The sequence below is a fragment of the Candidatus Cybelea sp. genome, from assembly GCA_036489315.1.
In the GTDB taxonomy this organism is placed as follows: domain Bacteria; phylum Vulcanimicrobiota; class Vulcanimicrobiia; order Vulcanimicrobiales; family Vulcanimicrobiaceae; genus Cybelea.
This window is the reverse complement of sequence record DASXFZ010000044.1, coordinates 55,694-150,303: the sequence shown is the minus strand read 5'-3', so window position 1 is coordinate 150,303 and position 94,610 is coordinate 55,694. Positions and strand designations below refer to the sequence as shown.

Here is a 94,610-nt window from a genome sequence, read left to right as displayed (position 1 = left end):
CAGAACGGAACGAGCTATCCGCTCGTGCGCATCACCAACGGAAAGACCGGCCACGTCTTCTACGCGCGGACGCACGACGAGAGCAACTCGGGGATCGCGCCCGGTCAGCAGGTGACCGTGAAATTCGACACGCCGAAAAAGATCGACAGCGGCGCGAGCACCATCGTCGTCGTCGCCAACGGCATCCCGTCGACCTCCGTCAACGTAAGCGTTAAGTAAACGACGTCAAGCAAAACTGCCGGCCCGGCCCGCAAACGGTTTAGCAAAAACCGCGCGCGGCCGGGCCGATCTCTTTAGCCCTTAACGCAGGCCGCCCACGTCAGCTCATTTTGCGCGTTGCTGAACGTCCACCATCCGGTGTAGCCGTGACGTCCCGGACTGGCCGGGATGCCGGGATGCTGTTGAATCGGCGGTCCGGGCCACGCGTTGTCTCCCATCGCGCCGGCGATGACCGTATAACCGTCGCCGCAGCCGGCAAAGACATTTTTGGGTTTCTGGCTCTTGTTCCACGCGTGTTTGATGACGATGCCCGAGCCCAGCCGCGCGCACGACGCAAACGCGGTGCCGCCTCCGCCCACCCAATAGGTGTTGGTGGCGGGATTAAACCATGACGTCGTAACCGTGCCGGTTCCGTAGCCGGTAACCAACATGTAGTTCGGGCGGCACTGTGCCGCCGCGAGCCCCGAGGACGCTGCGGCCGAGAGCCAACGAAACGTCTTTCGGGCAAGCGACGTCCGCAGACACGATGCGAAGGCTTCGGCCGAAACGCTCGACTGCGGTTTGACGACCCACGCGGTGTGGGTCGAGTCCGGGACGCCGGTCCCAACGGAACTGCCGTCGCTGCTGCTGGAGCCGCCGGCGACGACGCGGTAGCCCTGCGGACATTGTGCCACCGCTTTCTGCCCGTTGGAGCCCCAAGCGGCGACCCGCTTGAAATCGGCGGAGGAAATGCTCTGCGGCACGAGGGCGTTCGACTCCGTCGGAATCGCCGGATTCTTCGAACCGGAGCAGGCGGCAAGAGAAACGAGCGCAACGGCCATAATACGCGCATGCGTGCTCACGTTTTGTGACCTTTCGTAGTAGTAAGTTGTCCCGCCGGTTTGTCGGAATCTAACCTACCATGGCGGCGTTTGAAGGTCAAATCTTTCGGCTATCATAGGCCCAATGAAGCCGCGCCTGCATCTCCGGTGACTTTCCAGCCGGGCACGACCGTCGCCGTTACGGGAGCCTCGGGCTTCGTCGGCCGCGAAATCATCGCCGCACTGCGTGCGCGCGGCGCACGTCCGATCGCACTTAGCCGCAGCGCGAAGCACCCTTCCGAGGACGACCTCGAGACACGGTTTTTCGATCCGAACGGCACGCCGAATCCGCAGGCCTTCGCGGGCGCCGACGCGGTGATTCACTTGGCGGGAGAATCGGTCTCCGGCCGCTGGACACCGGAGAAAAAGCGGCGCATCGCCGATTCGCGGATCGCCGGAACGCAGACGCTCGCGACGAGCTTACGCGAACTGCAGCGGCGGCCCACGGTGCTCGTCTGTGCTTCGGCGGTCGGCTACTACGGCGACCGGGGCGACGAACTACTGACCGAGAGCGCCGCGCCGGGGAACGATTTTCTCGCGGGCGTCTGCGTCGCGTGGGAGGCGGCGGCCTCGCAGTGCGAAACGCTCGGCATCCGCACCGTACGAATGCGCACCGGCCTTGCGCTCGGGCGCACCGGCGGCGCGCTCGCGCAGTTGAAGCGGCCGTTTGAGCTCTTTGCCGGCGGTCAGCTCGGCACGGGACGCCAGTTCGTGCCGTGGATCGACGTGCGCGACCTCGCCTCGCTCTATTGTTTTGCGCTCGAACGCGCGACGCTGCGCGGCGCGGTCAACGCCGTTTCGCCGGAGAGCGCGACCAACGCGCGGTTCGCGCGCGCCCTGGGGGCGGCGCTTCACCGTCCCGCGTTTTTGCCGGCGCCGGCGATCGCGCTGCGGCTTGCGCTCGGCGAATTCGCGCAGACGGTCTTGGGCGGCCAGCGCGCCGTGCCGCAAGCGGCGCTCGACGCCGGATTCGTCTGGGCGCATCCGCAGTTGGAGGCCGACCTCTGCGAGCTGCTCGGATAGCGGCCTCGAACTAACTATTTGCCGGCCCACGAAAGCGAGGTATCCCGGTGGAAAATTGCACCTTCGCGCTGACGATGCTGGGTTCGAGCGACCTCGAGCGATCGGTTCGCTTTTATACCGAGGTACTCGGCTTGCGCGAATCCGGCCGCTTCGGCGGCTTCGTCTTCTTCGATACGGGCGCGACGACGCTCGCGGTGACGCAGGAGTTCACCGCCCCCGCTCCCGGCGATCACTCCCACGAGTGCGTATTTGGGGTGCCCAGTGTCGGTAAAGCGTACGACGCGCTGCGCGAACGCATTGCCTTTGTGAACGAACCGCGGCCGGTCAACGCGCAGGCCTGGGCAGTCAACTTCCGAGATCCCGACGGTCATCACTTGTCGTTCTACGGCCCGGAGTAACCGGCAGCTCCGAGGCCGGCCTGGCCCGGCTTGGATACGCCATCGAGGCACTGCTCGCGTAAGCTCGAAAGCCTGGGATCCATGAGCGCACGCACGACGCCGCTTGCCGCCGGGTTGTTGATGGCGCCCTACGCCGGCGAGCTGCCGCCCCTCGAACCCGGAGCAGAGGCCGCCGTGCGCGAGCGCATGCGCTCGATTCCCATTTTCAACAATCTCGGCTTCTCCGACGTCCGGCTCGGAGTCGGCTGCGTCGACTGCACGGTTGCGCGAGCGCGCGAATTCGACGGAATCTTCGACTCCTTTCATGGCGGACTGCTGATGACCGCCGCAGACTCCGCCGCCGCGATCACCGCGCTCACGATTTGGGGCGCCGAGGCGCGCGTGACGACGACGGACATGAGCATCCGCTTTCTCGCGCCCGCGCGCAGCGACGTCAGGCTCTTCGCACAGGCGATCAAACGGGGCCGAACCCTCGTGCCGGTCGCCGCAAATCTCTGGCGCGACGACGGCACGCTCGTCGCCGTCGCACAGGTCACGTATATGAGGCTGCTTTGATATGTGTTTCTTTCAATCACCATTTCACACGATGACCCGCGCCGATGCGCTCCGCGGCCTTGCGGCCTTGAGCGCGCTTCCGGTCATGCCGACGGTCGCGGGTGCTCCAAACGTGCAGAATCTCAACACGGGGCGCGAACTGACCGCGCTGATCGGCGCGACGGCGTTGGTGGGCAGCGATTTGACGCCGCTGCCGGACTCGGTCATCCTGCTGCGCGGGCAGAGCATCGAAGCCGTCGGGCGGCGAGGCAGTGTCGCGATCCCCGAATCGGCCTTTCGCGTCGACCTTGCCGGCCGCTACGTGATCCCCGGATTGATCGATAGCCACGTCCACTTCTTTCAGTCGGGGGGCCTCTACACTCGTCCCGATGCGATCGATCTGCGCTCCGTGCGACCCTACACCGATGAGATCGAGTGGGTGCACGCGAACCTTTCGGACACGTTTGCGCGCTATCTGCGGGCCGGCATTACGTCGGTCGTCGACGTCGGCGGGCCGTTCTGGAACTACGACGTCCGCGCGCAAGCCGGCCAAACGAACGCCGGCCCGCGCGTGATGGTCGCGGGGCCGCTGCTCTCCAGCGTCGAGCGGAGCATCCTCGATCCCAACAACGATCCGCCGATCGTCAAGATCGACTCGGTCGACGATGCAAAGAAGCTGATCGACCGCCAGCTCGCGGCGCACACCGACTTCGTGAAGTTCTGGTGGATCGTCGGCCCGGAGCACCCGGCGGCCGCGTTCCAGCCGATCGCCGCGCCGGCGATCGAGTACGCGCACGCGCACGGCGCGCGCGTTGTGATCCACGCGACTGAGTTGGAGACCGCACGCCTCGCCGTCGAATCCGGGACCGATGTGCTCGCCCACAGCGTCTTCGATACCGACGTCGACGACGCGTTCTTAGATCTCGTACGATCGCGCAAGGTCATCTACGTTCCGACGCTGATCGTCGTCGGCAACTACGGCTATACCTTTGCGGGCCGGCCGAACCTCACCGCCAACGACTTGCGCGTCGCTAACCCCGATATCGTAGGAACGCTCTTCAACATGACCGACGTCGAGGCGGCGCTGCCGGCGGAGACGCTCGAGCGAATACGGCAGCGGCGGGCGCCCGCGCCGCCTTACGCCGCGATGCGCAATCTCCGCCGCGTGCACGACGCCGGGATTCGCATCGCCGCCGGTACCGACGCGGGGAATATCGGCACGCAGCACGCATCGTCGTTCTACGACGAGGCGCTCGCGATGGTCGCCTCGGGGCTCACGCCGAAGCAGGTTCTACTGACCGCGACCGGCGGCGGGGCGGCGATGATGGGCCGCACCGATTTGGGCCGCATCGAGCGCGGTGCGCTCGCCGACCTCGTCGTTCTCGACGCTAATCCGCTCGCCGACATCGCGGCATTGGGCTCGGTGCGCTTCGTTGTCAAGGACGGGCGCCTCTTCGATGCCGGCGCAATCTTGAACGAAAGCCCCGAGCAGATCGTCCAGCGCCAGGTCAACGCGTACAACCATCACGACGCGCAGGTCTTCGCGGAAGCCTATGCCCAGGACGGCGTCGTCGTTCGCCCGAGCGCCTTTGTACGAACGCGACCGGCGATTGCCGCTGCGTACGCGCAGCTCTTCGCGGCCAATCCGCACCTGCACGTCGAGATCGTCGACCGCAGCGTCAACGGCGTGACCGTAACCGATAAAGAGTCGCTCACCGGCTTTGCCGACGGCAGCACGCGCACGGCGACGGTCACGTATACCGTCAGCAGCGGCGCGATCGCCCGAGCGGAGGCGCAAGCGTGAACTGGCTGCTTTCCCTCCTGCTGCTCACGGTCGCGGTACCGGTGACGACGACGCCGCAGCCCGACAATGCCGGAAGACTCGCGAACCGCCAGTTCCTGGTGGTGACGCCCGCGGGAAGCGGCTACGCCCGGTATTTCGGAACCTCGTCGCTCGACGGCGATCCGAACGTTACGCGCGCGCTGATCGTCGTCCACGGCGTGCTGCGCGACGCCGACTACTACTTCGATACCGGCGTCATCGCCGCGAACGCGGCGAAGTCACTGGACCGGACGATCGTCATCGCGCCGCAGTTCGTCGAGCACAGCGAACTCGCGGGGCAGAACGTCTCGCCCAAGACGCTCTACTGGAGGGGAAAGTGGCCCGGGGGTTCGAATGCCGTCGCGCCGGCGCCGATCAGCAGCTACAGCGTGTTCGATGCGATGATCGCTCGCCTCTCCGACCGCACTCGCTTTCCAAAGATGCGCGAAATCGTGATCGCCGGGCATTCGGCCGGCGGACAGATCGTGCAGCGCTATGCCGTCGTCGGAAAGGCGCCGCAGCTCGATCGAGCCGGGCGAGTGCGCGTGTCGCTCGTCGTCTCGAACCCTTCGTCATACTTCTACTTTACCGACTGGCGGCCGTTCCCGCCGAAGGACTGCCCCGACTTCGATCAGTGGCGCTACGGATTGAGCGGCGCGCCTCCGTACGTCGCCGGCAGCGTGGCAGAACTGGAGTCTCGTTACGTCAGGCGCGACGTTACGTACTTGATGGGCACGGCCGACACCAATCCGAAGGAGGACGATCTCGATAAGAGCTGCGGCGGCGAAGCTCAAGGGCCGTATCGATTCGCCCGCGCGAAGTACTTTATCGCCTATGTTACGCAGCGCCATCCCGCCGGAACGAATCAAACCTACGCGTTCGTCCGCGGCGTTCCGCACGACAACCGCCGGATGTTCGACTCGACCTGCGGTTTGGCGGTACTCTTCGGCGGCAGCCGGGCGAGCTGCGCCGCCGCCGGACGCGTCTAGCGGCCGGCTTTTAAAGCGATCGGAGCGTAAGCGTCGCGGGATCGAGCTCGTAATTTCCGGCGCCGACGAGCCCGTTTGGATACGCGCAGATCACGCTGTTATCCGGTCCCCAAATCACGACGAGATTCGCCGGGCCGCACTGCGTCTGCATGAGGCTGTAATCGGAGAGCAGCTGCGCTCCCGGGCTCTGCGGCGCGACATCGTACGACGCAAAGAGCTGCCGATCGTCGTAGTCGGCGACCGCCCCATAGAGTGCCGGCGGGTTGAGCATCGACCATCGGCCCCAAAATCCGCCGCCCCAATATGAGGCGACCGGATACCATATCGCGTAACGATTCCAGGCCCACCAGCGCCAACGGCGCGGGTTGCCGACGACGGGCCCACGCCAGAGGCGGTACGGTCCGCTCGCGTACGAAGCATTGGGCGCGTAGAAGTGAGTTGCTGCCGGCTTCGAGTGCGCCGGTGCCGGGCGCACGATCTGCGGTGCCGGGTGCGTGACCGGCGCCGTTGCGGAATGATAGACCGGCGAAGCGTGATAGACGGGCGCGCGTACCGGATGGTAGACAGGTGCGGGTGCCGGATGGTAGACGGGTGCGGGGTGCATGGCGGGAGCGGGCGCTGCATGCATTGCGGGCGGGGGCGCTGCGTGAACGGCCGGCGCAGACGCGTGGTACACCGGCGCGGGAGCCGCTTGTGCGAGCGTGACCGCAAGCACGATGCCGAAGAGCACGCCGTTCATCGCGACAGCTGCAGCGTCGCCCTCGCGACGGGAGCGACGTGGCCGCCGACCTCGATTCCACGTTCGCCGCCCTCGCCGTCGATGAAAACGTGCAGCAGGCTGCGCCGTCCCATCTTCGTTCCCTGTTCGCTCACGAAGCGCGTGCCGGCGGCTCGCGGCACGAGCGAATAGTCCATCATCAGAGAGGCGAGCGGCCCTGTTGCTCCGCCCGTCGCCGGGTCCTCTGCAATTCCGAGATTGTTGCCGAACATCCGCGAATATGCTCCCGCGGGCGACGGCGCGAAAACGAAGACGCCCGTCGGCTCGCTCTCGTTAGCCAGCAGACGCCGCAACGCAGCGGAGTCGACCTCGGCCCGATCGACCGCCGCCGCGTCGCGAAGCGGAATGAAGATCAGGGGACTGCCCGCGCTGCGGTTTTGTACGGGTACGCCCTCGAGCAGATCGGATCGCTGCAAGCCGATGGCCGCCGCGCTCACTTCCGCGTCGTACTCGCGCAACGTGCGAATCGGCGGCGTTCGCAGCCAGACCAAGCCTTCGTCGTCGACGCGTATGTCGATGGGACCGATGGTTTCGTCGAGCACGAAACGGGTCTGCTCGCGGGGAACTCGCCCGATCTCCCGCAACACCCAGGCCGTCCCAACCGTCGGGTGACCGGCGAAGACCATCTCCTTGGAAGGAGTAAAGATGCGAACGCGTGCCGCCGATGCCGGGCGTTCCGGCGGAAAAATGAAGGTTGTCTCGGAGAGGTTCGTCTCCCGAGCGATCTTTTGCATCGTCGGCGCATCGAGCCCGGCGGCATCGTGGAAAACCGCGAGCGCGTTCCCTTCCAGAGGCGTCTGCGTGAAGACATCGACGATCGAGTAATCCCAATCCATGAGCGCTACTTCGTTAGATCGTCGCGGTGCGCTTTTCGTTGCGCTCGCGCGAGGGCGGCAGCGTCGTATTCGGAGCGCCGGCCGGTGACAATCACTTTGCGGAGAATATTCTCCGGATGAATCATCTGCTCAGACTTAGCTTGCTCGCGGCGGCGATCGCTTCGGTCACGGCCTGCGGGCATAGCAGCCAGACGGTCGCAGTATCGGCTGTGAGTGCCGATCCGGCGAGTTACGACCAACAGGACATTACGGTCTCGGGAACCGCGAAGAACGCGGTAACCCGGCAGACGGCTCGCGGCAGCGCGACCCGGTACGAGCTGTGCGATACTGCGTGCATCAACGTGATCGCCTTCGGCGCAAGCGGCGTGGCCGACGGCAGCAAACAGACCGTGACCGGCCGCTTTCACACGAGCTTCGGCCGACGCCGAATGCTCTCCAACGTACTGGTCGTCGGCGGCCGGCCGCAGCCGAAGGAGTCGGGCCCCTAGCGCTCGACCAGCTTGAGCATGTCGGGAGCGTAGCGATCGCCGGCGGTGCGCGCGGCTAGCCCCTCGAGCCGCTCCAGCTGCTCGGCGTTCAGGTGCAGATCGAGCGCCGCAACGTTCTCTTCGAGATAGCGCACGTGCTTGGTCCCAGGAATCGGAACGACGTCGTCGCCGCGCGAGAGCACCCACGCGAGCGCGACCTGAGCCGGCGCCGCACCGCACTCTCCGGCGACTTCGCGCACGACCGCGACGAGCGATTCGTTGGCTTGCGCGTTGCGGCCCGAGAAACGCGGGTGATTCCTGCGGAAGTCGTTCTGAGCGAGGTTGTTGACGTCGAGCGTACCGGTGAGGAAACCGCGCCCGAGCGGGCTGTACGGCACAAATCCAATGCCCAACTCGCGCGCCGCGGGAAGAATCTCCTCCTCGACGCCGCGTTCCCAGAGCGAGTACTCGCTTTGCAGCGCGCTAATCGGATAAACGGCATTGGCTCGCCGCAGAGTCTCGGCAGAGACTTCCGAGAGGCCGAGGTAGCGTATCTTTCCGGCTTCTACCAGCTCTTTCATCGCGCCGATCGTCTCCTCGATCGGCACGGCCGGATCGCGGCGGTGCTGATAATAGAGATCGATCACGTCGATACCGAGGCGCTTCAGGGACTCGTCGGCGACCCGCTTTGCATTCGCCGGCGATCCGTCGACGCCGCGCGTACCGTCGGCGACCGTGAATCCGAACTTCGTGGCGACGACGACCCCCGCGCGCCGATCCCCGATCGCCTTACCGACGAGCTCCTCATTGCGGTAGGGACCGTACACCTCCGCGGTGTCGAGGAAGTTGATGCCGAGATCGAGCGCCCGGTGGATCGTCGCGATCCCTTCGCGTTCGTCGGGGGTGCCGTACGCGCCGCTCATCCCCATGCATCCCAAACCCAGAGCCGATACGGTCAGCCCTTGTGTTCCAAGCCTGCGCTGTTCCATCGCTTCTTCTTACCGCGTTTACGGCCTCGCTAACTGCCCGGCGGATCTCTTTTAGAGGTGCAATACCCGTTGCGCGTTGCGGTAGCAGATCTTCTCGCGCTGGTCCGTGCCAATCGGCGCTCGGTCGATCCAATCAGCCGCCTCTTTTGTTTCTTCGTACGGATAGTCGACCGAGAAGACCACACGATCGTCGCCGAGCTCCGCCAGCGCGCACAGCAGCGCGGAGTCTTGGCAGACGCCCGTCGTCGTTACGATGAGGTTCGAGCGGAAGTACTCCGATGGCTTTTTGGCGAGCTTGTGCCCTTGGCCTTGCTCCGTGAGCGCGTACCGGCCGTCGATGCGCCACGCAAAATAGGGCAGCGTCTCGCCCATGTGGCCCAGGACGATCGTAAGCTGCGGATAGCGATCGAAGACTCCGCCGAACAGGAGGCGTAGAAAATGCGAAGAGTTGTCGGTCGACCATCCCCACACCGCGCCCTGCATCTCGGGGTAGCCGTCGAGCACGTGCGGCTGGACGAACGGGTCGGCCGGATGGATGTAGATTGGCACGCCAAGGTCGAGCGCGCGCTCCCAGAACGGGAAGTAACGCTCGTCGTCGAGGTAGACACCGTTTGTGTTGCCGTTGATCAGCGCGCCGAGGAATCCCAGATCGCGGACGCATCGCTCGAGCTCGTCGGCGGCGGCGGAGACGTCCTGCATCGCCAGGTGTGCGAAACCGCGGTAGCGCGTGGGGTGCAGCTCGATCTGCGAGTGGAGGAAATCGTTCGCGCTGCGCGCGAGTCTGACCGCGGTAGCCGCGTCGCTCTCGACTTGCACGCCCGGGCTCGTCTGCGAGAGAACGAACAGATCGATACCCGCTTCATCCATGGCGGCGATGCGGCGGTCGGAGAGGTCCTCCAGCAGTCCCTGCAGTGCGGCTCGGGGCTTGCGGTCGGTAACGAGCTCGAACGTCCGCTCCAAATATTTCTCGAGCCCCGGCGCGGTGAAGGCTTCTTCGAGCGCGATCTTTTTCAACGTCTTCAAACCCTTCCATATGAGTAAGTGATTGCGGCGCCCGGTTTAGAATATTGGGCTGCGGAAACCTCCCTTGTAAAAAGGTGGGAGCGCGACGTTTTCGTCGCGCTCCGAGGGACGTGGACGATTACGTGAAGTCTACCAGCCGCTGCCGCTTCCACCGCCGCTGCCGCTGCCGCCGCCGCCGCCGCTAGGCGTCGGGGTGGCCTGCGGACCGGGCGCGGCGTGAAGCGCGACGTAGACTACGTCGTGCATTCCGATCGAATAGTGGAAGGCACAGCCGATCAGGTAGAATCCGGGCTTGCCGAGCGTCATCGTAACGGACCTGCCGGGGCGGATCGGCCCGCTCGCGTAACCAAGGCCGAATTTGCCGCCGCCCCTTGCTGCCTGTGAGAGTTTAATGCCTTTGGGGAAGACGGCGGGCGGCCCATGGATCTCTTTGATCATGTTGAGCGTATGTGTGTCTCTCTTAGAAAGGTTCACGATCATGAGCTTGGTGTTGGGCGGAAAACCGAGCGACTGCGAGCGCGCTTGCTGAGTGTAGCTGCTTAGCATCGCTTTCCATTTAATGGATCTGATAGCTCCCAACCCTTCCTTGTAGTACTCTTCGCCGATGGTGTCTTTACCCATCGTCGCGTAGACGACGACGTCTCCACCCATCGCAGGCAGCGCGTAAGCCGGCGCGCCTGGTGAGGCGCCGGCCATCCCACTGCGTCCGCCGCAACCCGCTACGGCAAGACCGAGCAGTGCTGCGGCCGATGCGATATGTTTAATATTCATGAAAGCCTCCGATGAGCAAATCAAACTGACGCTGATTGTAGGAAGGCGGGATTAGGAAACTGTGAATTGCTCAGGCCTTTCGCTACGCGATACTTGACAGGCCGATAGCTCGGGCGTCACGCAGTTGGCCGCACCGTTTGCGATGAGCCAACCCGCCATCTCCAAACACCTCAAGGTGCTGGAGCGCGCGGGCCTCATTTCCCGCGGCCGCGATGCCCAGCGGCGGCCGTGCCGCCTCGAGGCGAAGGCACTCGGCGACGCGACCAAGTGGCTCGAGCCCTATCGGGCGCTGTGGGAGGGGAACTTTCGCCGCCTCGACGCGCTGCTCGAGGAGATCCGTAACGAGCCTATCAAACCGAAACGCCGCAAGACGAGGAGAAAGACGAGATGACGCCCGCGCGCTCCACACACGAGCTTCACGTTACGACCAACGATTGCGAAATCGTTATGACGCGCGCCTTCGATGCACCGCGCGCCGCCGTTTTCGACGCCTTCACGAAACCGGAGCTGATCCGGCGCTGGCTGCTCGGCCCCGAAGGCTCGTCGATGCCGGTCTGCGAGGTAGACCTGCGCGTCGATGGGGGGGTTCACTATGTCTGGCGCGACGACGCCGACGGCCGCGAGTTCGGTCTGCATGGCACCTATCTGGCGATCTCGCCGAGCGAACGAATCGAGCACGTGGGAAACTTCGATCAGTCGTGGTATCCGGACGACTCCACCGTCACGACGACCTTCGACGAGCGCAACGGCGCGACAACGGTGACGATGACGCAGCGCTTCGTCTCGCGCGAAGCCCGCGACGTCGCGCTCGAGTCCGGGATGACGACCGGCGTTGCGGCAAGCTTCGACCGCCTCGAGAGCATTCTGGCGACCTAGGAAACTTCTGGCGAGGCTCGCCTAAACGACTGCGTCGGTGAGATGCTCGAGCGCCGCGTCCATCGCGTCGATCCGCTCCTCCATTGCAACTACTCCGTAGCGCGCGGCGATCTCCGACATCGGAACGTACGCAATCTTCACGCCGTCGCCGTCTTCCCAAACCAGCAGCTTGAGCGGCAGATCCAACGCCAGGAGCGGAAAGGCATTCATCAAGGGCGTGCCGCCCTTGGGATTACCGAACACGACAAGCGTCGTCGGGCGCAGTTCCAAGCCGGCCGCCTGCGCCGCGGCGGCCTGATCGATCGTAGCGAAGATCGTGTTGCCGCCGCCCGCAATTGCTTCTTTGAGCAGCGAAAGCGTCGTTGGGTATGAGTGCCGGCTGCGTTTGGTCATCACCGCAGCTTAGCTCGGGGGATGCGCGCCGCCTCCGACCGTTAAATAGGTTACGATGTCCCACGCGTTTCGTATGCCGATGAAGATCAGCAGCAAGGCTCCGGAAGCGACCGCGAAGAGGGCGTCGACGGGAGCGATCTCCAGGCCGATCGCCCCGCCGAACACCGTCGCATAGGCAGCCAGCGGAAGTATCCAGTACCACGTCCAGTCGTCGAGATCCGGAGTGTACCCCGACAGTCGTCGCGTCCGCAGCGCCCCTCGGCCGAGGTACGCGAGTTCGTAGAGGCCGAGAATCCCGATGAGAACCCCCGGGAAGATCAACCGGTGCCACGGCGCGATGAGGACCGCCGAAACGAACAGCACCGCGCAAAAATGCATGACGATGGGGGTGCTGAAGGTTGAGATTCCGTCTTGGCTTTGGGTCACGCGCTCGGTTCCGGCAACGATCGTGATCACGACGAACATCAGACCGGTCAGTGCCGCGGCCGACGAACCGATGACGACGTAGAAGCTCGACCACGGCGTGAGACACGCCGCGGCGGAGTCAGCCATTGAGTACGTGCGCCGCCTCGCCTGCGGCGCGCTCACCGCTCTCCAGCGCTCCGTTGACCGTGCCGCCCTGATCGTCCATCGAGGTTGCTTCTCCGGCGAAGAAGAGGGTCCCATCGATCGGCGCCCCCAGCACCGCGCGCGCGCCGCCGCCGCCGACCCTGACGTAACTGTACGCGCCGCGCGAGAACGGGTCGGCGCTCCAATCGTGCGTGAGCGCCGATTCGAACTCGCCGCGCACTTCTGCGTTGCCTAAGAAGTCGCCCAGTTCTCCTAGCGCGCGCTCCACGCGTTCGCTCGGTGAGAGGCCGTCCAGCGCCATCGCTTTCGGTCCGCCTATCCAGGTGACGAGCAGCTCGCTGCGGACCGGCACCTGGGTCCACACGGCGGTCACCGGTGCCGCGCCGATGCGGAAAAACGCGGCGTTCCGATACCGGCCGCGGTCGACTCGCTCCCAGAACGGACTGCGAAACCACAGCGCAATCTTCACGACGTGGCCCATCTCGATCTGCGCGAGCGCGGCGCGTTTGCTCTGCGGCAGCTCGGGATCGAAGACGAACTCGGCGTCGTCGCCGCGGTGTTTGAGGACTCCCGCCGGAACCGTTACCAGCACGACCCTGGCGCGGATCGTCTGCACGTCGCCGCCGGGTCCGAGGACGTCGACCGCCGCTTCGCCGCGGCGCCACGAGATGCGCTGCACGACGCTCGAAAGCCGGATATCCACGCCGCCCGCGAGACAGGCTCGCTGCAGCACGCCGAAGATCGGCGCGTATCCTCCGAGCGGACGCGTACTGTGCGAATCGACCCCGGAGCGCAGCTCGTCGGCGATGGAGTGCACGCTGGCAATCGCCGGATCGGCCGCCTCGAAACCTTCGACGAAGAGCCGCGCATCGGCGACTCGCTTCGCGAGCGCGCGGTCCCCGTCGAAACGGCGCAAGTACGCGTCGACGCTCTCGTCGGTTTCCAGCGAACGCGATCGTTCGAGGATGCGTGCGGCTTCGACGAATTCGAGACTGTCCCGCACGAGCGCGCCGCCCGGCCCGCGAGACCACGATTCGCCGCCGAGGTCGACGGCGGCCGCACCCGCTTCCCGCAGCAGGGCCATCGTTCGCGGCGCGGCACCGTGAATAAACTCGGCGCCGAGCTCCGCAGCAACGCCGCCCCGCGGAGCGGAACGCGACCAGACGCGACCACCGGCGCGATCGCGCGCTTCGAGCAACACGACGCGCGCCGAGCCGCCCGCCAAACTCCGGGCCGCCGCCAGCCCGGCCGCTCCGGCGCCGATAACGATCGCATCGGCTTCCACGCGTTACCGGGTCAGCGCGACCGCTGCGGTCACCGCTTGCTTCATCGCCGTATCTTTGGCGTTACCCTCGACCGCTCTTCCCGGCGGCCGCGATTCGAGCGCTCCAGATCGAGCAGCGCTCGCTTGCGCTCGAATCCCCAGCGATAGCCGCCGAGCGCACCGGACTCGCGTATCACGCGATGGCATGGAATCACCAGGGCAACGCAATTGCGCGCGATCGCGCCGCCGACGGCCCGCGCCGCCGATGGATAGCCGATCCCCGCCGCCACTTCGCCGTACGATGCGACGTCGCCGTAGGGAATCGACTGCAGGTACTTCCAGACGCGCATTTGGAATGCACTCGCGCGGATGTCGAGCGGCAGGTCAAGGTGCGGCTGCGCGCCGGCAAGGTAGCGCGAGATCGCGTCGACCCACTTGGGGAAGTCCGAGTGGTACGGTTCTTTCGCCGGCGCGATCGTCGCGTTCGCGTACTCGGCGCGCAGCCGGCTCAAGAGCGCTTCGCTCAAGTCGCCGAACTGCGCGTAGCAGATGCCCCGATCCGTTGCGCCGATCATCATCAAACCGACCGGCGTCTCCAGCGTCGCATAAGAGATTGAAATACCTTTGCCGGCGGAACGATACTGCGCGGGAGTCATGCCGAGATTGCGAACCGCTTTCTCGTAGACTCGGCTGGGGGAGCCGTATCCTGCGTCGTACAGCGCTTCGTCGACGGAGCGTTCTTCTTTCAGCGCTCCCTTGAGCCGGCGCAGCCGCATCTCGGCCGGTCACGCCGACGACCTCTTTGAAGCGGCGAGCAAAGTGGTATTTGCTCATCTTTGCTCGCTTCGCCAGCGCATCGAGGCTCAGCGTCTCGTCGCTGTGCGCCTCGGCGTAGCGGCAGATCTCATGAATTCGTTCGACTTCGTTCATACAAAGACCATATCGCAGCGTGGCCTCGCGAGCCATCCGGAACTTGCTCGATCGCGCTGGGCGCAGCCTGCGGCCTTGCGGGCGCCGGCCTTCCGGCGTGTAGTATGATCTCTGAGATGAGCAAGGGAGCGCAGTGGGCCGCCTGGAGCGTGGCGGCAGTCGTCGCGGTCGTTCATCTGGCCGTCGCCGGACAGTACGACATCTTTCGCAACGAACTCTATTTCATCGTGTGCGGGCGGCATCCGGCCTTCGGCTACGTCGATCAGCCGCCGCTCGTGCCGCTGCTCGCGGCGGCGACCCAGTTCGCGGGCGTTCACCCGTGGATTCTGCGCCTTCCGGCGGTGCTCGCCGCGGTGCTGCTCGTCCCGCTGACGGTCGCGTTCGCGCAGCTGCTCGGCGCGAGCACGCGCGGCGCGTGGCTCGCTGCCGTCGCGGCCGCGGCGGCGACGCTCGTGACCGCGATGAGCGCGACGCTCTCAACCTCAACGTTCGAGCCGGTCGACTTCACCGTCGTCGCCTATCTCGTTACGTTCGCCGTCGTGCGCGACCGGCCGCGAGCCTTTTGGTGGGCAGGCGCCTTCGCGGGCTTCGCCTTCGAAACGAAGTACGGCATCCTCTTTTGGGCGTGCGGACTTGCGCTCGGGATCGTGCTCGCCGGTCCGCGCAGCATTTTGCGCTCGCGCGATCTTTGGATCGGCGTTGCAATCGCCGCGCTCATCGCCCTGCCGAACGTCGTGTGGCAGGCCGTTAACGGCTTTCCATTCCTCGAACTGGTTCGCAACGACAACGCCGGCAACTTTACCGGAACGCCGCTTCACTTCACCGTCGACCAAATACTGTCGGTGAACGTCGTCCTCGCGCCGCTCTGGATCACCGGGATTCTGGCACCGTTTTTCTCGGCGCGTTTGGCGCGTTTCCGCTACCTCTCGATCGCCTTCGTCGTGACGGCGCTGCTTATTTTTCTTTCGCATGGAAAGAGCTATTACATGGCCGGCGCGTATCCGACGATGTTCGCCGCCGGAGCGGCGGCCGCGACGCGGCTGCCGCGCCTCTTCGTCGGTCTGTGGGCGCTGCTCGCGGCCGCCAACGGGGCGCTTTCGCTGCCGCTCGTGCTGCCGGTGCTCGCGCCGGCGCAACTGGCGCACATGCTCGACAACATGTCGTATCGCCCGCGCCCGGTCGAAGCCGCGGGGATCGGCGCACCGCTGATGCAGATGCTTTCGGATGAGTTCGGGTGGCGCGATCTCGCCCGCACGGTCGAAGGACTCTACGCCGCATTGCCGCCCTCCGATCGCGCGAAAGCCGCGATCTTTGCTTCGAACTACGGCGAAGCAGCGGCGGTCGACGTTTACGGAAAGAACCTTCCGCCGGCGCTGAGCGGCAACAACAACTACTACCTCTGGGGGCCGCGCGGCTACGATGGCTCGCTGGTCATCGCGATCGGCGAGGATCCCGGCGACTGGTCCTCGGTCTGCGGCTCGGTGCGCGTCATCGCTCGCTTTGGCACCTCTCCGTACGCGATGCCGTACGAGCGCGACCGTCCGATTCTGCTGTGCCGCGGCATGCATCCGCCGCTGCCGGAGCTGTGGCCGCGCCTCAAACACTACGGCATCGAGAATCTCGGATCGAGTTCAGCCGCTCGCTTGCCGTAGCCGGCGGCCGGCGGCCCATTTTGCGGCCCTCGACGAGCGCTTGCTGCGCGTAGCAACGCTCAAGCTGGGAATCAAGGGACATGAAAGCATTATCTGTACTTCTCACGACTCTGGCGGCGGTCGGAATAAGCGCCGCCGCGGCAAGCGCCCAGGGAGCGCCGCCTCCCCCGGCCGGTGCGCCGCCGTACGTCGACACGGCGTGCGGCGCATGGAGCGGCGACACGTGGGTTCCCAACGGCGACTGTCCGACGACAACCTACAAGCACGAAGTCGTTGCCGGAACGATCACGATCGTCAAAGGCCACTTGGTGACGCTGCAGCAAACCAACGGCACGGTCGTCGTCGACGATACTGCGGCTCTGAGCAACGAAACGTCCGGACGAGTTGCCGTCGGCCGTCAGATCGTCGCACACGGCTACTGGCGCGGAAATAACTTCTACGCAACGGCGATCACCAGCGGCCAGCCTCCGCCGCCGTAGCAACGCAGCTAGCGGCGCGGAGCGTACTTGAGCGAGCCGGCCGTATTGAAAAGCACGATCGGAAGAGGGAGCGCCACGCCGCGAGCGCGCAGCCGGCGCAATGCTGCAAGCGTCGCTCCGCCCTCTTCCGTCGCGTCGACGCCTTCATAGCGATGGATGTCGCGCATCGCATCGGCGGACTCTTCGTCGGAAACCGCGACGGCGTGCCCCGCCGAGGCACGCACGGCGCTCAGCGTCAGCCGGTCGCCGATCCCCGACGGAACCCGCAGGCCCCACATCTTCGTCGACGCCGCCTCGACGCGTTGCGCGCAGGATTCACCGCGCAAGAACGCGCGCACGATCGGAGCGCAGCCTTCGGCCTGGACGCAGACCATCACGGGCCGCGCCGGGCCGATCCATTCGAGCCGCTCGAGTTCGTCGAACGCTTTCCACATGCCGACCAGGCCGGTTCCGCCGCCGGTGGGATAGACGATCGTTCCGGGGAGCCGATCGAGCTGCTCGACCAGCTCGTAGCCCATCGTCTTCTTCCCTTCGACACGATACGGCTCGCGGAAGGTCGCGACGTTGAACGCGCCGCTTTCGCGCGCGAAATCCGCCGCGAGTCGCCCGGCTTCGTCGATCAGGCCGTCGACGAGCACGACGCCGGCGGCATAACTTCGCATCTCTTCGATCAAGATTTCGGGAGTGTCGGCCGGCACGTAAACGCGTACCGGCAGGCCGGCGCGCGCACCGTAGGCGGCCAGCGCACCGCCGGCGTTTCCCGCGCTCGGGGCAACCAAAGCGCGCGCCCCGAGGCGCTTCGCCGCGGTCACCGCGGCCGACATCCCACGCGCCTTAAACGATCCGGTCGGGTTCTGCGCTTCATCCTTTATGTAGAGCGAGGCGCAGCCGAGAAGGCTCCCGAGCGCGGCGGCCGCGATCAGCGGCGTTGCACCCTCACCGAGCGAGACCGGCTCCTCGTCCGCCGCGACCGGAAGCATCTCGCGATAGCGCCACATCGTCCAAGCCCGCTCTCGCACCCTCTCGCGCGCAAGCCGCTCGATTTCATAACGAACGAGCAGCGGAGCGCCGTCCTGCGGGCACGTACTGGCCAACGCTCGCGCGCCGTAACGGTGCCCTGGATCGCGCGAGCATTCGAGGTATGCCGGCAGCATCAGGCCTTCCCGCGGCGTCGTGCCCAGAGCGCGTAGGCGGGTATCGCGGTTGCGAGGATGGCGAGCCCCGCCAAGCCGTCGCGCGGAGAGCTAATGCAAGCTGCGATCGAAACGCCCCAAGAAGCGATCATGAAGACGATCGTCGAGAGCGGATGCCAGGGCGCGCGAAAACCGGCAGCTTCGGGCGTTCCCGATCTGCGGTCGCGCGCGCGCAGCGTAAAGAGCGCAAGCGCGAGCAAACCGCTAAAAGCGTACGAGGTCGCTACGACATAGTTAAGTATGTGCTCGTAGCTGCCGGAGATCGCGATCGCAACCGCGACGATTCCCTGCAGCACGATCGCGACGACCGGTACGCGTGTCCGCGGGTCGATTTTCCCAACGGCAGCAAAGAAGAGACCGTCGTGCGCCATCGCGTGGTAGAGCCGCGGCACCGTGAGCATCCGATTGCTCATGAAACCCAACGTCGTTACGGCAACCGCGAGCGAGGCGAGGCGCGCGCCGATCGCGCCGACGGTCGTTTGCAAGACCGCGGAGACGGGGACGACGCTGCGCGCGAGCGCGTCGACGCCCAGCGCGCGAAGGCAGCCGGCGTTGACCAAAACGTAGAGCACGGCGACCGCGGCGATCCCCACCCACAAGCCTCGCGGAAGAGCGCGCCCGGCATTCTTGGACTCCGGCGCCATGAAGTTTGCGACGATCGCTCCGTTATACGTGAAGAGGACGGGAATCATCGCCAGGCTCAGCGCAGCCGCGCTTTGGAGCGTCGACGTGGCGCTCTTTGCGGCGCCGGCGGGCACGGCAGGATGCGCGAAGGCCGCGATCACGAGCGCCGCCAGCGCGGCGAGCTTCAGCAACGACAGCCCGTTCTGTACGTAACTTCCCGTTCGAACGCCCAGCACGTTGACGAATGCGAGCGCCGCGAGCGCCGCCACCGCGACCCCCGCCGGCGCGAGCGCGAGACCCGTCAGCGAGAGAAAGTACCCGGCGAAGAGCACGGCGGCGGCCGCAAGGCCGCCGGTGAGCGATGCGAGCAAGGCCGTCCAACCATACGCAAAGGCGACCGCGGGACCGAACGCATCGCGCAGATACGCGTACGCACCGCACCCGTCCGGGCGTCGCGCACCGAGTTCGCCGAGCACGAACGCGCCGCATAGCGCGACGACACCGCCGAGCACCCAGAGGGCGAGAATTGGTGCGGGCGCTCCGATGCTCTTCGCGACGACCGCCGGCGTACGAAAGATGCCCGAACCGATGACGCTGCCGACGACGAGCAGCGCCAGGTCGGCCATCCCGAGCCGTTGCGCGAACGCCGGCGCCCGCAGCGTCAAACCGGACGTTCGCCGAGAATCGTCGTGCGCCGCATGCGGCGGCGTGCGGGGAAATAGTCGGCCAGCGCGCAGTGTTGCGTCCAGCGATTATCCCACATCGCGACCGTGTTCGCTTGCCACCGCCAGCGAACTTGGAACTCCGGCTTGCCCATATGTTCGAAGAGCAGCTGCAGCAGCATCTCGCTCTCGCGGGGCGACAAGCCTTCGATGCGTTCGGTAAAATCCGCATTGACGTACAGCGCCTTGCGCCCGGTCTGCGGATTCGTCCGCGCGACGGGATGCGAGACCGGCGGGTGCGCGGCGTACATCTCGTCGCGGCGTCCCTCCATCCCAAGCGCGGCAAAACGCTCGGGGGTAAAGTTCTTGGCGAACGAATGTACGGCGCGTAGCTCCGAGACGAAATGCTGCAAGGGATCGGAGAGCGTTTCGTAGGCGAGATACATATTGGCCCAGAGCGTGTCGCCGCCCAACGCGGGAATCTCCTGTGCGTAGAGCACGGCGGCCATCGGAGGCCGCTCGAGATAGGTAACGTCGTTGTGCCAGCGATCGCTGTTCGCGCGGTGCGTCGCATCGTGCGCCAGCACCATCACTTCGGGGACGCCGTCGTCTCCGGGGTAGAACGGATGCGTGTAGAGCGGTCCGAAACGCGCCGCGAAGTCCCGCTGCTGCGCGGCCGACAGCTCCTGGTTCTCGAAAAAGAGCACGAGGCGTTGCTCGAGCGCCGCGCGGATCTGCGCGATGCGCTCGTCGCTGGACGGTGCGGCGAGATCGACGCCTTCGACGACCGCGCCGATCGCAGGCGTCAGCGGCCGGAGATGCAGCGGCGCTTGAGTCACGCTTTTCCCTTCTCCGATCGGTCGGCGAATCCAAGCAAGGGAGCGCAAAGCGCGACGAGAACTTGAGCGCATGAACGTTCGCCGCTTCGCAATGCTCTGCGCGCTCGCGTGCGCGCTCCTGCCGGCGCTCTCGCTGCCGGTTGCCGCCGCGCCCTCAGCGGCGCTGACGAACGTCCTTTCCAACGCGAAAGCCCTGGGCGATTCGGCGTTCGACGTCGTCGTGCAGTGGGCGCGCTCCGGAGCGGCGCGGCCGGTTGTCACGATCACTCCGGCCGATCGCGTAGAATCGAACATACTCGACCTCGGCAACGCCGACCGGCAGGCCGTGCTCGAGTGGCTGCGCGGCAACGGCCGTTCGGCGCTCTACGCCCGTGGCGCGAGCGACGGCGATATCGGCAGCCGCCGGCCAAGGGCGACCGGCCCTGCACCCACCGCCTCGCCGAACCCGTATCGCCCGCTGCTGTTTGGATCGCCGGCGATCGCCGAAACCGCGCAGGGAAACGTCGCCGTTTTCGGCGGCTGGGCGGCCGTGCGGCACGACGCCCGCGGCGCGCATGCCTGCATCTCGTTTCGCAACACCGACGCGCGGACCGCGACGCGGATTCTCTTCGAGTTTCCAATCTCCGATAAAGCCGGGACGGAACTCGGCAAGATGGAACTCGATCGGCGCGGGACGTTCTCGCCCGGCGTCAACATCCACGGCTGGGAGTCGTTGAGCGCTTGGCAGCAGGGCACGAACCGCGGCTACGACGAGAACTGCGCCGCACTCAATCTGCAAGTTGCCTCGATTCCGCTCCGGTCGGCGCGTGTCGTCAGCTACCGAATCCTCCGCGTCGAATATGCCGACGGAACGGCGTGGACCCCGGCGGCGATTCACTGAGGGGACTCGCCGGAATCTGCGCGAAGCGCAAAGACTGCAATGCATCGTCCCTTTATCGAACGACATCGCGCCGCTTCGGCGGCGATCGGCCTGTCGATCCTGGCGGCCTGCTCGAATGCATCCGGCGTCGGACTGCAGCCGCAATTGCAGGCAGGTTCGCAGATCTCGCCGGCCGTCAAGAAGTGCAGCGGCGCTAAACTCTACGTCTCGAGCTATCGTCTTAATTACGTCGCGATCTACTGCGCCAAAGGGCACAATCAGGCGCCGATCGGCAAGATTACCAATGGAATCAGCGGGCCCGAAGGCGAGAGCGTCGACGCCAAGGGCAACCTTTACATCACCAACACCAACGGCGGTACCGTAACCGAGTATGCACGCGGCAACAGCGCCCCGAGCTTTACCTATTCGGGGCTCGACGATCCCGCCGGGGTTGCGGTCGACGCCAAACAGAATGTCTACGTTACGAGCCTGAGCCCGCCGTCGCTGACCGTCTTCGCGCAAGAGTCGAACACGCCCAAACGCAAGATCACCAATCTCGTTTTTCCGATCGACGTCGCGCTCGACCGAGCCGCGAACGTTTACGTGACCACCTACGCGGCCAACTTCAGCAACGGTGAAATTATCGAATATTCGCCGGGGAGCGCGCAGGGCACGAACCTCGGCATCGTCACCAAGGAGCCCGGCGGCATCGCGCTGGACCGCGCGGGCGATATCGTCACCGCGGATCAGGGCCTGCCCGGGGTTCTCGTCTTTGCGCCGGGCAAGACCCAGCGCAAGCGCATGTTTGCCGGCAACACGCTCGATCCGGATCCGGTTCGCTTCTCGCGCAAAGAAAAGCAAGTCTACGTCGGCGACTCGGTCGGCAACGCCGTATATGTGTACGCTTATCCCAGCGGCAAGCTCGTCGACACGATCACCGACGGCGTCGACGGTCCCAACGGCCTAGCCCTCGATCCCGCCGCCCCGCTTTAGGAGGAGTACTTCTATGCAGAACCCTCGTTCGTTTTCGTGTTACGTCGCGGCGCTCGCCGCGTTTTGGCTCGTCGCGGGATGCGCGAGCGGCGGATCGCCGCAAGGCGCAGCGCTCACGCCGGCAGCGGGGACGGGCCCCGAACGTGCGGCCCGAGTTGCAAACCGGCTCGGCGCGCCGCAACCGTCGCATCGGAGCGGCGGCTGGCTCTCGCCGGCCGCGAAGTCGGGGAAACCGCTGATCTACGTCGCAGATTTTACCGCTAACGCGATCGAGATCTACTCGACGAGCGGGTCGAACCAGAGCCCGATCGGCGAGATCACCGATGGAATCAGCGGGCCCCAGGGATGCTTTGTCGACGCGCAAGGCGATCTCTTCGTGGCGAACGCGTCGAACCAAACCGTGACGATGTACAAGCGCGGCGCCACGACCTGGAAACTGCAGTACACGGGCTTCGCCTATCCCACCAACGTAACCGTCAGTACGAAGGGCGTGCTCTTCGTCGACGATCTCGTCGGCGGAAAGGTCGTCGAGTTCGCGCGCGGCAAGACCCGTTCCAAGCGAACGATCTCGGTGACCGATCCTCAGGGCGCGGCGCTCGACGCGAAGCGAAACCTGTACGTTTCATACAACACCGGCAGCCACGGCGGCGGTCCCGGAGCCGTCAACGAATACGCGCCCAAGTCGACCAAAGGCACCAACCTCGATCTGCCGATCGTGTGGTCGGCCGGAGACGCGGTCGACTCAAAGGCCGACGTCGTCGTTGCGGATCAAGGTTCCGGCAGCGGCAACGCGGCCGTCTACGTCTTCCCGGCGGGCGCCACGCAACCGTCGGAGACGATCAATCAAGGGATCGAAGATCCCTTCCGGATCGCGCTCGACAAGAAGAACGTGCATCTCTACGTCGCCGACCCCGAGGCCAACAAGCTGTTCGTCTACGATTACGCGTCCGGAACGCTGGTCAACACGATTACGAACGGCTTGAGTTCGGTGTACGGCGTCGCGGTCTCCGGAGAGGGCGGCTAACTGCGCGTGTGGCTGGTGCTCGTCCTCGCCGGTGCGGCCTTGTGGCCGTGCCGTGCGCTTTGCGCGCCGCTCGACGAGCTCGACCGCTTCGTCGGCACGTGGCAGAGTCAGGGTACGTTCGTCGACGGGCCCTACAGCAAGGCGGGATCGGCGACGGCGACGACGACTTGTGCCTGGTCGAACGACCATCTCTTCTTGATTTGCCAGCAAAGCGTGCAGATGAACGGCGCCACCGACGACGATCTCGGAATCTACTCGTACGATCGGGCCAAGGCCGGCTATCGCTTCTACAACGTCCACGCGAGCCGGACGACCTCGATGGACATCACCGTCGACGGCAACACGATCGCGTACCCCTATTCGTTCACCGATAAAGGCGGGAACGTTACGATTCGAACCCTCAACGTATGGGCGAATCCCAGCCTGTACAACTGGCGCACCGAGTATTCGACCGACGGCGGCAAAACGTGGACGCTGATGGCGTCTGGAGCATCGCAAAAGCATTGAGGCGATGACGCGCTCGCCGCAGGCTCGCGTGGTTATCCTAGCTGCAGGCCTTTCGACGCGCATGGGCGCGCAAAAACTGCTAATGAGCTTTCGCGGCAAGCCCCTGATCGACTACGCGATCGCGGCGGCGCGACGCTGGCGGCCGGTACTGGTCGCGGGCGGCGCGGTTGCCGAGGCTCTGCGCGACCGCGACGACGTCACGCTTATCGTCAACCGCGAGCCGCAGCGGGGTATGGCGCACTCGCTCGCACTTGCCGATGCGGCGATTTCCCCCGGCGACGCGCTGGTCGTTCTGCTCGGCGATAAACCGCTCGTGAGCGAGGGCCTCATCGCCGCGCTCTGCGCGGCATTGGCCGACGCCGACGTCGCGTATCCAGTGCACGCGCGCAGCGGCGCCCCCGGGCATCCCGTCGTTTTTGCACCTAGCGCACGCCGGAGGATTGCGATGCTGGCCGACGGCGACACGCTGCACGTTTTGCGTGGGGATCCGGCGCTCGTCCGGCGGACGCTGCGCAGCGAAGACGAAGGCGCGTTCTTCGACGTCGACACCCGCGCCGAGCTCGCCCGGTAGCACGCAAGCGTCACGCGCTAAGTTCCTCGGAAACGTCGCGGCTGCCCAAGAGAATCAAGATCACGGAGAGCACGACCGCTACCCCGCCCAGCAAAACGTTCCAGGTCACCCGCTCGCCGAGCACGAGCGCGCCGAGGATTACGGCGACGATGGGATTGACGTAACCGTAGGTTGCGACCGTAGCCGTCGGAAGCACGCGGACCACATAGGCATACGCGCTGTATCCAACGAGTGCGCCGCCGGTGATCAGCCAGAGCATACCCCATAACGAGGCGGCAGAGATCGCCGCGACATGCAGCTGCGACGCCTCACCGCTTGCGAGCCCGACGACGATGCAGAGCGCACCTCCGATGCTCATCTCGAGCGAGGCGGTGAAGGGGTGGTGATGCTCGCGTCCGACGAAAACCGAGCCCAGCGCCCAAGAGAGAGACGCCAGCAGAATAAGGCCGGCGAAGAGCGCGTTGGCATGCCCGGCGCCCCGGCCGACGAGCACAGCGATCCCCACGCTTCCGACGATCAATCCCGCGACGGCAAGCAGGCTCGGCAGCCTCCGGGCGCGCAGCGCATCGAGCAAAATCATCCAAATCGGCGTCGTCGCGATCAACAACGCCGAGGTTCCCGATTCGACTCGCGTCTCCGAAAGACAGAGGAGACCGTTCCCCACCACCAGCAGCAAGAACGCGGTCGAAGCAATTCGCAAGAGCTCCCGGCGGCTCGGCAGTCCCGGCTTGTGCTTGGCGGTCAGCCACTGCCAGCTCAACAGCAATAGACCCGCGATCGCGTAGCGCACGCCCGTCATGAGGTACGGCGGAATCGTCTCGACCGCAACCCGTATGCCGAGATACGTCGAGCCCCAAAAGACGTAGACGATCCCTAGCGCGATCCAGGGCATGGTTCGCTCCCAGCGCTTCACGCGCACAAAAAACCCGCAATGGTCTCGCCGGTTTCGCCCGCACGCAAAGACGCAGAGCGTCAGCGGCGAAAAACAGTAAACCTCGAGTCGCTATGGAGCTTTGAGAGTTTGTGAGAAATCGCGCGCCGTTCTTCGCAGCCATCCTGCTCGCAGCCGTTGCTTCGCTGACGTCGGCGATGCTCCACGCGCAAGATACCGCGCGCAGCGTTCTGCCAAACGGCTGGGTGCTGCAAGCCCCGGCCGGCGCGATCGTCGCGACCGGTACCATGCCGCAAGGCGCCGCGCGCTCGCCCGACGGTTCGACGATCGCCGTAGTCGAGTCCGGTTTCAACCCTCCGGCGCTCTCGCTCTACGCGACGCGCGGACTACGGCTCGTCAAACGCTACAACTTGGCCGGCGCCTACGGACGCCCGGTCTGGACGCAGCGCGGGATCTTCGTCGCCGGTGCCAACGCCGACGCGCTCTTTGCGATCGATCCGCACGCGGCGACGGTCAGAAAGATCGCGCTGCCGCCGAAATCCTATCCGGTTTCGGTCGCGGAGAGTCACGGCGTCTTTGCGGTTGCCTTCAACGGTGACGGCGCCGTCCGCATCGGTAAGCTCGACGCGCTGCGCGCGGCCCGGCCGATCGCAGTCGGCCTGCGGCCTCGCAGCCTCGCTTTCTCCACCGACGGCAAGACGCTCTTCGCGGCGGTTCGGTCCGCGAGCTACGTCGCCGCCGTCAACGTCGCTACGCTGCGCGTGCGTCACATTACGACGGATCTGCATCCCAGCGACGTTCTCGCCAGCGGAAATACGCTCTACGTTGCGCAGGCCGACGCCGATACGGTGGGCCTGTACGACGCGCAGACCGGCAGGCGGCGCAGCGACGTCTTCGTCGGCAGCGTCGCGCACGCGATCGGCTCCTCGCCCAATGCGCTCGCGCTCGAAGGCGACCGCCTCTTCGTCAGCTTAGGAGCCGCAAACGAGGTCGTGGTTTTGCGCAACGGCCGCATATCGGCACGCCTCCCGGCGGGGTGGTACCCCACCGATGTCGTCCCCCTGGGCAACGACCTCGTGGTTATCGACGGAAAGGGCGAGGGCACGAAGCCGAACCCCGACTTCGACGTGATGAGCCGCGGCAATCGCGGCTACATCGCCGCGATCCAGTTCGGCTCGATTCGTGAGATCTCGGCCAGCGCCGGCCTGGCGCCGAATCCGCAAGGCGCGCAGGGAGAGGCGCCGCGGCCGCCGCGCACGATTCTGCACCCGGGCGGTCCCATTGCGCACGTCTTCTTCATTCTCAAAGAGAATCGCACGTACGATCAGATTCTCGGCGACCTGCCGGCCGGCAACGGCGATCCCAAACTCGTTTGGTTCGGCGCGCGAGTGACACCCAATCAACACGCACTCGCGCAGCGCTTCGGGCTCTTCGACAACTTTTACGCCAGCGGCGAGGTGAGCGACGCGGGTCACAACTGGGCCGACGGCGCCTTTGCGAACGACTACGTCGAGCGCACCTGGCCCCCCGTCTACGGCGGCCGCCTCGACGACGACGACGTGCTGACCGGAATTGGCGCCGGCGTTCCAAGCAGCGGTTATATTTGGGATGCGGCGCGCCGTGCGGGCGTGAGCTTTCGCGACTACGGCGAGATGGCGTTGATGCCGCCCGCCGAAGGGCACATCGCGGCTACCGCCCCGAGCCTGGGCACTCGATTCGATCCGCACTACGTCGGCTGGAACTTGGATTACAGCGATCTGGATCGCGTCAAGGAATGGAAGCGGGAGTTCGACGCTTTCACAGCGGCCGATACGCTGCCGCAACTCGAGTATATGTGGCTTCCCAACGACCACACCGCCGGGACGCGAGCCGGAAAGCTTACGCCGGCGGCCTACATCGCCACGAACGACTACGCCGTCGGACAGATCGTGGACGCGATTTCCCACTCTCGAGTTTGGGCCTCCAGCGCGATCTTCATCACCGAGGACGACGCCCAAGACGGCGCCGATCACGTCAGCGATCAGCGCACCACCCTCTACATCGCCTCGCCCTACGCCCGCGGCGGCGTCATACACGATCACTTCGCCACCGTCAGCGTGCTTCGCACGATCGAACTGCTGCTCGGCCTGCGGCCGCTCTCGAACTACGACGCTACGGCCGCGCCGCTCTACTCGGCCTTCACGACGACCGCGAATCTGGCGCCGTTCGCCGTCATCGCGCCGAAGGCCGATCTGACGACGCGCAATTCAAAGGTCGCCTACGGTTCCGCACTCAGTGCCCGGCTAGACTTTCGCCGCCCCGATGCCGTCGCACCCGGCATCCTAACGGATATCCTGGCGCACAATCACTAGCGACCCGTACGGCAACTAGGGATAACCGTCGACGATCAGGAGATCGGTCTCGCTGAGCTGTTGGCGCAGCGCTTTCGCGGGCGCGTATTCGGCGGAGTGCCACCACTCCATCGCCCGGTCGTAAGAATCGAACTCGAGCACCACGATCCGGGTCGGCTCCCAAGATCCTTCGAGTACCGCCAGTCTTCCGCCGCGGGCGAGATAGCGGCCGCCGAACTGCGCGACCGTTCTCTCGGCCATTTCTTTGTAGCGCTCGTATCGCTGCGGATCCGACGTGTTGACGTTTACGACGACGTAAGCTGACATGTCGTAGGCTTCCGTAGGTGCGGCGCCTTGTCTTGCCGGCCGGAGAGGCGGCTTACGGAATGATGTGCGTGAGGAGGAAGAGCAGACCGTCGCCGATGCCGCCGAAGATATCGTTGTGCTTCGAGGCCTGCGGCACGAAGATGACGTCGCCCTTTTCGAGCGCTACGTCGGCGGCTTGGTTTTGACCCTTGAGCGCTTCGTACAAGTTGATTTCCGAAGTCGTTTGCGTTCCGCTGGCGTTGGTTCGAATCAAGTGAATGTGATTGAGGTCGGCTTGCGCGTTTTGGCTATCGCCGGCCTTAGCGATCGCCACCGATAAACGGTCGCCCTCGTTTACCTGAACGTCGCCCGGATGATCGACCGCGCCCGCCACGTCGACCGTAAACTTTATCGGGCCCGGGACGTAGACGACGGATCCTTCGGAGAGCGGCAAATCGAGTGCCGTGTCGCCGCGCTGCAGCAAACCTTGCAGCGAGATAAGCGTTACCTTCCCCCCGGCGTCGGCGACGCGCGCATCGGGAAAGGCGCCGTTCGAATCCGCGATGCCGCCGGCAGCCGCGATCGCATCGGTGAGCTTTGCGCCGGATCGCAACGGATACTTACCTGGCGCTTTCACGTCACCCAGCACGAGCACGTTCGGTTGACCGAGCGCGACGATCGAGATCGTGATGACCGGATGGCGAACGTAGGCTTTGAGCTTGCTGGAAAGCACCGACGCCGCGCCGATCGGCGTGTTTCCCGCCAGGTGGACGCGGCCGACGAGCGGATACTCGATCGTACCGTCGGGCATAACGGTCACGTTCTGCGTCAGCGTTTGATCGCCGAAGACGAGTACGTTGAGCTGGTCGCCCGGATGGATGACGGTGTCGGAAGAGAGTGAAGAACTCCAGGCGACGCTCGGAAGGAGGGCCCAGAGGCAGAATAAGGCTGTCGCGATGGCGCGAGTCACGCTTCTAGGCTACTCCCAGCAGGGCTCGGGCACAACGTCCGCCCGACGGGGTCCCCGGCGCGCGATGGTCCCGAGGGGTGAGAACGTCGGCCTATTTGGAGACTCCCAGGAGCCGGCCGGCTCCTATACGGCCTCCCGGCGGACCGCCGCGATCAGCGCCGCACGCGAGCGAACGCCGAAGGTGAGACGGATCCGGGCCGCGTGATTCTTCACGGTCTCCGGGGAGATGCGCAGGTGGCCGGCGATCTCTTTGTCGCTGAGCCCCTGGCAGATCAACGCGTAGACACGGCGCTGGGCGGGGGTCAACGCGGCGATGCGAGGATCTTCGACCATGCCGGCCCGGCGGCGAATATCGCGCGCGACGGAACTCTCCGAAAACTCGGCGACGACTTCGCTGGCCAGACGCAGCCACGTGTGCTCCCCGCTCACCTCGTGAAGCCGCAGCGCAACCGCGGCCGCACGCCACGCGTAACCGATCGAACGATAGAACGTGTAGGCGCTCGCGAGGAGCTGTAGAGCAGCGGCCCGACGGCCCGAAGCCGCCAGAATGCAGCCGCGCGCGTAGTCCTCCATTGCGTGCAGGCGGCGATCGCGCCCGAGCGCGAGCGCCGGAGCGAGCGTCATCGGAATGGCGTCGTAAATGTCCATGAGGCGGCTTGCGGCCGGGAGATCGCGATCCGCCGCGAGTTCGATGAGGTTCAAGATCGCGACGCGTTCCTCACCCGGGGAACTCCAGTCCGTCTCTCGGGCGCAAGCGACGGCGTGGCGCAGGAGCGCGTCGGCGCTCGCATTTTCGCCGGCCATCCTCGCCAAGTAGGCTTGGTCTGCGTAGCAGGCCGCGACCCATCGCACGGACGGCGCGATGTCGCGCGCGAAGTACGCGTACTGCAGCGCTTTCTCGTGTGACCCGCGCAAAGCGTAGGCCCAGGCCAGCCCGCGAAACGTCAAAAATCGTTCGCCTTCGAGGTCTTCGGTCCAGGGCAGCGTCTCGGTGATGCGCACCGCAAAATCGAACGTGCTCGGCGCCGCAATCTCGCGGACGAGATGAACGAGCGATCGCGTCGCGCTCGCCAGCAGCGTGACGTCGTACGCCTCGGGAGCCTGGGCGATGTGCCGGATCGAGAGTTCGAGAAAGCGCATCTGCTCGTGATACTCGCCGCGTAACGCGGGGGCCCAAGAGCATGCATACAGCCAGCGCCCGTAGAGGTGCGGGCAAGAGCTGACGTCGACCGCCTGCAGCGCCTGCTGCATCACGTCCGGGGTGCCCTCGACCCAGCCCAGGAGCATCCGGGCGTAGGCGACTTCGAACAGCGCATCGGGGCCCTGCGGCTCGACGTGGATGCGCGCGAGCGCGCGACGAGCCGAGTCCGTCGTCCCCAGGAAGGAATGGCAGGTCGACTCGAGCGCTCGGAGGAGGGCCTCTTGTTCGGGTTTCGCCCCGCGCGTGGCGGCAATGACCGTTAACGCCTCGCGATAACGCGAGAGGCGGATCAGGGCACGAATCCGGTAGACCCGGTCCCGCATGCTAACGGAGCGGTCCGTTAACCGCAGACAGGCCGTCAGCTCGCCGGTGTTATATGCCTCGCGGGGTTCCAATCGCTCGCTCCGGGACCGTCTCCGAGTGGCACACGGCCCCTAGATTTTAGGAGTGTGCGATTAACTTACACGCCGGTCGCTCGGCCCCTGTTGAGGCGTTAACAAATTCTCAACGCTCGCCCTTCTGGGCGGGGCAAGCCTACGAAAGCGGAGGAATACTCGCTTGCGTTGGCGCTGCCGGGAGCGCGGCGGTGATCGGGGGCGCCGCGGCGAGCATTGCGATCGGGCCTCCCGGAGTATCGAGCGGCGGAAAAACGATCGACATGAGCGCCAAAAACAGGTGAGCCAGCATCCTAATCCCTCTCTGCGATATCCGGCCGCGCGTGTTTGGAGCGGCCAGCGTTTCTAAGCTTACACCCAGGAAAACGATTTCGCCATACTCGGAGCAAATTTCGGCAGCCCGTTGCAGGAAGAGCGCGGGGCCGCTTACTTTGCATCTTTTTTCAGCAGGCGGACGCGTGCGCCATCGAAAGCCTTGTCGGATTCCACTTTGTAGCGCCGATCGACGTACCGCTCGAGCGTGGCGCAGCCGAAGCGCACGTTGGCCGACCGGCAGCTCCCGGCAGTGACCAGCCAGAGCCGCGCTTGCGCGGGCATAGCGGCCCGCAGTTCGGCGTCGCCGTGAATGATGAAACGGGTCACGACGTAGCGGTGAAAATCGACGGCGTGCGGCACCGCGACGACACGATTGGAGCCGTGATAGTAGTACTCGAGCGGCAGCGCGTTCTCGGCTTCGAAGACGACGATCGGTTCGTCGGGCCGTTCGTGGGCACGGACGTACGCACTGACGCGTCTCCAATCGCCGGGCTTCGCCAGCTGATGGTACGTGCTGACGAGAGTGAGCAGCGAGAGGGCTGCGGCGATGGCCGTCCATACGGTCGCGGCACGCCGCTCTCGCGCCTCGGGTAAGAACGAAAAGAGCGCAAAGACGCTGAGCGTCGCGGGCAAAAACAGCGAGGCGGCGTGACGATCGAGAATGTGGACGCCCGATACGTACGTGCCCGCTGCGAAGAGTACGAACGCCGCGGCGGTCGTCAGGAGAATCGCGGCGTCACCGGTTCGCTGCAGCTTCGGGCGAAAGATCGCCAGCGCCGCGAGCGCGCAGGCTGCCAGAACGACATAAGCGATCGTTGAGTGCGGAACCGGCAGCGGCAGGACGTATCTCGCCAGAATGCCGGCCAGCGAAGCAAACGCATAGGGCAGTGACGGCGCAGCGAAGCCGTCTTTGAAGTTCGCGACCTGACCGGGAACGATCGCCAGCATTGGAAGGAAGGCCAGAGTCGCGGCGAGGCCGGCAAGAACGAGCCGCAGCAGCGCGCGACGGTAGAAGACCACGACGGTAAGCGCTTGCCCTGCCACGAGAAAGGCCAGGTAGTACTGGGTATAGAGCGCGAGCGCGACGCACGCCGCGTACGCGATTGCCGCCCCGGTCGTCCGCCGTTGCGCCATGAAGGCGTCGTAGAACGTCAGCAAGAGAAGCGCGCTGACCAAGACGATCATCGCGTAAACGCGAATCTCGACCGCGGCCCAAATCAAAAAGGGATTGCAGGCTACGACAACCGTTACGAGCTTTTCGTTCTGGCGCGGAAGATACCGCCGCGCGAGCGCGGGGGCGAGCAGTATCGTAGCCCCGATGCACAGCACCGAGAAAAACCGCAAATAGAAGATGCCGTCGCCCAGCGAGCGCCAAAGGCTGATCAGAACGAAGTAGAGGGGCGCGTTCTGCTCGAACGCAAGCGCTTGATGGAAGGCGTAGGCGACGCCGTTGCTGGTGGTCTGCAGCGTGTAGGCCTCATCCTGCCAAATGTTGAGCAGCCACGCAAGCGGCAGCGTAACGAGCAGGTTGGCGGCCAGCGCGATCACCGCGAACGGCGGCCAACGCAATGCCACTGACGAAAGCCGCTCTGCTCGAATCACCAAGCGAGATTATAAACCCCACAGGGCTTGGGCTCCAACGTCGATCTGGACCATGGGCCGCGGCGAAGGTCCCGGCCGGCGGCCTGAGCCTTTCGGCTGGACGCCGTTCCCCGGCCGGCACTCCCGGCGGGCCGCCGGGCGCGGTATGCTTATGCGCAACATGAATGCGCCTGCCGGGAGAGCAGCCTTCGCCGCCGTCTCTCTGGTGTTGGCGGTCGTCGCCTTCGCGCTGGCCCACCGCGGACTCGTCGGACATCAGAGCTTCAAGGCGTTCTACTGCGCGGGAGCCGCCGTCCGAGAGCGGCTGGATCCCTATCGCGTCGAGCCGCTTCGCTCGTGCGAGCGCAGCTTCGAAACTTCACCAATGCCGAGCGGCTACGTCGAGCCGGCACCGCAGCCGGGATACGTGCTCGCCGGATTCGCGCTGCTCTCGTCGCTGCCGGCGAGGCTGGCAGCGGAGCTTTTCGCACTGGCACTCGTCGGTGCGTCGATCGTGAGCGCCTTGGCGCTCGGGCGGCTCATTCGAGCGCCGAGCTATGCGGTGCTCTTGGCGCTAGCGCCCCTGACGCTGCTCAACGTCGCGTACGGCGAGATTCCACCGCTTGCGCTGGTTGCGATCTGCGTTGCGGCGTATCTGCTGCACGCGGAGCGCCCAGCGGCCGCGGGAGTAGCCGTCTCACTGGCGTTGGTGCAGCCCAACGTCGGTTTGCCGGCGGTGCTCGCGCTGCTGATCTTCGCTCCGGGAACGCGGATCGCCATCGTCGCGACCGGCGCGGGCCTCGCCGTGCTCAGCGCGATCGCGCTAGGAGCCGGGCCGAACGTCGAGTACTTTACGCGCGTTCTGCCGCTGCTGGCCAATGCGGAGATCGTCGCGTCGGATCAATACAGCCTTAGCCGGCTGCTCTACGTTCTCGGAACTCCGGCCGGCGCAGCACTGCTGGCCGGTAAGATTTGGTTTGCCTTCGCGGCGATCGCGGGCATCTTCGCTGCCGGCCGGCTGGCGCGCACGCGCGGACAAGTGGATCTCCTGCCGCTGCTCCCGCCGGCCGCCGTGACGCTCTTTGGAATCTATCTGCACGACATTCAAATACTGATCGCCGTGCCGGCCGTATTGATCCTCGCCGCACGGCTGGAAAAGGATTCGGCCCGCGCCTTTGCGTCGCTCTTTGTCGTGCTGCTCGTGACGGTTTGGACGCAGGCTCCGAGGCCTGCCGTTTTGCTCATCGATGCGGCGGGGGTCTTCGGCGCCTTACTCTGTCTTCTGCCCGGGGCTGCCGCCCGCCGGATCGCATACGCGGCGGCGGGCTCTCTGGCAGCAGCCGTGGCGGTCGTGCTATTGCAGCACTTCGCCACCCCTACCCCACACAGTTTAACGACGCACTCTTTTAGTGCGTTACCCGACGAGTTTTCGCCGATTGCCTGGGGCCGCTATCTTCGCGCGACCCCCGAGTTGACACGAACCGTCGTAGCTCCGCAGATCCTCGCGTGGGTCGGACTGCTCGGCGTTTTCGCGTGCGCGCTCGCCGCGAACCTTCGACGGCCTAGGCTAGACCGATCCTGATCGCATGCACCGCGGCCTGCGACCGCGCGGTGCAATGTATCTTTGCGAAGATGTGACTGACGTGATTCTTGATCGTCTTCTCCGAAAGAACGAGACGACGGCCGATGTCACGATTCGATAGCCCCTGCGCGATGAGCCGAATGATCTCGCGTTCCCGCGGGGAGAGTTCGTTGGTGAGGCGTTTGGTCGGGCCGCGGCGGCGCAGAAGCGATGCGGCGACTCGGGGATCGACGTAGCTCGAGCCTTCGCCGAGGGTCTTGATCGCCGCGACGAGCTCCTGCAAGGAGGAATCCTTTACGATGTACGCGTCGGCGCCGGCCGCGAGGCAGTGCTGCATCAGCTCGCCTTGCGTGTGAGCCGAAAGAGCGCAAATGCGCGTATCGGGGGATTTGCTCTTGAAATGTTCGATGACGTCGTCGATCTCTTCCGTATCGATGTCGATGATCACGATGTCGACGTCCTTAGCGACCATCGCCGTTTCCCGGCTGGCCGCGATGCCGGCGACCTTGATGTCAGGATCTGCCGAGAGCACCTGTGCGATGGCCTTGGCAAAGAGCATCTGTTTTTCGATGATGAGGACGCGCAATGCGCCCGAGGTACTAATCATGCTTTTGTAAAGCTCCGTAGTCGGTGGGGTCTTTGGCTGAACTCTAATAGTCTGCCACCGCATGGGACCTCGGGACAACCCGATATACTTGTGAGACGTTCGTTCTATGCCCGGCCGGGATTTAGGGACTTTAGCCGCTATTTCTGGCCTTTAGGGTGCAAAGCGTAGTAAGAAGTTATCATGTGCCCCGGGCACCCGGCTTAGGCGCCGGGGTGATAACGCCACGAACAGCGCGTGCGCGGCTCGTCGCGTTCGTCGCTCTTTTCGCTTAAGCGATCCTTAAAAGATTGGCGGGCGGGAGCGGCTTGCGGATCGGGACGCATCGACGGCCAGCCGAGGAGAGTCGCGGCCATGTGAATGCGGTTGCGGGCGTTCGTCTTTGCGATCATTCGCGAAACGTGATCGTTGACCGTCGACTCGGCAACGCTGAGATCGGCGGCGATTTCGGTGATCGTGCGGCCGTCGAGCAGCCCGTTGAGCACCTCTCGTTCCCGCGAAGATATGCGAAAGGTCGATGCGGCCGCATCGATATCGGGATCCTCGCACTTATCCAAAAAAACACCGATGTAGACGTCGTTTTGGAGCATCGGCACCACTCGCATCGCCAGTCCAAGCAGCGGATATCCGGTGCGCGCTTCACACGTGCCGGCTCGGGAGAAGTTCCACGAGGACGTCAAACGTCGCACCGCCTGCTCGAGAAAGAGCGGGAGGCGAGCGTGCTCGGGCTCGACGAGCCGCGCAAATGCGGACGCATCTTCTCCGCTGGACCACGCGAACTGCACGTCGAGCGATGCATTAAGGAGAAAGAACGCGTGCGGGCCGCCGGGGATCGGCGTCGTCCGCTTGCGCTCGCCCTCGAAGTCGAAGGCCGAAATTTCTTGCGCTACCTTTGAGGCTGCCGAACCGATCGCCTGCGCCGCTTCACCCCAGGCGTCGCTGGAACGTTCGCTTGGAACGAAGACCATCGCAACCGAGTGTCCTTTTCCGGTATCCGTGGCGATCCCGAGCGCGGCGGGAACGTTGTCGCATTCGTGCGCTCCGGCATTGAGAACGATCGGTCCGCTAGACGCGGGGAACGGCATGCGGGTAAGCAATGCAAGTGCGGCACGATCCTCGATTCCCGCGTCCGATGTGTCGAACGCCACTAAATCTTGTTCTGAATCGAAGACGCCGATTGCCCAGCCGACGGCGGATGCGGCGCGGGCGGTCTGTCGCAACGAAGCATCGAGCCGTCTCTTACGAGAGGCGTCGAATCCGTCGAAACCAGCGGGCGAGATCGAGGTCACCCCTCGCTCGAGATCCCGCATCAACACATCCTTTCCGGAGCCACGACAAAAAGTCGCGCCGTCTAGCCCAGCGAGCGAGCCCCCATTCTAGCGCACGCCTCCTATCGGTTGCAAGCTAGCGGTCGGAAAACCCGACTAAACGAGCGAGCGGTCGGTTAGAATGTGGTAGGACTCTCCCTCCTTCTAGTAACGGCAGCCGGCGAGCAAAGGTTCACTACGTCTTTCATCGGTTTAACGTCAAAGTGCTTCGCCAGCGCAGCGATCGAATCGAGCGCCACCCGTCGCTTCACCTCGGGATTCATGCTCATCGCCGGAAAGAAGCGCAGCTCGGGCGCGTCCGCGGCCGTGAGAAAATCCAGCGGATGCAGCAGAATCGACGGCTCGGTGCGGGTCAGCTTGCAGGCGGTCATCGCCGCTTCGAAATAGGCACGAGCCAGCGCCGGGGAGATCATCGCGATATAGAGGACGTAGGAGACGTGGATCGGGATCTTTGCCAGCGGAAAGGTCGTGACCGGGATCTCTGCGATCGGTCCGTTCGATAGCTCGATCCGGTGCTGCGAGTTGCGGCGGAAGCCATCGGCGAAGCTTCCGAAGAGATCCTCGCGCTCCGCGCGGTCCTTTGCGCTGAGTTTCGCACTGCGGAAATAGTACGCTCGCGCCAGGGGACCGATAAACGTCGCAAGCGACGAGGCGTCGTAGAGGTAGCCCCGGGAGACGAGCGTCTCTAAGATCGTCTCGGAGCGGGTAAACCCGGGTCCGCGAAAGCCGCGCGGCCGGACGCCGGTTACGCGTTCGATCGCCTCTTCGGCGCGGCGAAGCTCGTCGTCGATCTCCAAGCGCCCACGGCGATGCATCCACGGCTCGTGGTGGTGCGAGTGATTTCCGATCTCGTGTCCGCGGCGCGCGATCTCGGCGAGCACTTCGGCGTTCTCCGGGCGCTCCGCGTCTTGTCCCACGATGAAGAAGGTAATGCGCAGCTTCATCTGATCGAGAATGTCGAGCACCGCCGGCACGAGCTGCGGCAGATACGTTGGAAAGTCGGTCCACCCGGGATTCCCGTGAGTCTTCATGTACGACCACTTGTTGTCGAGGTCGAGCGAGAGCGAAGCCCGCATCATACGGCGACCGCCTGCGGCTGCTGCGTCGGCGATTCCGCGCGCAGCGCAGGAAGAAGACGCTTGGCCAAGCGCACCGTTTCGTTGACGTTGAGCGTGCCGTTGACGATGTTGGCGCTGCTCGCCATGAAGAGCCCCGGAATGCTGGTCTCTACTGGCGGGAGCCGGCTCGAATAGTCCAGCGTCGGGATCGGAAAGACGTGCGGCACGCGCGAGACCCGGAACGCGCGAACTTGGCTTCGTGAGAAGTGCGGGTGCATACGTGAAAGCGCGGTCAAGAATGAATCCTCGATCTCTTCGTCGGAAAGCCGCAGCGCCGGGTCGTCCGAGGCCACGTACTTGGGAAGATACACGAGCGACTTGCCGTTGAATTCCTCGCGGTCGACCAGGGCGGTCATTTCGATGACCGCGGTAAACGGCACCGTCGCGTCGGCGATGTTCGTGATGTAATACGAAGTCAGCGGCGAGTCGATCAGCGCGGAGGCGCAGACGATGCCTTGATATTCCACGCCCGCGCAAAGTGCGCGCTCGCGGGCGCTCAGCGTCGGACAGATACGCGCCGCCAGCGGCGCGGCGAGCGTGACGACGACTTTGTCGAAGCGCAGGAGCTCGGAAGCCGTTGCGATGCCGACGCCGTCGGGCAACGCCTCGACGGCCTGCACCGGGCAGGAAGTGCGCAGGGTGACGCCGCGGGCCGCGAGGCGTTGTTCGAACCGGCGCAGCGTCCGATCGTATCCCCCCGCGACGTAGCCGAAGCGCTCCCGCCCGACGCCGCTCGAGCGCGCCGCGTACATTCGCGCGATGATCGCCCAAATGAACGCCGCGGAGGCGCGATGCGCGTGAGGCCCGAGCTTCGCTCGGAGAAGCGGAAGCCAAATGCGTTCGACGGTGCCGCGTCCGCAGAGGCGGGTGAGCCAGTCGACCGCCGTAATTCGTTCCAGCGGCTCCCAATTCTTGATTCGCGACGCGTGAACGATCGTTCCGCCCAACCGCGCCTTCTGTACCAGCGAGAGCGGCGGGAACTTTAAGTAGTCGAGGGTTCCCGAGAACGAATGCATCGAGCCGTCTACGAAAAAGCCCGTGCCCGGCGTATTCCAGCGCAGCTCGCTCTCGAGGTCGAGCTCGCCCAACAGCTCGATCAGCGTTCGATCGCTCAAGAGCGTTACGTGATAATGACGATCCCAAACGACGTCGCCGAGCTGCCAGGGCGCGGCGAGGCCCCCGCACCGGGGGCCGCCCTCGAAGATCGTAACCTCGTGGCCCTCCTTCGAGAGCTCCCAGGCGAGCGTCATGCCGAGCATGCCGCCGCCGACAATACCGAATCGACTCATTACGAGCTCTGCGCGATCTCCATCGGCCGCAGCGAGGAGCCGGAGAGCGCGTACTCTGCGGCGCACGACTGGCAGCGCATGGCGGTAGGCCGGTCCATCGTCGGCGTCAGCGACTCGAGCGGATGTCCGCAGGCGCACGCGTATCCGACGGGGCGCGCCGGGTTTCCGTGCACGATCGCAAAGTCCGGGACGTCACGGGTCACGACGGAGCCCATTCCGACCATTGCGAATCGTCCGATCGTCAAACCGGGGCCGATCGTCGCTCTCGCGCCGATCGTCGCGCCTTCGCGAACCAGCGTGTGGAGGGTGTACTCGTTGGGGTCGGACGATTGGAGCCGATCGAGCTGCGGCGTCGTCGCGCGCGGAAAGCGTTCGTTCGTGAAAACGACGCCGGCCGCGATCATGGCGCCGCGCTCGATCGTCACCCCCGTGCAGACGTAGACGAAGGCGTTGATCTTGACGAAGTCTTTGATCTCGACGCCGTAGGCGATGTAGCTCTTCTCGCCGATTATGCAGTTGGAGCCGATCGTCGTCGAATGACGTACGTGCACGTTGTCCCAGATTGAAGTGTTGCGGCCGATCGAGACTCCCGGCTCGACGATGGCGCTGGGATGAACTGCCATCTAGCTTGCCGCTAGCGCGCCGGCCCGCAGCGGCGTCAGTTCTTCCAGCTGGCTGCCGATTCGTTCCCAACGCGCGCACTCGAGCGCTGCATAGGCGGCTTGCACCGCTTGAACCGATGCCAAGGCGTCGCGCTGCGTGACGAGCAGCCTCGCCTCTCCACGAATGGCGCCGCAGAAGTTGCCGATTTGGTCGGCGAAGGCCTGAATTTTGTCGTATCCCTTGCCGAAGGTATTCCAAGCGTCTTCACCCTGGCGCCGGAACCGCGATTCTTTCCAGCCCACGAGGATCGTGCCGGCGCTGCCATAGATGCGCAGGAACGTTTCGAGCTCTTTGTTGATGCTCCACGAGAGATCGGCAGCACCCATGACCCCCTCGTCGTTGTGCACGAACAGGCGGACCGTATCTTCGACCGCCAACCCCTGCATCCGGCGCCCCTCTACGACCTGAATATCGCGCAGGTTGCCGAGGAGATATCGCAAGATGTCGACCGCGTGCGTTCCGTTGTCGATCAGCACGCCGCCGCCGCTGACCGTGGAGTCGGAGTTCCAGCGCCTGCTCATATCGACGAACGAGGTGAACGCGTTCTCGGCGAAGACCAGGTCGCCGATCTCGCCGGCGAAGAGGATCTCGCGCGCACGGCGGACGTCCGCCGCGTAGCGGAACTTCGAGGCCATCGTCAGGATCATTCCGCAGTGTTCGGCAACCGCCAGCATCCGGCGGGCGCTGTTCACCGTGATCGAGAGCGGCTTCTCGCAAAGCACGTGCCGCCCGGACTGCAAGATCTTGCAGCTGATCGACTCGTGCGTTACCGGAGGCGTGCAGACGATCGCGGCGTCGAAGCTCGATTTGCGCAACAGGGCCGGGAGCAGCGAGTACGCGTCGCAGCCGATGCGCGACGCGAGCTCCTCGGCGGCCGCGCCGTTCGTATCGCAGACGGCGACGACGGTTGCCCCTTTTACCTCTCGAAAAGCCGCTTCGTAGGCGCGGGCGATTGCGCCCGCGCCGACGATCGCGAAACGTAGTTCCTTCATGCGCTGTGCCTCCAGGTGAGCGTCTCGGCTGCCGAGGTCATGGCCTCGGCGATGTAGTTGACGTCGTCTTCGTCGTAGCGGTCGTTCCAGGGAACGACCAGCACGCGTTCCAGCGCGGCGTAGGTGCCCGGGAAACGCTCGCGATCGTACGCGAGCACTTCGGGACGAGCCATCGTAAAGGGATAGCCGCTGTTGCCGAACGTCTTGCGCTTCTGGAAGACCTCGCACATGAACGCCGGCTTCTGAATGTATCGCGGCGCGCTGAAGATTCCGCGCTCCTTGAGCAGCGCGGCCATTTCGAGCACCGCCTCTGCCGGGAGCGACTCGGACGTGCGCACGACGTACTTCCAGTAACTATGCTGCGCGCCGGGCAGGATGTAGGGCGTCTCGATCGCTTCGAGCTGTCCGATCCGTTCGGTGAGCATCTCGGCGAGCATGCGGCGGCGAGCGACGACCTTCGGCAGCTTACCCAGCTGCGCGACCGCGACGCTGCCGGCGAGCTCCGACATGCGATAGTTCAGTGCCAGGAAATAGTGATCGGGCTGCGGATCGCCGTACCCCCAGGCTTTGTTGATGAAGAGGTAGATCCGCCGGGCGAGAGCCTCGTCGTTGGTGACGACCAGACCGCCCTCACCGGTCGTGATGTGCTTGCCCTGCTGCAGGCTGAAGCACCCGATCTTGCCGGCCGTGCCGACGAAGCGGCCCTTGTACGCGGCCAGGAACGCCTGGGCGCAGTCCTCGATGACCGGGATGCCGTGACGATTGCCCAGCTCGACGATCTCGTCGATGTCGCAGGGGTTCCCGAAGAGGTGCGTGACGATGATGGCTTTGGTCTTGCTGCTGATCCGCTGCGCGACCGTCTCGGCCGTGACGTTGCACGTGCGAGGGTCGACGTCGGCGAAGACCGGGATCGCGCCTTGATAGAGAATCGGCGTGAGCGCGCCCATGTCCGTGATCGCGGTCGTAATCATTTCGTCGCCCGGCTCCGGGTCGAGCGCGGCGATCGCGCAATGGAGGGCCGCGGTGCCCGAGGAACAGGCATAAGCGTATTTTACGCCCATCATTTCCGCGAAGTGCGACTCGAGGGCGGTGACGAATGAACCTTTGGTGCTCGTAAGCGTTCCGCTGCGCAGAGCAGCGGAGACTGCGGCGATTTCCTCTTCGCCGAGCGTTCTTCCAGTTGCGTCCTGGTCGGACGGCAGCGTTCTATGCGGTGCGAGAGGAAGGGTCGTAGCCATTTTTATTTAGTGCTCCGTTCGTTTGAAGGCGACGTTTTTGGTGAAATCTTCGTCCCAAAAAAGCGGTGATTTGCCCCGTGAAGAGGGCTAGACTGGTGTACTGGATGACGATCGTCGCGGTCGTACCGATGGCGAGCGTCGTGGAGTTGACTCGAAGGATCAGCAGCAGCCCGACGACGAGCGGAAGGAGCCCGGGAAAGAGCCCGGGGACCGCCAGCCACAACGCGGGACGATGGCGAAAGGCCAGCGCAAGCGTGCTGTACGTTTGCGCGGCCGTGCGTAAGAAGTTGAAGCCGCCGCGGGCACTGCGCCGCTCCGCCGTCCATTCCAGCGTCGCGGGAACCTCGACGACCTGCATCTTCTTGCGCAGCGCGTCGAGCAGCATCTCCGCTACCGCGGGCTTGTCGTCGCTGCGGAACTGAAGCTCGCGCAGGGCGCACACGCGAAACGCGCGCACCATGCAGGTCAGCGTGGCGTACTTTCCGCAGACCGCCAGCGAGAGCAGACGATTGGCTTCACGGCTGAGGACCCGGCGCAGGAAAGGAACTCCGACGACCGATCCTCCCGGCATGTACGGCGACGCCATCGCGATGTCGGCATGCGAGGCTTCCAGCGCCTCGAGCAGCTGCATCGCGACCGCGGGCGAATAGGTGAGATCGGCGTCGAGCAGCACTGCCAGCTCGGTATCTACCGCAGCAAAGGCGGTGCGTAGGGCCGCGCCCAGGCCGCGGTTGTGCTCGTGACGGACGATGCGTACGTTGGGCCGCCAGCGCGCGAAGGTTGCGGCAACGGCGCCCGTCTCGTCGGTGCTTCCGTCGTCAACGATCAGAAAGTGAAACTCGTACCCGCTGCCGCGATGGATGGCAAAATATTCGGAGAGCGAGGAGAGCGCCGCGGCGAAGAGGCTTCCTTCGTTGTACGCGGGGATGACGACGGTTACGCCGGTCATGCCGGACCCGCCGCCAGCGCGTTGTGCATCCGCGCAAAGTAGTCGTCGTAGTCGTTGACCACGACCGCGTCTTTGTTTACGACTATTCCCAGCACGTTGTCGATGCCGATGAGGCTGAGCTGGCCGATCGCGCGGCGCGCGTCGCTCTCTTCGGTCTCGTCGGCCGCGACCACGAAGAGCGAGCCATCGACCTGCGCGGCGACCATCAATCCATCGGATACCGCGCCGAGCGCCGGCGTATCGACGATGACGGTGCTATAACTCTTGCGCGCGGTTTCGAGCATCGACTCGAAACGCGACTGCAGCAGCGGAATCGGATTCGTGTTGTCCGGATGGCTCGGCAGGATGTCGAGACCTGGATCGACGTGCTGCACGGCCGCGTCGAGCGTCGAAGTGCCTTCGAGCACCTCGCCCAAGCCCACGTTATTTTTGCAGGCTGCGATCGTGTGCAGCGTCGGCTGACGCAGGTCGGCATCGACGAGGAGCACCCCGGGCTGCAGCGTCGCGAGCGTCTTGGCGAGGTTGAAAGCGACCGTCGATTTCCCCTCGCTGCGGCGCGCGCTCAGGACGGCGAGAGTTTTGATCGGCCGCCGGTTGCGCAAGCGCAGCGTCACGCAGAGGTGGAGGAACGCCTCCATCGTCATCGAGTGAACCCACGGGATCGCCTTGGTCTTGCGCTCGTCGAAGGCCGGGATGCGAGCCACGACCGGGAGCCCGAGGATGCGGGCGAAGTCGCGGCCGGCGGACCGTCGCTCGATCAGGTCGAGAATGTAGACGACCGCTAAACCCAGCATCACGCCGAGGACGACAGCGATCAGAAGGTTCGTCCGGAGGCTGGGACGTTTGATCGCGGAATCCGCGTTTGCCGGCTGAACGACGATGATATCGCTGATCGCCGTCGTCTTTGCAACGATCGCGTCGCTATACTTTTGCGCCAGCGCGTTATAGACGTTGGCGGCGCGCTTGGCATCCTCTTGGAGCGACGAGAACGCGATGGCTTGCTCCGGCAGAGCATTGACCGCCGGCTTATTGGCCTTTACCTCTCCGCGCAGCGCCCGGATTTGACCCTGGTCCCCCATGACGCGGGCGCGATAGGTCGCTGCCTGCTGCTCAAGGCTCTGGTAGAGCGGGTTCGGCGCGACCGTCGTGGAGCTGACGACTGCCTGCGGCTGTGCCGAAATCTGCGCGACCAGGGCATCCCGCTGCTGACGCAGCGCAATCACGGTTGGATGGGCCGGCGTGTACTTCTGCTGGGCCTCGCTCAGCTGCGCCTGGACGTCGGCAAGCTTGGTCTGCAGGTCGGTCGCGACCGGATTCTGCCCGACCTGCTTCGCGCTGTCGACGGTGCTGGACATCGCCGCGAGTTGGCTGGTCGTACTGCTAAGTAAGGCTTGTGCTTCGCGGACGTCGACGGTGAGCTGGTCGATCTGTAAGTTCAGCTGGCTGACCCGGGAAACGACGTCTTGCGCGTGGGCGGTCGCATCGATATAGCCGTGGGCGGACTGAAACTGGGCGAGCCGCGAGGCACTGTCGTGCATCTCCTTCGCTGCGTCGGGCATCTCTTTGGAGAGGAAGCCGATCGCGGCCACGGCCTGAGACCTTACGAAGTCCCGCTCCTCTTCGACGAACGCGTTTGAGAAAGCATTGGCGATCTCGGCCGACCGTTCGGGCGACGACCACGTAACGTTAAGGTTTAGGAGAGCCGTATTGACGACGGGCTGCACGTTGACGCTGCCGAGCAGCTGCTTCGGCGTCGCCTTTAGGCTGAGCTGATCGATGACGGCAGTGGCAATGCCGCGTTGCTGAGCAAGGGCAGCGAACGTTTCCGCCGACTGTTCTCCGCTCTGCAGGACGAGGGCATTGAGCACCGGGAGCGCCGTCGTGTTATCGACTGGAGCCGCCGTCGTATCCGAGCGGCCCGCCAAGAGGCGAACCGTCGTCGTATACGATTTAGGAGCGGCCAGCGTTCCAAGGATAACGAACGCGGCAAAGCCGCCGGCCACGGCAGCAAAAACGCGCCACCGCTTGAGAATCGCACGGTACAGCCGCTCAACGTCGCGTCCCTCGTGAAGCTGCGGCTGCCCTTCAAACTCGGCCAAACCGTTCTGACCGCCGTTGTATGGCATCATTTCCGACATCGCCATGCCATCGTACGCCGAGCAGCACCTCGACCGTAAGGACGAGTCTACTCAACGACCGGGACCTTTGCAACGGGGTCTTGTTTCCTTGCCCGGGGGTCACGGCCAATGGTGCTTATGACTCTGCATTGCGCCGCCTGCGTCTGGTTATGATCTAAACATCCATGGCGACGCGTATCGTCGAACGTCCTATAGCGGCGCGCAAGCCCGTTATTGGGGCCGCACCCCGCGCCTATCCGGCAAAGTGGACCGCCATCTTGCTGATGATGGACTTGGCGCTCTTCATCGTGGCCTCGGGCCTCGGGGCAGCGATCGCCTTCCATCACTGGAACTCGCCCCGGATCCTGAGCCACCTTCTGATCGCCGATGCGATCTTCGTCGGCCTCTGGGTGCTGGTCTTCGACCGCCTCGGCCTCTACCGCCGGACGTACGCGCTTTCGATGAAGGACGAGCTTTACTATACGGTCGCCGCGCTGATGCTCGGCACGGTCCCGCAGCTGATCCTCTTTACGATCTATCCGGAGATCTCGACCTCCCGCGTCGCGCTACTCGTCTCCCTAGGCTTTTCGATCCTGATGGTCGGCTCGGCGCGAGCGATTCTGCACCGGGTCCGCAGTCAAGAGTGGTTCAAGAGCCGCCGCAAGGTGAGCATCGTCGGAACCCAAGAAAACGTCGAACGCGTCCTCGAGAGCCTCGAGCTGAGTGCCGGCACGGAGGCACAGCTCATCGTCGTCGATGACTGCGCCGAGGCGATCGAGCGGATCGACCTCAGCCGCGATCCCAACCTCAACCGCATCGAGTGGTTCAACCACGCGCGGCGCTCGGGCTGCGACTCGCTGATTCTGACCGAAATGGTGCCGCCCAACCTGCTCGCACATATTCTGGAGGTCGCGGCCGCCGACCGCATCTCGCTGGCGTTCGCTCCGCCGAAGGTCATGCGCTACTGCTACGACCTCTCGCTGCGGACCGACGGCAAGCAGGTGCTGATCGTTCCGGCACGGCTGCGTGCGTGCACGCCGCGCGCGCAGCTCGTGAAGCGCCTCACCGACATCTTCTTTGCCTGCGTGGCCCTGTTGATCTTCGCACCGGTCATGGCGGTCGCGGCGATCGCGACGCTGCTGGATTCCGGCTTTCCGGTTCTCTTCGCGCAAGAACGCGTTGGTCTCGGGGGCAAGCCATTTCGCATTTTGAAGTTCCGCTCGATGCGGCAGGATGCCGAGCGCGAGAGCGGCGCGATCTGGGCCAAGCGCGACGATCCGCGCAAAACACGCGTCGGCACGTTCCTGCGGCGTTTCAGTATTGACGAGCTGCCGCAGCTCTTCAACGTCCTGCGCGGCGATATGTCGCTCGTCGGGCCGCGTCCCGAGCGGCAGATGTTCGCCGATCTCTTCCGTGCGACGATGCCGCGCTACGACGAGCGACACCTCGTGCGCCCCGGAATCACCGGCTGGGCACAGGTGCACATGGCGCGAAATTTCGACGCTTCCGCAGCTGGAGAACGACTTGAGTATGACCTGCAGTACCTCGAGAACTGGTCGATCTTTCTCGACTTTGCCGTCCTCTTTCAGACGCTCTGCGAGTTCCTTTTCCATCGAGCGGCCGGATGAACCGTAAAGTACGAGTCCTCCACATCTCTCCCTCGATCCGCGGTTACGGCGCGGAGCGGCTCGTCATCGAGCTGCTGTCGCACCTGAAGTCCCGCGACGTCGATGCCGCGCTGCTGACGATTTACGAACCGCCCGAAGAAGTACGCGCGACGCTGCCGTTTCCGGTGCTCACGGCCGGCCGCAAGAACCGGGGAGATCGCCTCTTCCTTTGGCGGCTCGTGCGCGAAATCCGAAGCTTTCGCCCCGACATCGTTCACACGCACACGCACGTCGGGCGCTATTGGGGACGCATCGCCGCGCTCTGTTCGGGCGTTCCGCAGATCATCCACACCGAGCACAATCCGTGCGACTTTCGAAAAAAGTCGGCGGTCGAATCGCTCGCGGATTGGATCCTCAATCGGGGAACGTCGCGAATCGTAACGTTCTTCAACGAGCAAGGCTCGCGCGTGAGCAAGCTCGAGCACTTCCCCATGCGAAAGGTCGTGATGATCCCCAACGGCCTGGAGCTTCCAGAGCCGAACGAGGACCGGCTCGCGGCACGAGCGAGGCTCGCAATCCGGCCCAACGAGTTTGCAATCTTGCTCGTAGGCCGCATGGAGTATCAGAAGAATCACATTCTCGCGCTGCGAGCCTTTTCCGCGTTGCTGCGCCAGACCAAAGAAAAGGCGCTGCTGCTTTTCGTCGGGGCGGGCGAGAACGAAGACATGCTTCGCGGGCTGGCGCGCGCGCTCAATATCGCCGATCGCGTTCGCTTCCTCGGATATCGTAACGACGTTCCGAGCCTTTTGCGGGCAGCCGACCTTCTCTTGATGACGTCCTGGTTCGAAGGGATGCCGCTTGCCGCACTCGAGGCCATGACTGCGGGCATACCGGTGGTCACGACGCCGTGGCTCGGTGCAAGCGACATGCTCGATAACGGGCGTTACGGTTTTCTCGCCGCCGATTTCGAGCCGTTCAACGTCGCCGCGCAGATCGAGCGCGCGATCGCGCGGCCGATGATTCGCCGCAGCGTCGCGGAGCGGGCCAAGCAGCACGCGCTTGATGCCTATGGTGTCGATCGGATGGTCGACGCGCACCAGCAGCTCTATCTACAGCTCTCCGGCATCGCTTCATGAGCGCCGGACGCCTCATCCTCGTCACGGCGCGTTTTCCCTTCGGCAGCCAAGAAGCGTACCTCAACGTGGAGCTCGCCGAGCTCGCGCGGCACTTCGACGACGTCGTCGTTGTGCCGGCCCGGCCGCCGGCCTCCGAGGCGCGATACTCCGTTCCAGACAACGTAACCGTTCTCGAATGGCCGCTGTTCAACGCCGAAATTCTCAGGCGCGCCGCCGCAACGGCGGCCGTCGCTCCTCTGCGGGCCGCGCGGACGTTCGCAAAGATCGTCGGCTCTCACGATCCGGGGCGCCTGAAAAACCTCGCGGTCTTCGTAAAAGGCCTCGCGCTCGGGCACTGGGCCGCCGAGCATCGCGTGGATCACATTCATGCCTATTGGATGTCGACGCCTTCGACGGTGGCCATGGTCGCGGCATCGACCAGCCGGCTGCCGTGGAGCGCGACGGCGCACCGCTGGGACATTTACGAGCGCAATGCGTTCGACGTCAAAGAGCGCAGCGTCGAGTACGTACGCGCGATCTCCGCGCGCGGCGCTCGAGATCTGCGCGCGCGCATGCCGCGGCTCGACGGACGAATCGCCCATCTTCGGCTCGGGATCCAAATACCGCCCTACGCGGTCAATCGCCGGCCGCAAGCTGCCAGCTTTCGCATCGTTTGCCCGGCAGCGCTCGTCCCGGTGAAGGGACACTCCGTTCTCTTCGCCGCCCTCTCGCAGCTGAAAGACTCCGGCGTTCCCGTGCGGTGTACGCTCTACGGTGCCGGGCCGCTGCAGGCCGAACTCGAGCGCGAGGTCGCGTCACGGGCGCTGCAGGATCAGGTCGAATTCGGCGGGCACATTCCTCAAGGGCGGCTGCACGATCTCTATCGCGCGGGCACCTTCGACGCGATCGTTCTGGCCAGCCGGGACGCCGGAGAAAAGATGATGGAGGGCGTACCCTCCGCGTTGCTCGAGGCGATGGCGTTCGGGATCCCGATCGTCGCCACGAACTCCGGGAGCGTGCGCGAGGCGATTGACGGGCGCAGCGGGCTGTTGGTGGCCGCGGACGACTCCAGCGCGCTGGCCGCTGCCCTTTTTGACGTATACGGTAATCCTAAGGCCGCGCGATCGCGCGCCGAGCGCGCCTACGAACTCGTCGCCAAGCGGCACGACGTGCGCGCGCAAATGCGCGACCTCGCCGCAGCCCTTCACGGAAAGGAACGCGCATCTTGAACATCGCGATCATCGGACTCGGCTACATCGGGCTGCCGACGGCGGCCCTGTTTGCGGAGAGCGGACACCGAGTCTACGGGTACGACGTCAACGCGAAGCTCCGCCACGCGCTGCAGCGAGGAGAGGTCGCCGCGGCTGAAGAGCCGGTGCGCCGCGCCGTCGTCGACGCGCTGGCGAGCGGGCGTTTTCACGCGGTGGACCGCATTCCGAGCGCCCAGGCCTACATTCTCTGCTTGCCGACACCGACGCATGACGGAAAGCCGGACCTCCACTACGTCGAAGCCGCCGCTGCAGAGGTCGCTGCCGTCGCGAAACCGGGGTCGATGCTCGTTCTCGAGTCCACGGTTCCTCCCGGCGCGACGGATCGCGTCTTCGAGCAGGCGTTGCGCTCCGCCGGAAAGTCGATCGACGATTTTCACATCGCCCACTGCCCCGAGCGCGTGATTCCGGGCGCGATCATGGAGGAGCTGCGCACGAACGGCCGGGTGGTCGGAGGCCGCACTCCGGAGGACGCGGCGCTGGTAGCCGAGCTCTACTCGTCCTTCTGCGAAAGCCCGATCGCGATAACCTCGATTCGCACCGCCGAGTTCGTAAAGATCGTCGAGAACACATACCGCGACGTAAACATCGCGTTTGCGAACGAGTTGGCGATCGTCGCCGAAGAGCTTGACATCGATGTCTGGGAAACGATCGCGATCGCCAACAAGCACCCGCGCGTCGACATCTTACAGCCGGGCCCCGGCGTCGGAGGGCACTGCATTCCGGTCGACCCGCACTTCCTCTCGGACGCGAACCCGTTCGTGACGGAGCTCGTCCAAGCCGCACGCCGAGTCAACGATCGGATGCCGCACCGCATCGTGCGGCGGATCACCGAGCTCGTCGAGCCGGCTCGAGGCCGCAAGGTCGCGCTTTTGGGTGCCGCCTACAAGGCCGACGTCGACGATGCCCGTGAGAGCCCAACGATTCGGATCGACGGACTGCTGCGCGAGCGCGGCTATACGACCGCGATTTACGACCCGCTCGTTACGGAGTTCGAACGGCCGCTAAGCCGGACGCTCGCCGAGGCGGCGACCGACGCCGACGCATTGGTTTTGGTGACCGCTCACAGCGCCTTCCGCAGCATCCGGCCCGCCGAAATGGTAGCGCTGATGCGCTCTGCGCGGCTCGTCGATACGCGGAATTTTTTCGACGCCGCGCAGTGGGAAACGTGCGGCTTCGCCTGCTATCAGCTCGGGCGGCCGTTACGGCGAGTCACTGCACGCGCGGTGGCATGAGCCTACTGCGCCGCGTCGCGCTGGGATTTCCCGTCAGCAGCTGGTCCCATCAACGTCCGTGGTGCGTCGACTCACTTACCGAACCCGGCGCGCGACGGTACTTCGTCGAGTGGAACCCCGATAGCTCGGTCTACGGCGAAGACTTCGACGGCGCGCCAAAAGACGCAGACCTGGTCCTGCTCAGCGGCCCGCAGCGCCACTACCACCCGATCCGCATCGCGCAGTTCGCTCTGCACCGGTTCGGCATTTGGTGCACCGCGCGCGATCCGGCCGCACGAACGGACTTTCTCGCGCAGGCCGATTGGCTGCGCGACCACCAGCGCCGCGAGGGACTTCCGGGCCTCTACGTCTTCGATTTCCCCTGGAGCAAATACGGAGCGCCGGCCGGCTGGACGTCGGCGATGGCGCAAGGCGAGGCGATTTCGGTGCTGCTGCGCGCCCACCGGATCGAGCCGAACGCTGGCTATGCCGGCGCGGCAATGCGCGCGTCGCAGCCGTTTACCGCCGGTATCGATCGCGGCGGCGTCGTGTGGGAATCGGCCGACGATATCTTCTTCGAAGAGATCGCCAACCGTCACGCGCCCCACGTGCTCAACGGCTGCATCTTCGCGCTGTGGGGCCTGTGGGAGCTGTGGAAGGTCAACCCCGAGCCTTGGATGCAGGCCCGAATCGAGCGCTGCGTCGCAACGCTGCGCGCGTGGCTGCCGCGATTCGACACCGGCTGGTGGAGCCTCTATAGCCTGTTGCGCAGCGCTTCCGGCCGCCCGCATCTTGCTACGCTGAAATACCATCAGTTTCACATCGCCCAAATGCGCGTGCTCGCCAAGATGTTCGACGAGCCGCGCTTCGCCGCGGTCGCCGATCGATGGACGGATTACGCCAGGGAACGCGGCTCCAGATCGCGGCTGGTTCGCACGACGCTGCGCAGTCTCCCCGAACGTCTCTCCGGCCGCGATACGGTCCTCGGAGGCGCGCACACGTGAAGGTCGCGGTCGTTACGCACTTTTACCCGCCGGAGGCGGGTGCGGCGGCCTTACGCGTGCGCTCTTTGGTCGATGCCTTTGCGGCAAAGGGACACGACGTCACGGTCGTGACGCCTTATCCGTCGTTTCAGCACGAAACCGGCGGGCAGCGGCGCCCGATCGTCCGCATCGAGCACGCCGAAAATGCGCGAATCGTACGGCTCTTCTCGATCCTCGCCCCAAAACTGCCGGGATCGCGCTTGCTGCATTGGCTCTCCGCGGCGTTCTCCGCTTCGCTCTACCTGCTGACGACGCGCGAGCGTTACGACGCCATTGTCGTCAGCTCGCCGCCGATCACGCTCGCCTTCCCAGCACTGGCCGGCGCCGCGCGGCATCGTGCCCGGCTCATCGTCGACATCCGCGACGTCTTTCCCGACATCGGCGTCTCGATGGGGGTTTGGAAGAAAGAGAGCCTCGTCGTACGGCTCATGGAGCGGCTTGTCCGCCGCCTCTACCGCCGGGCCGATCTCGTGGTCGTCGTTACCGCACAAGGCATATCGCAGATCGCCGCACGCGGCATCGACCGCGATCGGATCATTTTGGCGCGCAATGCTTACGAGCGAGATGCACTGGTCTCCGATCTTCCGCCGCATGCCGGCAGCGGTGATGGCTTTACGGCGGTGTACGCGGGAAATCTGGGATTGACGACAGACGTCGACGTGCTGGTCGACGCGGCGGCGCTGGTCGCCGGCGAGGGTATCACGATCGAGATCATCGGGGACGGCGCTCAGGGTACGCGTCTGCGGGAACGGGCCGCCAACGAAGGCGTGAGCAACTTGCGCATCAAGGGCAGCTTCCCTCGCAGTGAGGCGCTCGCGATGATTGCGGAGGCCGACGTCTCCGTGATTCCATTGCGCAAAGGTCTCACGGAAAGCATTCCGACGAAGCTCTACGATTCGCTTTCGGTCGGCTGTCCGGTCGTGATCGTCGCCGAAGGGGAGGCGGTCGAAGAGGGCTCTTCTCTGGGGGCACTGTGCTCACCGGCCGGTGATGCGGGCGCCTTAGCGGCGCTCCTTCGTCAGCTCTCGCTGCTCGACAAGAGCGCTTTACGCAAGATCGGCGACGACGGCAAGTCTCGTCTGAGCGAGCGCCCAGATCGTTCGGCCATCATGTCCGCGCTCGTCGGGCGGATCGCCGCTCTCTGCTGAGAGCGCGCCGCAACGTTGCGCAGCAGCGCCAGCATTGCGAAGATCAGCCATGCGTACTTGTACTGGAAGAGGTCGATGAACATCGACACCACAACGATCGCTAGCAGGCTGGCCTCGAGTACGAGGCGATAGTCGTAATACTCGCTGCCCGGCTCGATCTTGCGCAGCGAGCGGAACTGAGCGACAAAGAACCACCCGATCAGTGCGAGCCCGATAACTCCCGTTTCGACCAGATAGTGCATGACGAGGTTGTGCGCGGGGCTATCCCAACCGAACGGATACGGCTGATGCGTCACGAGGTAGAACATGTCGAAGGCCGCAGGAAAGTTGCCGATTCCATATCCCTGGAGCGGCCGGTGCTTCGCCGCTTCCAGCGCAACGGCCCAGATCGAGGTGCGCCCGGAACCGCCGGTGTCTGCCGCCGAGGCGAAGCGGAGAAAGACCGACGTCTGTACGGTTGCCGCGAACGCGGCGAGTACGCCTAGCCCCACGGCTAGCGTGACCCGATAACGCGAACGTATGAAGTAGTACGCCGCGATCAGCAGCAGCGCCGTGATGCCCTCGCGCGATCCGCTCAGCAGAATGGCGAGCAATATCAAGCCCAGCCCCCCGATACAGGCGAGGCGCCCGATCAGCTTTCGGCCGCGCAGTGCCCACATCGCCAAGACGGCGGCCGGAAAGATCAGTGCGTCGGCAAAGTGGTTGGGGTCGATATCGTATTGGCCTACGTGAATGACCAAGCGACGGTTGGCGAGGGCCACCTGTGAAAGGCTCGAGTCGTGGTAGAACATATTCGCGCCGTAAGCCGCCGCACAGACGCCGCCCACGACGACGAGCAGCAGTAAAATCCGAAACTGTTTCGGGCTGACGGGATACATGCTCACGACCGCATAGAGCAGCATCAGGCCCGCCAAGGTCGACATCATTTGCAGCGCGACCTTTTGATCGATCGCCCAGAGCGTCGTCGCAAGCAGCCAGAGCGCAAGGGCGCCCATGACGCGCAGGGGGGCAGCCGAGAACGAGATGAGATTACGGCGCGCGAGCCACAGCAGCACGAAGGCGCCGGCGACGATGCCCAGCAGCTTCGTTACCGTTCCGAACGACCCGGTGCTGAGCAGATTGTCGAACGGCACGAGCAGCGCGTAGAATCCAAAGAGCACTTGGAGCGGCCAGCGCAGGGCGACGTACAGGGCTGCGGGAACGAGCAAGAGCGCGATCGACCCGAAGGTCGCCATGCTTGGGCCGTAGAGCAGCACGAAGATCGATCCAATGCCGATCGCCGCGACCGCGGCTAGCGCCGCCCGCGGGGCGAGTCCTGACGAGTTAATTGCTGCCGTGCCCAACGCTCCTATTATAAGGCGCGCGTAGCGCGGGATCGAGAAGCAAAGGTCCCAAGCAAAGGGACCAAGGATTGATTGCAGGCGGCGCGCTCACACGTAGACTAGCAGCGTGGCCCATGGGTTCTGGCCGTGGCAGCTTCTGTTTGCCATGGCTCTCAACTGCGTCGTCCAAGCGCTGGCGATCGCCGCCTATGCGGCGCGCCTAGCAGGCGCGCGCTCGGGGCGTGTCGCGACGGCGATATCGCTCTTCAACATCTTCGCGACCAGCAGCCGGTTCGCGCAGATGTTCTATACGCCGATGCTCGGCGCTCTCTCCGACCGCGCCACCGTCGCCTCGCTGAGCGTCTACCAGTGGCAGCTGCGCTCGATCGTCTTCGCGGGAACCGTCGGCTCGGTCATCGGTACGCTCGCGATTCCTACGTTCGTGATGCTCTACATGCGCGCGATTCGGTCGCTAGAGCGAAACGGCAGCATACCGAAGGCCGCGCTTGCGATGTTTCGGCCGGCTACCGTTGCGGCCGTCGTCGGCGAGGTGAAGTTCGGCGTTGCAACCCGCTGGCGCGACATCTCGTTTAAGAACGTCCCCAAGGACATCCTCGTCCTCAACGTGCTGGTCACCGCCGTCTACGGCGTCGGCATCGTCGCGGCCGCCTATGCCAGCGTCCTGCAGCCGCAGGCCGCGCGCACCGCGGTGCTCTCCAGCGGACTCGTCAACGGATTCGCGACGATCGCATACAACATCATCGTCGATCCGGCCTCAGCCTTGCTCACCGACCGGGCGGTGCGCGGCGATCGCAGCGTCAACGACGTCAAAGCCTTAGTAACGGGCCTTTCGTTGACTTCGATTTTGGGTATGCTCTGCTCGCAAGCCATCCTCATACCGGCCGCGATGGTGATCGAGTTCGGGGCCAAGGCCATCTCCGGGCGTTAGCCGAGGACGCACTTTAGTGGACGCTCTGCACCTTGGGGAGTTTGATAACGTCGAAATCGCCCAGTTTTATCTGTGAGAGCACCGATAGATCCGAGCCGCTCCATGAATTGTTGCCGTACTGGTCGTTGGAAAAGTAGAGGCCGTTGCTGCTGGAACCCGTGTCGGCGAGGTAGACCCCGTAGCTCTTCATTGCGTTGGCCACCATCGTTGCCTGCGGTCCCCAGCCGGAGGTGTTGAACGAAGCCTTCAACCGCAGGCGTGCACCGTAGGGCAGCTGATACGAGCTCGATCCATAAAAGGCCAACCGATCCGTGTCGCTGGCGGGCGCAACGAACTGATATTCCGCGACTGTGTGCGCGATCGCCGTCCAGTCCAAGGCGTGCGCGATGGCGCCCGACTGATAATCCTCCCAGCGCACCATTCCCCCGAAAAGCGAGAGGCCGGAAGCCATCGCCGATGGCGTCCCCGCCGGCATCGGCTTGAAATGGCTGCGGAGTTGCCAGTTGGCACCGCAATAGGCACTAAGCCCCCCCGATCCGTAGGTCGTGCTGTAGGATTCGTACACGCGGCAGCTGTGCGTTTGTACGACCAGCGCGTGATGATCGCTCGTCGGCTCGATGAAAAAATTCGAAATCCACGGGTAGGGCACTGGGAACTGGTGGTATTTGACCTTTGGCTGAACCGTGAGCAACGGCGTCTTCTTATCCGCAAGGTTGATTTGCTCGTTGCCGGTCGAAGCGTAGAAGCCGGCGGTGTTTCCCGCCTGGATCATCGAGTCGATGTAATCGGCGCTGTGCTTGTCGACTCGGGCGTTTGTAATGACGTCGTTATACGGATGACCTTTGAACGCCGGGCAGCCGTAAAAGGTCGATAAGTTCGGCCGCAGCGCCGCAGCGGACGCCGCCCCAGCGGGCGTCACCGCGGGCGTGATGCCCCCCGAACAGGCCCCAAGGGCAAGCGACGCCATAACCGCAGAGCAATATGAAAAACGAAGGGTGCCTCGCAAGTCCAATCTCCCCCCAACATCCGGCGCGATGGGCCGGACGAAGGGCACCCTTCGACAACCAGTACGAAAGTACCATTTCGGATGGGACGAAAGTCCCGCTCGGCGGCCCCTGGCACCCAGCGCCGCCGAGCGCTAAGCGACCCTTAGTTCGTGTCCAGCGGCTCGTTCGAGGGAGGCTGGTGTTCGAAGAACGACCTCGAGTATTTCGCCGGAATTTGCTTGAACGGCAGCGGGCTTTGGCTGAAGTTGAACATATCGGTCATGCTGTTCGCGCGCTGATCGGTCGTGCCGAGGCTGCCGAGACTCCATACTTGCTCGACGAATTTGACGATGCTGCCGAACTCGTACTGCGTATGCGAAACGTTGTTAGGTATAGCGTATGGGGAAACGACGATCATCGGCACCCGGAATCCGAGCCCCGCGTAGTCGAGCTGCGGCGGAGCTACGTGATCGTACCAGCCGCCCCAGTCGTCCCACACGATGATAATCGCGGTCGAGTTCCAGTACTGGCTCTTGCCGATCGCGTTGACCACTTGCGCGATCCAGGAAGGGCCCGTGTCGCGCGGGGCGAGACCGGAGTGATCCGAGTTTGCCCCGTCGGGGATGACCCACGAAACCGAGGCTAAGCGGCTCGCCTTAATGTCCTTAAAGATATTCTTCTCCGGAGAAGAAATGTTCGCCGTCCACTCCGGCCCGTTTCGTACCGGATAGATGACGTCGAACGCGTCCCAGTAGTCGCCGGCAAGTCCCCCGCCGTTCAGCGGCGGGGTGTAGTACTTCCACGAAACCGATTTAGCATCGAGCAAATCGCGCAGCGTGTTGTAGGAGCCGGACGGCGGAAACTGGTTCGAGCACGGAAACGGCCCGTCTTGGATATACTTGTTTTGCTCGGTCAACATCGGTACGGTCGTTCCCGCCGGTGCGTCGCAGCCCCACGGCCCGTGAGACGGGAAATCGAAGAGGCTTTCGCTGCTGGTAACGGCGCTGTCGCCGCGGATGAGATCCTGATGCCCCGTGAAGCTCCCGCTCGTTTCGGTTGGATACATGTGGTCGGCGAGGCCGTAGGTACTGGCCAGCGTCCAGTACGGGGCGATCTGCTTGGGATTGACGTAGGCGTAAGCGCACTTCGGGCAGGGGTGCGAGTTAGCCCACACCTTGTTCCAGCCGTCCATATTTCCGTTGTCGTAGTCGACTTCAAACGCCTGATGGCTATTATCCAACGCTTTGGGGCTATAGAGCCTTGTCTCCGTGAGCTTAATCGTCTTCCCCGTACTCATCTTTCCGGTCGTTGCCCCATCTGCATTGGGGAACGTCGCGAAGAGATTGTCGAAGCTGTGGTTCTCCTGCACCATGATGACGACGTGTTGGATTTGGCCGATCGAGCCGGTGTGTCGTTTGACGTTCGTTTGATCTGTTGCGGTTGAAGGCACGGCCGAAACGCCGCCGAGGCTTGGATTTGCGCCGCACGCGCAGAGTGCCGCGGAGGCGATGAGGCCGGCAGTTGTTGTTACGAAAGAATTATAGCGTCTCAAAGTGCTGTAAACTTTGATCGCGTCGCCCGGCTATCCCGCAGTCGAAGCGCTTGGAGGCAAAAATTGAGGCTTCCGACCTATAGGTCTATTTCGTTTTTTAAGGCGCTACCCTTGTCCCTTAATGTGAGCCGAAAGCCTCAATTTTGGGCATTTTCGCAATTTCGCACGGGAATTCGCGAGGCGCCGCAGCGAACCGAAACGCTTATGAAATCGCGGTATTTACTTTTCTGCGCCTTAGCTGCCGCCTTAACTGCCTGCAGCGGTGCAAACTCTTCGCCAGTACCGGTAACGCCGGCGCAATCGCTTCAAGCAGCGCACTCGAATGCTCATCGGAACACGTCGGGCAGCATCTCGCACGTCGTAATTGTGATTCAAACCAATCGCAGTTTCGATAATCTCTTTGCGACGTTTCCCGGCGCCGACGGCACGACGAACGGACTGATGCCCAACGGCCAAACCGTGGCGCTGACAAAGAGCAAGCTCTACACTCGAAAGCTCTATCAGAACAGCCGGGCGGCCTTCAAGGTCGATTACGACAACGGGCAGATGGACGGCTGGAGTAAGGTCTGGGTCAGCCGTAAGCCGTGCCCCAAGTGTGCGTATCAGTACGTCGACCCGGCCCAGGTTCGCCCATATTGGGCGATGGCCAGGCAATACGTGCTGGCCGATCACATGTTCCCAACGGAGAACAGCGGAGACTTCAGCTCCCACCAAGACCTCATCCGCGGCAGCTCCGCGATTAACGCCGACGAAAGCATGGTCGACTTCCCCAGCCACGGGCCGTGGGGCTGCGACGCACAGAGCGGCACAACGGTTCCGGTCGTCACCAGCGCGGGGCAGTACATCAAGAAAGGGGTGTTCCCATGCATGACTTACAGCACGCTTGCAGACCTCCTCGATGCGAAGTCCCTCTCTTGGAAGTACTACGCACCCCCGCTCTTTGACGGGGGCCTCGCAGGGGCATATTGGAACGCCTTCGACGCCGTCAGCGGGGTTCGGCACGGCCCGGACTGGGGCAACGACGTCTCGATGCCGGAGACGAACTTTTTCAGCGACCTCGCCGGCGGTTCGCTCGCGAACGTCACGTGGATATCCCCAAACGACCAGAACTCCGACCATGCCGGTTTCGACAAGTCCGATAAGGGGCCGGCGTGGGTTGCAAAGATCGTCAACGCCGTCGGCAAGAGCAAGTTCTGGAACTCGACCGCCGTCATCGTCGTCTGGGAGGACTGGGGTGGCTGGTACGATCACGTGGCGCCGCCGCAGCTGGACTACGCCGGCCTCGGAATGCGCGTACCGATGATCGTCGTCTCGCCGTACGCGAAATCCAGCTACGTCTCCCACACTCAGTACGAATTCGGCAGCATCATCCGCTTCGTCGAAGACAACTGGAATCTGGGACGGCTCGGCACGACCGATACTCGCGCCACGAGCATCGGCGACGTCTTCGATTTCACGCAAAAGCCTCGCAAGTTCAATCGCATCCCGGCGAAATAGGCGACCGGCGGCTCTCCGGCAACGGGGAGCCGCCGGCTTGATTCTAACCGCTCGGCGAGAAGGTGCGCTCCCGAATCCGAACCAATCAACGCTTGAGTGTACCGTCTTTTCGTTGGGCTCGCCGCCGCGGCAGTTTTGGCCGCGTGTACTCACTCAGACTACATGCCCAACGTCATTCGGTTGAGCCCCAACGGCACCGCGAGCAATCCCGCGCCGGAGTCAATCCAATCGTCCTTCACGCTAACGGCGGTTGAAGACGGTTACACCGGGGAGTTCACCGCCGACACAACCCACGGAGAGTGCTGGGTGGTTCAATCGCCGGTGACGACGGGCGGCGCGTGGACGGTCGTGCCGCAAGGCCTCACGTGCTCGAAACTCGATACCGAGCAGATCCAAGTAAAAGACACCAACGGTAACTCCGCCGTCACCTACATTCGCTCGACGAAGTAGGGCCTAAACGGGGCCTCACACTTTTTTTACTCCGAGCATTTATCGTGCGTTCCAGATAAGTATTCCAACACGTTATGAGGAGAATGCACGAAAAGATGTTCAGAAAATCTTCACTAATTGCGGCCGTCCTGGGGGCGGCGCGCTTGCCGCATGCGGCGGCGGTGCCGGCGGGTCGAACGCCGCATCGTACGGCGGGCTGCCGCCGCCGAGCCCACCGCAAAATGCGAACCTGCCGGTAAAGCAAACCGTTGCCGGCGCACCGGCCTTCGTCAGCGCTTCTAATCATCGAACGCTCTATTTTCTCGATGTCGACACTCCGACGGGCGGCAAATGCACCGGCGGCTGCCTGACCACCTGGTTCGTAAATGCTCCGAACGCCGCCGCGAGTTCGGCAGGCAGCTTTACGATCGTCACTCGTTCGGACGGGACCGGGATGCAGTGGGACTACAAGAACCACCCGCTCTACACGTACGCGGGCGACTCGGGCCCGGATCAAGCCAACGGCGAAGGCATTCCCTTTGCCGGCGGGCACTGGCACGTGGCGCGCCCGGCGTAAGCGCGGGCGAGTAGACTCTTCGGCGGAACGCAGCAATGCTCGGCGAAGCGTATCGAGCAGCATCCCAGGCAGGAGGATATCGAGATGATCGTAGCTGCGTTCACCGCGCTCTTACTCGCGGTTGCGCCGGCGAGCCAGACGGCCACCGGCATTCCGCTCGACGCACCGTGGAAGGTGACAATCTACGATCTCGCCCGCGCGAAGTTCCATCATCCGGCTTGGGGGTGGCAGCACTCAGAGCGCAACTATCGCGTCGCACTGGAACTGGCGCAGGGCGACGGTTTGAAAGTCGATACCGACGTACTCTTCGCCGCGGCGTTCCTGCACGATATGGCGGCCTTCATGCCGTGCCCCGGCAAGAAGCTCGAGCACGGCGAGTGCGCCGCGCAGGAGAGCGGTGCGATCCTGCGCGCTGCCGGTTTTCCGATGGAAAAGTTCCCCGCCGTGCAAGCGGCCGAGCGGGGCCACATGTACTACAGCGATCCCGGAAAGCAGCCCGAAGCGATCGTTCTCCACGATGCCGACTCACTCGATTTCTTGGGTGAGATCGGTGCCGCGCGGATGATCTCGCTGACCGGCGAGACCGCCGAAAGCTTCGCGCCGGCGGTCAAAACGCTGCGAACCTTCGTCAAAGAGATTCCAGCCCGGCTGATTACCAGGACGGCACAGCGCATCGGGGCGCAGCGCGCCGCAGAGCTCGCGCGGTTCCTCGACGACCTGCAGACCGAAACGTTCGACGGAAAGGCGATGTAGGCTAGCGGCCCGGAACTCGCTGTACTCTGTGCAGCGCGACGACGTCGAAGTCGCTGATATGAATTGCGTCGAGCGATGCCAAATCGCGCCGGTCCCAACGGTTTGTTCCGTCGAGCGCCAACGCGTTGTAGAGCTCGTTGCCGCGCGCCGTGTCCGCTAAGTAGATGCCGTAGGTTTTCATCGCGCGCGCGATCGCGGCGCTCTGCGGACCGAAGCGCGAAACGTCGAAGGACGATCGCAGCCGCAGCCGCGCCCCGTAGGGCAGTTGATAGGCGTCGCTGCCTTTGAACGCGATGCCCTCGGCATCGCTCGCGGGCGAAACGAAGCTCCACTGCGCGACGGTTCCGGCCGGGGCCGCCCACACGAGCGCGTGGCGTACCGCGCCGCCGGCGACCTCCTCCCAACGCACCATTCCGCCGTACAGCGATAGGCCCGAGGACATCGCCGAGGGTGTGCCCGGCCGCAAAGGTGCGAAAGGCTCGCGCAAGCTCCAATTCGCGCCGCTGTACGCCGAGAGCACGCCGTTGGCGAAGCTCGTATTCCACGCTTCGTAAACGCGGCAACTCTGGGTTTGAACGACGATCGAATGCGCGTCGCTCAGCGGTTCGATCCGGAAGTTTTGCTGCCACGGATAGGGGCTGGGAAACTGGTGGTACGCAACCTTGCGGGCAACGGTCAGCAGAGGAGTGCGGCCGTCGGCGAGGTTCACGAATTCTACCGGATCGGGCGCAATCCAGAAGCCGCCCGAGTTGCCGGCCGAAACCATCGACGCAATGTAGCGCCGGCTGTTGCGATCGGCCGCCGCGCCGAGCACCGGCTTCGTGTAGGTATTATTCCTGCCGAAAAGGCCGCAGGCCGCCAGCGCGGCCGCCGAGACTGCTATCACCGGATTATCGCTCCTTCTCTTTGCAGCTTTGGGCAAAGCCGCGCCGCGCTCATTCGACCCAAACGCCCCGGCTTGTCGCGACGACCGTCCCGCCGAGCGTGTCGAAAGACCCACTCGCAGCTCTCGTATGTGGGAGAGAATGCTGTTAACGATGGTCCGAGCGACCGTGCGAAGTTCGTCGTTTTTGAGGTATTCTTAACGAGAAAAAGCGCTCGCCAATGAAAGGTTGGCCCGCAACGCTATGGGAACCTCGCCACATCTCGGCTTCGTGGAGCTTTACGACAAGGCCACTTCGCGCGTTACGGTCCTCGACCAAACGACGCTGCGTGAGATCTGCCACGCCCCGTTACGATTAAAGGCCGACCGGCGCAACGGCGCCGCGGGCCGGCTCGTTGATGCCGTCCTTGCGGAGTTTCCGACCGTCTCCAAAGTCGTCGTTGTCGAGAGCGCTTGCATTCTGGCGCCTGCAGCGAGCCGGCGGGAGCCTCGCGTGCCATTCTACGTGCAGTCCCGGCCGGCGGCGCTGGCCGATGCGGCCCCCAGCACTCTGGAGCGCTTCGTACTCATCGATTTCGCGGGGAGGGGAACGCTTTCACTCGTGACCCGTGCCGGCGGGGCTCGCAGCGCACGCATCCGTCCCCATGAGTCGAGCCTCTGCGAGCTTTTGCAGGTGGAAAACCTCGCACGGCTCGAGGCACGCGCCCTGCCTCAAGACGCGGCCGAACGCGTCGCGAGTCTGCTGAGCGCGCCGCTGCGAATCGCTCGCGACTTCGGCTACCGCACGGCGGTCATCGCAGCGTCAGAACACGTCGGCGCCGAACTCGCGCGCCGCATTGCAGCGTGCATCGAGGCACTCGGCCGCGAAGGCTGTTTTCCCGTCGCCGTCCTCACCGAAGAAGCCGTCCGCCGAGGAACGATTGCCGCGCTCGCGCCGGCCCGCGCGCAAAACCACGTGCGAACGAGCGTTTCGGATGCGGCGACGTCGTTGTCGATGCACGCAACGCGCGAGGTTGCGTACACCGTTACGCAATTGACGTCGCCGGTCTTCGACGCACAGACCACGGCCTTCGCCGATCTGGTCGGGAGACGCCCTCTGCTGCTGGCCGTGGACGAGCGCATCGACGCACTCTACGGAGCGCAGCTGCGCGCCTATGCCGCGCGCTATCTCAACGTCTTCGGGATCATCACGCTCAAGGCGGGCGAGTCAAACAAGGATCTCCGGCAGGTCGAGCGCGTCTGCCGGGCGGCGATCGCCGCGGGGCTTCCGCGCGACGGCGTCATCGCCGGCGTCGGCGGCGGGGTCGTTCTCGATATCGCCGGGACGGCTGCGGCGCTCTATCGCCGCGGGGTCGCTTTCGTGCGGATCCCGACGACGCTGCTCGGCATGGTCGACGTCGCCGTCGGGATCAAACAAGGCGTAAATTTCAGCAGACACAAAAACCTTCTCGGAACCTTTTACCCGCCGCTCGGCGTCCTCAACGACGCGGCATTTTTGCGCACCGCGCCGCCTCGCGAACTCGCCTGCGGCGTCGCCGAGATCATCAAGATCGCCGTTGCGGCAGATGCCGAACTCTTCGAGCTCTTGGAAGACCACCTCGAGGAGCTGCTGCGTTCCTCATTTCAGTCGCCGAGCGCAATCGCGCGCGAGGTGCTCGACCGCTCTGCGGCGGCTATGATGGTAGAATTGGCGCCCAATCTCTACGAAGACAACCTCAAACGTGCGGTGGACTTCGGGCACTCCTTCAGCCCGACGCTCGAGATACGCAGCAACTACCGCCTGCAGCACGGCGAGGCGGTCGCGATCGACATGCTGCTTTCGACGGCGATTGCCGTGCGCCGCAGGCTCTGCCCCGTATCGCTGCTCGAACGAATGGCGGCGCTGTACGACGTTGCCGGGCTTCGCGCGACCGATGACTCGTGCACGGTAAAGCTGCTCACCGAAGCGCTCGACGAGGTCAAAGCGCATCGCGGCGGACAGTTAAACTTTCCGATACCCGTCGCGGTCGGAAAATGCGGCTTCTTGCAGCGCGTCGAGGCCGACGAGTGCCGGGCCGCGCTTGCCGCGGTGGCCAGAGCTTCGGCTGCAAGCACGCCGGCGGCCAGTTAGCAAACCGGCGCCGTGCCCGTCATTGCGGTAGACGCCGGAGGTACGCACCTTCGATTGGCGGTGGCGAGCGACGACGGAGAGCTCCACTCCTACGCGCGCCGAAAAATCAGCAACTTTCACCCCGCGGCAAACGGCGCGGAGTTGTGGGAATCGATCCTCGATTCGATCGCCGGCTACGTGCGCGACGCGAGCCGCGACAACGATACCGGCGACGCCATCGCTTTTTCGGTCCCCGGGCCGGTCGTCGCGGGTTGCCGCCTTCTCGCCGCACCCACGATCCTGGGAGCGCGGGCCGGCCCGATTCCCGACATCGCCGGCGAGCTGCAGTCGCGAACCGGGCGCCGCGTGCACTTGATCAACGACGTTTCCGCGGCGGCGTGGTATCTCTCGCAACGCCTCGACGCCGAGCGCTTTTTCGTGGTGACGGTCAGCAGCGGAATCGGCGGCAAACTCTACGATCGCCGCCACCCCGACCGCGTCCTCGATACCGGCTTCGCCGGAGAGATCGGCCATATCGTCGTCGATACGTCCCCCGAGGCCCCGGCGTGCGACTGCGGCGGCCGCGGGCATCTCGGCGCGATCTCGTCGGGGCGCGGCACGCAGCGGCTGGCGCGGCGCATGGCGCGCGCACAACCCGCGGCCTTCGCGAGCTCGCGGATCGCTCGGCGCGACGGCGCCGGACCCGCCGAGATCACCAACGAAGAGCATCTGATCCCCGCGGCGCTTGCGGGCGACGCCTGGGCGCTCTCGATAATTCGCACGGCGGCGCAGCCTTTGGCTCGAGTCCTCTCCTCGCTCGTAGCCGCGGCCGGCCTCGATCGCATCGTCGCGATCGGAGGTTTTGCGCAGCGGCTCGGCCCGGTCTATCACGACGTGCTCGGCGCGCAGCTCGTCGAGCTATTGGGCTCGCAAGCGTTCCCGCTCTGGCGCAGCGGCAGCCTTACCATTTACGACGAAATCGAGGATGTCTGCTTGGCCGGCGCGGCCGCCTTTTACCGCGCGCGGTGCGAGGCCGTTCGTTGAAGATCGCGATCGTCGGGGGCAGCGCGGCCAGCACGCCGGCGCTCTTCATGACGCCCGAACTGCGTTCGCTCGCGCCCGAGCTCGACGTTACGCTCATCGGGCGCTCGGAAGAGCGGCTTAGCGCGGTACGGCGCGCCATCGACATCCTATCCGGCGAACGGGTTACGTCGCGGTGCGCGAGGGATTTTGCCGATTTGCAGGGTACCGACGTCGTGATTCTACAGGCGCGATACGGCGGCTACGACGCCCGCGCGCGCGATGAGTCCTTTCCCCTGCGTCACGGCCTGTGCGGCGACGAAGGGCTCGGACCGGGAGGCTTCGCGGCGGCCTGGCGGTCGTGGCCGCAACTGTCGCGGGCGCTCGAAGAGATCCACCGGCGCTGCCCTCGCGCGAAGATTCTGCTGATGACCGCGCCGTTGAGCCTGCTCGTGCGATGCGCGCTCTCGGCCTTTCCGTCGCTCGACGTCGCGGGCATCTGCGAGCTGCCGTGGGTTACCCTGTGCGCGGCCTGCGCGTCGCTGCGCGCTCCCGTTGCACGCGTCACCTTCAGCTATGCCGGCGTCAATCACCTCGGATGGTTCGACGACGTATCGGTCGACGGCACGAGTCTCGTCGCACAGTACGCGGCGACGTGCGACGACGCTTCCTTTCCGACGAGCCGGCTGATTCGCGCCGTGAGCGCGATTCCCTTAAAATATCTCAGCCTGCACTACGAACCCGACGTTACGCTGCGCCGGCAGCGCAGCCAGCCTTCGCGCGCGACCGAACTGGCGTCAATCCAGCAAGAGGCGCTAAAGGCTTTTGCCGCAGCCGGTCGCGAGGAGATCGTCGAAGCGCTCGCGCGCCGGCCGACTCCGTGGTATTCGGATGCGGTCGCTCCGTACGTCGGTGCGCTCGCGGGCCTGCCGGTTTCGACGACGTTCTTTCTCTCGCAGCGCAACGAAGGATATCTGCCGTTTTTAGCTGCTGAGGACGTTCTCGAGCAGCCTTTCGTTTTCGAAGACGGAGTCCGAATGCGGTTGGAGAGACGCACGAACCTCGCCCCGCGGATCCTGCAGACGCTCGAGCATTTCGTACGGTACGAGCGTCTGGCGGCGCGGGCGGTGCTCGCAGCGCGGATCGGCGACTGCGCGAACGTTCTTGCGGAGCACCCGTGGCTGGAGGGCCGCGGCGTCGACGTCGACGCGCTGAGCGCCGACCTGCTCGCCGCGGTTTAGAATGAATCCGAAGGTTATCTAGACCGCTTCTGCCGGTACGAGATTTCGCCGATAGTAATCGAGAAGGTCGGTGAGGCTTCGCGCTAACGAAACGCTCGGTGCGTAGCCGGCGGCGCGCAGCCGCTCGATGCTCGCGAAGGCGCGCGGCATATCCGAGGCTCGCGAATAGGTTCGCTCGACCGTTACCGTCGCGCGCAGCTGCGCTGCGTCGAGCAGCGCTCCCAAAATCTCGCCGATCGGCGTTGCGACGCCGCCGGCCACGTTATACGTTCCGCGTACCCGGGGCTCGCGGGCGAGGATCGCAAGCGCGCGTGCGACGTCGCGCACGTCGATAAAGTCTCGAGCCGTGGACAGGTCGCCGGCCTCGAGCCGGGCGGGCGCGGCACCGGCACCGATGGCGGCGATCTGCGAGGCAAACCGTCCCGCGACGTGACGTTCGTCCTGTCCGGCACCAACGATGTTGAAGATCCGCGCAACGACGACCGGCAGCCCTCGCTGCGCTGCCAAGATGCGCACGGCGTGTTCTTGGGCAAGCTTGCTGACGGCGTAGTAATCGCAGGGCTCGCACGGCGCGTCTTCACCCAACGGGAGCACCGCCGGCCGGCCGTACACCGATCCGCTCGAGCCGACGACGATTCGTTCTACCCGCGGGGCCGCGTCCGCGACGGCCTCCAAAAAGTCGATGGCTCCCTCGACGTTGGTACCGAACAAGTGGCTCGGCGCGTCGTCGCGCAAGCCCGATGCCAAGTGGAAGATCCGGTCGGGCTGAAACTTATGCAAGATCGTGCGAAGCGCCGCACGGTCGCGGATATCCGCCTGGTAGTAACGGTAGCGTACGTCGCTTGCCGCAGCCGCGAGTCCGCTGGGGAGCGGTGCCGAAACGCGCTCGCCGCCCAGCGTCACTTCGTGCGTAAACGTGCCGCGAACCGGCGAGCGCCCGAGGCCGGCAATCTCGAGGCGCGGATCCGCAGCGAGCAGCTCGGCGACGAGATATCTACCCGCGAAACCCTGCGCGCCGGTAACCAAAGCCCGCTTCATGCAGCCGCCGGCGCAGCGACGCCTGCGAAGATCGCTTCGAGGCGGCGCGCCATCTGTACGTCGGTATAATTTGCGAGGTAGCGCTGCCGAGCCGTCTCGCCGAGCCGCGCCGCGAGCGACGCGTCTTGCAGCAGGCGTGCGAGTGCGTTCGCCAGCGCGGCAGCATCGTCCGGAGGAACGACGAGTCCCGATTCTCCGTCGCCGACCATCGTCGGAATGCCGGCGATCGCCGTTACGACGGCTGGTTTCCCAAGCGCCATGCCCTCGATGATCGCCTGCGGCAGCGACTCCTGCGTCGAGGCGTGCACCTGCACGTCGATGCCTCGATAAACATCCCCCACGGGACCCGGATATTCGACGAAATGCACCCGCCCGCGCAGACCAAGCTCGGCGGTGCGAGCGTGCAGGGCCCGCTCGTAATCGAACCACCCGCGAGCGTAGCCGCAGATCAGGAAGTGAAGGTTTGGATCGGCTCTGCTCAAGCGCTGCGCCGCATCGAGCAAGACCAGGTGACCCTTGCGCGGCGTGAGCGACGCAACTTGTCCGATCACGCGGACCTTTGGGTCGAGCGGAATGCCGAACCGCGCGTGCATCTCTTCGCGGCTGTGCTGCGTCTGCGGCGGCGCGATCCCATTAGGGATGACGGCGACGCTCCGGCGACGCAGCAGCTTACGCCGAACTAGCTCCGCCACCGCTTCGGAGTCGGTGACGATCGCCGAGGCCGCGGTGAACATCGCCGACTCGGAGCCGCGCCACACCCAGAGCGGGCGAAAGACTTCCAAACCGTAGGTGGTGGCGACGACCGGGCGCTTGCACAAAACCGCGGCGGCGATCCCGATCTGATTTGCAGTACCGGTGTGCGTATCGACGACGTCGATCCGGTTCTCCCGAATGTAGCCGCGCAGCTTCGCGAGCGTTCGCGTCAGGCGGGGAACGGAGCGCACCACCTTTACGGCGCTACCATGCGCGCTGCCGAGTTCCGGGGCTTCCTCGCCGAGGTCGTCGATGGCAATTCCCGCCGCCGCAAAGTGGGGGCGCAGGCTGCCGAGGCTGCGTTCTCGCTGCGCGTCGGGCACCTTGAGCGTGAGCACCCGCTGATCGAAACGTTCGCGATCGATGCTTTTCGATAGGCTCAGCAAGCGGCACTCGGCGCCGCCAAAGTAGAGCGAATTGATTACCGAGAGAACGCGCAGCCGGTTCACGGGAGGGTCAGGCCAAAAAACTCGGATTGCCGCGACTCAACGAGATCGCGCGCGCGAAGCAGCGCCGGCACGTCGTTGATGTCGATCCAAGGCTCGTTGTGGGTAAACGCGCCAACCGATTCGCCATTTGCCGTCAGCACGGCAAAAAGGTCGCTGGCTCCGGTCAGCCGCCCGGGGGGAATCGCGGCGCAGGCGCGCCTCGACAGCGCGCAGGTGCCGCTGGAGACCTGCATCGTGAGGGCCGGCTTCTCGGCGTACTCTCGGATCCGATTGCCGTCGAGCGCCAAACGGCCGAACGGAATTTGAAACGCCTCACGATGCGTCGCTATCGTCATCGCAAAGCCTTCGAGTTCGTGGTACTCGACGAGGCGCCGCGGATCGATCGAGGCAAGGTTGTCGACGTACAGCACCAGCACGTTGTCGGCCTCACCGACGACCTCGCGTGCCGCGCCGATATTCCCCAGCGGCGTCTCTTCGAGGAACAGCTCGACGCTCGCGCCGCGCAGCGCGGCCTGCGGCGCAACCGAGGTTGCGACGAACTCCGAGATTTCGGGCTCGTTCTGGCTCACGGCGACGACGATATCGTGGAAACCGTTGCGCATGAGCAAACGGACGTTCCACTCCAAAAGCGTGACGCCGCGAATTCGCGCGAGGGCCTTGTGGGGCGTGCCCGCGACGGCGCGCATTCGTTGCGACCTGCCCCCAGCCATAATGAGGCCCCGGGTGAAGCCCATGCCCAATTCTATACGGAGGGAGCGGAAAGCAAAGGGGCTTTCGGTTCAGGCCCCGTGACCTCGGGCACATGGTCCAGCCGGCCCCGCTGCGAAACCTAACCGGCGTGTCAGATTCGGCGCTGGGCCGGCGGATGGCGGCTCGCCTCACTGCGGTGCGCGAACACGTCCGCTATGAGAACGCCCACGACCTTGAGGCGATCCTGCAGACGTTCGGGGAATCCGCCGGCTACGATGACGAGGCCTGGAACGAACACCACGCCGGGCGCGACGGGGTGCGGTCCTACTACGAAGGGCTGCTGCGCAGCGTCCCGGACCTCTTCATCGACTTGCGCCACGAATACGTCACTTCGGAACAGGTAATACTCGAGGTCGTGATCCGCGGTACTCACCGCGGAACGTGGCGCGGGCTTCCCGGAACCGGCCGCACCGTCGCGATACCGCTGTGCGCCGTCTTTAGCTTCGATGCCCAGGATCGCCTGACCGGCGAACGAGTCTACTACGATCGCGCAACGGTGCTCAAGCAGCTCGGAGTCTTTCACGAACCGGAGACGTTCGCGGGCCGCTTGGCGACCGTCGTCGCCCATCCCTTAACGATCGCGCGAATCACCGCCGGCGGCATCGTTCGGAGGCTCGCGGGAGTGATCTCGCGCCGCTAACGTGATGGGCTTTGCCAACGGAAGTGACGCGGAGATCGAGAGCGGCGCCGTGCGGCTGGCGGCGCTCGCGAACTCAATCGCTTGAGGCGATCGTGCGGTTGACCGGCACGTTGAGGAATGCCGCGCGGATTCGCTCGTCGGCAATCCGGGCTGCAAAATCCGCCAGCTCGGCATGAGCGCGCTCGCGCGCGTGCCGCGCCTCGCGCTCGGCGCCGCCGGCGGCGAGCCCCGCAGCGGTTGCCCACCACGCATATTGCGGCCAAAACGCACCCTCGAACGAATCCTCCCCAAGGGCGAGGAGTTCTCGCGCCGCGGCGCCGGCCTCGCCGGCTCTCCCCGCCGCGAGGTACGCAAACGTAAGATCGGCGAGGTCGTCGACGAAGTCGCGCGGCTCCTGAACGGAGCGGCGAATCGCGACGCCTTCTTCCATATGTCCGATCGCAGCATCGAGCTCGCCGAGCGCGCGCTCCGCGTTTCCGAGATTCGCGAGCGCGGCTGCTTCAAAAACGGGATACGCGATCTCGCGCGTGATCCGCAGCGCCGACGAAGCAAACGCCTTGGCGGCGGCCGCGTTTCCGAGCTGAACGTTCGCAAAGCTCGCATTGACCTGGTTGGCCGCGATCGTACGCTTCTCTTGAACGATGTCGAAGAGCTCGTTCGACCGTTCGATCGAACGCAGGGCTTCGGCAAAGAGCCCCACGCGCATCAGCAGCACCGTTCGATTGGTGTACGACGACGCTAAACCGCGCTTGTGCTCCAGCGACTCGTAGATCGCCACGGCTTCATCGAACTCGCGCAGTGCGTAGGTATAGTCGCCGAGCCACGCGGCGGTCACCGCCAGCCGGCCGCGAGAACCGGCTTCGCCCTCGCGATCGTTAAGCGCGAGATTGAGCTGCAGCGCCCGCTCCGTCAAGGAGAAGCACTCGCGGTAATCCTGCCGAAGCAGCGCCGCGCGCCCGGCAGAGGCCAGCGCGCGCGCTTCGATCGTCTGATCGGTGAGGCTGGCCGCGCGCGTTCCGATCAGCGACAGATAACGGTGCGACTCGCTCAGCTCGCCGATGTTGATCGAAAACTCGACGAGCAGCTGCAGACATTCGAGCTGTCCCTGCAGGTCGCCGATCCGTTCGTAGATCTCAAGCGCCTGCCGAGCCGGCTCGACCCCTTCCGCCGAGCGGCTGCAAAGGCCCGCGTGCGTTGCGCGCTGCGTGAGCGCTTGCGCGCGCTCGAGGTCGCCGAGCTCATCGGCCAGCTGCGCGAGCCGCGCGATGAGGCGCCCTTCCTCATTCGCGTCGCCGAGCGCCCGTGCCAGCAGCACTCGGCGGAGTGCAACGTCGAACGCCGCGCGAGAATCGCTGCCGGCCAAGTCGTCGAGCAGCTCGATGTCTTCGCGCTGTCCTTCGCGGTCGCCGCGCCGGTTGCGGGCGAGTTCGCGGACCTCGAGCACGGCTCTGCGCAGGTCGAGCGAGGACGCGTTTTCGAGCGCTCGGCTCGCGAGCTCGATAACGTCGCCGTGCGCGTGGACGCCGGCGGCGCTGCGCGCGGCCGCGAGATACCACTCACCCGCACGGTCCGGGGATCCGGCAAGCTCGTACTGTCGCGCGATCTCGCGAGGCGAAGCCGAGCCGTCCGATTCGAAGATCGCCTCGAGACACTCCGCGATGCGAAAGTGGCGCTGCCGTTTGAAGGCCGGCTCGATCTCGGAGTAGATCGCGCCGGCGATGAGGTGGTGGCTGAAGACGTAATCGTAGCCGCTCCTCGCTCCGGCTTCGCGAAAGACGCGGCGATCGAGCAGTTCGTCGATGCCGCGCGCGAGCGCGCTGCTCGAGAGATTCGAGACCTCCCGAATCAAGAGGACGCTGCATCCCGAACCGGCGACGGCCGCGATCTCGGCGACGGCTCGCGCGTCGTCCCCAAGCCGCGCGACTCGTTTCGCGATCACCCCGGAGAGCGTCGAGGACTCGACGGCCGCGGCGCGATTCTCGAGCAATACGTCGATCGCCCCTTCGAGAAAGAGCGCGTTGCCTTCGCTCTGCACGTAGAGCGCGCGAGCAACGTCGTCGCCCTTCTCGTGCAGTCCCTCCATTCGCTCGAGGAGCTCGCGGACGTCGGCTTCGGCGAAGCGTTCGAGCTCAAGCTCCTCGATTTTGTAGTGCGGCCGCAGCGAACGCTCGAGCGTCCGCAACGGATGGGATACCGAGACTTCTTCGGCGCGGAAGGTTACGACGATCAAGATCGGCAGCCGCGCCGCGTCGCGAAAAATCGCGCCCAGCGCCTCGATGGTCGCCGAGCCGGCCCAGTGGAGGTCTTCCAGGACCAAGAGCAGCGGCCGCGGCGAAGCGAGCCCGCGCACCGCAAACGATAACGCTTCGTAGATGCGTGCCGTGTCGCGCTCCGGCGAGCTCTCGGAAAAGATCGCGCCCGGAGCATCGGGATCGTGCAGCTCCGGGAGAAGCGGCGACAACACCGTCCGGCGCTCGGGAGAGATCTTGCGCGCGAGCAGCAGCGGAAGGCCGGAGCGCAACGCTTCGACGATCGCTTGATACGGCGTCGACTCCGGCGATGCGGTCGTTCCGACAAAGACGCGGCCGCCTTCGGCTTGCACGGTGCGTGCCAGCTCTGCGGTCAGCCGCGTCTTGCCGATTCCCGCCTCTCCCGCCAGCAAGACCAGGCCGGCGCCGCCGCGCGCCGCTCGGCCCCAGGCGTTGTACAGTTGGGCGAGCTCTTTCTCGCGTCCGACAAACGGCAGGATCGAGCTCGCTGGCCGCGCCGGATCGCCGCCGGCCGCCGGCACCCTCGGCGCCAGCGCGCCGGGCACCGCCTCTTGACGCAGGATCGATTGCCGCAAGGCGATCGTTTCAGGCATCGGCGCGATCGCCAGCTCGTCGCGCAGGCGCTTTGCGAACCGATCGTACTCGGCCAGCGCGCCGGCCGTGTCTCCGGACTCGTAACGAACGGCCACGAGCGAACGCAAGACGTCCTCTCGCCAGGGATCCGCCGAGAGCACGCGCCGAGCGTGCGCGACGGCGGCGGGAAAGTTGCGTTCGGCCCGGCTGCGGTCGATCAACTCGTCGAGGAGGTTGAAGTACTTCGCGCGCAGCCGCTCCCGTTCGCCGAGAACCCAATCGTCGTAGACGTTTTCTAGGAGATCGCCGGCATAGAGCTCGACGGCGAGGTGCTGCGTCTGGGGTTCGCCCGCGAGGCGTTCGAACTCAATGAAGTCGACGAAGGCGGGGTTCGAATCGTTCCAGCGGATCGTTTCGCCGTCGCCGAGGATCCAGGCTTCGCTTTGCGCCGCCGGCAGCGCCTTATTCGCCAGATACACGTAGCGGCGAAGCTCCGCGAGCGCGTTCTCTTCGTCGCTGTCGGGAAACAGCGTAAAGGCCAGCGACTCGCGCGCGAGCGGCCGCCCCCGCTTTAACAACAGCAGCGCCACCATGGCGAGCGTCACCGGCCGCTTTGCAAACTTCAAGGAAGCGCCGGCGCAGCGAACGTCAGGCTCGCCGAATAGTCGCACCTCGAGCCCACCGGCACTCGCGCGGGCGTCGTTCACCCGGAGCGGCTTCGGCACGCCGGCGGCACGGCACCCCCTTACTCTGGATCGGTGAACTCAAAACGGCGAGACGCAACGTTCCTGGTTCGGATGTGGGCGGCCGGCGAAGCCGCCGACGCGCAGTGGCGCGGCTCCATCCACGAAGTGAGCACGGGAAAGCGCCTCTTCGTTACGGAGACGCGTGAGGTCGCGGACTTCATCGCCGCTTGCCTCGCCGCTTCTCCCCCTGCTACGGAGTGAACTCAACATCCATTTAGATTTCTACGAGCAAAAGGAGCATCAATGAACACGCTCAAGAGTCTTGCGTTCCTCGCTGCGCTCGCAGTGGCCGGCGGCTTCGCGAGCGGCTGCGGCGCACCGGCCGTGCCGGCGAGCGCGCCCCTTGCAGCGGGTGCGCGCAGCATCCCTCCATCGAAGGCTGCGATCCTACTCGAGGTGCGCCGCAAATCGCACGTCGATCCGTCCGCAAAGCGAAAGCGCCTATTATACGTGGCCGATTCCGGTACGGGCTCCGTCTACATCTACACCTATCCGCAGCTCACCGGAGCCGGGGCGCTCAGCGGCTTTCCCTCCATCAACGGCGTCTGCACTGACCGGCGCGGCTACATTTGGATTTTGGACACGAGCGATGTCGCCGTTTGGGAGTTCGCTCACGGCGGTTCCGAGCCGATCAACATCCTCAGCCCGGGCGATGCGAGCGGAAACCCCGGCGTCGGCTCCGGATGCTCGGTCGATCCGAAGACCGGCGACCTCGCGGTGGCCGGCGCCGGCCCCGGCGTTACCGTCTTTCGCAACGGTCAGGAGAATCACGCGACGTATTGGGACTACAACTTCTTCGAGATGGCTTACGCCGGATACGACGGCGCCGGAAATCTTTTCGTCGACGGCTCGTTGGAGAGTTCGTTTGCCTTTGGGCTGGCAGAGCTGGCTACCGGCTCGTCAAGCTTGAGCGACGTCACTCTGTCGGGTGGAGCGATTACGTCTCCGGGCGGCATTGCCTGGGACGGCAAGTATCTCGACATCGGGAATGCCGGGAGCGGGACCATCTATCAGACCGACGGCGCGAGCATTCTCGGCTCGATCGCGACGAACGCGGCCTGTCAGGCACAGTTCTATATCCTACGCGACCACAAGCGCGTCATCGTGCCCGATCTTTGCAACGCATCGACCGGCGTGTACGCGTACCCGGCCGGAGGAGCGGCGATCAAGACCGTTTCGGGCGGACAAGAGCTGCCGCGCGGCGTTGCTATCAGCGTCGCGGGCGGTTAGGGCAAGGCGGCGACGGCCTCGGTTAGCTACTGAACCATCCCCAGAATATTTCCGTCGGCGTCTTTTACCATTGCGGTCAATGCGCCGCCGCCGACATCTTTGACCTCTTGCACGGGAGCAGCGCCGGAATCCAGCAGGCGCTGCAGGCGTTCGTTGATATCGCCTACCGCCCAGTAGGCGATCGGTCCGTCCTGCGTCTTTTCGCCGCGCTGCGGGGCCAAACCAACCTCGATCGGACCGAGGCGAAAGCCGACGTAATAGTTTGAATCGGCGTACGGCTCGGTGCCGAGCAGCACGCTGAAGAGCGCTTTCGCGCGGGCGAGGTCGGCGACCGGATATGCGATTACGAGGCGGCGGTCAACTTGTTCCACGAAATGATCCTCCCTTTCGACGATGTGTTTCGCAGTGATGACGGAACGCCAGGCCGGAATGTGACGGATTGAAACGAAGGGGCGGCCGCTCGCAACCCCAAACACGGTGCGCGCGTCTGATAGAACATGACTCCCGCCCTCTTTCGCTCCACGCTCGACACTCCGGTCGGAACCATTGCGCTCTCGGTAAACGACGAGGGCGTGTTGGTCGAGATTCTGCTTCCGAACCGCAAGCCCTCAGCACCGGCGAACGCACCGCCGGCGGCGGCGGCGCGCGGAATGCAGATCGCGTGCGAGCAGCTCCGTGAATACTTCCGGGGAACGCGCCGCACGTTCGACGTACCGTTGAAACCGGCCGGCTCGCCGTTCGAGCAGCAGGTCTGGGCAAAATTGCTGGAGGTGCCGTACGGCGTGACGACTTCGTACGGAGCGATCGCCGCCGCGCTCGGACTCTCCAACGGCGCCCGTGCGGTCGGCCGAGCTAACGGTTCGAATCCGATTCCGATCGTTATCCCATGCCATCGCGTCATCGGTTCGGACGGCACTTTAACCGGCTACGGCGGAGGGCTGCCGCTCAAGCGCGCGCTGCTCGAGCTCGAAGGCGCGCTCGGGCCGCCCGAACCGCTTCTCTTCGCGACGCTTTAGATCCGACAGCTCCTTACGATGAGCGCGAACGGTCGTCGAGCACGGCCGCTGCGATGCGCTCCTCCGGCAAGCCCAACTCGCCCAGCACCGTCTCGGCAAAGCGATACGCGCCCTCGGCCTCCGGCACCAAAACGTCGTGAGCGCCGGCGTCGCGCAGCGTACGAACGTCGCGAACGCGCTGCGCGCGGGCGATGATGCGCGCGCTGCTCTGATGGGAAAGCCGCCGGGCGAGGGCAACGTTTGCGGCGCTGTCGGGAATCGTCGAAAGAACGGCGCGAATCGAGGGCACCATGGCGCGCTCGACGACGCGCGGGTCGGCTCCGTCGCCGTACTGGGCGTGGGCTCCGTCGCGCTGCGCGAGGTGAACGAGGTCGACGTCGGTCTCGATCACCGCGAACGAGATGCCGGCGCGCTTGCAGATCGAGCCCACGGTTCGGCCGACTCGCCCGTATCCGAGGATGAGCACCTCGGGCGCTCCTTCAAAGGCCCGCACTTCCGCCAGGCCGTTCGTATCGAGAACGCGCAAACGCGCGCTGAAGAGCCGCGTCGCGATCGCTGCAAAGAGGATTGTAAACAGCGTGACCCCGATGGCGGTCGCGTACTCGCCGGAGTCCAAGCGCTTCGCAGCGAGGCTGGCCTTCGCGAGGACGACGTTGAACTCGCCGAGCGGCAGCAGCGCGATGCCGAGCGCGATCGACGTGCCCAGCGGCTGACGGACGAGGCGGCTCAAAAGGCTCCAACCGCCGACGCGCAGCACCGCGAACGCTGCGCCGGCGACGAGGATCGCGGGCCAATGCTGCGCGACGGCCCGCACGTCGACGAACGTGCCGATCGAGACGAAAAAAACCAAGATGAAAAACTCGCGGAAGGGTGCGACGATCGACTCGACCATTCGGCTCCCGGCGGCTTCCGAAATCACCGCGCCGGCGATGAACGCGCCGAACTCAAACGAGAGTCCGGCAATGTGCCCGAGCCACGCGGCGGCGAGGGCGACGGCCGTGCAAAAGCCGATCATCGCGCCGGCCGGCGCGCGGCGTAAAAACGCCACCACAACGCGCCGCAAGAGCGTTCCGCCGACGACGAGGGCGACGACCACGAAGAGCGCCGCCTTCAGCAACGGGAGCACGATGCCGGCCGGCGTCAGTTCCGCCGCCGGGCTGATCGTTACGACGAGGATCAAGACGGCGATCAGATCCTGCGCGACCAGCAGTGCAACCGCGGCGTGTCCCGGCCGCTTGTCGAGCAGACCAAAAATCTTGAGCAGCGCGACGCCGATCGCCGTGCTCGAAAGCGCGAACGTCAAGCCGAACGTGATCGGGTGAACGAAGCCGAAGAGCCGTCCGAGGCCCGAGGCGGCCGCGCTGAACATAACCATCAGCACGACGTTTCCGATCATTGGGATCGGGCCGACCGCGCCGAGTTCGGTGATCGAGAAATCCAAACCCAAGCTGAAAAGCAGCAGAATCAAGCCCAGCTCGCTCAAGCCCCCCAGCGATCCCGTGCTCGCCGGATTGCCGAGGGCAAACGGCCCGATCGCGATCCCCGCGATCACGTATCCGAGAATCGGCGTGATGCCGAGCCGGCGCGCGATACCGCCCAGAATGCTCGCTGCGACGAGCGCGGCCGTCAGGTCCGTCAGGAATCGGGTCGTCGCGTCCTCCGGCACGATCGCCGCCAGCAAGCCCATGTGCGCGGATTCCAACGCCGAGAGGGTGCGGCCCCCTCGCAACCAAAGCCTTTCCTTGATATGAAAACGCTCGTATTGCTTGGCCTTTTCTTCGGCGCAGCGGCCGCGGCAAACGCGCAGCCGGCGCCGTCCGCCACGCCGCGCCCCTCGCCGCAGATTCACCACGCCGTCTCTTCGAACGCCGCCGCGCAGGCCGCGTTCGATCGCGGCTTGCTGGACTACTACGCCTATAATCCCGAGGCGGCCGAGCACGAGTTCTACACGGCGGCCGATCTCGATCCAAAGATGGCGATGGCGTACTGGGGCATCGCGCTGAGCAATGCGCCGAACTTAAACGTACCGGCAACCGACGGCCGGCAGGCACAGGCCCAACAGGCGATCGAGTGTGCAAAATCGCTCGAGGCAAATGCGTCGGTGGAAGACCGGCGCTTCATCGATGCTGCGGCCGCGCGCTTCGACGACAAGACGAAAGCCACGCCGGATGCGCTCCTTTCGAACTATCGAGACTCGCTGAAGCGCATCGCCGCCGCCTATCCCGCCTATCCCGACGATCCCGACGCCGCCGCGCTGTACGCCGAAGCGGCGCTCTATGCCGCCGTTGGCGACGTGACACTCAACCGGGAGGGGTGGATCGCGGCCCGGCGCGCGGCATACATCAACGGCGTCGCGGTGCTCCTACCGTACTTTCAGGCAAGCCTCATTAAGTTCCCCAAACACATCGGGCTGCTTCACTTCTACATTCACGCGGCGCAGTTCGCCGGTCAATCGCCGGCGGCGGTCGCGGCGGCAGCGCAGCTCGCCGCGTTCGACTTCCCTTCTGAAGACTCGCATCTGACGCATATGCCCGGTCACACGTTTTTCGATGTCGGGATGTATGACGAGGCGCTGGACGTCGGTCGGCGTTCCGTTTCGATGGACTACGCTGCGATCGATTGCTGCCATCCCGGTTACTATAGCGCTCCCCGCTATTACCACACGCACAACGTCTCGTTCTTACTCTATGCGATGACGCAGACCGGCCACCAGGCGGACGCGGTCGCGGTCGCGCGGCGTGCCGATAATCCGGTGATGATCGCTCGATCGCTGGTTGCAGTCGGAGACTGGCACGGCGTTCTTGACGTCTCGTTTCCTAAAGGCGTCCCAGGGCCGACGCCGTCCTTCATCCACGCCCTTGCGTTCGCAAAGCTCGGCGACGTCTCCAAGGCGCGGTCGGCGCTCGCCCAGATGCCGGCGGCGCCCGCAGCCTTTCCTTCACGCATTGCCATCGAGGACTCGATGCGCCACATGGTTCTAGCACAGATCGCGCTCGATGAAAACGACGCAGGCGCGGCGCTACAGCTGTTGACGCAGGCATCGGGCGAAGCGACCCGCGGCGATCGGCTCGCGGGCGGCGTCGAGATGCCGACGCTCTATTATTACTCGCCGCACATGGCGCTGGCAGAGCTAGCGCGCAAGATGGGTAATACCGCGGTGGCGCGCGCGGCGCTGAATGCCGAGCTTAACGCCAGTCCACGCTCGAGCGCGGCAACCCAAGCGCTCAAGCAGTTGGGAGGTTCGCAGTAACTTTCGACACGCTCGTTCCCATCGTAGGAACGGAACGCCCAATCTGGCCCGGGGCGAGCCCCGTCAGCGAAGCCATGGACGGCGACGTATGGCTGACGGCCTGGCTGCGCCCGCGCCCCGGGAGCGAGCTCGATGGGACCAAAGCGAGGGCGCTGGGCGAGATGCCGCCTTCGAAACGCACCTACGACGACCGAGCCTCGCTTACGCAAGCGACGGATGCCGATGCGCGCGACGTCGACGTGCTGCGCGGTTATTGTGCGCGGCACGGCATCGAGATCATCGCGCAACACTGGCGCAGCGTCGTGATGAGCGGGCCGATCGGCAAGTTTGTCGAGGCCTTCGGCGCCACCGCCGGGATCTACGAACTCGGCGACAAGCGCCGATTCCGCCATCGTTCCGGAAGTCTGCACGCTCCACCCGAGGTCGCGGCGATTTTGCGCGCGCCCTTCGGCATCCATCAGTGGCCCCGCTCGCACGCGGTCGGCGCGCTGCACAGCGAGATCGCGCCGCTCAGCGCCGCCGATATCGCCAAGCGTTACAGCTTCCCCGATGCCGACGGCTCGGGCGTGACCATCGGCGTGCTGCAAATGCGCGGCGCGTTCAACGCCGGCGACTTCGCGAAGTGCATGCAGGCGCAGGGCGTCAGCGCGAAGGAGCCGATCGTCAAACGGGTCGACAACGCCGAGCTGACCCATCAGGTCGAAACGGCAAAAGACGTCGAGTCGGCGATCGATACGCAGATCATCGGCGCGCTCGCGCCGGGCGCGCAGATCGTCATTTACGCGACGCCCGACGACGAGCGCGGCGTGCTCGACGCGATCCGTTCGGCGATCTTCGATGACGAGCATCGGCCCTCGATACTCTCGATCAGTTTCGGCTTTCCGGAACGACTCTGGACGCCGATTGCCCTGACGATCCTCGACGAGCTCTTCACGGCCGCCGCCTTACTCGGCGTCACCGTCTTCTGCGCGTCGGGCGATCGGGGTGCCGAGGTCGACGACGCGAATCGGGCGCACGTGCTCGCACCCGCGTCGAGCGCGTTCGCCCACGCCTGCGGCGGCACGACGATTGCAGCGGGCGCCGACGCTTCGGCCGAAAGCGGCTGGAACCAAAGCGGCGGCGGGTTCAGCGAGTTCTTTTTGGTGCCGCCGTGGCAAGGCGCGGTCGATGCGGCAGCTGCGGCCTACGGCGTCCCACCCGGACGCGGCATTCCCGATGTCGCGGCGCAGGTCTGGCCGGGATATCCCGTTTTCTTCGAGGGAACGCAGGTCGCGATGGGGGGGACCAGTGCGGCGGCACCGATGTGGGCCGCGCTCACCGCGCGGCTCAATCAGCGCCTCGCTACACCGCTTGGATTCTTTGCGCCCTTGCTCTACGAAAGAACCGGCGGCGCGCTTCTTTACGATGTGCTCTGCGGAGGCAACGATCGTTACCGCTGCGCGGCGGGATGGAACCCCTGCACGGGGCTCGGTGTCCCGAATGGAAAGGCGATCGAAGCGGCGGTCAGTGCGTGACGCAGCCGAGAGCGTCGTCTACGAAAACCTGATGAGCGGCTTTATACTTCCCGACGGCTTGAGCGAGGCGATCCCGATCGCAGCCGGGTAACGAGGCGAGCTGTTTGTGGAGGACGTCGATCGCGCCGGCGTGCGCATCGAGCGCCGCAGCTGCTTGCGTTTGATTATCGGCCATGCCGCTCATATATCGCCGAGGCGCGGGCCAGCGCCTCTTTTTCGCCGATCCGCGCCCCCGACTCCATTGCACTCGCAATCTCTTCTTTCGAGCACGCCTCCGCGAGAGTTTTTAAAAGGCGTTCGTATCCCCGATGCTCGGTTTGCTGCCGTACTTCGCCGCGCGCGCGATAGAGCGAGTCGGAGAAACCGCCGAGCAGTGCGGCACTTTCAAAATCGCCCGAGAGCGCCGCGAGCAGCGCGTGCGCTTCGATGACCGAAGCCAGCCAGCCGCGGCCCGATCTCGGCTGAAGCTGCAGCGCCTCACGCAAGTACCCTCGCGCATCATCGAGATTGCCGGCCTCCATCGCGTACGCCGCGAGATTCGAAAGCGCCAGCACCGTATACACGGAACCGATGAGCGTGTAGGCCGCCTTCGCCTGCGACGCCGCGGCTTGGGCCGCTTCGAGATCGCCCGACGCGTACTCGAGCTCGCCGAGATTGAGCAGCGCGCTCGCGTGCGCCTCGCTGCCGGGCCGTTCGCAACGCGCAACCTCCGAGAATCGCTTTCGCGCCGCGTCGACGTCACCGCGCGCGAGGCTGCCGGCGGCCCACATGCGCAGCACGGCATTAGCCGCCGCGCGCGAGAGCTGCGCCGGCGCGGCGTAGGCTTGCGCGAAAACGCGCTCGGCGTCGTCGAAACGCGCTTCGTGAGCGTACGTAGCTCCGAGATAGCCGAGTACGCGCGCGACCTCATCGGGATCTCCGGCACGTCGCGCCACCGCCACGGCCGCAAGCGCGAGCTGTTCGCGGTGCGCCGCGGGTTGACCGGTCAGCCACTCTAAGATGACGCAATGCCGCAGCAAGCGCGCCAGGATGAGGTCGCTCGGCACGCGATCCTCGAGGCGCAGCGCCGCCTCGAACCAGCGAAGCGCTTCATGCGGCGTTGCGATCAGCTCGGGCCACTCAAGCTCGGAGAGCATCTCCATTCCGAGCTGCGGATCCCGCTGCGAAACGATCGTCCAGTCGATTGCGGCGCGCAGGTTGTCCAGCTCGGGGGCTAGACTTCGCTGCCACTGCACGTCCTCAAGCTCGCCCGCAAGCGGCGCGAGGCTTTTCGCCAACGCCGCGTAAAAGCGCGCGTGCTTGGCGGCAGCCGCCTGCGCTTCACCCGCTTCGGCGAGGCGTTCGCTCGCGTACTCACGGATCGAGACGAGCATGTCGTAGCGTCGCTCTTCTCCTTTCGTTTCGACCGCGACGAGCGACTTGTCCACCAGCGATGAAAGCAAGTCGAGGACGCCCCATTCATCGCCGTCTTGAGCACAGACCGCCGTCGCAGCGTCCAGCGTCCAGCCGCCGACGAAGACCGAGAGCGTACGAAAGAGCGCGCGCGAGGGTTCGTCGAGCAGATCGAAGCTCCAATCGATCGTGGCGCGCAGCGTATGATGGCGAGGCACTGCGTCCTTGCTCCCGCCGGTCAACACGCGAAAACGCTCGCTCAGCTTTTCCGTGAGCGCTTTGGGGGAGAGCAGCTTGACCCGCGCGGCCGCCAGTTCGACGGCGAGCGGAATACCGTCGAGGCGACGGCAGATTTCAGCAACGAACGGCTCGTTTTCGGCGGTGAGCGCAAAGCGGTCGTCGGCGGCACGGGCGCGATCGGCAAAGAGCTCGACGGCGTCAGCCTCTTGAAGGGAGGGCATGCGCAGGACGCGCTCGCCGGAGATGCCGAGTTGCTCGCGGCTGGTCGCGAGGATCCCAACGCCGGCACAGCCGCCGATGATGGCCGAAGCGACGCGCCGCGTTTCGTCGACGAGATGCTCGCAGTTGTCGAGAACGAAAAGGAGCCGGCGCTGCTCGAGATCGCCGAGCAGCGTCGTCAAGAGTTCCGCGTCGCGCGTCTCGCGTACGCCCAGAACCCGGGCGATCGTCGTCGTAACCAGCGCCGGATCGGATATCGGCGCGAGCTCGACCAGCCACACGCCGTCGGGATAGCGGTTGAGCAGCTCGGCTCCCGTCTGAATTGCGCAACGCGTCTTCCCCGCCCCGCCCGCTCCCACCAGCGTCGCGAGCCGGTGCTCGTGCAGCATCGCCTTGACCTCTTCCACGATGCCGGCGCGTCCGATGAAGGAGGTGAGCTGCTGCGGCAAGTTATTGGGGAGATAGTCGAGCGAACGCAGCGACGGAAACGCGTCGAGCAGATCCGGCACGACGAGCTGAAAGACACGCTCCGGCCGCGCGAGATCTTTGAGCCGATGCGCTCCAAGGTCGCGCAGCTCGCCGTCGGGCGGCAGCGCGTCGCGCACCAGCTCTGCGGCCGTGCCCGAGAGCAGGGTCTGGCCGCCGTGGCCGATAGAAACCAGTCGCGCAACGCGATTGAGGGTCGTCCCGAAATAATCGCCGTCCTGCTCGCGCGCGTAGCCGGCGTGCAAGGCGATTCGCACGCGAACTCCTTCGACCGCTGAGAAGTCTTCCGCGTTTAACGCGCGCTGCGCGGCCAGCGCCGCCGCGACCGCTTCCGGTGCGCCGGCAAAAGCGGCGTAAAAGGCATCGCCCACGGTCTTGAAGACGTATCCGCCGTTGCTCTCGATCGCCGCGCGGAAGAGCTCGTTATGGCGCGCGAGCGCATCCGCCATTGCCTGCGGATCTCGCTGCCAACGCAGCGTGCTTCCTTCGATATCGGAGAAGAGGAAGGTGACGGTGCCGCTCGGCCGCGACTCCGGGGCGCTCATTGCCGGTGAGGCGCTATGCGCCGGGCGGCCGATACTTGGCGTGATGCTCGACCGCTCGATCGGCTTCCTCGACCGAAATCAGCAACGTCGTGGCGCTGTGTACCATGCCCGACGCCCGGACCGCGAACGCGACGCTCAACGCGACTTCGTTGCTCGGCAGATCGACGACGATGACCGCATCGGTGCCGCCAAAGGAAAAGTAGAAGCTCTCGAGCTTTCCGCCTAGCGACGCCATCAGATCTTCAACCGCTTTGCGCCGCGCCGATGCGCTGCTTTTCAATAGACCTTCCGTGCCGCCGGCCGTGTACTTCGCCTCAACGAGAAACTTCGGCATGATGTAAGCCCTCCTGTAAGGACTCTCTACGGCGGCGCGGCGATTGGCCCTCTCAGGTGCAGAGCGTGTAGGCGCCGCCGGCATACCAATAGCGAAGTTTGCCGTCGACCGTTCCGAAATGAATCGCCTTCGCCTGGCCGGGAACGTGCGGGGTCTGTACCACCCAGGTCCACACGCCTTTTTCCGGCGCGGACGCCGTCGCGGCGGCAATGGCGCCATCGCTCGTGAGCTGCGTCCGGACGTATTGACGCGTCGCCTCATCGTAAGCGATCGCGATGATCTCCGAAAAGCCCTTTGCATAGTTGCGCTGGGTAATAAGGCCGCCATCCGGGGTCGCCGCGGTATCGGAGAAGAACGACTGAGCGGCTTGATCGTGCGCGTGAAAGACGCACGTCATGTGCGGCTTGTACAGGGTCAGAAGAGCGGCTAGAGCCGGCGCCATCGCCTTTCCTTGCTTCGGCCGAGCCGCCGGACCTTCGGGCGGATGCATACTCCGCACAGGACTGCCGCCGATGCCCGCTTGAAGAACGCTCGCAACAGAGCTACCCGTTGCCTGGAGGATCCGTGAAACTGCAAACGATCGCCGCTTTTCTATTCCTCGCACTCGCTCCCGCGCTGGCCGGCGCGGCACCGAAGCCGCCGCCGGCGCCGATCTTGAAGCTCGTCAACGCCGTCATTGCGAATACGAACGCGGATGACGCTGCAGCGCTTGCCGGGCTCTTCACCGGCGACGCGGTCGTCGTCGACGAAAATCCGCCGTTTACGTGGCGGGGCGCCGGCGCCGGGGTCGCGTGGTGGCACGTCGTTGACGCCGTCACGCAGAAGGCGAAGATGGCGCACATCAAGGCGGTGAACGTTCGCGCCGGCGAGTTTAAGCAAACGGCGACCGACGCGTATTTGGTGCAGGCGCTGACGGTCACCGGGATCGCCGGCACCAAGCCGTTTGCCGAAGCGGGGACGATCACGTACACCTTTCACAACACCGGAGGAAATTGGCTGATCTCCAGCATGGTCTGGACGACGAAACCGTAGGCGCTACGCAACCGTAGCGCTAGCCGTTTGCGCGTGGGGGCCGCGCGAGCCAGGCCTCCATCCCGCCGCGCAGATTCATCGCGCGACCGTAACCAAGCGCGTTCAACCGCTTCGTGACGTAGGCGCTGCGGGCACCGAGATGGCAGATCACGACGATGTCGCGATCGCGCGGAAGCTCGCGCAGCCGTTCCTCGACGTCGTCCATCGGAATGTTGACCGATCCGGCGATCGCGCCGTCGGCCAGTTCCTCGACCTCGCGGACGTCGAGCAAGAATGGCGCACCTTCCTCGGTAAGGCGCTGCTCCAGATCGGCCGGCGTTATCGTCTGCACTTCTCGTAGTATACCCTCCGGCAGGAGCATATCGCCGAAGTGCATACACTTTTCCGGCTGATGCTCTTCGATCGCGTTAAGCCGCTTTCGACGATCCTGGCCGAGGGTTCGGACGAGCGGCACGGCCTGAAGCGCTCGCTCGGGCCGTGGTCGCTGACGGCGATGGGGATCGGCGCGATCATCGGCACCGGCATTTTCGTGCTGACCGGAGTCGCTTCCGCGACGCGCGCCGGACCGTCGCTCACGATCTCGTTCATCGTCGCCGGCATCGTCAGCACGCTGGCCGCGCTGTGCTATGCGGAGGTTTCCAGCAAGATTCCCATTGCCGGCAGTGCGTACACGTACACCTACGCGACGCTCGGCGAGATCCTGGCCTGGAGCATCGGTTGGAGCCTTGTGCTCGAATATGCGTTGGGCTCTGCGACCGTCAGCGTCGGCTGGTCGGGCTACTTCACGTTCATCCTCAAGACGCTCTTCAACCTCAACCTGCCGCAGGTGTGGCAGCACAGCCACTGGGATCCAACCCCGGGAATCGCAAATCTCCCCGCGGCCGCGATCGTCTTGGCCGTTACCGCCCTTTTAGTGCGCGGCACCAAAGAGTCGGGCGCGGTCAACACCGTCATCGTCACGATCAAAGTCCTCGTGGTCCTGTTTTTCATCGCGGTCGGCATCGGCCACATCAACCCGGCGAACTATCATCTGCCGGCGGGTCCGCGCTCCGGGCAAGGCGGGTATTTTCCATTCGGCTGGGCCGGAACGCTGGGCGGCGCGGCCTTCATGTTCTTTGCGTACATCGGTTTCGACGCGGTCTCGACCACCGCCGAGGAGGCGCGAAACCCGGCTCGGGACCTGCCGTTCGGCATCATCGCCAGCTTGGCGGTCTGCACGATTCTCTACATCGTCGTTTCCGCGATCCTCAACGGCATGGTGCCGTTCTACACGCTCAACGTCGCGTTCCCCGTCGCCTTCGCGGTGAACAGCGTCGGCTTGGCGTGGGCCGGCGTCATCGTCTCCTTCGGCGCGATCGCCGGGCTAACGACGGTGATGCTCGTGCAGATGTACGCGCAGACGCGCATCTTCTATGCAATGTCCCGCGACGGACTGATCCCGCCGCGCTTCACGGCGCTGCACCCCAGCTGGCGCACGCCGATGTTTTCGCAGGTGTTCTTCGGGATTCTGATCGCGACCGCCGGCGCGCTCTTTCCGATCGACATCCTCGGTTCGCTAACCAACATGGGCACGTTGTGCGCGTTCGTGCTCGTCTCGGCCGCCGTGCCGCTGCTGCGTCGCCGCCACCCCGAACTCAAAGGGCTTTTTAAGCTCCCGTTCGGCCCGTACGTCATCCCCGCACTATCGGCGATCTCGGCGCTTTTCCTGATCTATTTTCTGCGCGTCGGCAATCCGCTTGTCTGGGGTTTCTTCCCGCTCGTGTGGCTGGCGTTTACGATCTGGCTCATGGCCGGACTGCTCTTCTACTTCTTCTACGGCCGCCGTAAGAGCACGGTGGCGCAACGGAATGGCTGAACGCCGAACCGATGCCCCCAGCCGAACGTGTTTATCTGCATTTGCAACGGGTTAACGGAGCGACGCATCGTGGAAGCAGTCCAGCAGGGTGCCCCTTCGCACGACGAAGTGTACGCGCGCTGCGATTGCATGGCGCAATGCTACGCCTGCGCGCAGGAGATCGATCAGATCGTGCGGCGGGTTACGAATGCTCCGCCACCTATGCCCAAAGCGCAGCAGGACGGTGGAACAAATGCCGCGCTCGAACCGTTAAGACTAACGATGAGTTCAACCATTCCGATATCCTCGGTCAAGGGCTGCGACGACCGGCCGCCAAAGAATGAAACCATGCGCAGCAAGAACAGTTCTCGCCTCGGCGCGCTTATGGCGCTGCCGGTCCTCGCGGCCGCGCTCGCGAGCTGCAGTGGTTCGCCGGTCTCCGGAACCGCCGGCGGGAGTGCGACTCCGCCGCTGGCCGGCTCCGCCTCGCCGGGCAAGGCCGCCGAGGCCTGCACCATCAACCCTTCGTCCACGATCGAAGACGGCGTCAATTCTCCGCAGTCGGTCGTCTTCGACGGCGAGGGGCGCCTCTACGTTGCGAATTTTCAGGAAAATGCGGTCACCGTCTATGCGGCGGCCACTCACAAACTCGTCGAAACGATCCGCGTGGGCGTCGACCATCCGACGACGCTCGCGCTGGACGGGCTCGGAAAGCTCTACGTCGCCAATTCGAATAGCACGGTGAGCGTGTACAGCGAGAAGAATTGGCAGGTCGTACGGAAGATCAATGTCGAGTCTCCACAGGTGCTCGCCTTCGACGGCCAAGGAAACTTGTACGTCGCGCACTTTCATTCCGATGGCGTCAGCATCTTTGCGCCGGGGAGCGGCACGCCGCTGCGAACGATCAAGAAAGGAATAAGCACTCCTTTCGCCATGGCCTTCGATGCCTTCGACCAGCTCTACGTTGCGAACCACGGCGCGAACAGCGTCACCGTCTATGCCTTCGGCAGCATCGTCCCGGATCGCACCGTCTCGAAGTTCGTCAGCCACCCGACGTCCATCGCCATCGACGGCCTCAACAATCTCTACGTCGCGAACAGCACCGACGACAGCGTGTCGATCTACGGCCCGCACGATGCGCAGCCCAAGCGCGAACTCTTCCGCGGCGTTTTCAGGCCGACGTCGCTCGCGATCGACTCGTTCGATAACCTCTACGTTGGAAACAGCGCGGCCGGCCACGGGAGCGTCTCGGTGTACGCGCCGAAATCCGGTCGCCCGATACAGACGCTCTGCCCCGGCATCACGATCCCGGTCGCCATGGGCTTCGATGCCCACGGCTCGCTGTACGTCGCCAACACGAACTCGAAGAAGATACCGATTTTCCCGCCGCTGCCCTAAGCGCCGTTAACGATCGAGCGGCCACGTCGACGGCGACGGCTTGGCGCGTATGACGGTCGCGGCGTGCATCACGCCCGCGGCGTCGTAGGTTCCACGCACGTCGAACGGTCTGCCGGCGATGAGATCCTGGACGCGTTGGTTTTTGCGCGCAGCCGCGACGTCGACGCGAACGAGTTTACCCGTGCGCGTGCGCAGGACGATCTCGGAGCCGGCGACCTTGACCAGCGTCCCCGTGACTTCGTTGCGAGTCTTCACGGCGCCGCGGTATGCCGTAGCGGGGATCGCGTGCCCCGTCGGAGCGGTCGCGGCCGTACCCCCGAGCCCGAAAATCTCGAGCTGCTGGTAGCTCGCGATGTACACCTTGCCGTTTGCGACGACGGGAACGACGTTCGCGTTTCCGTTCTGCGACGCCCAGTAGCCGGCAGAAGCTTGATAGAGCGTTGCGAGTTTCGAACGTCCGTGCGCGGACTCAGCGGCCAGCGCGACGAGCGTCATCGGCCCGGGGGGCGACTGTGGCCGCGCCAGCGCCCAGATAATCGCGTTGCGCCCCCGCTTGTTGGACGAAACGGTCGTAAAGAACCCCGGATCTTGGCCGGTTGGCACTGCGGCCGATCCCATTAACGTCAGCCGTACCGTGGGCTTACTCTTAACCTGCCAGAGGGTCACGCTGTTGCCGCCGCTGGCGACGATGCGCTGCTGCGTTTTCTTTACGGCGTAATAGGATGGACCGCACCAGCAGCCGCCGACGGAGACCTCAGCGAGATCGTTGTTCGGACCGCTTTGAACGTAGCCGCCCAGGCTGTTCTGATCGAGCAGAAACATCGTTCCCGTCTTACCGGCGGCCGCCGCAAGCGGAGTCGATGCGCCGATCGGCAGCAGCATTACGCCGCCCGCGCCCAAATCGGCATCGTATGCGTCGAGCATCCCGACGTTCGAGGGCGTAAAGATGCTGAGCATCTGGGTGAGGTCCGAACTAACCTTGACGACGCTCTCTTGAACGTTGGTGGTGCCCGTATAGGTATTTCCCGAATAGTCCGAGTTTCCGGTCACGAAGTAGACGTTGCCCGTCGGATCGGCCGCGACGCCGAATCCCGACATCCACACCGACGATAAGAAGAAACTGTCGGGGGACGTAGCGAGCATATCGTTCAAGCGGTTCGCGGCGAACGGCGTCAGCGATCCAGCCTGCCAGCCGAGCACCCAGCCGCGCGACTGCGATGCGGAAAAGTCGCAGAAACTGCCGAACGCAGCGTATACGTTTCCGCCGGCTTCGAGCAGGCCCGGGCGTTGCCGCTGGTAGGTTGCGTTGAAGGTATACGTCGTGCCGTCGGTCAGCTCGTGCGACGCCGAGGCGACGACCGGCGGCGTTACTTCGGAGAGATCGGCGAGGCTGAGCTCGTGGATGCGATAGGTCGGCACTTTGTTTTCCAGCGTATAGGCGATGACGTACATGACGCCCGCGGCGCGATCGATGACCGGCGTTCCGTCGATGCCGACGTTCGGCCCGTTGTTATTGCATCCCAGCGGCGTCGGGACTGGGGCGCCCAAATTCGTTTGAAACAAGACCGCCGCGCTCGAGGCGTCGATCGCATAGATGGAGTTGCTCTCGGTCGCGACGTAGACCACCTCGTGCGCGCTGCCCGATTTCGATCCACGCTTCGTCTTTACGTTCGGAACCAGCAGCGGCTGGGCATCGACTTGGTCGTCGAGCGTCACGGTATGAAGCAGGCCGAACGAACTGCTGTTGACGTTGCTGTATTTCAGCGTCGTCTCGTGGTCGTTCCATCCGGTTCGCAGATTGTCGTAATGGTAGGTCGTGATCGCAAACTTGGATCGCGAGCCGCGGCTGAGCGTGACGGCTCCGACGTTGCCGACATCCTTAATGAGGCTGACCGGGCTTCCGCCGGACGGGTAGCCGAAGAGCGCTACGCCCCGGGCATCGGGGACGGCGATCTTCCCGTTATAAATTTCAAACGGCCTGCCGACGACGCTTTCGAGCGCGACCCTGCCGGCCGGCGAAGCTCGGTAGCCCGAGACGGCGTAGCGAAGGATCGTTGCATCGCTCGCGATCGCAAGATACTTGCCGTCCCACTGGATCGCGCCGGCGTGCGGCGGCTGCGCACCGCCCCAGTCGACGGCTCTGAATCGCTTGGCGTTCCGCGCGAGCTCGACGAGAATGCCGGCGTTCGTTTGCGCGAAGAGATCGCCGTCGTTATCGTAGGCGAGGGAGACATAGCCGCCGTTGCGCGGCGCGGCGTAGATCGTCGCCGGGCCCTTCGCCCGGGCGAAGATCGCTACGCCGGATTGAGTGGCGGAGCTTCCCGAAACGGCTACGTCGCCCGTGGCGGGATCTATCGCGCAGAACTGCTGCGCGCTTGAGAACGGACTATGCAGCTCCCCGATCGGCCGGGTGCCGCCGTGCGCGTACCTGAGAACCTCGCTGCGCGCCGGCGCGACGACGTCGCCATCGCGGCCCGAACAGAGCGCGTCGGCCCGAACGCCGGCAAGCCTCCCCTGCGGCTTGCCCGCGGGAAACGAGTAGACGCGCACGCTGTCGTCCTTCGAGTCGGCGACGTAGAGGAGATCGCTGGACGCAACGTCGGGCGCCATCGATGAGCCGACGCCCAGCCGGCTCAACTGCGTCGCGGCCGCGCCCGATTCTGCCGGAACCAGCGCGCCGGTCTGGGTTTGCGATCCCGAACAGCCGGCTGCGACTGTAAGAATCGCGCACGCGCAAAAGCTACCGCGCAACAACCCGGAAAAAGCCGTCATCTCCAACGCCTCCTTTTAGCACCGGACAGATTCGGCAAGCGGTCGCCGCCGGCCTAGCTTGAAGCAGTGCTCGCCCGGATTATAAAAGACCGTTGGTGAGTCCGCAGGCTCCTTCTAACGTCAGTTGCTGCGCCGAACCCGGCGTCATCCAGACGAACCAGGTGTCGTCGCCGGCGACGCCGTCAACAGCGACACCCGCCCACGTTTGCAGAGCACGAACCGAAGTCTCCGTCGCCGGGCCGAAGAGGCCGTCGATCGCGCCGGCGTAGGGCGTGAATTGCACCGCGACGTCCGCGCCCGAGAGCGCCTTCTGCAGCCACGCGACGACCGGCCCTTCCGAGCCTTGCGCGAGCTTTGGTGAGGCTTCGCGATAGCTCGGGAGCGCCGCCCAGGTTTGCGGCCCGACAATTCCGTCGACGGTCAAGCCGTTGGACTGTTGAAAGCTCTTCACCGCCGTTTCCAGGCTCGCGTCGAACGAACCGGTGATCGGCCCGAAGGGATTCCAGAGCAGATGGCGCGCGAGAACGCGCTGCAGGCGTTTGACGTCGTCGCCCGTCGAGCCCAGACTAATCGTTGCCGGCATGATTGATCCTCCGAAGGTAAGGGATTAGTACTCATTGCCCAAATCGATCGAGACCGTCATCGCCATGACCTTGCCGTTCTCGATCACGAATATCAGCGATTCGGCATCGTCGACCTTTTTGGGTGGACTCGCTGCGCTGGTACCGGGGACCGTCGCCGCATAGGTCACGATGAAGCGTCCGCTTTTTTCTACGGGCTTGCCGCCGTACGCCGCGACCAGGTCCTTGAACGGGCTGCCGATCCGCACGCCGCGCCCGGTGCTGAGCTGCGAGAGATCGGCGTCGGGAACGGTTACCCCTGGCGGGGGCGCTTTAAAGACCGCGACGCTGCACTGATCGGTGCTCGCCGCGGCGAGGCCGATACCGTGCTTACGATCGTACTTCACGAGTTCCCAGATACCGCCCCCGATCGCGACGCCGCTCGCGCCGCAGTGCATCGCACGCAGGCTGCTGCCCGGCAGATAATCCGGCTTGATCGTCGCGACCGCCGTGTTCGATTGGTGCGCCGCGGTCGCTCCAAAAAACCAATCGCTGAGATCGTGCCCGGCTCCGGCGGCGCCCAGTGTCGCGACCAGAATCAGAACGCTCAGTGAAGTTCCCCAGGAAAAGCGCATTCGCAAATACTCCTTTTACTTGAGCACGAAGTTCGTCGCCGGTACCCGCTTGACGCAGCTCGTATCGGCGCGGTTCAAATTGTTGAAGAACGAGGCGGCGATTGCGTAGGCGCAGTTGTTCGCCTCGGTGGAGGGGCTTCCGAAGGCAACGTGCGCGACGTTGGGAATCGTCACGACGGTGGAGTTGCGCAGCGTTCGCGCCACGTAGGCTCCGAACGAGGCCGCGGTCTGACCGTCGTACTGCGCGGATATCACCAGCGTCGGGATGCTGCCGGTGGTCACCGCTCGGACTTGCGAAGAGACCGCCGGCACGTTCCAGTCGCTGCAGTTCTGGCGCATAAACGGCAGGTTGGGAGCGTTTTTGAGAATCGAAAGCGGAAAGGTGGGAAAGGCGCGGCGTCCGGCAGCGACAACGCTCTGCTCGGTTTCATAGGGTACCCACTCACCGCACGAGACGCCGTAGAACAAGCCGTTGGCGAGCACGCCCTCGCCGGCGGGATCGAGCTTCGGTGCCGCCCAGGTCGATGCGACCGGCCCCGGATCGCCGTGCGCGAGCGCGTCAATTCCGGCGGGCAGTTTTGCCGCGAGGTGCGTCCCCGGCGATACCGCCCATTGCACGAGCATGCCGCCGCTGATCTTGACGCTTACTTTTCCGGAGTGCCCGGGCACTTGCACCTTGACGGTCTGCGGCGATGCTTCGTAGCGCAGCACCAGCCGCCGGAACGTCGCGCCGATATCGCCGTAGCGTTTACGGCACGCGGCTTGTTGCCCGCACGCGTTGAAAACGGCGTTGATTCCTTCGGCCGCGCTCTTCCAGGCCGCGGCTCCGCCGGCCAGCGACGGCGGAAAGATGCCGTCGATCGCGACCGAACGAATGCCGCCGGGATGTTCGCGCTGGTACGTCAGCGCGAGATCGGTTCCATAAGAGATTCCGTAGACGTTCCATTTCGCAATGTGCAGGGCGGCGCGCAGATCGTCGACGTCGTCCGCGCTCTCCAACGTGTTGTAGGCCGCGAGGTCGCGCGTCTTCGCGGCCAGCTCGCGCCGGCATTCGAGCGTTGCCGCGGAGAACGCGTCACCGGTCGCCGCAGCATCGTACGGCATATCGAGCGTCTTGCCGGCCCAGCGATCGACCGCCGCGCACGTCAGCCTCGGCTGCGCGCTGTAGGTGCCGCGCTGCGACATGAAGATGACGTCGCGGTCGGCGTTGAGCTTTCCGGCCAATGCCATCGGAATCTCGGTGATTGCGTCATCGCCCGGGCCGCCGGCAAGCCACACGATCGGATCGCTTTTCGCCTTCGGCGAGCTCGCCGGGACAATCGCCACCGACAGGGTTATCGTTTGTTTGCTCCCGCTGCGGCGGTCCTCCGGAACGACGAGCCGCCCGCAACGCGCCTTTTTCAGCTCGGCGATCGGCTGCGGCATCGCGGGGCACGGGGCGGAGACGAACGAGGCGTTGCCGGACGGTGTTTTTGCCGCAACCAGCGCGGCGAAACTCCCTGCCGAGAGCGCACCTGCGATCGTAACGAGCCAGACGAGGCGTTTCATTTACAGTTTGAATCCTATTCCTTGCAGCGTAGCGGCACACGAAGTCTTGGGCGAACGCGGGCTTTGGAGAAACGACTGGAAGATCTGCTGCGCGCACGGCGACTGCACGATCACCCAATGTCCGACGGCCTTGATGCGCACGTAGGTCGAGTTCGGCAGGGTGCTGGCGGCATAGCGCCCCCACTGCGCGCCCGTCTTCGCATCGATCGCGCCCGAGACGACCAAGGTGGGAATGTTGCTGCGCACCCGCACGCGCTGTTTGGCCGGCCCCGGCGGAACGTTCCAAGCCTGGCAGAGTTCGTCTTCGAACGGCAGCTGCGCAGCGTTGATCAGCACCGAGTCGGGCAGTGTGGGAAAGACCTGTTTTCCGGCGCGCAAAATTTCCGCCGGCGATCCGTACGGTTCCCACTCGCGGCAGACGAAACTCTGGGTCATGCCCTGCGCCTGGTCGGGAACGGCGGAGACCTCGGCTCCAGCCGCGCGCACCTGTAACAACATCGTTGGATTGCCGCGCGCGAGCTCGCCGATCGCCTTGGGAACGTCCGGCGCTTTCGGACGGTTCGCCACGAGCATGTTGAGCAGAGCGCCGCCGTCGAGCACGACTTTGACGGCGCGGCCGCCCTGCGGCGGAACGACGTACTTAACGAGCGGGTGCGCCTCCAAGCGCTTCACGAGCTGCGTAAAGGTCGCCATCAGATTGGGATACTTGCGATTACAGGCCGGCTCCGCCTGACAGTCGCCGAAGACCGCCGCGATTCCCTCGCGAGTACTGCTCCAGGTCCACGGCAGGCTGACGATATCCGGCGGAACGACCGAATCGATGACGACGCTGCGGATACCGTCGGGGTGATCGCGCATCAGTGAGAGCGCGAGGTCGGTACCGTACGAGTACCCGTAGACGTTCCATTGCGCAACGCCGAGCACGCGGCGAAGATCGGCGAAATCGGCCTCGTTTTCGGTCGTGTTGTAGGCGCTGAGATCGATGCCTTGCGCGACGAGACGCCGACGGCAGGCTGCCGCCGCCGCGGCTTGCACCTTGCCCGTCGACGGCGCGTCGTAGACGAGGCCGACTTGCTGCGCGTAGTAGCGGTCGAGCTCAGGACAGTTGAGATCGGGCTTGTCGTAGAGCGTTCCGCGCTGATTCATGACGATCACATCGCGATTGCGGTTGATGCCCGCGTCCACTAAGAATGGTATATCGTGAGTCGCCGCCTCACCGGGGCCGCCGGCCATGAACACGATTGGATCCGGCTGGGGCGGCTTCGAACGCGAGCGGACGATCGCGACGGCGAGACGAATCAGCCGCCCGCCGTTCCGCGAGCGGTTTTCCGGCACGATCAAGAACCCGCAGCGCGCGCTTTTTAGCGCCGCGATCGGCTCGGGCGTCTTCGGGCACGACGCCGGTTCGAAACGCGGCACCGGCCCTGCCGATTGCCCGGCGGCAAGCTGCGGCGCCAAAACAAACAACGACGCCGATGCGGCGAGCAGCAACAGAGAGACGAATCGCAGTGCCACGGTTCGAGCCTTACCTTCGCGTTCTAACATTTCAAGGTGCCGCGCAGAACGGCGCGGGCGTATATAAAACGGTTTTTGAGTTCGCCTGCGGCTGCAGGGCTGCGCAGTCCATCCGCTCGATGAGCGAAGTGACGACTTCTTCGGCGGCATTCCAGGTCATACCATCGAGGATCGGCACCTGCGCGGGCGCCGGCGCAAAGGCCAACGCCGGCGTGAGCAATGCCGCCGATGAGTTTGCGAGTGCTCCGGGATTGCTGACCTTCGAGGTCGTGGTCGTTTGCTCGGCCGTGCTTCCCTGCGGCGGAATCGGACTCGGATGCGGGAAGACGGTGGTCGTTGCCGTCGTCAACGTGTGCGATGGAATGAAGGTCGACGCCGTGGACGCGGCGGCAAATAAGAGCGCGGCCGCGCTGAAGAGCTGCGCGTAGGTGTTTCGTGAAGCGTACCCGAGCTGCACGCCGGAGGCCCAGGCGATGCCGGGGGCCGGTTTGCCGCCGGCCGGCGCGCCGCAGGTGATAAACGCCGCATCGGAGTCGATTTCAAGCCAGTTCTTAGTGTAAAAGAACCGGTTGTAGTTCCCGTTGGCCGTCGCCGCAATGCTCAGCAGAATGGCGCCGTCGGTCGTCTGCGGATAGGCAACACACTGGCTGATGTAATCGCCGACCGTCCAATCCGGCTCGGCGAAGAGCCACGGATTATCGCGCAGGCGATATTTTTCTAAGCGCTCGGCCAGGCTCGCGACCACTTTGCTGCGAGCGGAATAGTCGGCGCCAATCGCAATCACGTACAGCACACGCTTGCCGCCGAGCACGGGGAGCACCGGCAATCCCGGCCGCGCGGCGGGCGGCTCTGCAGCCGGCGGTTGTTCGGAGGCTGCCGGCGGGGCGCTCTGCCGGGCATGCGCCGGTGAACGGCAAACGAGAATCAACGCCGCCGTTACGATTGCCGGCGCCGCCCGTCGCAAAAGTTTTAGGGGCCGAGCCCCAATACTAAACATGCCGTCTCTCAAACGCTCCCGGCGTGCGCCGTTCGTTACGAGCGAGCGCCCTCCTGTGTCGATTCGACCGGATCGACCTCGGCGCGACGCCGGTGAATTGGAATACAGGCGAGCAGGCGCCGATGTCCGTTTGCCCAATCGAAAATTGGAATCGCAATTTTGCAGC

General features: G+C 64.8%; 89 protein-coding genes and 1 pseudogene. 41 read left to right on the top strand and 49 right to left on the bottom strand.

The window, feature by feature from the left end:
• Nucleotides 1–219 (top strand): hypothetical protein (locus tag VGG51_09895; GenBank protein ID HEY1883335.1); only part of this gene is annotated, 219 nt, incomplete at its 5' end.
• A 74-nt stretch (nucleotides 220–293) separates the two neighbouring features.
• Here VGG51_09895 and VGG51_09890 read toward each other — a convergent pair.
• On the bottom strand, nucleotides 294–1,061 hold the full coding sequence (locus VGG51_09890) for a hypothetical protein (GenBank protein HEY1883334.1): 768 nt from the start codon (nucleotides 1,059–1,061) through the stop codon (nucleotides 294–296).
• A 126-nt stretch (nucleotides 1,062–1,187) separates the two neighbouring features.
• Between VGG51_09890 and VGG51_09885 the strand changes: the two genes are divergently transcribed.
• The 5 genes from VGG51_09885 (at nucleotide 1,188) to VGG51_09865 (ending at nucleotide 5,845) form a co-directional block, all read left to right on the top strand.
• Complete coding sequence (locus VGG51_09885; GenBank protein HEY1883333.1) at nucleotides 1,188–2,102, top strand: TIGR01777 family oxidoreductase; 915 nt, start codon at nucleotides 1,188–1,190, stop codon at nucleotides 2,100–2,102.
• Nucleotides 2,103–2,149: 47 nt separating this feature from the next.
• A complete protein-coding gene (locus VGG51_09880; protein ID HEY1883332.1) occupies nucleotides 2,150–2,500 on the top strand; it encodes a VOC family protein in 351 nt (116 codons plus the stop codon).
• 81 nt (nucleotides 2,501–2,581) lie between these two features.
• The gene (locus tag VGG51_09875; GenBank protein HEY1883331.1) at nucleotides 2,582–3,055 is read left to right on the top strand and encodes a PaaI family thioesterase; all 474 of its coding nucleotides are present in this window, start codon (nucleotides 2,582–2,584) and stop codon (nucleotides 3,053–3,055) included.
• Nucleotide 3,056: 1 nt separating this feature from the next.
• Nucleotides 3,057–4,838 (top strand): amidohydrolase family protein, encoded by a 1,782-nt coding sequence (locus VGG51_09870; GenBank protein HEY1883330.1) that lies wholly within the window; start codon nucleotides 3,057–3,059, stop codon nucleotides 4,836–4,838.
• Entirely contained in the window at nucleotides 4,835–5,845 is a 1,011-nt protein-coding gene (locus VGG51_09865) for a hypothetical protein (GenBank protein HEY1883329.1), read from the top strand. The genes VGG51_09870 and VGG51_09865 overlap by 4 nt, the downstream gene beginning before the upstream one ends.
• Nucleotides 5,846–5,855: 10 nt before the next feature.
• On the opposite strand, the gene VGG51_09860 is transcribed toward VGG51_09865, so the two are convergent.
• Nucleotides 5,856–6,584: a hypothetical protein gene (locus tag VGG51_09860; protein HEY1883328.1), complete on the bottom strand. Its 729-nt coding sequence runs from the start codon at nucleotides 6,582–6,584 to the stop codon at nucleotides 5,856–5,858.
• Complete coding sequence (locus tag VGG51_09855) at nucleotides 6,581–7,459, bottom strand: PhzF family phenazine biosynthesis protein (GenBank protein ID HEY1883327.1); 879 nt, start codon at nucleotides 7,457–7,459, stop codon at nucleotides 6,581–6,583. Before VGG51_09855 ends, VGG51_09860 begins: the two co-directional genes overlap by 4 nt.
• Before the next feature lie 26 nt (nucleotides 7,460–7,485).
• On the opposite strand from VGG51_09855, the gene VGG51_09850 reads away from it, so the two are divergent.
• Nucleotides 7,486–7,947, top strand: a complete 462-nt coding sequence (locus tag VGG51_09850; GenBank protein ID HEY1883326.1) for a hypothetical protein — start codon at nucleotides 7,486–7,488, stop codon at nucleotides 7,945–7,947.
• On the opposite strand, the gene VGG51_09845 is transcribed toward VGG51_09850, so the two are convergent.
• The 3 genes from VGG51_09845 to VGG51_09835 all read right to left on the bottom strand — a co-directional run bounded on the left by VGG51_09845 (nucleotide 7,944) and on the right by VGG51_09835 (nucleotide 10,709).
• Nucleotides 7,944–8,915 carry an aldo/keto reductase gene (locus VGG51_09845; protein HEY1883325.1) on the bottom strand — a complete coding sequence of 324 codons (972 nt, stop codon included), beginning with the start codon at nucleotides 8,913–8,915 and terminating at the stop codon, nucleotides 7,944–7,946. The genes VGG51_09850 and VGG51_09845 overlap by 4 nt on opposite strands.
• A gap of 51 nt (nucleotides 8,916–8,966) precedes the next feature.
• Nucleotides 8,967–9,938: an amidohydrolase family protein gene (locus tag VGG51_09840; GenBank protein ID HEY1883324.1), complete on the bottom strand. Its 972-nt coding sequence runs from the start codon at nucleotides 9,936–9,938 to the stop codon at nucleotides 8,967–8,969.
• 129 nt (nucleotides 9,939–10,067) lie between these two features.
• Entirely contained in the window at nucleotides 10,068–10,709 is a 642-nt protein-coding gene (locus VGG51_09835) for a hypothetical protein (protein ID HEY1883323.1), read from the bottom strand.
• Nucleotides 10,710–10,833: 124 nt separating this feature from the next.
• Here VGG51_09835 and VGG51_09830 point away from each other — a divergent pair, with 124 nt between their 5' ends.
• Both VGG51_09830 and VGG51_09825 read left to right on the top strand, forming a co-directional pair.
• Nucleotides 10,834–11,100, top strand: coding sequence for an ArsR family transcriptional regulator (locus VGG51_09830; GenBank protein HEY1883322.1), 267 nt, complete (start codon nucleotides 10,834–10,836; stop codon nucleotides 11,098–11,100).
• Complete coding sequence (locus VGG51_09825; GenBank protein HEY1883321.1) at nucleotides 11,097–11,585, top strand: SRPBCC family protein; 489 nt, start codon at nucleotides 11,097–11,099, stop codon at nucleotides 11,583–11,585. The genes VGG51_09830 and VGG51_09825 overlap by 4 nt, the downstream gene beginning before the upstream one ends.
• Before the next feature lie 21 nt (nucleotides 11,586–11,606).
• Here VGG51_09825 and VGG51_09820 read toward each other — a convergent pair whose 3' ends face one another.
• Genes VGG51_09820 through VGG51_09805 form a run of 4 tightly spaced genes read right to left on the bottom strand, consistent with a single transcriptional unit; the run spans nucleotide 11,607 to nucleotide 14,588 of the window.
• Nucleotides 11,607–11,978 carry a DUF302 domain-containing protein gene (locus VGG51_09820; protein ID HEY1883320.1) on the bottom strand — a complete coding sequence of 124 codons (372 nt, stop codon included), beginning with the start codon at nucleotides 11,976–11,978 and terminating at the stop codon, nucleotides 11,607–11,609.
• 9 nt (nucleotides 11,979–11,987) lie between these two features.
• Nucleotides 11,988–12,530 (bottom strand): hypothetical protein, encoded by a 543-nt coding sequence (locus VGG51_09815; GenBank protein HEY1883319.1) that lies wholly within the window; start codon nucleotides 12,528–12,530, stop codon nucleotides 11,988–11,990.
• Nucleotides 12,523–13,833, bottom strand: coding sequence for an NAD(P)/FAD-dependent oxidoreductase (locus VGG51_09810; protein HEY1883318.1), 1,311 nt, complete (start codon nucleotides 13,831–13,833; stop codon nucleotides 12,523–12,525). Before VGG51_09810 ends, VGG51_09815 begins: the two co-directional genes overlap by 8 nt.
• A gap of 41 nt (nucleotides 13,834–13,874) precedes the next feature.
• Complete coding sequence (locus VGG51_09805; GenBank protein HEY1883317.1) at nucleotides 13,875–14,588, bottom strand: methylated-DNA--[protein]-cysteine S-methyltransferase; 714 nt, start codon at nucleotides 14,586–14,588, stop codon at nucleotides 13,875–13,877.
• A gap of 270 nt (nucleotides 14,589–14,858) precedes the next feature.
• Between VGG51_09805 and VGG51_09800 the strand changes: the two genes are divergently transcribed.
• On the top strand, nucleotides 14,859–16,394 hold the full coding sequence (locus tag VGG51_09800) for a glycosyltransferase family 39 protein (protein HEY1883316.1): 1,536 nt from the start codon (nucleotides 14,859–14,861) through the stop codon (nucleotides 16,392–16,394).
• Nucleotides 16,395–16,474: 80 nt separating this feature from the next.
• Nucleotides 16,475–16,873: a hypothetical protein gene (locus VGG51_09795; protein HEY1883315.1), complete on the top strand. Its 399-nt coding sequence runs from the start codon at nucleotides 16,475–16,477 to the stop codon at nucleotides 16,871–16,873.
• 8 nt (nucleotides 16,874–16,881) lie between these two features.
• Here VGG51_09795 and VGG51_09790 read toward each other — a convergent pair whose 3' ends face one another.
• Genes VGG51_09790 through tauD form a run of 3 tightly spaced genes read right to left on the bottom strand, consistent with a single transcriptional unit; the run spans nucleotide 16,882 to nucleotide 20,191 of the window.
• A complete protein-coding gene (locus VGG51_09790; GenBank protein ID HEY1883314.1) occupies nucleotides 16,882–18,027 on the bottom strand; it encodes a threonine synthase in 1,146 nt (381 codons plus the stop codon).
• Nucleotides 18,027–19,355: an amino acid permease gene (locus VGG51_09785; protein HEY1883313.1), complete on the bottom strand. Its 1,329-nt coding sequence runs from the start codon at nucleotides 19,353–19,355 to the stop codon at nucleotides 18,027–18,029. The genes VGG51_09790 and VGG51_09785 overlap by 1 nt, the downstream gene beginning before the upstream one ends.
• Nucleotides 19,352–20,191, bottom strand: a complete 840-nt coding sequence (gene tauD / locus VGG51_09780) for a taurine dioxygenase (GenBank protein HEY1883312.1) — start codon at nucleotides 20,189–20,191, stop codon at nucleotides 19,352–19,354. Before tauD ends, VGG51_09785 begins: the two co-directional genes overlap by 4 nt.
• Before the next feature lie 70 nt (nucleotides 20,192–20,261).
• Here tauD and VGG51_09775 point away from each other — a divergent pair, with 70 nt between their 5' ends.
• From VGG51_09775 to VGG51_09755, 5 genes are read left to right on the top strand one after another with little or no spacing between them, the layout of a single operon-like run.
• Nucleotides 20,262–21,071, top strand: coding sequence for a hypothetical protein (locus VGG51_09775; protein ID HEY1883311.1), 810 nt, complete (start codon nucleotides 20,262–20,264; stop codon nucleotides 21,069–21,071).
• Nucleotides 21,072–21,110: 39 nt separating this feature from the next.
• On the top strand, nucleotides 21,111–22,043 hold the full coding sequence (locus tag VGG51_09770) for a hypothetical protein (protein ID HEY1883310.1): 933 nt from the start codon (nucleotides 21,111–21,113) through the stop codon (nucleotides 22,041–22,043).
• 13 nt (nucleotides 22,044–22,056) lie between these two features.
• Nucleotides 22,057–23,067, top strand: coding sequence for a hypothetical protein (locus tag VGG51_09765; protein HEY1883309.1), 1,011 nt, complete (start codon nucleotides 22,057–22,059; stop codon nucleotides 23,065–23,067).
• A gap of 6 nt (nucleotides 23,068–23,073) precedes the next feature.
• The gene (locus VGG51_09760) at nucleotides 23,074–23,574 is read left to right on the top strand and encodes a DUF1579 family protein (protein HEY1883308.1); all 501 of its coding nucleotides are present in this window, start codon (nucleotides 23,074–23,076) and stop codon (nucleotides 23,572–23,574) included.
• Between the two features lie 4 nt (nucleotides 23,575–23,578).
• On the top strand, nucleotides 23,579–24,145 hold the full coding sequence (locus VGG51_09755) for an NTP transferase domain-containing protein (protein HEY1883307.1): 567 nt from the start codon (nucleotides 23,579–23,581) through the stop codon (nucleotides 24,143–24,145).
• A 10-nt stretch (nucleotides 24,146–24,155) separates the two neighbouring features.
• Here the strand turns inward: VGG51_09755 and VGG51_09750 are convergent, their stop codons facing one another.
• Nucleotides 24,156–25,037, bottom strand: coding sequence for an EamA family transporter (locus tag VGG51_09750; GenBank protein HEY1883306.1), 882 nt, complete (start codon nucleotides 25,035–25,037; stop codon nucleotides 24,156–24,158).
• A 131-nt stretch (nucleotides 25,038–25,168) separates the two neighbouring features.
• Between VGG51_09750 and VGG51_09745 the strand changes: the two genes are divergently transcribed.
• Nucleotides 25,169–27,388 (top strand): alkaline phosphatase family protein, encoded by a 2,220-nt coding sequence (locus VGG51_09745; GenBank protein HEY1883305.1) that lies wholly within the window; start codon nucleotides 25,169–25,171, stop codon nucleotides 27,386–27,388.
• Nucleotides 27,389–27,403: 15 nt separating this feature from the next.
• Here the strand turns inward: VGG51_09745 and VGG51_09740 are convergent, their stop codons facing one another.
• The 5 genes from VGG51_09740 to VGG51_09720 form a co-directional block, all read right to left on the bottom strand.
• A complete protein-coding gene (locus tag VGG51_09740; protein HEY1883304.1) occupies nucleotides 27,404–27,694 on the bottom strand; it encodes a DUF1330 domain-containing protein in 291 nt (96 codons plus the stop codon).
• A gap of 52 nt (nucleotides 27,695–27,746) precedes the next feature.
• A complete protein-coding gene (locus VGG51_09735; protein ID HEY1883303.1) occupies nucleotides 27,747–28,643 on the bottom strand; it encodes a polysaccharide biosynthesis/export family protein in 897 nt (298 codons plus the stop codon).
• Nucleotides 28,644–28,766: 123 nt separating this feature from the next.
• Complete coding sequence (locus VGG51_09730) at nucleotides 28,767–30,239, bottom strand: LuxR C-terminal-related transcriptional regulator (protein ID HEY1883302.1); 1,473 nt, start codon at nucleotides 30,237–30,239, stop codon at nucleotides 28,767–28,769.
• A 139-nt stretch (nucleotides 30,240–30,378) separates the two neighbouring features.
• Nucleotides 30,379–30,531 (bottom strand): hypothetical protein, encoded by a 153-nt coding sequence (locus VGG51_09725; GenBank protein ID HEY1883301.1) that lies wholly within the window; start codon nucleotides 30,529–30,531, stop codon nucleotides 30,379–30,381.
• A 134-nt stretch (nucleotides 30,532–30,665) separates the two neighbouring features.
• Entirely contained in the window at nucleotides 30,666–32,129 is a 1,464-nt protein-coding gene (locus tag VGG51_09720) for a glycosyltransferase family 39 protein (protein ID HEY1883300.1), read from the bottom strand.
• A 178-nt stretch (nucleotides 32,130–32,307) separates the two neighbouring features.
• Here VGG51_09720 and VGG51_09715 point away from each other — a divergent pair, with 178 nt between their 5' ends.
• Nucleotides 32,308–33,717, top strand: a complete 1,410-nt coding sequence (locus tag VGG51_09715; protein HEY1883299.1) for a glycosyltransferase 87 family protein — start codon at nucleotides 32,308–32,310, stop codon at nucleotides 33,715–33,717.
• On the opposite strand, the gene VGG51_09710 is transcribed toward VGG51_09715, so the two are convergent.
• The 9 genes from VGG51_09710 to VGG51_09670 form a co-directional block, all read right to left on the bottom strand.
• Entirely contained in the window at nucleotides 33,698–34,324 is a 627-nt protein-coding gene (locus VGG51_09710; protein ID HEY1883298.1) for a response regulator transcription factor, read from the bottom strand. The two genes, VGG51_09715 and VGG51_09710, sit on opposite strands and share 20 nt — an antisense overlap.
• A gap of 200 nt (nucleotides 34,325–34,524) precedes the next feature.
• The gene (locus VGG51_09705) at nucleotides 34,525–35,631 is read right to left on the bottom strand and encodes a helix-turn-helix transcriptional regulator (GenBank protein HEY1883297.1); all 1,107 of its coding nucleotides are present in this window, start codon (nucleotides 35,629–35,631) and stop codon (nucleotides 34,525–34,527) included.
• Nucleotides 35,632–35,765: 134 nt separating this feature from the next.
• Complete coding sequence (locus VGG51_09700) at nucleotides 35,766–36,728, bottom strand: polysaccharide deacetylase family protein (GenBank protein ID HEY1883296.1); 963 nt, start codon at nucleotides 36,726–36,728, stop codon at nucleotides 35,766–35,768.
• The gene (locus VGG51_09695; GenBank protein HEY1883295.1) at nucleotides 36,725–38,056 is read right to left on the bottom strand and encodes an NAD(P)/FAD-dependent oxidoreductase; all 1,332 of its coding nucleotides are present in this window, start codon (nucleotides 38,054–38,056) and stop codon (nucleotides 36,725–36,727) included. The genes VGG51_09700 and VGG51_09695 overlap by 4 nt, the downstream gene beginning before the upstream one ends.
• Complete coding sequence (locus tag VGG51_09690) at nucleotides 38,056–38,679, bottom strand: acyltransferase (GenBank protein ID HEY1883294.1); 624 nt, start codon at nucleotides 38,677–38,679, stop codon at nucleotides 38,056–38,058. Before VGG51_09690 ends, VGG51_09695 begins: the two co-directional genes overlap by 1 nt.
• Nucleotides 38,680–39,711 (bottom strand): Gfo/Idh/MocA family oxidoreductase, encoded by a 1,032-nt coding sequence (locus VGG51_09685; protein ID HEY1883293.1) that lies wholly within the window; start codon nucleotides 39,709–39,711, stop codon nucleotides 38,680–38,682.
• On the bottom strand, nucleotides 39,708–40,949 hold the full coding sequence (locus tag VGG51_09680) for a DegT/DnrJ/EryC1/StrS family aminotransferase (protein ID HEY1883292.1): 1,242 nt from the start codon (nucleotides 40,947–40,949) through the stop codon (nucleotides 39,708–39,710). Before VGG51_09680 ends, VGG51_09685 begins: the two co-directional genes overlap by 4 nt.
• Nucleotides 40,918–41,898, bottom strand: a complete 981-nt coding sequence (locus VGG51_09675) for a glycosyltransferase family 2 protein (GenBank protein HEY1883291.1) — start codon at nucleotides 41,896–41,898, stop codon at nucleotides 40,918–40,920. The genes VGG51_09680 and VGG51_09675 overlap by 32 nt, the downstream gene beginning before the upstream one ends.
• The gene (locus VGG51_09670) at nucleotides 41,895–44,036 is read right to left on the bottom strand and encodes a polysaccharide biosynthesis tyrosine autokinase (protein ID HEY1883290.1); all 2,142 of its coding nucleotides are present in this window, start codon (nucleotides 44,034–44,036) and stop codon (nucleotides 41,895–41,897) included. The genes VGG51_09675 and VGG51_09670 overlap by 4 nt, the downstream gene beginning before the upstream one ends.
• 164 nt (nucleotides 44,037–44,200) lie before the next feature.
• On the opposite strand from VGG51_09670, the gene VGG51_09665 reads away from it, so the two are divergent.
• Genes VGG51_09665 through VGG51_09640 form a run of 6 tightly spaced genes read left to right on the top strand, consistent with a single transcriptional unit; the run spans nucleotide 44,201 to nucleotide 51,410 of the window.
• Entirely contained in the window at nucleotides 44,201–45,643 is a 1,443-nt protein-coding gene (locus VGG51_09665; protein HEY1883289.1) for a sugar transferase, read from the top strand.
• Complete coding sequence (locus VGG51_09660; GenBank protein ID HEY1883288.1) at nucleotides 45,640–46,758, top strand: glycosyltransferase; 1,119 nt, start codon at nucleotides 45,640–45,642, stop codon at nucleotides 46,756–46,758. The genes VGG51_09665 and VGG51_09660 overlap by 4 nt, the downstream gene beginning before the upstream one ends.
• On the top strand, nucleotides 46,755–47,966 hold the full coding sequence (locus VGG51_09655; protein ID HEY1883287.1) for a glycosyltransferase family 4 protein: 1,212 nt from the start codon (nucleotides 46,755–46,757) through the stop codon (nucleotides 47,964–47,966). Before VGG51_09660 ends, VGG51_09655 begins: the two co-directional genes overlap by 4 nt.
• The gene (locus tag VGG51_09650) at nucleotides 47,963–49,240 is read left to right on the top strand and encodes a nucleotide sugar dehydrogenase (GenBank protein HEY1883286.1); all 1,278 of its coding nucleotides are present in this window, start codon (nucleotides 47,963–47,965) and stop codon (nucleotides 49,238–49,240) included. Before VGG51_09655 ends, VGG51_09650 begins: the two co-directional genes overlap by 4 nt.
• Entirely contained in the window at nucleotides 49,237–50,223 is a 987-nt protein-coding gene (locus tag VGG51_09645; GenBank protein ID HEY1883285.1) for a D-glucuronyl C5-epimerase family protein, read from the top strand. Before VGG51_09650 ends, VGG51_09645 begins: the two co-directional genes overlap by 4 nt.
• Nucleotides 50,220–51,410 carry a glycosyltransferase family 4 protein gene (locus VGG51_09640; GenBank protein HEY1883284.1) on the top strand — a complete coding sequence of 397 codons (1,191 nt, stop codon included), beginning with the start codon at nucleotides 50,220–50,222 and terminating at the stop codon, nucleotides 51,408–51,410. The genes VGG51_09645 and VGG51_09640 overlap by 4 nt, the downstream gene beginning before the upstream one ends.
• Nucleotides 51,411–51,619: 209 nt before the next feature.
• Here the strand turns inward: VGG51_09640 and VGG51_09635 are convergent.
• A pseudogene (locus tag VGG51_09635) lies at nucleotides 51,620–52,069 on the bottom strand (O-antigen ligase family protein).
• 790 nt (nucleotides 52,070–52,859) lie between these two features.
• Here VGG51_09635 and VGG51_09630 point away from each other — a divergent pair.
• Nucleotides 52,860–53,681: a DUF2837 family protein gene (locus VGG51_09630; protein HEY1883283.1), complete on the top strand. Its 822-nt coding sequence runs from the start codon at nucleotides 52,860–52,862 to the stop codon at nucleotides 53,679–53,681.
• A 13-nt stretch (nucleotides 53,682–53,694) separates the two neighbouring features.
• Here the strand turns inward: VGG51_09630 and VGG51_09625 are convergent, their stop codons facing one another.
• Together VGG51_09625 and VGG51_09620 are read right to left on the bottom strand one after the other, a co-directional pair.
• Nucleotides 53,695–54,648: a hypothetical protein gene (locus VGG51_09625; GenBank protein ID HEY1883282.1), complete on the bottom strand. Its 954-nt coding sequence runs from the start codon at nucleotides 54,646–54,648 to the stop codon at nucleotides 53,695–53,697.
• 182 nt (nucleotides 54,649–54,830) lie between these two features.
• Nucleotides 54,831–56,219, bottom strand: coding sequence for an alkaline phosphatase family protein (locus tag VGG51_09620; protein HEY1883281.1), 1,389 nt, complete (start codon nucleotides 56,217–56,219; stop codon nucleotides 54,831–54,833).
• Nucleotides 56,220–56,423: 204 nt separating this feature from the next.
• On the opposite strand from VGG51_09620, the gene VGG51_09615 reads away from it, so the two are divergent.
• From VGG51_09615 to VGG51_09600, 4 genes are all read left to right on the top strand, one after another.
• A complete protein-coding gene (locus VGG51_09615) occupies nucleotides 56,424–57,716 on the top strand; it encodes an alkaline phosphatase family protein (GenBank protein HEY1883280.1) in 1,293 nt (430 codons plus the stop codon).
• 96 nt (nucleotides 57,717–57,812) lie between these two features.
• On the top strand, nucleotides 57,813–58,166 hold the full coding sequence (locus VGG51_09610; GenBank protein HEY1883279.1) for a hypothetical protein: 354 nt from the start codon (nucleotides 57,813–57,815) through the stop codon (nucleotides 58,164–58,166).
• Between the two features lie 37 nt (nucleotides 58,167–58,203).
• A complete protein-coding gene (locus VGG51_09605) occupies nucleotides 58,204–58,722 on the top strand; it encodes a hypothetical protein (GenBank protein HEY1883278.1) in 519 nt (172 codons plus the stop codon).
• 84 nt (nucleotides 58,723–58,806) lie between these two features.
• Nucleotides 58,807–59,475, top strand: a complete 669-nt coding sequence (locus tag VGG51_09600) for an HD domain-containing protein (protein ID HEY1883277.1) — start codon at nucleotides 58,807–58,809, stop codon at nucleotides 59,473–59,475.
• Nucleotide 59,476: 1 nt separating this feature from the next.
• Here VGG51_09600 and VGG51_09595 read toward each other — a convergent pair whose 3' ends face one another.
• Nucleotides 59,477–60,361 (bottom strand): hypothetical protein, encoded by an 885-nt coding sequence (locus VGG51_09595; protein ID HEY1883276.1) that lies wholly within the window; start codon nucleotides 60,359–60,361, stop codon nucleotides 59,477–59,479.
• Nucleotides 60,362–60,602: 241 nt separating this feature from the next.
• Between VGG51_09595 and VGG51_09590 the strand changes: the two genes are divergently transcribed.
• From VGG51_09590 to VGG51_09580, 3 genes are read left to right on the top strand one after another with little or no spacing between them, the layout of a single operon-like run.
• On the top strand, nucleotides 60,603–62,468 hold the full coding sequence (locus VGG51_09590; protein HEY1883275.1) for an iron-containing alcohol dehydrogenase: 1,866 nt from the start codon (nucleotides 60,603–60,605) through the stop codon (nucleotides 62,466–62,468).
• A gap of 12 nt (nucleotides 62,469–62,480) precedes the next feature.
• The gene (locus VGG51_09585) at nucleotides 62,481–63,491 is read left to right on the top strand and encodes an ROK family protein (GenBank protein ID HEY1883274.1); all 1,011 of its coding nucleotides are present in this window, start codon (nucleotides 62,481–62,483) and stop codon (nucleotides 63,489–63,491) included.
• Complete coding sequence (locus tag VGG51_09580) at nucleotides 63,488–64,708, top strand: hypothetical protein (GenBank protein HEY1883273.1); 1,221 nt, start codon at nucleotides 63,488–63,490, stop codon at nucleotides 64,706–64,708. The genes VGG51_09585 and VGG51_09580 overlap by 4 nt, the downstream gene beginning before the upstream one ends.
• 18 nt (nucleotides 64,709–64,726) lie before the next feature.
• Here the strand turns inward: VGG51_09580 and VGG51_09575 are convergent, their stop codons facing one another.
• From VGG51_09575 to VGG51_09565, 3 genes are read right to left on the bottom strand one after another with little or no spacing between them, the layout of a single operon-like run.
• The gene (locus VGG51_09575) at nucleotides 64,727–65,746 is read right to left on the bottom strand and encodes an NAD-dependent epimerase/dehydratase family protein (protein ID HEY1883272.1); all 1,020 of its coding nucleotides are present in this window, start codon (nucleotides 65,744–65,746) and stop codon (nucleotides 64,727–64,729) included.
• Nucleotides 65,743–66,948, bottom strand: coding sequence for a glycosyltransferase family 4 protein (locus tag VGG51_09570; protein ID HEY1883271.1), 1,206 nt, complete (start codon nucleotides 66,946–66,948; stop codon nucleotides 65,743–65,745). Before VGG51_09570 ends, VGG51_09575 begins: the two co-directional genes overlap by 4 nt.
• Nucleotides 66,945–67,682 carry an NTP transferase domain-containing protein gene (locus VGG51_09565; protein ID HEY1883270.1) on the bottom strand — a complete coding sequence of 246 codons (738 nt, stop codon included), beginning with the start codon at nucleotides 67,680–67,682 and terminating at the stop codon, nucleotides 66,945–66,947. The genes VGG51_09570 and VGG51_09565 overlap by 4 nt, the downstream gene beginning before the upstream one ends.
• A gap of 104 nt (nucleotides 67,683–67,786) precedes the next feature.
• Here VGG51_09565 and VGG51_09560 point away from each other — a divergent pair, with 104 nt between their 5' ends.
• Nucleotides 67,787–68,338, top strand: coding sequence for an ester cyclase (locus tag VGG51_09560; protein ID HEY1883269.1), 552 nt, complete (start codon nucleotides 67,787–67,789; stop codon nucleotides 68,336–68,338).
• 73 nt (nucleotides 68,339–68,411) lie between these two features.
• Here the strand turns inward: VGG51_09560 and VGG51_09555 are convergent, their stop codons facing one another.
• Nucleotides 68,412–71,888, bottom strand: a complete 3,477-nt coding sequence (locus tag VGG51_09555; GenBank protein ID HEY1883268.1) for an AAA family ATPase — start codon at nucleotides 71,886–71,888, stop codon at nucleotides 68,412–68,414.
• 51 nt (nucleotides 71,889–71,939) lie between these two features.
• Between VGG51_09555 and VGG51_09550 the strand changes: the two genes are divergently transcribed.
• Together VGG51_09550 and VGG51_09545 are read left to right on the top strand one after the other, a co-directional pair.
• Nucleotides 71,940–72,128 (top strand): hypothetical protein, encoded by a 189-nt coding sequence (locus VGG51_09550; GenBank protein HEY1883267.1) that lies wholly within the window; start codon nucleotides 71,940–71,942, stop codon nucleotides 72,126–72,128.
• A 42-nt stretch (nucleotides 72,129–72,170) separates the two neighbouring features.
• The gene (locus VGG51_09545; GenBank protein HEY1883266.1) at nucleotides 72,171–73,157 is read left to right on the top strand and encodes a hypothetical protein; all 987 of its coding nucleotides are present in this window, start codon (nucleotides 72,171–72,173) and stop codon (nucleotides 73,155–73,157) included.
• A gap of 26 nt (nucleotides 73,158–73,183) precedes the next feature.
• Here VGG51_09545 and VGG51_09540 read toward each other — a convergent pair whose 3' ends face one another.
• Nucleotides 73,184–73,528 carry a VOC family protein gene (locus VGG51_09540; protein HEY1883265.1) on the bottom strand — a complete coding sequence of 115 codons (345 nt, stop codon included), beginning with the start codon at nucleotides 73,526–73,528 and terminating at the stop codon, nucleotides 73,184–73,186.
• A gap of 126 nt (nucleotides 73,529–73,654) precedes the next feature.
• Between VGG51_09540 and VGG51_09535 the strand changes: the two genes are divergently transcribed.
• Nucleotides 73,655–74,173, top strand: coding sequence for a methylated-DNA--[protein]-cysteine S-methyltransferase (locus VGG51_09535; GenBank protein ID HEY1883264.1), 519 nt, complete (start codon nucleotides 73,655–73,657; stop codon nucleotides 74,171–74,173).
• 13 nt (nucleotides 74,174–74,186) lie between these two features.
• Here the strand turns inward: VGG51_09535 and VGG51_09530 are convergent, their stop codons facing one another.
• On the bottom strand, nucleotides 74,187–75,860 hold the full coding sequence (locus tag VGG51_09530; protein ID HEY1883263.1) for a cation:proton antiporter: 1,674 nt from the start codon (nucleotides 75,858–75,860) through the stop codon (nucleotides 74,187–74,189).
• Nucleotides 75,861–75,920: 60 nt separating this feature from the next.
• On the opposite strand from VGG51_09530, the gene VGG51_09525 reads away from it, so the two are divergent.
• Both VGG51_09525 and VGG51_09520 read left to right on the top strand, forming a co-directional pair.
• A complete protein-coding gene (locus VGG51_09525; GenBank protein ID HEY1883262.1) occupies nucleotides 75,921–77,423 on the top strand; it encodes a hypothetical protein in 1,503 nt (500 codons plus the stop codon).
• A gap of 74 nt (nucleotides 77,424–77,497) precedes the next feature.
• A complete protein-coding gene (locus tag VGG51_09520) occupies nucleotides 77,498–78,937 on the top strand; it encodes a S53 family peptidase (protein ID HEY1883261.1) in 1,440 nt (479 codons plus the stop codon).
• Here VGG51_09520 and VGG51_09515 read toward each other — a convergent pair.
• From VGG51_09515 to VGG51_09500, 4 genes are read right to left on the bottom strand one after another with little or no spacing between them, the layout of a single operon-like run.
• Nucleotides 78,927–79,112, bottom strand: coding sequence for a hypothetical protein (locus VGG51_09515; GenBank protein ID HEY1883260.1), 186 nt, complete (start codon nucleotides 79,110–79,112; stop codon nucleotides 78,927–78,929). The genes VGG51_09520 and VGG51_09515 overlap by 11 nt on opposite strands.
• A complete protein-coding gene (locus VGG51_09510) occupies nucleotides 79,102–81,819 on the bottom strand; it encodes an adenylate/guanylate cyclase domain-containing protein (protein HEY1883259.1) in 2,718 nt (905 codons plus the stop codon). Before VGG51_09510 ends, VGG51_09515 begins: the two co-directional genes overlap by 11 nt.
• 13 nt (nucleotides 81,820–81,832) lie before the next feature.
• Nucleotides 81,833–82,153 carry a GYD domain-containing protein gene (locus tag VGG51_09505; protein HEY1883258.1) on the bottom strand — a complete coding sequence of 107 codons (321 nt, stop codon included), beginning with the start codon at nucleotides 82,151–82,153 and terminating at the stop codon, nucleotides 81,833–81,835.
• A gap of 52 nt (nucleotides 82,154–82,205) precedes the next feature.
• Nucleotides 82,206–82,595, bottom strand: a complete 390-nt coding sequence (locus VGG51_09500) for a hypothetical protein (protein HEY1883257.1) — start codon at nucleotides 82,593–82,595, stop codon at nucleotides 82,206–82,208.
• A 122-nt stretch (nucleotides 82,596–82,717) separates the two neighbouring features.
• Between VGG51_09500 and VGG51_09495 the strand changes: the two genes are divergently transcribed.
• A complete protein-coding gene (locus tag VGG51_09495) occupies nucleotides 82,718–83,185 on the top strand; it encodes a DUF4440 domain-containing protein (protein HEY1883256.1) in 468 nt (155 codons plus the stop codon).
• Between the two features lie 19 nt (nucleotides 83,186–83,204).
• On the opposite strand, the gene VGG51_09490 is transcribed toward VGG51_09495, so the two are convergent.
• The gene (locus VGG51_09490) at nucleotides 83,205–83,516 is read right to left on the bottom strand and encodes a rhodanese-like domain-containing protein (protein ID HEY1883255.1); all 312 of its coding nucleotides are present in this window, start codon (nucleotides 83,514–83,516) and stop codon (nucleotides 83,205–83,207) included.
• Between the two features lie 39 nt (nucleotides 83,517–83,555).
• Here VGG51_09490 and VGG51_09485 point away from each other — a divergent pair, with 39 nt between their 5' ends.
• Both VGG51_09485 and VGG51_09480 read left to right on the top strand, forming a co-directional pair.
• On the top strand, nucleotides 83,556–85,040 hold the full coding sequence (locus tag VGG51_09485) for an amino acid permease (protein ID HEY1883254.1): 1,485 nt from the start codon (nucleotides 83,556–83,558) through the stop codon (nucleotides 85,038–85,040).
• 27 nt (nucleotides 85,041–85,067) lie between these two features.
• On the top strand, nucleotides 85,068–86,417 hold the full coding sequence (locus tag VGG51_09480; protein ID HEY1883253.1) for a (2Fe-2S)-binding protein: 1,350 nt from the start codon (nucleotides 85,068–85,070) through the stop codon (nucleotides 86,415–86,417).
• Nucleotides 86,418–86,423: 6 nt separating this feature from the next.
• Here VGG51_09480 and VGG51_09475 read toward each other — a convergent pair whose 3' ends face one another.
• The 6 genes from VGG51_09475 to VGG51_09450 form a co-directional block, all read right to left on the bottom strand.
• Nucleotides 86,424–89,189, bottom strand: coding sequence for a hypothetical protein (locus VGG51_09475; GenBank protein ID HEY1883252.1), 2,766 nt, complete (start codon nucleotides 89,187–89,189; stop codon nucleotides 86,424–86,426).
• 79 nt (nucleotides 89,190–89,268) lie between these two features.
• Nucleotides 89,269–89,772 (bottom strand): peptidoglycan-binding protein, encoded by a 504-nt coding sequence (locus VGG51_09470; GenBank protein HEY1883251.1) that lies wholly within the window; start codon nucleotides 89,770–89,772, stop codon nucleotides 89,269–89,271.
• Nucleotides 89,773–89,796: 24 nt separating this feature from the next.
• Nucleotides 89,797–90,384: a hypothetical protein gene (locus VGG51_09465; GenBank protein HEY1883250.1), complete on the bottom strand. Its 588-nt coding sequence runs from the start codon at nucleotides 90,382–90,384 to the stop codon at nucleotides 89,797–89,799.
• A 15-nt stretch (nucleotides 90,385–90,399) separates the two neighbouring features.
• Nucleotides 90,400–91,932 carry an alpha/beta hydrolase gene (locus tag VGG51_09460; protein HEY1883249.1) on the bottom strand — a complete coding sequence of 511 codons (1,533 nt, stop codon included), beginning with the start codon at nucleotides 91,930–91,932 and terminating at the stop codon, nucleotides 90,400–90,402.
• Nucleotides 91,933–93,447, bottom strand: coding sequence for an alpha/beta hydrolase (locus VGG51_09455; protein HEY1883248.1), 1,515 nt, complete (start codon nucleotides 93,445–93,447; stop codon nucleotides 91,933–91,935).
• A 31-nt stretch (nucleotides 93,448–93,478) separates the two neighbouring features.
• A complete protein-coding gene (locus VGG51_09450) occupies nucleotides 93,479–94,375 on the bottom strand; it encodes a hypothetical protein (GenBank protein ID HEY1883247.1) in 897 nt (298 codons plus the stop codon).
• Nucleotides 94,376–94,610 lie beyond the last annotated feature (235 nt).

What these genes read in the sequence shown, in the direction of transcription:
- VGG51_09875 (HEY1883331.1), top strand. Translation starts at nt 2,582, where the DNA reads ATGAGCGCACGCACGACGCCGCTTGCCGCCGGGTTGTTGATGGCGCCC.
- VGG51_09870 (HEY1883330.1), top strand. Translation starts at nt 3,057, where the DNA reads ATGTGTTTCTTTCAATCACCATTTCACACGATGACCCGCGCCGATGCG.
- VGG51_09860 (HEY1883328.1), bottom strand. Translation starts at nt 6,584, where the DNA reads ATGAACGGCGTGCTCTTCGGCATCGTGCTTGCGGTCACGCTCGCACAA.
- VGG51_09855 (HEY1883327.1), bottom strand. Translation starts at nt 7,459, where the DNA reads ATGGATTGGGATTACTCGATCGTCGATGTCTTCACGCAGACGCCTCTG.
- VGG51_09845 (HEY1883325.1), bottom strand. Translation starts at nt 8,915, where the DNA reads ATGGAACAGCGCAGGCTTGGAACACAAGGGCTGACCGTATCGGCTCTG.
- VGG51_09835 (HEY1883323.1), bottom strand. Translation starts at nt 10,709, where the DNA reads ATGAATATTAAACATATCGCATCGGCCGCAGCACTGCTCGGTCTTGCC.
- VGG51_09825 (HEY1883321.1), top strand. Translation starts at nt 11,097, where the DNA reads ATGACGCCCGCGCGCTCCACACACGAGCTTCACGTTACGACCAACGAT.
- VGG51_09820 (HEY1883320.1), bottom strand. Translation starts at nt 11,978, where the DNA reads ATGACCAAACGCAGCCGGCACTCATACCCAACGACGCTTTCGCTGCTC.
- VGG51_09815 (HEY1883319.1), bottom strand. Translation starts at nt 12,530, where the DNA reads ATGGCTGACTCCGCCGCGGCGTGTCTCACGCCGTGGTCGAGCTTCTAC.
- VGG51_09805 (HEY1883317.1), bottom strand. Translation starts at nt 14,588, where the DNA reads ATGCGGCTGCGCCGGCTCAAGGGAGCGCTGAAAGAAGAACGCTCCGTC.
- VGG51_09800 (HEY1883316.1), top strand. Translation starts at nt 14,859, where the DNA reads ATGAGCAAGGGAGCGCAGTGGGCCGCCTGGAGCGTGGCGGCAGTCGTC.
- VGG51_09795 (HEY1883315.1), top strand. Translation starts at nt 16,475, where the DNA reads ATGAAAGCATTATCTGTACTTCTCACGACTCTGGCGGCGGTCGGAATA.
- VGG51_09790 (HEY1883314.1), bottom strand. Translation starts at nt 18,027, where the DNA reads ATGCTGCCGGCATACCTCGAATGCTCGCGCGATCCAGGGCACCGTTAC.
- VGG51_09775 (HEY1883311.1), top strand. Translation starts at nt 20,262, where the DNA reads ATGAACGTTCGCCGCTTCGCAATGCTCTGCGCGCTCGCGTGCGCGCTC.
- VGG51_09770 (HEY1883310.1), top strand. Translation starts at nt 21,111, where the DNA reads ATGCATCGTCCCTTTATCGAACGACATCGCGCCGCTTCGGCGGCGATC.
- VGG51_09765 (HEY1883309.1), top strand. Translation starts at nt 22,057, where the DNA reads ATGCAGAACCCTCGTTCGTTTTCGTGTTACGTCGCGGCGCTCGCCGCG.
- VGG51_09755 (HEY1883307.1), top strand. Translation starts at nt 23,579, where the DNA reads ATGACGCGCTCGCCGCAGGCTCGCGTGGTTATCCTAGCTGCAGGCCTT.
- VGG51_09750 (HEY1883306.1), bottom strand. Translation starts at nt 25,037, where the DNA reads ATGCCCTGGATCGCGCTAGGGATCGTCTACGTCTTTTGGGGCTCGACG.
- VGG51_09740 (HEY1883304.1), bottom strand. Translation starts at nt 27,694, where the DNA reads ATGTCAGCTTACGTCGTCGTAAACGTCAACACGTCGGATCCGCAGCGA.
- VGG51_09725 (HEY1883301.1), bottom strand. Translation starts at nt 30,531, where the DNA reads ATGCTGGCTCACCTGTTTTTGGCGCTCATGTCGATCGTTTTTCCGCCG.
- VGG51_09715 (HEY1883299.1), top strand. Translation starts at nt 32,308, where the DNA reads ATGCGCAACATGAATGCGCCTGCCGGGAGAGCAGCCTTCGCCGCCGTC.
- VGG51_09710 (HEY1883298.1), bottom strand. Translation starts at nt 34,324, where the DNA reads ATGATTAGTACCTCGGGCGCATTGCGCGTCCTCATCATCGAAAAACAG.
- VGG51_09705 (HEY1883297.1), bottom strand. Translation starts at nt 35,631, where the DNA reads ATGCGGGATCTCGAGCGAGGGGTGACCTCGATCTCGCCCGCTGGTTTC.
- VGG51_09700 (HEY1883296.1), bottom strand. Translation starts at nt 36,728, where the DNA reads ATGATGCGGGCTTCGCTCTCGCTCGACCTCGACAACAAGTGGTCGTAC.
- VGG51_09695 (HEY1883295.1), bottom strand. Translation starts at nt 38,056, where the DNA reads ATGAGTCGATTCGGTATTGTCGGCGGCGGCATGCTCGGCATGACGCTC.
- VGG51_09690 (HEY1883294.1), bottom strand. Translation starts at nt 38,679, where the DNA reads ATGGCAGTTCATCCCAGCGCCATCGTCGAGCCGGGAGTCTCGATCGGC.
- VGG51_09685 (HEY1883293.1), bottom strand. Translation starts at nt 39,711, where the DNA reads ATGAAGGAACTACGTTTCGCGATCGTCGGCGCGGGCGCAATCGCCCGC.
- VGG51_09680 (HEY1883292.1), bottom strand. Translation starts at nt 40,949, where the DNA reads ATGGCTACGACCCTTCCTCTCGCACCGCATAGAACGCTGCCGTCCGAC.
- VGG51_09675 (HEY1883291.1), bottom strand. Translation starts at nt 41,898, where the DNA reads ATGACCGGCGTAACCGTCGTCATCCCCGCGTACAACGAAGGAAGCCTC.
- VGG51_09670 (HEY1883290.1), bottom strand. Translation starts at nt 44,036, where the DNA reads ATGTCGGAAATGATGCCATACAACGGCGGTCAGAACGGTTTGGCCGAG.
- VGG51_09665 (HEY1883289.1), top strand. Translation starts at nt 44,201, where the DNA reads ATGGCGACGCGTATCGTCGAACGTCCTATAGCGGCGCGCAAGCCCGTT.
- VGG51_09660 (HEY1883288.1), top strand. Translation starts at nt 45,640, where the DNA reads ATGAACCGTAAAGTACGAGTCCTCCACATCTCTCCCTCGATCCGCGGT.
- VGG51_09655 (HEY1883287.1), top strand. Translation starts at nt 46,755, where the DNA reads ATGAGCGCCGGACGCCTCATCCTCGTCACGGCGCGTTTTCCCTTCGGC.
- VGG51_09645 (HEY1883285.1), top strand. Translation starts at nt 49,237, where the DNA reads ATGAGCCTACTGCGCCGCGTCGCGCTGGGATTTCCCGTCAGCAGCTGG.
- VGG51_09625 (HEY1883282.1), bottom strand. Translation starts at nt 54,648, where the DNA reads ATGGCGTCGCTTGCCCTTGGGGCCTGTTCGGGGGGCATCACGCCCGCG.
- VGG51_09615 (HEY1883280.1), top strand. Translation starts at nt 56,424, where the DNA reads ATGAAATCGCGGTATTTACTTTTCTGCGCCTTAGCTGCCGCCTTAACT.
- VGG51_09600 (HEY1883277.1), top strand. Translation starts at nt 58,807, where the DNA reads ATGATCGTAGCTGCGTTCACCGCGCTCTTACTCGCGGTTGCGCCGGCG.
- VGG51_09590 (HEY1883275.1), top strand. Translation starts at nt 60,603, where the DNA reads ATGGGAACCTCGCCACATCTCGGCTTCGTGGAGCTTTACGACAAGGCC.
- VGG51_09575 (HEY1883272.1), bottom strand. Translation starts at nt 65,746, where the DNA reads ATGAAGCGGGCTTTGGTTACCGGCGCGCAGGGTTTCGCGGGTAGATAT.
- VGG51_09565 (HEY1883270.1), bottom strand. Translation starts at nt 67,682, where the DNA reads ATGGGCTTCACCCGGGGCCTCATTATGGCTGGGGGCAGGTCGCAACGA.
- VGG51_09545 (HEY1883266.1), top strand. Translation starts at nt 72,171, where the DNA reads ATGAACACGCTCAAGAGTCTTGCGTTCCTCGCTGCGCTCGCAGTGGCC.
- VGG51_09535 (HEY1883264.1), top strand. Translation starts at nt 73,655, where the DNA reads ATGACTCCCGCCCTCTTTCGCTCCACGCTCGACACTCCGGTCGGAACC.
- VGG51_09530 (HEY1883263.1), bottom strand. Translation starts at nt 75,860, where the DNA reads ATGGGCTTGCTGGCGGCGATCGTGCCGGAGGACGCGACGACCCGATTC.
- VGG51_09525 (HEY1883262.1), top strand. Translation starts at nt 75,921, where the DNA reads ATGAAAACGCTCGTATTGCTTGGCCTTTTCTTCGGCGCAGCGGCCGCG.
- VGG51_09520 (HEY1883261.1), top strand. Translation starts at nt 77,498, where the DNA reads ATGGACGGCGACGTATGGCTGACGGCCTGGCTGCGCCCGCGCCCCGGG.
- VGG51_09515 (HEY1883260.1), bottom strand. Translation starts at nt 79,112, where the DNA reads ATGGCCGATAATCAAACGCAAGCAGCTGCGGCGCTCGATGCGCACGCC.
- VGG51_09510 (HEY1883259.1), bottom strand. Translation starts at nt 81,819, where the DNA reads ATGAGCGCCCCGGAGTCGCGGCCGAGCGGCACCGTCACCTTCCTCTTC.
- VGG51_09505 (HEY1883258.1), bottom strand. Translation starts at nt 82,153, where the DNA reads ATGCCGAAGTTTCTCGTTGAGGCGAAGTACACGGCCGGCGGCACGGAA.
- VGG51_09500 (HEY1883257.1), bottom strand. Translation starts at nt 82,595, where the DNA reads ATGGCGCCGGCTCTAGCCGCTCTTCTGACCCTGTACAAGCCGCACATG.
- VGG51_09475 (HEY1883252.1), bottom strand. Translation starts at nt 89,189, where the DNA reads ATGACGGCTTTTTCCGGGTTGTTGCGCGGTAGCTTTTGCGCGTGCGCG.
- VGG51_09470 (HEY1883251.1), bottom strand. Translation starts at nt 89,772, where the DNA reads ATGCCGGCAACGATTAGTCTGGGCTCGACGGGCGACGACGTCAAACGC.
- VGG51_09465 (HEY1883250.1), bottom strand. Translation starts at nt 90,384, where the DNA reads ATGCGCTTTTCCTGGGGAACTTCACTGAGCGTTCTGATTCTGGTCGCG.
- VGG51_09460 (HEY1883249.1), bottom strand. Translation starts at nt 91,932, where the DNA reads ATGAAACGCCTCGTCTGGCTCGTTACGATCGCAGGTGCGCTCTCGGCA.